This is a genomic window from Enterobacter cloacae complex sp. P6RS (assembly GCF_014982245.1).
In the GTDB taxonomy this organism is placed as follows: Bacteria; Pseudomonadota; Gammaproteobacteria; order Enterobacterales; family Enterobacteriaceae; genus Enterobacter; species Enterobacter bugandensis.
Map to the genome: position 1 here is coordinate 1 of NZ_JADCLB010000007.1, position 115343 is coordinate 115343.

Genomic DNA, 115343 nt, shown 5'->3' on the forward strand with positions numbered 1-115343 from the left:
GAACTGCCAGGCATCAAATTTAGCGTGCTGATATGGCTCAGTTGGTAGAGCGCACCCTTGGTAAGGGTGAGGTCCCCAGTTCGACTCTGGGTATCAGCACCACTTTATACTTAGGTTAAAGTTCGGCAAGAAGTAACAGAATTTGCCTGGCGGCTTTAGCGCGGTGGTCCCACCTGACCCCATGCCGAACTCAGAAGTGAAACGCCGTAGCGCCGATGGTAGTGTGGGGTCTCCCCATGTGAGAGTAGGGAACTGCCAGGCATCAATTAAGTGAAGAGGCCATCCGAAAGGATGGCCTTTTTGCGTTTCTGCGCTGCACAAACCGTAGGCCGGGTAAGGCGAAGCCGCCACCCGGCAGAGCAAACGACTAATGAATTACCTGCGATAAAAATGCTCGCGTACGTTCTGACTTCGGATGCGCAAAGAACTCATCCGGCGGTGCCTGCTCAACAATCTCGCCGCGGTCCATGAAGATCACCCGGTCGGCCACGGTTCTCGCGAATCCCATCTCATGCGTGACGCACAGCATCGTCATGCCGGATTGGGCCAGCCCAATCATGGTATCCAGTACTTCTTTCACCATTTCGGGATCCAGCGCAGATGTCGGTTCGTCAAAAAGCATGATTTTGGGTTTCATGCACAGCGAACGGGCGATAGCCACGCGCTGCTGTTGCCCGCCCGAGATCTGACCTGGAAACTTATTGGCATGCTCCGCGATACGTACGCGTTCAAGGTAGTGCATCGCCAGCGCCTCCGCTTCCTGTTTCGGCATCTTTCGGACCCAAATCGGCGCAAGCGTACAGTTCTGCAGAACGGTCAGGTGTGGAAACAGATTAAAGTGCTGAAATACCATTCCCACTTCCTGACGCACGCGTTCGATATTGCGGATATCTTCATTCAGTTCAATACCATCAACCACAATGCGCCCTTGTTGATGCTCTTCAAGATGGTTAATACAGCGAATGGTTGTGGATTTACCTGAACCGGAAGGGCCGCAAAGGACGATGCGTTCGCCCTGCTTTACCTTAAGATTGATGTCCTTCAGGACATGAAACTGTCCATACCATTTATTGACGTTTTCCAGCGTAATCATCGCGTTGGCGGTTGTCATAGTCATTTGGCTCATAATTTCCTCAGTGCGGTGTACGCCCGGTGTTGAAGCGCTTTTCCAGATGCTGGCTATAGCGCGACATGCTAAAACAAAAGATCCAGTAGATCAGAGCGGCAAAGACATATCCCTCGGTGGACATACCCAGCCAGACAGGGTCAACGGTTGCCTGCTGCACGCTGCTAAAGAGATCGAACAATCCGATGATGATCACCAGGCTGGTATCTTTAAAGAGAGCAATGATCGTATTGACCAGACCAGGGATAACCAGCTTGAGCGCTTGCGGAAGGATCACCAGCCCCTGCGTTTTCCAGTAACCGAGCGCCAGCGATTCCGCCGCTTCGTACTGGCCTTTAGGCAATGCCTGCAGGCCACCGCGTACAACTTCAGCGACATAGGCGGACTGGAAGAGAATCACTCCGACCAGGGCACGGATCAGCTTGTCGATCGTTGTACCTTCCGCCATAAACAGTGGCAGCATGACCGACGACATAAACAGTACGGTGATAAGCGGTACGCCGCGCCAGAACTCAATAAAGATAACGGAGAGCACGCGTACGACCGGCATTTTTGAACGGCGACCCAGGGCGAGTAAAATGCCCAACGGTAGCGCGCCGGCGATCCCTACTGAAGCGATAATCAACGTCAGCGTCAGACCACCCCACTGGCGTGTTTCAACGCGTTCCAGCCCCAGAAAACCGCCATACAGCAGCACCCAGACAATAATCGGATAAACCACCGCCCAGACGGCAATATAGCGTCCACGGTGAGGCAGCTTTTTCCAGAACATGACTGCAACAGAGAGCAGGCCGATAACCAGCGCCAGATTAATCCGCCAACGCTGTTCGTGCGGATACAATCCATACATGAACTGACCGAAGCGCTCATGAATAAACACCCAGCAAGCGCCGGCTTTTGTGCAATCAGCTCGGGTTGAACCGACCCAGTTGGCCTGTATAACCGCCCAGTTCAGCAGGGGAGGGAGCAATTCCCACATGAGCCACAGGCAGACAATCGTCAGCAGGCTATTACTCCAGCTGGAGAAGAGATTCTTGCGTGCCCAGAGAATAAAACGTCCACCCGTCGAGCTGGCAGGGCGCGAGGAGTGCGACAGTATCGCTTTTGTCATCATAGATCCTTAGCGCTCGACCAGTGCTATACGACGGTTATAAAGGTTCATCAGCAACGAAATGGCCAGACTGATGATTAGATAGACGGACATGGTGATGGCAATGGTTTCTATGGCCTGTCCGGTCTGGTTAAGCACGGTTCCGGCGAAGAGAGACACCATATCCGGATAACCAATGGCAGCTGCCAGCGATGAGTTTTTGACAATGTTGAGATACTGGCTGGTCAGGGGCGGAATGATCACCCGTAAAGCCTGCGGAATAATGACCTGGCGAAGCGTCACGGTATTCGGCAAACCGAGTGAACGTGCCGCCTCGTGCTGCCCGTAAGGCACGGCCTGGATCCCGGAGCGGATGATTTCCGCAATAAACGCGGAGGTATAAATTGAAAGCGCCAGCGTGAGTGCTGCCAGTTCAGGAATTAACACCATACCACCCTGGAAGTTGAACCCGCGTAGGTGAGGAATATCCCAGTGCAAGGCTGCACCAAAAAGCCAGTGAGCAACTAACGGTAAGCCAACAATCAGCGCAGCGGCAACTGGCCATGTTTTACGAAGCTGTCCGGTTTTAATCTGATGCTTACGGTTATAGCGGAACAGGCCGACGGAAATCGCGAGCGCAACAATAATGGCGACGATAAAGGCGTAAATCCCTTCGGCCACCTGCGGAGAGGGAATGTATAACCCACGATTACTCAGGAAAAACAGCTCAAACGCATCGACGGCCTGGCGGGGACCGGGAAGATTACGCAGCACCGCGAAATACCAGAAGAAGATCTGCAGCAGCGGTGGGATGTTGCGAAACGTCTCAATATAGATGGTGGAAAGCTTTCGCAGCAGCCAGTTTTCAGAAAGACGCGCCAGCCCAATAAAGAAGCCCAGGATGGACGCGAAGACAATACAAAGTGCCGATACCAACAGCGTATTCAGTAAACCGACCACAAACACGCGTCCGTACGTGTCACCCTCCTGATAGTCGATAAGGTGCTGAACAATCCCAAAGCCCGCGCTGCGATCCAGAAACGCAAAACCGGAGGTGATACCGCGATTATTCAGGTTAGTGATGGTGTTATGGATGAGATACACGGCGATAAGAACAACCGCAACAATAGCAATAATCTGGAATAGCCAGGCGCGGACCGCGGGATGAGAAAAGGATAGCGATCCTTTTACGGCTGAGCGGCGATGGGACATAAAGAAACCTCAGTAACCATGACTCTGGAGTGGGCACTGCCCGAGCAGTGCCCGTTACAGCTATGACTTAACGTACTGGTGGCGCGTACTGAATACCGCCGTTATTCCAGAGATTGTTCTGGCCGCGTTTGATCTTCAGCGGGCTTTCCGATCCCACGTTACGCTCGAAGATCTCAGCGTAGTTACCCACCTGTTTGATGATGTTGTAAGCCCACTTGTTATCCAGCTTCAGATCCTTGCCGAAATCACCTTCTTTACCGAGCAGGTGCGCCATATCCGGGGTGGAAGGATTCGCCGCTTTCTCATCAACGTTTTTCGAGTTGATGCCCATCTCTTCTGCATTCAGCATGGCAAACAGCGTCCAGCGAACGATAGAGAACCAGTCTTCATCGCCACGACGCACAACCGGTCCGAGAGGTTCTTTGGAGATCACTTCAGGCAAGACAATCCATTCCGCCGGATTGCTCAGCTTAATGCGTAAGGCATACAGCTGTGACTGGTCAGAGGCCAGGGTGTCGCAGCGACCGGATTCCAGCGCTTTGGCTGATTCATCCGAGCGGTCGAAAGTCACAGGGGTGTATTTCATCTTATTTGCTTTGAAATAATCCGCGACGTTCAGCTCGGTATCGGTACCCGCCTGGATACACACGGTGGCGCCATCCAGTTCTTTGGCGCTTTTCAGGCCCGCTTTATTGTGGGTCAGAAAGCCGATGCCGTCATAATAGGTCACGCCCGTAAATGACATTCCCATACCTGCATCGCGGGAGGAGGTCCAGGTGGTGTTACGCGAGAGCATGTCAACTTCGCCGGACTGCAGCGCCGTAAAGCGCTCTTTCGCCGTCAGCGGGGTGTATTTTACTTTGCTGTCATCACCAAAAACCGCTGCTGCGACGCCACGGCAGACATCCACATCAATACCGGTAAATTTGCCGTTCGCATCGGCATAAGAGAAGCCAGGCAGACCGTCGCTGATACCGCATTGAACAAAACCTTTCTTTTTAACGGCATCCAGCGTCGTTCCCGCATGGGCTTGACCGGCTATGGCAAACAACATGCCTGCAGCGGTCAGGCTGGCTATCATCGTCTTTTTCATAATGGATCCTGTGTGGCGAAATTTATTGTTATAGAAGCGTTTTTAAGCGCTTAACCTGTCTGTGGCATTGGCCAACGTTTATAAAGCAAACGTAATGCCAGCTTTTGAGTTCAGCGAAATAAGAGAAAACTGAACGCTTAATGCAGAGTGTAGACAGGCTTAAATAAAATGAGCGCCCCGAAACAGTGCGAAATTACAACCTGTGCCACAAATTGGAGCAAAAGTTTTTACCGGGATGAAATAAAAAGAAGAGATAGTTTCTTAGGTGAATATTGGCAGAGTATTCAATAGTATTAATGTATGAAAATCATCAGAGATAAGAAAAAGGTGTTGATAGCGGTTGGTTGAAATGAAATATAAGAATAAATGCGGAACTTTTTTATTTATTAGAAAATGGTGCACTCATTAAAAGCAAAAGCGCGGCCGGAGCCGCGCTTTCTGAACAGATGTTACTTCGTCAGGGCAACAATACCTAACGTTAAACCCGCTACTGCGGCAGCGCCGCCGGCGATGGCACCCGCTGTTTCCCAGTTGTCCTGGGTGGTGCCTTTCATACAGGTATTGGTATGAACCAGTCGGCCCTGATCATCGTAAACCGGTACACAAGGAGAGTCGTGCGCGCAACCAGCAAGCAGCGCAGCGAGAAGTGCAACGGAAATGAATCTTTTCATGATGTTACCTCAGTATTATTTCTTATTCGCTACAAAGCCAGGAGGGCTATTAACGAACTGGAGATTATTTTACCACCAGGGTAAGTTCCCGTTACACGTGGAATAATCTCAAATTATGTAGTTTGTAAAAATCATGGAGAAAAAGCGTTTTCTGGATAAATTCATGGAGAAATTATGGAGTCGCAACAGGGCGCTTTTACTTAATGCAAACTCATAAATTTTTAATATGCGACTCAATAATGACTAATCCATTGTTTATATTAAAATAAAAAAGGCACCAAACGGTGCCTTCAGGGATACGTTAATCCATATGGTTGGTAAACCGTCTCCGGACAACCACAAAGAAAACGGGCACAAAGAAAATAGCCAGAAGCGTTGCGGAAAGCATGCCTCCCATCACACCCGTACCGACGGCGTTTTGCGCGCCGCTCCCGGCTCCGGTGCTAATTACCAGCGGCATGACGCCAAGAATGAAGGCCAGGGAGGTCATCAGGATCGGGCGAAGGCGCATTCTTGAGGCTTCCAGCGTGGCCTCAATGATACCTTTACCTTCTTTATCCATCAGGTCCTTAGCAAATTCGACGATCAGGATGGCGTTTTTCGCCGATAACCCAATCGTCGTCAGCAGGCCGACCTGGAAATAGACGTCATTGTTTAACCCGCGCAGCGACGCTGCGAAAAGAGCCCCGATGACGCCTAACGGCACAACCAGCATGACAGAGAAGGGTATGGACCAGCTTTCATACAGTGCAGCCAGGCACAGGAACACCACGATCAGTGAAATGGCGTACAGTGCAGGCGCCTGGTTACCGGAAAGGCGTTCCTGATAAGACATTCCCGTCCAGTCATAGCCGATGCCGGAAGGCAGTTTTGCCGCCAGGCTTTCCATCATCACCATGGCCTCACCGGTACTTTTCCCTGGGGCTGACTCACCGAGGATCTCCATGGACGGCATGCCGTTATAGCGTTCCAGACGAGGAGAACCGTAAACCCAGTGAGCGCTGCTAAAGGATGAGAACGGCACCATTTCCCCATTCGCGCTGCGCACGTAGAGATTGTTGATGTCCCCCGGCAACATACGGAATTTCGCATCCGCCTGGACGTAAACTTTTTTCACGCGGCCATGATCGATAAAGTCATTCACATAGGTACCACCCAATGCCGTCGATATCGTCTGGTTGACGTCAGAAATGCTAATACCCAGCGCCTGCGCTTTCTCCTGATCGACATCCAGTTTGAACTGCGGTGTATCCTCCAGGCCGTTAGGACGCACGCGAACCAGCAGGTCAGGGTGCTCTTTCACCATGCCGAGCAGCTGATTACGCGCCTGCGTCAGCTGGGTATGCCCCAGGTTTGCCTGATCGATAAGTTCAAAGTCGAAGCCCGTTGCGGTTCCCAGTTCGATAATGGCAGGCAGGTTAAACGGAAATACAAGGCCGTCTTTAATCTGGCTGAACGCTTTTGTCGCTCGGCCCACGATGGCCTCAACGCTATTTTTCTCCCCAGAACGTTCTTCCCAGGGTTTTAGGCTGACGAAGGCGATACCGGAGTTCTGGCCCTGACCGCTAAAGCTAAAGCCGTTAACGGTAAAGACGGATTCAACGTTCGCTTTCTCTTGGGTCAGATAGTAGTCCTGAACCTGGTCGAGAACCTGCTGAGTACGCGTCTGGGTCGCACCCGCCGGGAGTTGAACCATCGTCATAAATACCCCCTGATCCTCTTCAGGCAGGAAGGAGGTAGGTAAGCGCAGGAACAGCACCGCCATCCCACCGACAATAAGGACGTACACCACCAGATAGCGGCCGGTCTTACGCAAAATACCGCTTACGCTGTTGCTGTAGTGCTCCACGCTCTTATCAAAGAGCGCATTGAACCAGCCAAAGACCCCCCCTTTCTTCTCATGATGATCGCCAGAGACGGGCTTAAGCAGCGTTGCGCAGAGTGCGGGCGTCAGGATCAGCGCAACCAGCACGGAGAGCGCCATGGCTGAAACGATAGTCAGCGAGAACTGGCGATAGATGGCGCCCGTCGAGCCACCAAAAAAGGCCATCGGAACAAAGACCGCCGAGAGAACCATCGCGATCCCCACCAGCGCGCCCTGGATCTGCTCCATCGACTTCTGCGTGGCCTCTTTGGGCGGCAGCTTGTCCTCGACCATCACGCGCTCAACGTTCTCGACCACCACGATGGCGTCATCAACGAGTAGCCCTATCGCCAGTACCATCCCGAACATCGTCAGGGTGTTGATGGAGAAACCGAACGCTGCAAGAACCGCGAAGGTACCCAGCAGAACCACCGGCACCGCGATAGTCGGAATGAGCGTCGCGCGCAGGTTTTGCAGGAACAGATACATGACCAGGAAGACCAGAACGATCGCTTCAAACAGGGTCTTCACCACTTCATGAATAGAAATTTTCACAAAAGGCGTGGTGTCATAGGGATAGACGACCTTCAACCCCTGCGGGAAGAACTGTTGCAGTTGCGCCAGTTTGCTCTTGATGGCTGCCGCGGTATCCAGCGCGTTTGCCCCGGTTGCCAGCTTAATCCCAAGGCCGGTTGCTGCCTGCCCGTTGATTTTGGTCACCATATTGTAGTTTTCGCCGCCGAGCTCAATGCGAGCGACATCCTTCAGGTGAACCATCGAGCCGTCCTGGTTCACCTTGAGCGTCACGCGGCCAAACTCTTCCGGTGATTTCAGGCGAGTTTGCGCGATGATGGAGGCATTCAACTGCTGTCCAGGAACCGATGGCGTACCGCCCAACTGACCTGCCGCTATCTGGTCGTTCTGCGTTTTCAGCTGGTTGATAATATCCAGCGGCGTCAGCTGGTATTTATTCATCGCGTTGCTGTCGAGCCAGATGCGCATCGCATACTGGGCGCCAAACAGCTGAACGTCGCCGACACCCGTCGTTCGGCTGATAGCATCTTTGACGTTCGAGGCGACATAGTCGGAGATATCATCCTGAGTGAGGTTTTTGTTGTCCGAAACAAAACCGGCGACCAGCAGGAAGCTGCTGCTGGATTTCTCAACGCCAATCCCTTGCTGCTGTACCTCTTGCGGCAGCAGCGGCATGGCGAGCTGCAGTTTGTTCTGCACCTGCACCTGGGCGATGTCCGGATCCGTTCCTGACTCGAAGGTCAGTGTGATGGTGACATTACCTGCTGAATCGCTGGTGGAAGACATGTACATCAGGTTGTCGATACCGTTCATGTTCTGTTCGATAACCTGGGTCACGGTATCCTGCACCGTCTGGGCATCAGCGCCGGGGTAGGTCGCAGAAATCGCCACGGCTGGCGGAGCAATCGTCGGATACTGGGCGACGGGCAGTTTGAGAATGGCCAGCCCGCCTGCAATCATCAAAATGATGGCAAGTACCCAGGCGAAAACCGGCCTTTGAATAAAGAAATTAGCCATGTCGTCGTTCCTTAACTGGCGGGAGTCGTGGTGGTATCTGGCGTGGCGACGACGGTAGCCCCTGGTCTGACTTTCTGTAATCCGCTGACAATCACGCGGTCACCGTTTTTCAGCCCTTCCGTCACAAGCCAGCGGTCGCCAATGGCCTGAGGCGCAACGACGGTACGTGATTCAACCTGGTTTTTATCATTAACCACCAGCACGGTTGCGTCGCCTCGCGGCGTTCGGGTCACGCCCTGCTGCGGAACCAGAATGGCATCTGGCTGTGTGCCTTCATCAATGCGGGCGCGAACGAACATCCCCGGTAACAGTAGGTGTTGAGGATTCGGGAAAATGGCGCGCAGCGTGATTGAGCCGGTGCTTTCATCCACCGTAACGTCGGAGAACTGCAGGGTGCCTTTCAGCGGATAGGGCTGACCATTCTCCATCAGCAGCTCAACGCTGCTGGCCGTGTCGCCTTTTTGCAGGCTCGTCTGCTTCAGGCGCATAAATTCATTGCTCGACTGGGTCACATCGACATAAATCGGATCAAGCTGCTGGACCGTCGCCAGCGCTGCGGCCTGCCCGTTCGTCACGAGCGCCCCTTCCGTCACGCTGGATTTGCCGATGCGGCCATCGACAGGGGACGTTACTTTGGTATACGCAAGGTTGATACGTGCGCTTTCAACGCCCGCTTTTGCGGCGACAACGCTGGCATCTGCCTGCTGGGCCGTGGCCACGGCCTGGTCATACTCTTGTTTACTGACATACTGTGTTCCCACCAGTGGGAGATAACGTTTCACCGTCAGGTGTGCAATATTGGCCGCCGCCTGCGCCTTTGCCAGTTCGCCTTTCGCGCTGTCGTAAGCCGCCTGATAGGTCGCAGGATCAATTTGATAAAGTGAGTCCCCGGCTTTTACATCGCTACCTTCCGTGAAGTTGCGACGCAGAATGATACCGCTAACCTGTGGACGAACCTCCGCAACGCGGAACGCATCTGTTCTGCCCGGGAGTTCAGTTGTGACGGCCAGCGGCGCACTTTTCACGATATGAACGCTGACCTGAGGCGCCTGTGCATGTTGTTGTTGATTTTCCTGACCATCGCATCCGGTGAGCAGTACAGCGCAGACAATGAAACCGGCTAAGGGTAAACGTCTGAAATGATTCGTCATGACTGTTCCTTTAAATACCCATTAACCGATGTTTGCCGTAGATCGGTAGTGGGGCAGAGGGAAAAAATAAAATGTAGCTGCGTATAATAATGAGGGTATTTAATGTTTTTTAATTTATAAGTGCGAATGACGAGGCCTGAGAGGAAAATCAGAATCAGTCCCGTAGAAAATACGGCTATACTTCTGCCCGTTAAATCAGGCTAATAGAGCTTAACCGGTAAATTTATTCGTTCCGTGAATTTAATTCCGGGCATGTATTTAGATTGTTTATAGATTAAGTAAATTGACTTTTTTTGTGCAAAATTAAAACGGCTTTTAGTGAATACTTCCAGCCATCCGAACCTGATGTTATGTATATACCCTGCGAGTAAAGAGTAGCTGTCAATGGCGCGTAAAAAGAAAGAAGAGGCTCAACAAACCCGACAGCAGTTGATTGAGGCGGCTATCGGGCAGTTTGCGACGCGAGGCGTAGCCAGCACGACGCTGACGGATATCGCCGATGCCGCAAAGGTTACGCGTGGTGCTATCTACTGGCACTTTACCAGTAAAGCAGAGATATTTAATGCCATTTGGGAACAGCAATTACCGCTACGTGACATCATTCGCGACAGGCTTTCTCTCTCCGAAAATGATGATCCGTTGTTAATACTTCGTGAGCAATTCATTACTGCGCTTCAGTATATCGCACGCGAACCCCGTCAATGTGCGCTATTACAAATTTTGTATCATAAATGTGAATTTACTAGCGATATGATTTCAGAGGATGAAATTCGGAAACGTATTGGGTTCAATTATGATTCTTTGCGCGTTACGCTGGAAAAATGTATTTCTCGAAACATCATTTCGTCGCAGGTGAACGTTGAGCTGACCATGATCGTATTCCACGGTTTTTTTAGCGGCATCATTAAAAACTGGTTAATGAATACCGACAGTTTTAATCTTTATCAGCAGGCGCCAGCCCTGGTCGACAGTATTCTGGCGACACTCCCTCTCTTGCGCGTGTCGCCTCATAATGATTACGGCTCAGCGCCTGGCAACATTTCACCCCGTGCACAAAGCGCCTCGATGGTCTGCGCGCTGGCGGGTTTACCTAACAGGTAACCCTGTAAGGTATTACAGCCCAGCTCCGTCAAAAAGGCTTGCTGCGCTTCGGTTTCCACACCTTCGGCCACGACTTTCAGGTTGAGCGTTTTCGCGAGGGCCACAATCGCAGAGACAATGGTGGCATCCTCGCTTTCACCGCTTAACTCTTTCACAAACGCTCTGTCTATCTTCAGTTCACAGGCCGGTAAACGCTTGAGATACAGCAGGCTCGAATATCCGGTCCCAAAATCATCAATCGAGGCTTTCACCCCAGCATCCGTCAGCTCTGTCAGCACCCGCACGCTCTCATCGGGGTTGCTCATCGCCGTAGTTTCCGTGACTTCCAGGATCAACATTTCCGGCGGGACGTGATGGCGCTCCAGGCAGTCGAGCACTGTTTTAACCAGCGAGGGCTGTTCGAACTGCAGCGTCGACAGGTTTACTGCCATTGACCAGTTTCGATGCCCTTGCAGATGCCATTCTCTCAGCTGGCGACAGGCTTCATTGAGCACCCAGTTACCAATAGGGATGATAAGCCCGGTTTTTTCCGCCAGCGGCAGGAAAAGATCCGGCGTCAGTAAACCCTGCTTCGGATGCTGCCAGCGCAGCAGCGCTTCAAACCCGAGGAGAGGGCCCGCGGGCGCGTGAAACTTTGGCTGATAAAGCAGGCGCAGTTCATTACGATCGACGGCCATCCACAGATCGTTCATTAACTGAAGATGGGTCTGCGCCAGAGTGTTCATGGAGGGCTGGAAAAAGTGATAGCCGTTTCGGCCCATATGCTTGGTGTGATACATCGCCGCGTCGGCGTTAAACATCAGCTCACGTTCGGTTTTGCCGTCGTGAGGGTACAGGGCGATACCAATGCTAAGCGTTACCATCAGTTCATAGGGTTCGAGAGTGAACGGGCTATCGATCGCCCGCACCAGCGAATTTGCCAGCGAGGCCGCATCGTCCGGACCTTCTCCCTCAGCCAGCAGAACAAACTCATCGCCGCCAATGCGTGCAAGGGTAAACTGGCCCTTCAGGAGATGCAGCAGACGCTGCGTAACGGCGACCAGCAGCCTGTCACCGACATCATGGCCGTAGGCGTCATTGACAGCTTTAAAACCGTCGAGATCCATGAACATCAGGGCGAAATGGGTACCTTCACGGTCAGCTTTGCTGATGGCCTGATCGAGCCGGTCCTCCAGCAGGATACGGTTGGGCAGACGCGTCAGCGTATCGTGCAGCGCCAGCTGCGCAAGTTCCCGGTTCGCTTCTGCCAGCGACGAGGCCAGAAGGGCGGTTCGTGCCTGCAGGCGGGCATCCAGCATCGACACCAGCAGGGTGATCCCAAGAATAGAGAGCGCGACGACGCTGACCAGCACGGCCAGCCAGCTGCCGTTAATACCCTGATGGTGAACCATGGTGGACATTGGAAACTGCGCGGCCTTCATCCCGGCGTAGTGCATACCGGCGATAGCAATTCCCATCGTGATGGCGGCACCCAGGCGCATCGGCACCACCTGAGCGGCTTCGTGACGCAGGCGGAAGGTCAGCCACAATGCTGCAAGCGAAGCGGCAAGCGCAATCACGACCGAAATGGCCACCCACAGCGTGTCCCAAACGATCCCCGGCCTCACCTCCAGCGCCGCCATACCGGTGTAATGCATGGCAACAATACCGATTCCCATCACCAGAGCGCCGGGAAGCAGGCGGCGCATGCGCAGCTGTTCACAGCTGACGAGCCATAGCGCAAACAGTGACGACCCCACGGCGATGACCATGGATAAAATCGTCAGGGTCGCGTTGTAGCTCATGCTCATGGAGAGATCCATCGCCAGCATGCCGATAAAGTGCATGGCCCATACGCCAATGCCCATTGCAACACCGCCTCCCGCCAGCCAGATGCGCGCTGCGATGCCCTGACTTCCGGCGACGCGTGCAGCCATATTCAGCGCGGTGTAAGCAGCAAGGATGGCAACAGCAAAGGAGAGGGCTACAAGGATAGGGTTGTATTGGCTAACCAGCATGGTCGGTTCTACTCGAGTATGACGTTACGCAGGAGAGGTTGAGAAGGGCGAGACATTATCACCGTCAGGTAACGGCTCAAAGGGATTTAAATCCCCGTTTTTAGTGGGTAATACGGGGAGGTTGGTGACGGCAGGGAGTTAATCGAGTTCTGAACAGTTCACTAATTTCAGCGGATTGACGGAGTTCATATTGCGGCACTTGTCGGTTTCGGTGCTCATCAGTTCAATCCACTGCATCAGGAGGGCATCGAATAGAAAAACGGAGATTGCAAAGACGACCAGCCACCAGTATTTACGAATCATTGTGTCATTCCGCGAGAAGAGAGCCACTGAAATGGTGGAAATATACACGAAAAGAAGCGGTTTAAAAGCGGGATAAGCAAAGGTTTACAAAGCGTTGACGGTGAAAGAATAAGACAATAAAAAAGGCGCATCCCCATGCCAGGTAGCGCCTTTTTAAACAAGCAGTTAGCTAATCGAAATTAGTTCATGCCGTATTTTTTCAGTTTCTTACGCAGAGTACCACGGTTGATACCCATCATCAGCGCAGCGCGGGTCTGGTTACCGCGGGTGTATTGCATCACCATGTCCAACAGTGGCTGTTCAACTTCAGCCAGTACCAGCTCATACAGGTCATTAACATCCTGACCATTCAGTTGAGCAAAATAGTTCTTCAGTGCCTGTTTAACCGAGTCACGCAGGGGCTTTTGAGTTACCTGATCCTGAGAGTTAACGGTAGAAACGGTCAGTACGTCAGAATTTACGCGTTGTTCGAACATAGTTCTGTCAGCTCTTTATTTCATTACGCAAGATTTTCGAAGTATGCCTCCAACGCCTCCAGCTGTTCGCTGGCATCCTCAATGGCGTTGAATGTGCGCCGAAACTGGTCATCTGGAGCGTGCTCCTGGAGATACCAGGAGACGTGTTTACGCGCAATTCGGTACCCTTTTGCCTGACCGTAGTGGTCATGCAGTTCCCGAACATGCGAACAAAGCAAGCGCTTTACCTCTGCCAGAGGCAGTGGGGCAAGCAGCTCCCCAGTGTCCAGATAATGCTGGATTTCCCGGAAGATCCAGGGTCTTCCCTGAGCTGCACGTCCTATCATCAGAGCATCAGCTCCCGTATAGTCGAGTACAGCCCTGGCTTTAAGCGGGTCAGTTATGTCGCCATTCGCGATAATCGGAATGGAAACCTTCTGCTTAACTGCCCGAATGCTGTCGTATTCAGCTTCACCATTGAACAAACAGGCGCGAGTGCGTCCGTGGATGGTCAGGGCCTGAATACCACAATCTTCGGCCAGTTGGGCAATCTCTACACAGTTACGGTGTTCCGGCGACCAACCCGTGCGAATCTTCAACGTAACAGGAACGTCCACTGCGCTGACAACCGCCGTCAGGATAGCTTTCACCTGGTCGGGGTATTGCAGAAGGGCTGAACCTGCAAGCTTGCGATTCACCTTTTTGGCCGGGCAACCCATATTGATATCAATAATCTGGGCACCACTTTCCACGTTAATACGCGCGGCATCTGCCATCTCTTCAGGCACGCTTCCGGCAATTTGCACGGTGCGAATACCTGGTTCATCAATGTGCACCATCCGAAGGCGGGATTTATCGCTTTCCCAAACCTGCGGGTTAGACGACATCATCTCGGATACGGTTAAACCGGCTCCCATCTCATAGCACAGCGTCCTGAACGGCCGGTCGGTAATACCTGCCATTGGGGCTGCGATCAGGCGATTTCTAAGCTGGTGGTGTCCGATGCGCATGAGTTAAGAAATGACCATACTGTGACTGCAAGGCGGCGTATATTACGCATTTTTTGCACGAGATGAAAGGCCAAACTTTGAACAATCCACTGTTGTAGATCAAGGAATCGCCGCGCAATCTTTTCGTTTAAAATTATTCATGATTGAAATCATTGAGTTATGCGCTGATGGCTATTTTATGTGCGCTTACAATTTCCCGTAACTTCTCATCATTTCTGAATAAATGCGACAGATGAGCGGGATAATCTGCTGTTTTTAACAGCAGATTTCCCCACTTCTTTGCGATCTGCGTCGCATTTTAGAACATGATCTCAGGGCAAAAAATAGACGTTATTCGAGGATAACACGACCATGGAGGGACTGTACCGGCCGGTTATTATCGTGATGCATTGTGTGGGTGAATTTCTCGAGCTGACCGGCGGAGACCGTCAGAGGATGCTTAAGCACGATCCAGGTGACGCCTTCCGAACACGGTGGCGTTGTCAGCGAGCCGCTAAAGCGCCAGTACGTTTTATCTTCCGGCAGCAGCTTATTCAGGTTGAGCTCCTGCTTGATGGAGACGTTCAGCTCAGCCTGCTGAGGCATAACGTCCCACAGTTTATCAAGTTCACGGTTCTCTGCCCCTTTGTCGAACATGACCGCGACCACCGCCAGTTCCCCCTTCGCATTTTTATGCACAAGGTGCATTTCCATCGCGTAATGCTTGCCATGCACGGTGTTTTCGCTCGGCGCGTGGAAGTGGAACTGCTGTAATGCCCAGGTTTGCTTATCCAGCGTGATAGTGTCGCGAGTGTCGGCCTGCTCGCTTGCCTGAATGGTATGGCCATTATTTGTCAGCGTCACAGGGCCGTCAACGTAGTGCGTTTGCAGCGGGGAAAGATGGGCGTTAACGGTGGAATCGATGTCAATCGGGGACTGGTTCATCCCGCTTTGGCAGGTCTTGTAGGCCTCATCCAGTTCGCCCCAGTGCTCAGGTGAACTTTCTCCTTTGTAGCTCCAGTGTGATGCGCATGCTGAAGCCGAGATCATGCTCAGCGCTAACAGCGCTGCCTTGCTATAAACGTGTTTCATAATATTCTTCCCGTGAATTTTTATTATCCAAATCAAAATTTATCAATATGATTTGTAGGGTTATTTTACCGGAGGCAGGCCAGGTGCGGGAGGAATATTCGAGGAGAAAAGGCGTGGTCAGAGGACCACGCCAAATACTTATTTTTTACGACCGGTAATGCGGCACCACTCTTCTTTCTCGACGACCGGGTCGAGCGCAAAGAGATCGGCGTAGGCTTCGCAAACGCTCTCCGCCTGGCTTGCCAGGATGCCTGAAAGTCCCAGCAGACCGCCCTCAACCGGCAGCACGCTGATTAATGGCGCCAGTTCACGCAGTGGGCCCGCGAGAATGTTTGCGACCACCACATCGGCTTTAATGGCTTCTGGCTGCGCTTCCGGCAGGTAGAGCTCCAGACGATCGGAGACGCCGTTACGCTCGGCATTATCGCGGCTGGCCTGAATGGCCTGCGGATCGATATCGATCCCGATGGCTTTCGCCGCGCCCAGTTTCAGAGCGGCAATCGCGAGGATCCCGGAACCGCAGCCGAAGTCGATCACCGTCTTACCTTCCAGATCCAGACCATCCAGCCACTGCAGGCACAGAGACGTGGTTGGATGGGTGCCGGTGCCAAACGCCAGGCCTGGGTCAAGCATCACGTTCACCGCGTTTTCATCGGGAACCTCGCGCCAGCTTGGGCAGATCCACAGACGTTTGCCGAACTGCATCGGGTGGAAGTTGTCCATCCACTCGCGTTCCCAGTCTTTGTCTTCCAGCTGTTCGATTTTATGCGCGAAGCCTGCTCCCAGCAGCGGATGGTTTTCCAGAATCGCCACCACCTCTTTCATGTCGGTTTCGGCATCGAACAGGCCGATCACGTCGGTATCACCCCACAGGCGCGTTTCGCCCGGCAGCGGTTCAAAGACCGGCGTGTCGTGCGTGTCCTGAAAGGTGATGGAGACAGAGCCGGCTTCCATCAGCGCATCGCTTAGCTCTTCGGCGTTCGCGCCGGTTGTGTTCAGTTTTAGTTGGATCCACGGCATGGCAAAACTCTTTATTTATCAGTAGAAATCATAGCGGGTTGTGGGGCGGGCTGACCGAAACGGTTCCCCACCACAAACGCCAGTAAACTTAGCAGTAACGAAGGCACAATCGGATGGAAGCCCAGATACTGAATCTTAAATGTCGCAAGGATGGCATACAGCACACCGCCAACAATCATCGCGCTCAGCGCGCCTGCAGCGTTCGCGCGTTCCCAGTAAAGACCTAATACCAGCGGCCACAGGAAAACGGCTTCAAGCCCACCAAACGCAAGCAGGTTCAGCCAGATGATCATCTCCGGCGGACGCCATGCAGCTAACATCAGCAAAGCTCCTAACACCAGCGTAATGACGGCAGACATCCGCTTCAGGCGACGTTCATTTTCAACCTGCTCAGGGCGCAGGTTCAGATAGAGATCTTTAATGATCGTAGCGGAACTTTGCAGTAACTGGGCGTTAATGGTCGACATAATGGCGGCCATTGGCGCTGCGAGGAAAATGCCGGCGGCGAAGGGCGGCAGCACTTTAACCATCAGCGTCGGGATCACCAGATCCGGCACGGTAAGGTCGGGAATCACCGCGCGCCCTAATGCACCTGCCAGGTGCATACCAAACATCAGGACCGCGACTACAATCGTCCCGATGATGATGCCCTTGTGAACGGCTTTACTGTCTTTATAGGAGATACAGCGCACGGCGGTATGCGGCAGACCAATCACCCCGAAGCAGACTAACACCCAGAACGAGGTCATAAAGGTCGGCGAGAGGATATCATCCGCGCCCTGCGGTGAAATCAGTTTCGGGTCAATCGCTTCCAGGGTTTCCACCGCATGAGTGAGTCCACCCGCGGCATGAACAATCCCCACCAGCAGAACAATCGTGCCGATGAGCATGACCATTCCCTGCAGCGTATCGTTCAGCACGCTGGCGCGGAACCCGCCAAACGCGGTATAGAGCGCGATGCTTACCCCGAAGATAAGCAGGCCTGTCTCGTAAGGGATCCCGGCCGCCGTTTCCAGCAGGCGTGCCCCGCCGATAAACTGTACGGTCATCGCGCCAATAAAGGCTACCAGCAGGCTTAAGCTCGCCAGCCACACCAGTAAGCGGCTCTGGTAACGGGCAAACAGCATGTCGTTGAGCGTGACGGCATTATAGCGGCGCGCCAGAATGGCAAATTTCTTACCAAGAATACCGAGGGAGAGCCAGACGGCAGGCAGCTGGATCATCGCCAGCAGTACCCAGCCTAACCCGTACTTGTAGGCCGCACCGGGGCCGCCAATAAACGAGCTGGCGCTGATATAGGTCGCGGTCAGCGTCATTGCCAGCACAACGCCGCCCATCGAACGGCTGCCGAGGAAATACTCGTTCAGAAAAGCACCGGTCGTTCTTTTGCGCATGGCGTAAATGGATAAACCAAACACGACCAGCAGGTATGCGACAAGCGGCAGAATGACTTCAAGCTGCATCATCGTCCTCCAGCGGAATATCGCGATAGATGAATTTCACCATTGCCCAGCACAGCAGGATAAACACCAGCGGTACCAGCAGGCAGGCCATTTCGAACCAGTGCGGCAGGCCGGTGATGCCAATAGCGGAGTCAGGTAAGTAAGCAGTTACTAACCATGCAGCAAGATAGAGAAGGGTCAGCCACAGCGCCCAGCGCGCTTCTTTATGGGCCTGAACAAAACGTTTGTCCATTTTTTGTCCCTTGTGGATGCAGAAAGCGGGGATTGTACATGATGGGGCTTTGCGATCCCCAGAAATAAAAAAGGCCGGATAATCCGGCCTTTTAGCAACACAGCTCTCTTACTTCTCGTTCAGGCCGAGTTTTTTCTCCAGGTAGTGGATATTCGTTCCACCATTCTGGAAGTGCTCGTCGCTCATGATACGCATCTGCAGATCAACGTTGGTTTTAATACCGTCGATGATCAGCTCCTGCAGGGCGTTCTTCATGCGGGCAATGGCCACGTCACGGTTTTCGCCGTAGCAGATGAGCTTGCCGATCATTGAGTCATAGTACGGCGGTACGGTGTAGCCGGCGTAGATATGAGACTCCCAGCGCACGCCAAAACCACCCGGCGCGTGGAAACGCGTGATTTTACCCGGGCTTGGCAGGAACGTGTTCGGGTCTTCGGCGTTGATACGGCACTCTACCGCATGGCCTTTCACCACAACTTCTTCCTGCTTGATGGACAGAGGCTGACCGGCTGCGATACGCAGCTGCTCTTTGATCAGGTCAACGCCGGTGATCATTTCGGTAACCGGGTGTTCAACCTGAATACGGGTGTTCATCTCAATGAAGTAGAACTCGCCGTTTTCGAACAGGAACTCAAAGGTACCCGCCCCGCGATAGCCGATATCAACGCACGCTTTGGCGCAACGCTCGCCGATGTAGCGACGCAGTTCCGGGGTAATGCCCGGCGCTGGCGCTTCTTCGACCACTTTCTGGTGACGACGCTGCATGGAGCAGTCACGTTCTGCCAGATAGATCGCGTTACCCTGACCGTCAGCCAGCACCTGAATTTCGATGTGGCGTGGGTTTTCCAGGTATTTTTCCATGTACACCATGTCATTGCTAAAAGCGGCTTTCGCTTCAGCTTTGGTCATGGAGATGGACTGCGCCAGTTCAGCATCGCTGCGCACAACGCGCATACCGCGACCGCCGCCGCCGCCGGACGCCTTGATGATAACCGGGTAGCCAATGCGTTTAGCATGAGCACGGTTAGCATCCATGTCATCGGTCAGAGGGCCGTCAGAGCCTGGCACGGTTGGAACACCGGCTTTTTTCATTGCGGTGATTGCAGACACTTTGTCGCCCATCAGGCGAATGGTGTCGGCTTTCGGACCGATGAAGATAAAGCCAGAGCGTTCAACCTGCTCAGCAAAGTTGGCGTTCTCAGAGAGGAAGCCGTAACCCGGATGAATTGCCACCGCGCCGGTGATTTCAGCGGCGCTGATGATAGCCGGGATGTTCAGATAGCTTTTTACGGACGGAGCCGGGCCAATACAGACCGTCTCATCCGCCAGCAATACGTGTTTTAAATCGCGATCCGCGCTTGAGTGCACGGCCACGGTCTTGATGCCCAGTTCTTTACAGGCACGAAGAATACGCAGTGCAATCTCGCCACGGTTGGCGATAACAATTTTATCCAGCATGTTCGCCTCGTTACTCGATGACGACCAGCGGCTCGTCAAATTCAACCGGCTGACCACTTTCGACCAGAATCGCTTTCACAGTACCTGACTTGTCAGCTTCGATCTGGTTCATCATTTTCATCGCTTCAACGATGCACAGGGTATCGCCTACGTTGACTTTCTGACCCACTTCGATGAACGCCTTCGCGTCCGGGCTCGGGGTGCGGTAGAAAGTACCAACCATTGGGGAACGTACGATGTGACCACTGATTTCTGCTGCAGCGGCAGGTGCGGCTTCAGCTGCTGCTGGCGCAACGGCTGCGGAAAGCGCAGGCTGCTGCACTGGCGCAGCGTAAGCTTGCTGCATTACCGGGAAGCTAGCGGCTGGGGCTGCACGGCTGATGCGTACAGACTCTTCGCCTTCAGAAATTTCCAGTTCGGAGATGCCTGATTCTTCAACCAGCTCGATCAGTTTTTTAATCTTACGAATATCCATGAGTGGGTTCCGTACTCTTGTTTAGTGTGATTGTGACAAGCGTTTTACCGCTGTCTGTAAAGCGTATGAATAGCCGTCTGCGCCCAGTCCGCAGATAACGCCAGCAGCGATATCCGACAGATACGAATGGTGGCGGAACGGCTCTCGGGCGTGCACGTTACTCAGGTGGATCTCGATAAACGGGATACTCACCGCGAGCAGTGCGTCGCGGATAGCAACACTGGTGTGCGTAAACGCGGCCGGATTGATCAGGATATAGTCCACAGTGTCTTTAGCCTGATGAATACGGTCGATGATTGCGTACTCCGCGTTTGACTGAAAATGATCCAAATCCACATTCAGCGAGGCTGCTTCCGTGCTCAGACGGTTAACAATTTCGCTCAATGTCAGCGTGCCGTACTTCTCTGGCTCACGGGTGCCGAGCATGTTCAGGTTCGGTCCGTTTAAAACTAAGATGTGGAACTTATCAGTCATTCTGCCGCTATCTCCTGCGATTTTCGGGTAAAAAACAAAATATACCGTCGAAGCGCAAATGTCACCTTTTCAGAGGCCTAAAACCGCTGTCAGGCGAACCAAGGTCGCACATTATAACGATTTCGTAGCATTTGGCAGCTAAATACTGGTCTTATCAGGGAAGATTATCAACCGCAATCCAAAAAAGATTTGCGGTTGAGAGGTAATCTGCGGGAAAACGCACAGTTTCGCGAACTATCGCAACCACTGGCGGAACTTCTTGTAACGCCATGCTAAAAGCGCCACGGCTGCCAGCGCGTAAAGGACCGGCTGCGGAGAGAGGATCTTCACCGACCACAGATAATGAATGGGGGCGAGGATCGCGACAAGATAGACGAAGTTGTGAAGCAACTGCCAGCGACGGCCCAGCTTTCGCTGCGCATATTGCGTGGATGTCAGCGCTAACGCCAGCAGGATCAGCCAGCTAACAATGCCCAGCATCAGGTAAGGGCGTGTTACCAGCTCGCGGCCAAGCAGTGTCAGATTGTTAATTCCCAGTTCCAGCAGGGCGTAACTGGTGAGGTGCAGGGTCGCCCAGGCAAAACACCATAGCCCCAAAAGCCGACGGGTGCGTATCAATAATGGCTGTTTAGCGTAGCGCGCCAGCGGCGAGACGAGCAAGGTGGCCAGCAAAAATTTCAGAGCCATCCGACCGGTAAAATGCTGGATATCCTTTGCCGGATCGGCGCTAAAGAGGCCCTGGCTGGCCGCCCAGAACAGCCAGATAAAAGGAAGTATCCCGGCTAAATGCAGCAGCACTTTCAGCCAGGTAATCTGCTTTGCCGTTAAACGCACTCAGAAGTTCTCCCGTAAATTGAGGCCACGGTAAAGGGATGCCACTTCATCCGCATACCCGTTAAACAGCAGCGTGGGCTGGCGCTTCACGTCCAGCGCGCCGCCGGAGCCAATAAAGCGTTCCGTCGCCTGCGACCAGCGGGGATGATCGACATGCGGGTTCACGTTGGCGAAGAAGCCGTATTCACCCGGCGCCGCCAGGTTCCATGTCGTCGGCGGACGTTCGCGGGTCAGCTTAATGCTGACGATCGATTTAATCCCTTTGAAACCGTATTTCCACGGCACGGTTAAACGGATGGGAGCACCGTTCTGCGGCGGAAGCGCCTTGCCGTAAACGCCGACGGTCAGGAGGGTAAGGGGATGCATGGCTTCGTCAAGACGTAACCCTTCAACGTATGGATACTCCAGCCCGCCGCCGATGAACCGGTCTTTCTGGCCCGGCATCTCGTCCGGGGCGTAGCGCGTCTGGAAGGCGACGTATTTTGCGTTGCTGGTGGGTTCAACCATCGCCAGCAGCTTATGCAGCGGGAAGCCTACCCAGGGCACCACCATCGACCAGGCCTCTACGCAGCGCATGCGATAGATACGCTCCTCAAGCGGGAAGCGGGTGGTCAGATCGTGATGGTCCAGCGTCAGAGGTTTTGCCACTTCACCGTCGATTTTCAGCGTCCACGGATCGGTTTTCATGCTGCCAGCATTGGCGGCAGGATCGGCTTTATCCAGACCAAATTCGTAGAAGTTGTTGTAGCCGGTGACTTTATCTTCCGGCGTGAGCGCCAGCGTGTTTTGCCATTCTGCGGGTTTGGTAAAGGTAAGCGGGGCACCGGAAGGCGCCTTAGGGCGATCGTTGCCTTTAAACCAGTCGAGCAGGTCGGCGTGTGCAGCTGGAGAGAGCGTCAGTGCCGTGGCGCTGATGCCAAGCATTTTCAGGATCTGGCGGCGCTGTAACATAAAGACAGACTCAGACGTTACGTCGGCTTCCGTCAGTTTTCGGTTTTTCATGGCATCCTCCGTCATGCGTTTTTCTAAGCATGACGGAGGAGAAGCGTTAGCGCGAATATGTCACGAAAATTTGAAGATTAGGCGATTTTCACCAGCGCGCGGCCGTGGAACTGGTTATCCATGATCTTACTGGCATATTCAGGTGCCTGGCTGAGCGTAATTTCGGTAGCGCTCTGGGTATAGAACGATTCCGGCAAATCGCGCACCAGACGCTCCCATGCCTCTGCACGGCGAGCCGCAGGCGTCATCACGGAATCCACGCCCTGCAGGCGGACGTTACGCAGAATAAATGGCATGACGGTCGTTGGCAGGGCAAATCCCCCGGCCAGGCCGCAGGCTGCCACGCAGCCGCCGTAGTTCATCTGCGCCAGGACTTTTGCCAGCACCTTGTCACCGACGGTATCCACTGCACCTGCCCAGACCTGTTTTTCCAGCGGGCGGGTCTCGGCAAACTCATCGCGGCCAAGAATGCGGCTGGCGCCGAGCTGGCGCAGATAATCATGCGTGCTTTCACGGCCAGAAACCGCCGCAACCTGATAACCCAGCTTGTGCAGCAGCGTGACCGCCGTGCTGCCCACGCCACCGCTGGCCCCGGTAACAACAATTTCACCCGACTCGGGGCGAACACCCGCCTCTTCCAGCGCCATCACGCACAGCATGGCGGTAAAGCCTGCGGTACCAACGATCATCGCTTTGCGACCATCTATGCCTTTCGGCATAGGCACCAGCCAGTCGCCCTTCACGCGCGCCTGCGTTGCCAGCCCGCCCCAGTGATTTTCGCCCACGCCCCAGCCGGTGAGCAGCACCTGCTGGCCCGCATGAAAACGGGGATCTTCGCTGCTATGAACCCGGCCAGCAAAATCAATACCCGGCACCATAGGGAAATTTCGGATGATTTTACCCTTGCCGGTGATCGCCAGCGCATCTTTATAATTTAAACTGGACCAGTCGATGTCGACGGTGACGTCGCCTTCCGGCAGGCGAGTCTCTTCTACGGCCTGTACTGAGGCAAGCGTTTTGCCGTCCTGCTGTTCTAAGATTAAAGCCTGCATACGGGGTCCTCACGGCTCAGATGATTGGAAAAGAGTTCCTGAAGACTATACTCGCTCAGGGTAAAGCAATGCCGATTTAACGCAATAAATTGCCAGATACGCCAGGTTTGGTAGTATGCCGCATTTGAAATGCAAGTTAGCGCTTACTCGCTACCCCATCAACCCACGGAGTAATCTCAAGGATGCGATTAACGACGAAGTTCTCGGCTTTTATCACCCTGCTGACGGGGCTTACCATCTTCGTCACGCTTCTTGGTTGCTCTCTGAGCTTTTATAACGCCATTCAGGACAAACTGGTCAACCGGGTGCAGTCCGTTGCGTCGGTCATTGATACGCGTCTGTTGACCACTCCACTTCCTGAGCTATCCCGGGAGCTGGATGAGTTGATGGTGCCGGTTGATATTATTCAGGTCGACATCCAGCAGGGAAAGCATCCGGTTTTAAGCCATGAACGACAGGACAGCTATCGACCTGCGGGCGTGGTGAGTCAGTATCGGGAAGTAACGGTACACTCCCTCAAAAATCCGGGGATGACCATACACATGGTCTACCTCGATCCGATGGCCAGCTATTTCCGTTCTATGATGACCACCGCGCCGCTCACTGTTGCCGTCGCCTTCATTATTTTGCTGATTTTTCTCGCGGTCCGCTGGCTGCGCCGCCAGCTTTCAGGCCAGGAACTGCTGGAGATCCGCTCCGTGCGTATCCTGAACGGTGAACGCGGCCCGCAGGTTCGCGGCTCGGTCCATGAATGGCCCTCACGCGCCAGCAGCGCGCTGGATACGCTGCTCTCAGAGATCCAGTTTGCCAGCGACCAGCGCAGCCGAATGGATACGCTGATCCGCTCTTATGCCGCGCAGGATAATAAAACCGGCCTGAACAACCGCCTTTTCTTTGACAATCAACTCGCCACGCTGCTCGACGACCCGGAAAAAGTGGGCACGCACGGGGTGGTGATGATGATTCGCCTGCCCGATTTCGATCTGCTGCGCGACACATGGGGCCAGCGGGCGGCGGAAGAAAATCTCTTTACGCTGATCAACCTGCTCTCCACCTTTATTATGCGCTATCCGGGGGCGCTGCTGGCCCGCTACCACCGCAGCGACTTTGCCGTATTGCTGCCGCATCGCACGTTGAAGGAATCAGAAAGTATTGCCAGCCAGCTACTTAAGGCCGTCGACGCGCTGCCGCAGAGCAAAATGCTCGACAGAGACGATATGGTCCATATGGGGATTTGCGCCTGGCGCGGCGGACAGTCGACAGAGCAGGTGATGGAGCATGCGGAAGCGGCCACCCGCAACGCGGTATTGCAAGGGGCGAACGGATGGGCGATCTATGATGATTCGCTGCCTGAAAAAGGGCGTGGAAACGTGCGCTGGCGTACTTTGATTGAGCAAATGCTGAGTCGCGGCGGGCCGCGTATTTATCAAAAACCGGCGGTCATGAAGAACGGTTTTGTCCACCACCGGGAATTGATGTGCCGTATTTTCGACGGGACGGAAGAGGTTATTTCTGCTGAATATCTGCCGATGGTTCTGCAATTTGGGCTCTCCGAAGAGTATGACCGCCAGCAAATTACACGCTTGATTCCATTTTTATCATTCTGGCCTGAAGAGAATCTGGCGTTACAGGTTACCGTTGAGTCATTAATACGCCCGCGTTTTCAGCGCTGGCTGCGTGATACATTAATGCAATGCGAAAAATCGCAACGCAAACGCATTATTTTTGAACTTGCTGAGGCGGATGTGGGTCAACACATCAGCCGGTTGCGTCCAGTGGTCCGTTTGATCAACGCGCTCGGTGCCCGTGTCGCGGTAACGCAGGCGGGTTTAACGCTGGTCAGTACCAGCTGGATCAAGGAGCTGGATGTGGAGCTATTAAAGCTACATCCGGGGCTGGTAAGGAATATTGAGAAGCGCACGGAAAACCAGCTGCTGGTTCAGAGTCTGGTTGAAGCGTGTAAGGGAACGCGAACACAGGTATTTGCCACAGGCGTGCGCTCCAGAGGCGAATGGCAGATGTTAACAGAGCGCGGAGTGACGGGCGGTCAGGGCGATTTTTTTGCCGCCTCTCAGCCGCTTGACACCAACGTGAAAAAATATTTGCAAAGATACTCTGTTTGACCTGCCGTTTACGTTGTTTTCACGTAGAATATCGCGCCTGTAGCTTTGAGTATGTCGAGCAAAAAGCCAGTGAACGACCTTTAATGGGTTACAAATATCAGTGAGGAACACGACTGTTTACTCAGCCCTGAGGGAGTCAGGGGATGAATTTGTAACAACAGGAAACGTACTGCACAAATTTTCACCGTTGCAGATGATTTTTGCGCCTTGTCGCTGCTGCGTGTGGTTGGTAAAGTAAGCGGATTTTGTTTTCCGCCCCAGCTTTCAGGATTATCCCTTAGTATGTTGAAAAAATTTCGTGGCATGTTTTCCAATGACCTGTCCATTGACCTGGGTACCGCGAATACCCTCATTTATGTAAAAGGACAAGGCATCGTATTGAATGAGCCTTCTGTTGTGGCCATTCGTCAGGATCGTGCAGGCTCGCCGAAAAGCGTGGCCGCAGTGGGTCATGACGCGAAGCAGATGCTGGGTCGTACCCCTGGCAACATCGCCGCTATTCGCCCAATGAAAGACGGCGTTATCGCTGATTTCTTCGTGACTGAAAAAATGCTTCAGCACTTCATCAAGCAGGTTCACAGCAACAGCTTCATGCGCCCAAGCCCGCGTGTTCTGGTGTGTGTGCCGGTTGGCGCAACCCAGGTAGAACGTCGCGCAATCCGTGAATCTGCCCAGGGTGCAGGCGCACGTGAAGTGTTCCTGATTGAAGAGCCAATGGCTGCGGCAATCGGTGCGGGTCTGCCTGTTTCTGAAGCCACCGGTTCTATGGTGGTGGATATCGGTGGTGGTACCACTGAAGTGGCCGTTATCTCACTGAACGGCGTGGTGTACTCCTCCTCCGTACGTATCGGTGGTGACCGCTTTGATGAAGCCATCATCAATTACGTGCGCCGTAACTACGGCTCTCTGATCGGTGAAGCCACCGCAGAGCGTATCAAACACGAAATCGGTTCTGCGTATCCGGGCGATGAAGTGCGTGAGATCGAAGTGCGTGGCCGTAACCTGGCGGAAGGTGTTCCACGCGGCTTTACCCTGAACTCCAACGAAATTCTGGAAGCACTGCAGGAACCACTGACGGGCATCGTGAGCGCGGTAATGGTTGCGCTGGAACAGTGCCCACCAGAACTGGCGTCCGACATCTCCGAGCGCGGTATGGTTCTGACCGGTGGTGGTGCGCTGCTGCGTAACCTCGACCGCCTGTTGATGGAAGAGACAGGTATTCCTGTCGTAGTTGCAGAAGATCCACTGACTTGCGTCGCCCGCGGTGGTGGCAAGGCGCTGGAAATGATCGACATGCACGGCGGCGACTTGTTCAGCGAAGAGTAGTCATGGTGAAAGGGTAGCGAATCGCTACCCTTTCTCTCTGACACGAGAATACGCATAGCCTATGAAGCCAATTTTTAGCCGTGGCCCATCGCTACAGTTTCGCCTCATTCTGGCGGTTCTGGTTGCGCTTGGCGTCATTATTGCCGATAGCCGCCTCGGTACGTTCAGCCAGATCCGAACGTACATGGATACCGCCGTCAGTCCTTTCTACTTTATATCAAATGGTCCCCGTGAACTGCTCGACTCCGTTTCTCAAACGCTGTCTTCACGAGACCAGCTCGAACTTGAAAACCGGGCATTACGCCAGGAACTGCTGTTGAAAAACAGCGAACTGCTGATGCTGGGGCAATACAAGCAGGAAAACGCGCGTCTGCGTGAACTGCTCGGCTCGCCGCTGCGTCAGGACGAGCAGAAGATGGTTACCCAGGTGATCTCCACCGTGAACGACCCTTACAGCGATCAGGTTGTGATCGACAAAGGGAGCGTGAACGGGGTGTATGAAGGTCAGCCCGTCATCAGTGATAAGGGCGTAGTAGGCCAGGTCGTTGCTGTCGCCAAACTGACCAGCCGCGTGCTGCTGATTTGCGACGCCACCCACGCGCTGCCGATCCAGGTCCTGCGTAACGATATCCGCGTGATTGCGGCCGGTAACGGCTGCACGGACGATCTGCAGCTGGAACATCTGCCTGCTAACACGGACATCCGTGTCGGCGACGTGCTGGTGACGTCCGGTCTCGGTGGACGCTTCCCTGAAGGTTACCCGGTTGCGGTGGTCTCTTCGGTTAAGCTGGATACGCAGCGTGCATACACTGTGATTCAGGCCCGTCCAACCGCCGGTTTACAGCGTCTGCGCTACCTGCTGCTGCTCTGGGGTGCCGATCGTAACGGTGCTAACCCGATGACGCCTGAAGAGGTGCATCGCGTGGCGAATGAACGCCTGATGCAGATGATGCCGCAGGTTCTTCCGCCAGCGGACTCTATGGGGCCGCCTGCGCCCGTGCCTGCGCCGGCAACCGGGTTAACGCAGCCGCAGCCTGATGCGCCGCCACCGCCTAAACTCTCTTCGGGAGGGCAGTAGTGGCAAGCTATCGTAGCCAGGGACGCTGGGTCATCTGGCTCTCGTTCCTCATTGCACTGTTGCTGCAGATTATGCCCTGGCCGGATAACATTCTCGTTTTCCGGCCAAACTGGGTCTTGCTCATTTTACTTTACTGGATCCTTGCCCTGCCGCATCGCGTAAATGTCGGCACGGGTTTTGTGATGGGTGCCATACTGGATCTCATTAGTGGCTCTACGCTGGGCGTGCGCGCCCTGTCCATGAGCATTATTGCGTACCTCGTCGCACTGAAATTCCAGCTCTTCCGTAACCTCGCGCTCTGGCAACAGGCCCTGGTCGTGATGCTGTTGTCGCTTGCTGCGGATATCGTTGTTTTCTGGGCAGAGTTTTTAGTGATCAACGTCTCTTTCCGACCGGAAGTGTTCTGGAGTAGTGTAGTAAACGGTGTGCTCTGGCCGTGGCTATTCCTGCTGATGCGTAAGGTTCGCCAGCAGTTTGCTGTGCAATAAAAGGTTTCTATGACGTCTCTGTATCTTGCTTCCGGCTCCCCGCGCCGTCAGGAACTCCTGACGCAGTTAGGGGTCTCTTTTGAACGCATCGTGACCGGCATTGAAGAAAAACGTGCTGAGGGCGAAAGTGCTCAGCAGTACGTGTCTCGCCTGGCACGCGAGAAAGCGCAGGCGGGCGTGGCCTGTGTGCCGCGCGATCTGCCCGTGCTGGGAGCAGATACCATCGTTATCCTTAACGGTGAAGTCCTCGAGAAACCGCATGACGCCGACCATGCGGCGCGCATGCTGCGCAAGATGTCCGGGCAAACGCACCAGGTGATGACGGCCGTCGCGCTGGCGGACAGCCAGCACGTGCTGGATTGCCTGGTGGTTACGGATGTCACGTTCAGAGTGATTACCGACGACGAGATCGCCGCTTATATTGCCAGCGGTGAACCGATGGATAAAGCAGGTGCATACGGTATTCAAGGGTTGGGTGGCTGTTTTGTCAGGAAGATTAATGGCAGCTATCACGCCGTAGTCGGCTTACCGCTGGTGGAAACGTATGAGTTGCTGAGCAATTTTAACTCACTGCGTGAGGGAAGGGATAATTATGACGGCTGAATTGTTGGTAAACGTAACGCCATCGGAAACCCGTGTGGCCTATATTGACGGTGGCATTCTTCAGGAAATTCATATTGAGCGTGAAGCGCGGCGCGGAATAGTAGGCAATATCTACAAAGGTCGTGTCAGTCGTGTACTACCGGGTATGCAGGCGGCTTTTGTAGATATTGGACTGGATAAGGCGGCATTTTTACATGCCTCCGACATCATGCCGCACACCGAATGCGTCGCGGGCGAAGAGCAAAAGCAGTTTGCCGTGCGCGACATTTCCGAGCTGGTGCGTCAGGGTCAGGACTTAATGGTGCAGGTGGTGAAAGATCCCCTTGGCACCAAAGGTGCCCGTCTGACCACCGACATTACCTTACCTTCCCGCTATCTGGTCTTTATGCCCGGCGCGTCGCACGTGGGCGTTTCGCAGCGTATTGAGAGCGAAAGCGAGCGCGAGCGGCTGAAGAAAGTGGTCAGTGCCTACTGCGATGAACAGGGCGGGTTTATTATCCGTACCGCTGCAGAAGGGATCAGCGAAGAAGACCTGGCGTCGGATGCGGCTTACCTGAAGCGCGTCTGGACCAAAGTGATGGAGCGTAAAAAACGCAACCAGACTCGCTACCAGCTGTACGGTGAGCTGGCGCTTGCGCAGCGCGTGCTGCGTGACTTTGCCGATGCCCAACTCGACCGCATTCGCGTGGACTCTCGCCTGACGTATGAAGCGCTTCTGGAGTTTACCGCTGAATACATCCCGGAAATGCCGGGCCTGCTGGAGCATTACACCGGGCGTCAGCCGATCTTCGATCTCTATGATGTCGAAAACGAGATCCAGCGAGCGCTAGAACGCAAGGTCGAACTGAAGTCCGGCGGCTATCTGATCATCGATCAGACCGAAGCGATGACCACCGTCGATATCAATACCGGCGCGTTTGTCGGTCATCGCAATCTGGACGACACCATCTTCAACACCAACATCGAAGCCACGCAGGCGATTGCGCGTCAGCTTCGTCTGCGCAACCTCGGCGGCATTATCATCATCGACTTTATCGATATGAGTAATGAAGACCATCGTCGTCGTGTGCTGCACTCGCTGGAGCAGGCGCTGAGTAAAGATCGCGTGAAGACCAGCATCAATGGCTTCTCGCAGCTAGGCCTGGTGGAAATGACCCGGAAACGGACCCGCGAAAGCGTGGAACATGTCCTGTGTAATGAGTGTCCAACCTGCCATGGACGCGGAACGGTAAAGACGGTGGAGACGGTCTGCTACGAGATCATGCGTGAAATTGTCCGTGTCCATCATGCCTACGACTCAGACCGTTTTCTGGTCTATGCTTCCCCTGCGGTGGCTGAAGCCCTGAAAGGCGAAGAGTCGCACGCGCTGGCGGAAGTGGAAATCTTTGTCGGCAAACAGGTAAAAGTACAAATTGAACCGCTCTATAACCAGGAGCAGTTTGACGTCGTAATGATGTAAAACGCAGTACGCTGCGTGACGAAAGCTGACAAGGAGAGATGCGTGAGGCGATTGCCGGGGATTTTAGTGCTTACAGGGGCAACGCTGGTCGTGATTGTCGCGTTGCTCGTGAGCGGGCTACGCCTCGTTTTACCGCATCTGGACAGCTGGCGTCCGCAGCTGCTGGCGAAAATCGAATCCACCACCGGCGTGCCGGTCGACGTAAGCCAGGTTAGCGCCAGCTGGCAGAATTTTGGCCCGACGCTGGATGTCCGTGACATCAAGGCCAGCCTGAAAGATGGCGGTCATCTCAAAATCAAACGCGTAACCCTGGCGCTGGACGTCTGGCAAAGCCTGTTGCATCTGCGCTGGCAGTTTCGCGATCTCACCTTTTATCAACTCCAGTTTCTGACCAATACGCCGCTGACGGGCGGTGATAACAATCAGGGCCTGGAAGCCAACCGCTTCAGCGATCTCTTCCTCCGCCAGTTCGATCATTTCGATCTGCGCGACAGCGAAGTGAGCTTTATTACCCTTTCTGGCCAGCGCGCCGAACTGGCGATCCCGCAGCTGACCTGGCTTAACGGCAAGGATCGACACCGCGCCGAGGGGCAGGTCAATCTTTCCAGCCTGAACGGCCAGCACGGCGTCATGCAGGTGCGTATGGACTTGCGTGACGATGACGGCCTGTTAAACAACGGCAAAGTCTGGCTGCAGGCCGACGATGTGGATGTAAAGCCCTGGCTCGGCGACTGGCTGCAGCAAAACATGCAGCTGGAAACCGCCCGTTTCAGCCTTGAGGGCTGGATGACCCTGACGAAAGGGAAATTTGCCAGCGGCGATATCTGGCTGAAGCAAGGGGGCGCGAGCTGGAAGGGTGAAAGACAGCAGCATCAGCTTTCCGTTGATAACCTCACCGCGCACGTGACGCAGGAAAAAGAGGGCTGGCAGTTCGCCATCCCGGATACGCGCATCACGATGGACGGCAAGCCGTGGCCGCGCGGTGCGCTGACGCTGGCCTGGATGCCGGAGCAGGACGTGGGCGGCGCGGCGAATAAACGCAGCGATGAGCTGCGCATCCGCGCCAGCAACCTGGATCTGGCGGCCATTGAAGGCCTGCGCTCCATGGCGGCAAAGCTCTCTCCGGACCTGGGCGAGATCTGGCTGGCAACGCAGCCGAGCGGAAAAATTGATTCTCTGGCGCTGGATATCCCGCTTCAGGCGACGGAAAAAACCCGTTTCCAGGCAACATGGAAAGATCTTGCCTGGAAGCAGTGGAAGATGCTGCCGGGCGCGGAGCATTTCAGCGGCAAGCTGGAAGGCAGCGTGGAGAACGGCAGGCTGACGGCCGATATGCACAACGCTAAAATGCCTTACGAGACGGTCTTCCGCGCGCCGCTGGAAATTGAACAGGGCAGCGCGGTGCTTAACTGGCTCCGTAACGATAAGGGCTTCCAGCTTGATGGTCGCCATATCGACGTCAAAGCCAAAGCGGTACACGCGCGGGGTGACTTCCGCTATTTACAGCCGCAGGGTGACGAACCGTGGCTGGGCATTCTGGCCGGGATCAGTACCGATGACGGTTCTCAGGCCTGGCGCTATTTCCCGGAAAATCTGATGGGTAAAGCGCTGGTCGACTATCTGAGCGGCGCAATTCAGGGCGGTCAGGCGGAAAACGCCACGCTGGTCTACGGCGGTAACCCGCATCTTTTCCCGTACAAACATAATGAGGGGCAGTTCCAGGTGCTGGTGCCGCTGCACGACGCCACCTTCGCGTTCCAGCCGGGCTGGCCCGCGCTGAAAAACCTGGATATCGAGCTTAACTTCCTCAACGACGGATTATGGATGAAGGCGGACAGCGTTGCGCTGGGAGGCGTAACGGCCAGCAACCTGACGGCCAACATCCCGGACTACTCAAAAGAGAAGCTGCTGATTGATGCCGACATCAACGGCCCGGGGAAAGCGGTGGGGCCGTACTTTGAGGAGACGCCACTCAAAGAGTCGCTGGCGGCGACCCTTCAGCAGCTCCAGCTCGATGGCGATGTGAATGCTCGCTTACATCTTGATATCCCGCTGGACGGTGAAATGACCACCGCCAAAGGTGACGTCCGTCTGAAGCACAACAGCCTGTACATTAAACCGCTTGATAGCACCCTGAAAGACCTCAGCGGACAGTTCAGCTTTGTGAACGGTAATTTGAAAAGCGAGCCGCTGACCGCCAGCTGGTTTAATCAGCCGGTGAATATCGACTTCTCAACAGCCGAGGGGCAAAAGGCTTATCAGGTGGCCGTTAATCTGGACGGCAACTGGCAGCCGTCGCGTATGGACGTCCTGCCGAAGCCGATTGAGGCGTCAGTAGCGGGCGCGGTCGCCTGGCAGGGCAAAGTGGCAATCGACCTGCCTTATCACGCGGGTGCACACTATAAGGTCGACATTACGGGTGACCTGAAGAATCTTCAAAGCCAGCTGCCTGCGCCGCTGGATAAACAGGCCGGACAGCCGCTGCCGGTGAAGCTTAACGTGGATGGCAATCTGGACAGCTTCGCGCTGACCGGAAGTGCGGGCGGAACAAACCACTTTAACAGCCGCTGGCTGCTTAACCGCAAGCTTACCCTCGACAGAGCCATCTGGACGACGGACAGCAAAACCACGCCGCCGTTGCCTGAGCATGCGGGCGTTGAGCTGAATCTCCCGCCGATGGACGGTGCGGAGTGGCTGGCGCTGTTCCAGAAAGGCGTTGGGCAAAACGTTGATGAGGCCGCCCAGTTCCCGCAGACCATTACCGTACGCACGCCGTCGCTGATGCTGGGCGGACAGCAGTGGAACAATCTGAGCATTGTCTCCCAGCCAACCGCTAACGGCTCAAAAGTGGAGGCGCAGGGCCGGGAAATCAACGGCACGCTGACCATGCGCAATAACGCGCCGTGGCAGGCAGCGATCCGCTATCTCTACTACAATCCGGCTGCCGCGAGTAAAGATAAACCGGCGAATACATCGCCGCTGAGTAATACTACCCGCGTCGATTTTAGCGGCTGGCCCGATCTGCAGCTGCGCTGCGCGGAGTGCTGGCTGTGGGGGCAAAAATATGGCCGTATCGACGGTGATTTTGCCATCCAAGGGAATACGCTCAAGCTCTCCGGCGGATTGATCGACACCGGCTTTGGCCGCATGACGGCGGGTGGAGAGTGGGTGAATAACCCGGGCGAGCAGCGCACGTCCCTGAAGGGCGACATTAAAGGCAACAAGCTGGATGCGGCAGCCAACTTCTTTGGCATCAGCACGCCGCTGCGCGGCTCCTCGTTTAACGTTAATTACGATCTTCACTGGCGTGCCGCGCCGTGGACACCGGACGAAGCGTCACTGAACGGTATTCTGAAAACACACTTTGGCAAAGGTGAAATCGCCGATGTGAGCACGGGGCGTGCCGGGCAGATCCTGCGCCTGCTGAGTTTTGATGCGCTGCTTCGCAAGCTGCGCTTCGATTTCAGCGACACCTTCAGCGAAGGTTTCTATTACGATTCCATCCGCAGTACGGCGTGGATCAAGGACGGCGTTCTGCACACGGACGACACGCTGGTGGATGGGCTGGAAGCGGACATCGCCATGAAAGGCTCGGTCAACCTCGTGCGTCGCGAGCTGGATATGGAAGCCGTGGTGGCGCCGGAAATTTCCGCCAGCGTGGGCGTGGCGGCGGCCTTTGTGGTTAACCCGATTGTCGGTGCGGCGGTGTTTGCCGCCAGTAAAGTGCTGGGGCCGCTGTGGAGCAAGGTCTCCATTCTGCGCTACCGCATTACCGGTCCGGTGGATAAACCGCAGATTAACGAGGTGCTGCGCCAGCCGCGCAAAGATGCACAGCAATGATTTGACGTGGGCTGGTAATTGCCTCACTCTCAATAAATACGATCTTTATACCGCCACGGGCGGCAACGAACGAGTAGCAATACGATGAGTCTGAACCTGGTAAGTGAACATTTGCTCGCAGCGAACGGCCTGAGCCATCAGGACCTGTTCTCCATTCTTGGTCAACTGACCGAACGCCGTCTCGACTACGGCGATCTCTATTTCCAGTCGAGCTATCACGAATCCTGGGTTTTAGAAGACAGCATCATCAAAGATGGCTCATATAACATTGACCAGGGCGTCGGCGTGCGCGCCATCAGCGGCGAAAAAACCGGTTTTGCCTATGCCGACCAGATTAGCCTGGCCGCGCTTGAGCAGAGCGCTCAGGCCGCGCGTACCATTGTGCGCGATACCGGCGACGGTCGCGTAAAAACCCTGGGTGAAGTGCAGCACTCCGCGCTTTATACCAGCATCGACCCGCTGCAGAGCATGAGCCGCGAAGAGAAGCTGGACATCCTGCGCCGCGTGGATAAAGTGGCGCGCGCTGCCGACAAACGTGTTCAGGAAGTCTCCGCCAGCCTGAGCGGTGTGTATGAACTGATTCTGGTGGCGGCAACGGACGGTACGCTTGCGGCCGATGTGCGTCCGCTGGTGCGTCTCTCCATCAGCGTGCAGGTCGATGACAACGGCAAACGCGAGCGCGGCTCAAGCGGCGGCGGCGGTCGTTTCGGCTATGACTGGTTCCTGGGTGATGTTGACGGCGAAGCGCGCGCTGACGCGTGGGCTAAAGAAGCCGTGCGCATGGCGCTGGTGAATCTTAATGCTGTTGCGGCGCCGGCCGGGACATTCCCGGTGGTGCTGGGCGCAGGCTGGCCGGGCGTGCTGCTGCACGAAGCGGTGGGCCACGGTCTGGAAGGCGATTTTAACCGTCGTGGGACGTCCGTGTTCAGCGGCCAGATCGGACAGCTCGTCTCCTCTGAGCTTTGCACCGTAGTGGATGATGGCACCATGCTTGACCGCCGCGGCTCGATTTCTATCGACGATGAAGGTACGCCAGGCCAGTACAACGTGCTGATCGAAAACGGCGTTCTGAAAGGCTACATGCAGGACAAACTCAACGCGCGCCTGATGGGCGTAGCGCCAACGGGTAACGGCCGCCGTGAATCTTACGCGCACCTGCCGATGCCGCGCATGACCAACACCTATATGCTGCCGGGCAAATCCACGCCGCAGGAGATTATCGAATCCGTGGATTACGGTATCTTTGCGCCAAACTTTGGCGGCGGCCAGGTGGATATCACCTCCGGTAAGTTTGTCTTCTCGACTTCAGAAGCGTATCTGATCGAGAAGGGCAAAGTGACCAAAGCGGTGAAAGGCGCGACGCTGATTGGCTCCGGCATTGAAGCCATGCAGCAGATTTCCATGGTTGGTAACGATCTGAAGCTGGATAACGGCGTGGGCGTCTGCGGTAAAGAAGGCCAGAGCCTGCCGGTTGGCGTGGGTCAGCCAACGCTGAAAGTGGATAATCTGACGGTGGGCGGCACGGCCTGACCTGAGCAAACATAAAAAATGGCGCTACAGATGTAGCGCCATTTTTTTAACGTAAGTTACCCAGCGGGATCTCCGGATCCGGCTCGTGAGTAATGCGGTTACGCAAGTCACGTCGAATGATTTCGATCGACCAGAACCAGACCAGATGACCCACGATCTCTGACACGTGTTCATACCAGGGCAGATCAAACAGCGGTGGCGTCAGCCCCATCAGCGGGAAGGAGAGCATGTGTACAAAAAGCTGTGCCAATGCACCCGCCAGCAAACCCTGCCAGAGTTTAATTTTCGGGAAGACTTCAGCAACGACACAATACCCAACCGCGAAGACGATTGAGAAAATAATATGCGTTACGCCGACCCAGTTAAATATATGTCCGGCAAAGGTATAAACTGCTGCGTTAGGATCAACTACGCCCAGCCAGTCGCGTAAAAAAACATAGGGTGGATTTAAAAAATTGCGGGAGCAATCTATCTGGCCTGCGGCTCTTATTAATTGCTCAGGGCCGCATGCGCCGGTAAATAAATCGGTGGGACTGCGTGGCGGGAGTGGCACCTCGGCTCCCCATTTGACAAACGCGGAGACAATTCCTGCAATTAAGCCAATGAACGCGGCGAGTCCGTAGCGCCTGCGTGACGGCGGTGTTTGTTCAAATAGATTCATTTCGTTTCCTTGTTTAACGTCATCCTGCGAAATACATTTTATTATTCAAATCAGCAACAAAATAATAACAGTCTGAATGTCAGACTGTTTATAAGGTAAAGGGCAGGCGGCGGCAGTGTCAATTCGCTATTCCTGATAGAAGCTAAAGAATATTCCTGGATGAAGGCCGGCTTCATCCTGAAATATTAATGGCGCGGATATTTCAGAAATTAATTATTTATTCCTTTCTTCTTCCGCGCATTCCCTGAAACAGCTCTGCTACGTCGACAAAATAGTCCGTCAGATAGTTAATACAAACCTGCACCTTCAGCGGCAGCTTGTCCTTCTCGGTATACAGGGCGTAGACCGGGCGTGGATCGGACTGATAGCGCGGGAAGAGGATCTCCAGCACGCCGCTGTTGATCTCATTGATCACCCACATCAGCGGCACGTAGGCGATCCCGGCGCCGGCCACCAGCCAGCGCGAAATGGTCATCGGATCGTTGGTGACGAACCGGCCTTCCGGCAGCAGCCTGGTGGAGATCCCTTCCGGAGCAATCAGCTCAAATTCATTATCGGGGCGGACGCTGTACTCCAGCCAGGAGTGGTTAGCGAGATCGGCAGGTTTCTCCGGCACACCGTACTGCGCCAGATAGCTCTTCGAGGCACAGACCACCATCGGCATGCTCCCGAGGCGACGCGAGAACAGGCTGGAGTCCTGCAACGCGCCAACGCGGATCACCACGTCTAATCCATCGGCGATCAGGTCTGGGGCAGGGATGCCCGTCACCAGATTGACGGTAAGCCCAGGGTACTCTTTCAGCATGTCCGCCGTCATGGCAGCGAGAACATTTTGTGCCATAGTTGAAGAACACCCTATACGCAGCGTGCCGATGGGCGTGTTGTTAAAGGCATAGAGTTGTTCGTGAACATCCTGCACTTCATGCAGCATGCGGCGACAGCCCTGATAGTAAATTTTACCGGCTTCCGTCAACCCGATGCTGCGGGTGCTGCGGTTGAGCAGCTTAACCTGAAGCTCATCTTCCAGTTTGGACACCGTCTGGCTGATGGATGAGACGCTCATCTGAAGCTGGCGCGCAGCGGCGGTAAATGAGCCGAGTTCAACCACTTTGGCGAAGACGGACATGCGTTTTAAACGTTCCATTGTTCACTCTGGCTTAAAAGTGATTTAGATCACATATGATAGATAACAGCATAACAGTTACGTTAATATATTATTAATTACATAACGGCTGCGCCATTCTCGCCCTGCGTTTCTAGCTCTCCTGCGATGGCGTGCGCTAAAAAATTCTGAAGCCTGCACTCTCTCTTATCAAGGTCAACATGAGTCTGTTTCCCGTTATCGTGGTGTTCGGTCTGTCGTTCCCACCGATATTTTTCGAGCTTCTTTTATCACTGGCGATCTTCTGGCTGGTGCGCAAGGTGCTGGTCCCGACTGGGATCTACGATTTCGTCTGGCACCCTGCATTGTTCAATACCGCGCTGTATTGCTGCCTGTTTTACCTGATATCGCGCATGTTTGTCTGAGGTTGATGTGAAAACGCTAACAAGAAAAATCTCCCGCACCGCCATTACCATGGCGCTGGTTATCCTCGCGTTCATCGCTATTTTTCGCGCCTGGGTTTATTACACCGAATCACCGTGGACGCGTGACGCGCGCTTTAGCGCCGATGTGGTGGCAATTGCCCCCGACGTGGCCGGCCTTATCACGGCGGTTAACGTTCACGATAACCAGCTGGTGAAGAAAGATCAGGTCCTGTTCACCATCGACCAGCCTCGTTACCAGAAGGCGCTGGAGGAAGCAGAAGCAGACGTGGCCTATTACCAGGCGCTGGCCGCAGAGAAACGCCGTGAGGCAGGCCGTCGTAACCAGCTTGGCGTTCAGGCCATGTCCCGCGAAGAGATTGACCAGTCCAACAACGTGCTGCAAACCGTGCTGCACCAGTTAGCGAAAGCGCAGGCAACGCGCGATCTGGCGAAGCTCGACCTGGAGCGGACCGTTATCCGCGCGCCGGCCGATGGCTGGGTGACCAACCTGAACGTCTATGCCGGGGAGTTTATCACCCGTGGCTCAACCGCCGTGGCGCTGGTTAAACAGAACTCCTTCTACGTGCTCGCCTATATGGAAGAGACCAAGCTGGAGGGCGTTCGTCCGGGTTATCGCGCAGAAGTCACGCCGCTTGGCAGCAACCGCGTCTTTAAAGGTACTGTCGACAGCGTTGCCGCAGGGGTAACCAACTCCAGCAGCTCTAACGATGCCAAAGGGATGGCGACGGTGGATTCTAACCTGGAGTGGGTGCGTCTGGCGCAGCGCGTGCCGGTACGTATTCATCTGGATGAGCAGCAGGGCAACCTGTGGCCAGCGGGTACCACGGCGACGGTGGTGATCACCGGAGAAAAAGATCGGGATGCCAGCCAGGATTCCCTCTTCCGTAAAATTGCCCATCGCCTGCGCGAGTTTGGTTAATCGCCATGGGTACCTTTTCCATCGCCAGTCAGCACATTCGCTTCGCCGTGAAGCTGGCGTGCGCCATCGTGCTGGCGCTGTTCGTTGGCTTCCACTTCCAGCTTGAAACCCCTCGCTGGGCGGTGCTGACCGCCGCGATTGTCGCGGCGGGCCCTGCCTTCGCCGCGGGTGGAGAACCCTACTCTGGTGCGATCCGCTATCGCGGGATGCTACGTATCATCGGGACGTTTATCGGCTGTTTCGCGGCGCTGACCATTATTATTCTGATGATCCGCACGCCGCTGCTGATGCTAATGGTCTGCTGCATCTGGGCGGGCTTCTGCACCTGGGTCTCGTCTCTGGTAAAAGTCGAGAACTCCTACGCCTGGGGGCTGGCGGGCTATACCGCGCTGATCATTGTCATCACCATCCAAAGCGAACCGCTGCTCGCGCCGCAGTTTGCCGTGGAGCGCTGCAGCGAGATTGTGATTGGTATTGTCTGCGCGATCGTGGCTGACCTGCTTTTCTCCCCGCGCTCGATCAAGCAAGAGGTGGATCGCGAGCTGGACGCGCTGATCGTTGCCCAGTACCAGCTGATGCAGCTGTGCATTAAACACGGCGACAGCGAAGAGGTGGATAAAGCCTGGAGCGGACTGGTTCGTCGTACGCAGGCGCTGGAAGGGATGCGCAGCAACCTCAATATGGAGTCGTCTCGCTGGGCGCGGGCGAATCGCCGCCTTAAAGCCCTGAACACCGTCTCCTTAACGCTGATTACCCAGGCCTGCGAAACCTATCTTATCCAGAACACCCGCCCGGAAGCAGTCACCGACACGTTCCGTGAGCTGTTTGCCGAGCCGGTAGAGACCGTGCAGGACGTGCATAAGCAACTTAAGCGCATGCGCCGGGTGATTGCCTGGACCGGGGAGCGCGAGACGCCGGTGACGATCTACACCTGGGTTGGGGCCGCAACGCGCTATCTGCTGCTTAAGCGCGGCGTGATCGGTAACACCAAAATCAGCGCGGCGGAAGAAGAGGTGCTCCAGGGCGAAGTGGTGATCAAGGCGGAGTCTGCCGAGCGCCATCACGCGATGGTCAACTTCTGGCGTACCACGCTTGCCTGTATGCTCGGCACGCTGTTCTGGCTGTGGACGGGCTGGACGTCCGGCAGCGGCGCGATGGTGATGATTGCCGTCGTGACCGCACTGGCGATGCGTCTGCCTAACCCGCGCATGGTCGCCATTGATTTCCTCTACGGTACCATCGCCGCGCTGCCGATAGGCGCGCTCTATTTCCTGGTCATCATCCCGTCGACGCAGCAGAGCATGCTGCTGCTCTGTATTAGCCTAGCGGTGATGGCGTTCTTTATCGGCATTGAAGTGCAAAAGCGCCGCCTGGGATCGCTGGGGGCGCTGGCGAGTACGATTAACATCATCGTGCTGGATAACCCGATGACCTTCCACTTCAGCCAGTTCCTCGACAGCGCGCTGGGTCAGCTGGTGGGCTGCTTCCTGGCGATGATGGTGATTCTGCTGGTCCGGGATAACTCGCAGGCGCGGACGGGGCGCGTATTGCTGAACCAGTTTGTATCGGCTGCCGTGTCGTCGATGACTACCAATACCGCGCGTCGTAAAGAGAACCACCTGCCCGCGCTCTACCAGCAGCTGTTTTTACTGCTGAACAAGTTCCCGGGCGACATAGCGAAGTTCCGCCTGGCGTTAACCATGATCATCGCGCACCAGCGTCTGCGCAACGCGCCGGTGCCGATCAACGACGATCTCTCGGCCTTCCACCGTCAGCTGCGTCGTACCGCCGACCATGTGCTTTCCGCCAGCAGTGACGACAAACGCCGTCGTTACTTTACCCAACTGCTTGAAGAACTGGATATTTATCAGGAAAAACTCAAGCACTGGCAAGCGCCGCCACAGGTGACCGAGCCGGTAGGGCGGCTGGTGTTTATGCTGCATCGCTACCAGAATGCCCTCACGGATAACTGACTGAAGTAAAAAAACCGACGCCAAAAGCGTCGGTTTTTTTGTGGCTATACTTATTCCAGCACGTACTTACATTCAGGAAGGGAGGACACATGACGACTCAGGCGCTTCAGGACAACACCCTTTTTCAGACCGGCTATCTGGTCGACGGCATCTGGAAAACGCTGGACACAACGTTTGATGTGCTGAACCCCGCGACCGGTGAGGTCATCGCTAAAGTTGCGAAAGCGGGTAAAGCGCAAACCGAAGAAGCGATCGCAGCGGCCACCAAAGCCTTCCCGGCATGGCGTGCCAAAACCGCGAAAGAGCGTTCGGCGATTCTGTACCGCTGGTACGAACTGATTATTGAAAATAAAAGCTGGCTCGGGCGGTTAATGACCACCGAGCAGGGCAAGCCCCTGAAAGAGGCGGAAGGGGAAGTGGAGTATGCCGCCAGCTTTATCCAGTGGTTTGCCGAAGAGGCCAAGCGCGCGAACGGTGAGATTATTCCGCCAATCAAGCCCGGCTCGCGCATTCTGGCGACCCGTGAGCCCATCGGCGTGGTCGCGGCCATCACGCCGTGGAACTTCCCGATGGCGATGCTCACCCGCAAGCTAGGCCCGGCGCTGGCAGCCGGGTGTACCGGTGTCATCAAACCGGCCAATAACACGCCGCTCAGCGCCTTTGCGCTGCTGACGCTGGCAAAACAGGCGGGCGTGCCCGACGGTGTGCTCAACGCGGTGGCCGGAAATACCCATGAAATCAGCGATGCGATCATGGCCAGCCACGACGTGCGTAAAATCTCCTTTACCGGTTCGACCTCCGTCGGCAAAACGCTGGTGCGCAACGCCGCAGAAACCATGAAAAAAGTCTCGATGGAGCTGGGGGGAAATGCTCCGTATATCGTCTTTGAGGATGCCGACATCGAGGCTGCGGTAAAAGGCGCGATCGCCAATAAATTCCGCAATGCCGGGCAGGTCTGCGTCAGCGTGAACCGCTTCTACATTCAGGAAACCGTCTACGACAAGTTTGTGAATAAGCTCGCAGATGCGGTTAATGCCCTTAAGGTGGGGAATGGCCTTGAGGACGGCGTCGTCGTCGGACCGCTGATTGAATCCGCCGCGGTCGACAAGGTCCGTGAGCATGTTGAAGATGCTGTCACACGAGGGGCGACCGTGCTGGCGGGCGGCAAACCCCATCCGCTGGGCGGTAATTTCTGGATGCCAACCGTGCTGGGCGACTGTCACGAAGGCATGAAGCTGGCAGAAGAAGAGACGTTTGGTCCGGTTGCGGCGTGTTTCCGCTTCACCTCGGAAGATGAAGTCATCCAGCGTGCGAATAACACGCCTTACGGGCTGGCAGCTTACTTCTACACCCAGAACCTTTCCCGGGTTTTCCGCGTTTCACAGGCCATCGAGAGCGGGATGATTGGCATTAACGAGTGCGCCGTTTCCACCGAGCTGGGGCCTTTCGGCGGCGTAAAAGAGTCCGGTCTTGGACGTGAGGGATCCGTGCTGGGGCTGGAAGAGTATCTGGAAGTTAAAACCCTGCATATCGGGGGATTATAATAGACTGGGCGGCATCTGCCGCCCGCCTGGACTGGGTGGCTGGCAATGAAAACCTATACTTTTGATTTTGACGAAATCGACAGTCAGGAAGACTTTTATCGGGAATTTATCCGGGCGTTTGATCTTGAACGGGAAAGCGTGACCAATCTGGATACGCTGTGGGACGTGGTCACCGGCAGCATGCTGCCGCTACCGCTGGAGATTGAGTTTATCCATCTGCCCGATAAGCTGCGCAGACGTTTCGGCGCGCTGATATTACTCTTCGATGAAGCGGAGGAAGAGCTTGAAGGACAGCTTCGCTTTAACGCGCGGCATTAAATGAAAAAAGCCCCTGACCACGAGGCCAGGGGCAAGTCGTATGATGAGATACGACGAGGGTTTATTTATACAGTTCAGCCGTGGCGTGCCAGTGGTCACCCTGATTCAGTTCGGTGACGCGATAGCTGCTGGCGCCTGCTTTTTCAGCTTTGGCGGCAAGTTCCTGACGAATGTCCATCGGGGAGCCGGTGACTGACGTCACGGAGACGCTACCCATTGGCTGCAGATTTTGTGCCTGATCGGCATTCACTTGCTGTACGGCTGCGCTTGCGCCGAAAGAGAGAGCGGATGCCAGACCCAGGGTTGCGATGATCAATTTGGTTTTCATAGTCTTTACTCCTGAACAGGTTTTTTGCTCAACGGCGAGAAGGGTTGAACTGCTATTTTTATGCCTGGTGCCGTTGAGTGGAGAGTTATGTCTTCAGTGATTACTTAAACTTATTTGTACAGCTCGGCGGTGGCATGCCAGTGGTCACCGGAACGCGCTTCGATAATGCGATAGGATGACGCACCTTTTTCTTCCGCTTTTTTGTTCAGCATCTCATGCATGTCCATTGGAGACGTGCCAACAGCGCCGACAGAAACCGTACCGATTGCCTCACGGGATTGCGCCTGGTCAGCATTAATAGCGTCAGCCGCGAAAGCACCGAAGGACAGGACAGACAGGACGCTCAGCGCCGCTACAGTAGTTTTGATTTTCATGATTCTTACCTCGTCGAATTTTTTAGTGGGGTCTTGTTTCGTGACCCTCATCACAAAATCAAGTATACACTAATAACGTAAAAAATTAATACCAGACTAATGGTTTCTCTTGTTATTACGTGTTAAACACGCTTTTTTTTATAACCTAATTGCATAATGCTGGGTGTTTTATGAGCAATTTGTGTTGGTATTTATAAGAAAATCATAGGGATAATGCTTTTTGATTTTTTGTGCGATTTGCGGGATTGTTATTCACTGGATGAATGTTAATGAGTGGTAAAAAGCACTAATCGTCAAAGCAAGGGCAGTGAAATAAAGGGGGAAATGATGCGAGAGCAGAATGATCCCCGCAGCGGCGCTACGGGGAGAGCGCATTACAGTTCCTGTTCGAACAGAACCAGAATCGCTTCGTGGAGATCCTTCACGGAGAAACCGCTAGCCGGGGTGGTAAAGATGGTGTCATCACCGGCAATGGTGCCGAGAATACCCTCTGTTTTACCTAACGAGTCCAGCATGCGGGCAATCAGCTGCGCGGCACCCGGGCTTGTGTGGATGACCACAACGGCGTCGTTATAGTCAATATCCAGAACCAAATTCTTGAGCGGGCTGGAGGTGGTCGGCACGCCAAGTTCAGCCGGCAGGCAATAGACCATCTCCATCTTGGCGTTGCGGGTACGCACCGCGCCAAACTTGGTTAACATGCGGGAGACTTTCGACTGGTTGATATTATCGAAGCCTTGTTCCTGCAGCGCCTGAACAATTTCTCCCTGAGAACTGAATTTCTCTTCTTTAAGTAGCGCCTTAAACGCTTTTACCAATTCTTCTTGCTTAGACGAGCTTCGCATAAGTCACCCGGAATATGACGAAAGAAACAACATTATTATGCATGTGGATGAATTTTTATGCAAATTATCTGCTCAACGGCAGGCTGAAATAATGTTATGAAAGGGAGTGATTTTATCAGATTTCGTTATCAGAAAACATGCCTGGGTCACGCCGCGCAAATAAGCTTAAAAGTAAATTAAATGTTATCAAAATGATGTTGTTTTGGTGGCGTGGCAGGGTGTATTGTAACCACCTCTTAATTCGTTGCCATCTGTCGTCAGATAGCTTTCTGGTGAGAGATAAAGTCGTGTGACCTCAAATTCTTTAGCTTCGAAAATTGTAATTAAAGACATGCTGATTTAAGGTCGCGGCAACGGATTTACAGATACTTAAGTTAACCATAATAAGGAGTTTAGGATGAAAGTCGCAGTCCTCGGCGCTGCTGGTGGTATCGGCCAGGCGCTTGCCCTACTACTGAAAACCCAACTGCCTTCAGGCTCAGAACTCTCCCTGTACGATATTGCTCCGGTAACCCCAGGCGTGGCGGTTGACCTGAGCCACATCCCGACCGCTGTAAAAATCAAAGGCTTCTCCGGTGAAGATGCGCGTCCTGCGCTGCAGGGTGCTGACGTGGTCCTGATTTCTGCAGGCGTGGCGCGTAAGCCAGGCATGGATCGTTCAGACCTGTTCAACGTCAACGCGGGCATCGTGAAAAACCTGGTGCAGCAGATCGCTGAAGTGTGCCCGAAAGCATGCATCGGTATCATCACTAACCCGGTGAACACCACCGTTGCTATCGCAGCCGAAGTGCTGAAGAAAGCAGGTGTGTACGACAAAAACAAACTGTTCGGCGTGACCACGCTGGATATCATCCGTTCCAACACCTTCGTTGCTGAGCTGAAAGGCAAACAGCCAACAGAAGTGGAAGTGCCGGTTATCGGCGGCCACTCTGGCGTGACTATTCTGCCTCTGCTGTCGCAGATCCCGGGCGTGAGCTTCACCGAGCAGGAAGTAGCTGACCTGACCAAACGAATCCAGAACGCGGGCACTGAAGTGGTGGAAGCGAAGGCGGGTGGCGGTTCTGCAACCCTGTCTATGGGCCAGGCGGCTGCACGTTTCGGTCTGTCACTGGTTCGCGCCCTGCAGGGCGAGAAAGGCGTTGTTGAATGTGCTTACGTTGAAGGCGACGGCGAACATGCCCGCTTCTTCTCTCAGCCGCTGCTGCTGGGCAAAAACGGTATTGAAGAGCGTAAGCCTATCGGTACGCTGAGCGCGTTTGAGCAAAACGCGATGGAAGGCATGCTGGACACGCTGAAGAAAGATATCACTCTGGGTGAAGAGTTCGTTAACAAGTAAAACGAAGTGTCTCCCGTAGGCCGGGTAAGCGCTAGCGCCACCCGGCAAAAAAACCGAAGCCAGTAAGTGCTTCGGTTTTTTTATGGGGCTAATTTGTTGCCGGGTATTCCTGAATCGTCACGTGCAGCGTCATTTTCTTATCGTTGCGCATGATTTCCACAGGGATGATCGAGCCAGGGCGAATTTCGGCCACCTGGTCCATCGTCTCCAGGGCAGAGACTGCCGGCGTGCCGTTGACCGACACGATGACATCATTAACCTGAATCCCCGCGTTAGCCGCCGGGCCACCCGGTGCCACCTCGTTGACGACGATGCCCTGAATCTGGTCGATACCGCCGCCCTGAGTATGCATTGGCGCAATTTCGCGCCCGCCGATACCGATATAGCCGCGGATCACGCGTCCGTCGCGGATCAGCTTATCCATAATCTTGGTCGCCAGCTGGAACGGAATAGCAAAGCCGATCCCTTCCGGCGTCTCGCCGTCGTTGCTTTTATCGAACGAGAGGGTGTTGATGCCCATCAGTTCGCCCAGCGAGTTGACCAGCGCGCCGCCGGAGTTGCCGTGGTTGATTGACGCATCCGTCTGCAGGAAGTTCTGCCGTCCTGACGGGTTGAGGCCGATTCGACCGGTCGCGCTGATAATTCCTTGCGTGATGGTCTGGCCCAGGTTGTACGGGTTACCGATCGCCAGCACCACATCGCCGATGTGCGGCGTACGTTTACGGTTGATCGGAATGACCGGCAATCCGCCCGTGGCGTTAATCTTCAGCACGGCCAGATCGGTCAGGCTGTCTGAACCCACAAGCAACGCCTCAAACACGCGGCCATCCTGCAGGGCGACGATGATCTGGTCGGCATCGTTGATCACGTGTTTGTTCGTAATAATGTAGCCGCGCTCGTCCATAATCACCCCGGAGCCAAGGGTGCGGATCTCAAGCTGGTTATGTGCTGAGCTGTTGAGGCCGCGGTTATAAACGTTAACCACGGCAGGGGCGGCACGGCGAACGGCCTGGTTATAGGTCGCCGGCGTTTCATCCGTGCTGTCGAACTGGGGGGCAGACAGCTTGTTAAACTGACGCAAAGACGGCATCGCCAGCAGCAGCAGGCCAGCGACAATCAAACCGATGACAATGGAACGTAAGAGCTTTAAAAGCATGATGCGCGTGTCGTGAAAAAAGGAACGATTTGCAGCATAACATGAGTTATCCGGACATCACACGCAGCGGTGATGTCCGGGATCGCAAATGCTTAGCGCAACAGAATGTAGATAGACTCATTGCCACGCATGACCTGCAGGGCAATGACCGCCGGTTTGCTCTCCAGCACCTTGCGCAGTTCGGCAATGGACTGCACGCGATTGCGGTTCACGCCAATGATGACATCTTCCTGATGCAATCCGGCCTGCGCGGCAGGGCTGCTCTTCTCGACGGTGTCCAGGCGAATGCCTTTCGTACCGTCTTTCAACTGCCCATCGCTTAACGTTGCTCCCTGCAGCGCCGGGGCGATAAGCTCCGCGCTGGCAGAGGACGAGGTGCTTTTATCCAGCGTCACTTCGACGTTCAGCGGCTTACCGTCACGGATCAGGCCCAGCTTCACTTTGGCCCCCGGTTCGGTGGTGGCAATACGCGAACGCAGTTCAGCAAAGCTGCTCAGCGGCTTGTCGTTAAGGCTGACGATCACATCGCCCGATTTAATGCCTGCTTTTGCCGAGCCGGAGTTTGGCAGCACTTCACTGACAAACGCACCGCGCTGCACGTTGATATTGAACGCTTTCGCGATATCCGCGCTCATCTCCATGCCTTTAATACCCAGCAGTCCACGTTTGACTTCGCCGAACTGGATTAGCTGCTGCGCCAGCGTTTTAGCCATATTGCTTGGGATCGCAAAGCCAATCCCAATGCTGCCGCCGCCCGGAGCCAGAATTGCCGTGTTAATACCAATCAGCTCGCCGTTAAGGTTGAGTAAAGCCCCGCCGGAGTTGCCCCGGTTGATTGAGGCATCGGTCTGGATGAAGTTTTCCAGACCTTCCAGATTCAGGCCACTGCGTCCCAGCGCCGAGACTATGCCGGAGGTGGCGGTTTGACCTAAACCAAAGGGATTGCCCACGGCGACGGCAAAATCACCGACGCGCAGCTTGTCGGAATCCGCAATGGCAATCTGGGTCAGGTTGCTCGGGTTCTGCACCTGCAATAGCGCGATGTCGCTCTGATCATCGCCGCCAATCAGTTTGGCATCAAATTCACGACCATCGTTCAGCTGGACGCTGATTTTATCGGCCTGGCTGATGACATGATTGTTGGTCAGGATATAGCCTTTAGCCGCATCAATGATGACGCCAGAGCCCAGGCCTTCAAAAGGCTGAGCCTGCTGGTTGGGGGACTCATCGCCAAAATATTTTTTCAGTTCTTCCGGTACGCGCTGGCTTTGAACCGCCGTGCCTTCTACCTGAACGCTCACGACCGCGGGCAACACTTTTTCCAGCATCGGCGCGAGGCTGGGAGTGGCTGCCTGTCCCGGCACCTGCGAAGGCAGCGCCGCACCGGCAGGGAAGGACGCCGAGAGAGATAACCCGACACTTAACGCTATAGCGCTCAACAGCTGGTTTTTTTTCTTCATTGATGCTGACTCTCGTATCCTGGAATGAAAGAAGAACGGCCCAAAATCATGATGATGTTATTGAATTTTATACCGCTGAACAATGAGGTGTTTGACTAAATAATAGCTGGGGACGGGAAGAAAGGACGGGCGCAAGAGATGCGCCCGTAAAATATATTTATGTTGTGCGATTAATCGCGTTTTGCGCCACCGCGCAGCAGGCCGGACGCGCCGTCAGAGTAGTCGCGTGGCATCTGAACCGGAGCCTGATCGTTACCCGCTTCTGAGTCGGCCAGACGGTTGCGGAACGGGTTAGTCTCCGCGGTCATTTCCGGCAGCAGGCTGCTGGAGCTTTTCGCCATATGCTGATACAGCTGACGGTAGTCGGTCGCCATGTTGTCCAGCAGCTCAGCGCTACGGGCAAAGTGGCTGACCAGCTCTTCGCGATACTCTTCCAGCTCTGCTTTATTCTTTTCCAGTTCGTACTGCAGTGACTGCTGCTGACGCAATTTGCGGTTACCGAAACGCATGGCCACAGCACCGATCACGATGCCGACGACTAAACCGATTAGCGCATATTCCCAGGTCATGAACTTCTCCCGTTGTCTTGTTGTTCCGTAGGGTGTTGGCTCGGCTCCTGCCTGTGCCTGATAATGCCACTATAACCGCTATTTCCGCAGAAGTGGAATCCTGACGTATCATCGCGTAGTGTAGAACGGCCTTTTTTTCATCAGTCACGCCTGCTGATGAGCATTAATTGAAGGAATAACAATAAGATTATGCAAATCCTGTCCCCTGCATCGCGATATCAACTGGCCCTGAATGAGGGTACTCATCAGCCTGATGACGTTCAACGTGAGGCGGTAAACCGTCTGGAGATGATTTATCAGGCGCTCACGGCAAAACCTGCTGAAGTAGAACAGAGTGGTGGGCTCAAAGCGGCGTTTGGCCGACTGCTCGGCAAAAAAGCGCCGCAGGCTCAGGCTCCGGTGCGCGGTTTATATATGTGGGGCGGCGTCGGTCGCGGAAAAACCTGGCTGATGGATCTGTTTTATCTCAGCCTGCCGGGGGAGCGTAAACAGCGCCTCCACTTCCATCGCTTTATGCTGCGGGTGCATGAAGAGCTGACAGCGCTGCAGGGCAAAAGCGATCCGCTGGAGATTGTGGCTGACAGGTTCAAGGCGGAAACGGACGTGCTCTGCTTCGATGAGTTTTTTGTTTCTGACATTACCGACGCCATGCTGTTAGGCGGACTGATGAAAGCGCTGTTTGCCCGCGGGATCACGCTCGTTGCCACGTCGAATATCCCGCCGGATGAACTCTATCGCAACGGCCTGCAGCGGGCGCGTTTCCTGCCGGCCATTGATGCTATCAAACAGCATTGCGACATCATGAATGTCGATGCCGGTGTCGATTATCGTCTGCGCACGTTAACGCAGGCGCACCTGTGGCTTTCGCCGTTAAACGCCGATACCGCTCGCGAGATGGATAAACTCTGGCTGGCGCTGGCGGGCGCAAAACGCGAAAACGCACCGACGCTGGAGATTAACCATCGCCCGTTACCCACCCTTGGCGTAGAAAACCAGACGCTGGCGGTCTCTTTTGCGACGCTCTGCGTGGATGCCCGCAGCCAGCATGACTATATTGCGCTTTCGCGCCTGTTCCACACCGTGATGATGCTGGATGTGCCGGTGATGACGCGGCTGATGGAGAGCGAAGCGCGGCGCTTCATTGCGCTGGTGGACGAGTTTTACGAGCGCCACGTCAAGCTTGTCGTCAGCGCCGAGGTGCCTTTATATGAGATCTACCAGGGCGAGCGGCTGAAGTTTGAGTTCCAGCGCTGCCTCTCGCGCCTGCAAGAGATGCAGAGCGAAGAGTATCTCAAGCGTGAGCATATGCCCTAATCAATGCTCCTCTCTCCCACGGGGAGAGGGGCTGGGAGTGAGGGCACCAGACCGCACAAACGCGCCCCCCGAAAAACCCATTCCAAATCACATTTAAGGGTCGATCTTTGACCTCAACTTCTCTATAATCTTGCGACCCCACGTTACGAGAAGGTTTTTTTCCCGAAACTTTCTATGTGTCGGCATGTGCTATTCGAAGGGGTAGGTTTGCCGGACTTTGTCGTGTGAACCTCAACTGACTAAACGTTTGGGTGTTCACCAACGTGTAACTTATTATTTGGGTAAGCTTTTAATGAAAACTTTTACAGCTAAACCAGAAACCGTACAGCGCGACTGGTATGTTGTTGACGCGACCGGTAAAACTCTGGGCCGTCTGGCTACTGAACTGGCTCGTCGCCTGCGCGGTAAGCATAAAGCGGAATACACTCCGCACGTTGATACCGGTGATTACATCATCGTTCTGAACGCTGACAAAGTTGCTGTTACCGGCAACAAGCGTACTGACAAAGTGTACTACCACCACACCGGCCACATCGGTGGTATCAAAGAAGCGACCTTTGAAGAGATGATTGCCCGCCGTCCTGAGCGTGTGATTGAAATCGCGGTTAAAGGCATGCTGCCAAAAGGCCCACTGGGTCGTGCTATGTTCCGTAAACTGAAAGTTTACGCAGGCAACGAGCACAACCACGCGGCACAGCAACCGCAAGTTCTTGACATCTAATCGGGATTATAGGCAATGGCTGAAAATCAATACTACGGCACTGGTCGCCGCAAAAGTTCCGCAGCTCGCGTTTTCATCAAACCGGGCAGTGGTAAAATCGTAATCAACCAGCGTTCTCTGGAACAGTACTTCGGTCGCGAAACTGCCCGCATGGTAGTTCGCCAGCCGCTGGAACTGGTTGATATGGTAGAAAAACTGGATCTGTACATCACCGTTAAAGGTGGTGGTATCTCCGGTCAGGCAGGTGCGATCCGTCACGGTATCACCCGCGCTCTGATGGAGTACGACGAATCCCTGCGTTCTGAACTGCGTAAAGCTGGCTTCGTTACTCGTGACGCTCGTCAGGTTGAACGTAAGAAAGTGGGTCTGCGTAAAGCACGTCGTCGTCCACAGTTCTCCAAACGTTAATCCATTCTGCTTACGCAGAACGATTGGCGAAAAACCCGCTTCGGCGGGTTTTTTTATGGATAATGCGCAGGTTATCCACAGTAACATTTCATATATCTTCTCTTTTTCCACATTTCCGGCATCCCCTCACCACAAAGCCATCAAAATCTGGTAAACTATCATCCAATTTTCTGCCCAAATATCGGTGAATACTCGATTTTTGTTCGATTCTTGAACAATGTGTCTTCTCTGGGATGGGCGATACTTCATCTGGCTGGCCCCGTTGGGCTGGTAGCAGTAAAAATTCTGAATATACCTGGAGGTTTTCATGGCTGTCGCTGCCAACAAACGTTCGGTAATGACGCTGTTTTCTGGTCCTACTGACATTTATAGCCATCAGGTTCGTATCGTGCTGGCCGAGAAGGGTGTCAGTTTTGAGATCGAGCATGTGGAAAAGGATAACCCGCCTCAGGATCTGATCGATCTCAACCCGAGCCAAAGCGTACCGACGCTGGTGGATCGCGAGCTGACCCTGTGGGAATCCCGTATCATTATGGAATATCTGGATGAGCGTTTCCCGCATCCGCCGCTGATGCCTGTTTACCCTGTTGCACGTGGTGAAAGCCGCCTGTACATGCAGCGTATCGAAAAAGACTGGTACTCGCTGATGAACGTCATTACCAGCGGCTCCGCTTCTGAAGCCGACGCTGCGCGTAAGCAACTGCGTGAAGAGCTGCTGGCAATTGCCCCTGTGTTTGGTCAGAAACCGTTCTTCCTGAGCGACGAGTTCAGCCTGGTGGATTGCTATCTGGCCCCGCTGCTGTGGCGTCTGCCAATTCTGGGCGTTGAGTTCAGCGGCCCTGGCGCAAAAGAGCTGAAAGGCTATATGACTCGCGTATTTGAGCGCGACTCTTTCCTGGCATCTTTAACTGAACCGGAACGTGAAATGCGTCTCGGCCGAGGCTAATGACTGTGGAAATGTCACAACTTACCCCACGCCGTCCGTATCTGCTGCGCGCCTTCTATGAATGGCTGCTGGATAACCAGCTCACGCCGCACCTGGTTGTGGATGTGACGTTGCCGGGCGTGCAGGTTCCAATGGAATACGCACGCGACGGACAGATTGTACTGAATATTGCGCCACGTGCAGTGGGTAACCTGGAGCTGGCAAACGACGAAGTGCGCTTTAATGCGCGTTTCGGCGGCGTGCCGCGTCAGGTTTCCGTTCCGCTGGCTGCGGTTCTGGCTATCTACGCCCGTGAAAACGGTGCAGGCACCATGTTCGAGCCGGAAGCGGCGTATGATGAAGAGGTTGCCAGCCTGAATGACGATGAGGCATCCGATGAACGCGAAAGCGACCCGGTAATGTCTGTGATTGATGGCGACAAGCCCGATCGTCAGGACGACGACGAGGGTCCCGATGATGAACCGCCACCGCGCGGTGGTCGTCCCGCACTGCGCGTTGTGAAATAAACAAACAGGCCCGACGGGCCTGTTTTGCTTTCTGCCCCTTTTCGCCCCCTCTAATTTCCTGTGTTATGATGCAGCTTTTTCCTTCAATGGCACCGGACTGCAATGAAACCGACCGATCGTAACGCTGAAAACTCAGATGAAACCCTTGGCCGTCTTTGCGATCGGCGGCACAAATGTCTGGGTGCTGGGCCTGCTGCTCTTTTTCCAGCAGATGCTGGGGCAGGGGATATCGGGGATCTTACCGAAACTCATCGGCGGTTATTTCGACACCGACCAGCGTGCGGCGGGTCTGGGCTTTACCTATAACGTCGGGGCGCTGGGCGGGGCGATCGCCCCGGTGATTGGTGCGCTGCTGTCGCAGAATATGGCGCTGGGCACAGCCCTGGGATCGCTCTCCTTCGGCCTGACCTTTGTGGTGATCCTGCTGATTGGACTGGATATGCCGTCCCGCGTTCAGCGCTGGCTGCGGCCGGAGGCGATTCGAACCCACGACGCCATCGACGGTAAACCTTTCAGCGGAGCCGTCCCGTTTGGCGGCGATAAAAGCGCTTTAGCCAAAAGCAAAAGTTAATCCGCTGGAAAAAGCGGCAGAGCGTTAGCTCCGCCGTGAGGATATCTTTATGTACGCGGTGACGTGTGCCACGCGGTTACCAACCCTGAATTAGCGCTTAAACGTCACCGCTTCCGGCTGCGTCAGGTGCAAGGTGGTCTGGCTGGGCACCGTCTCGGCAATCACCTTGCCGTGGCGGACAGAGTATCGTGCCGGCGTCTGGCGACGAACGGCATCAAACCCATTCTCTGCCGGGAGGATCACCAGGTTTGCTGAATTCCCAACGCGCACGCCATAGTCCTGCAAATTGAGCGTTTTCGCGCTGTGGGTAGTGATCAGGTTAAGCCCATCGTTTATTTGCCCGTAGCCCATCAGTTGGCAGACGTGCAGCCCCATATGCAGAACCTGAAGCATATTCGCGGTTCCCAGCGGATACCACGGATCGAAAACGTCGTCATGACCGAAGCAGACGTTGATCTCCGCTTCCAGCATTTCTTTGACGCGTGTAATGCCGCGGCGTTTGGGATAGGTATCGAAACGGCCCTGCAAATGCGTGTTAACCAGCGGGTTTGCCACGAAGTTAATGCCTGACATTTTTAACAGGCGGAACAGCCGGGACGTATACGCGCCATTATAGGAGTGCATTGCCGTGGTATGGCTGGCGGTCACGCGCGAACCCATTCCGTCACGATGTGCCAGGGCGGCAACGGTTTCAACGAAGCGCGATTGTTCATCATCAATTTCGTCACAGTGGACATCGATCAACCGGTCGTACTTTCTGGCCAGGGAAAACGTTTTATGCAGCGACTCCACGCCATATTCACGCGTAAATTCAAAGTGCGGGATTGCGCCGATGACATCCGCCCCTAAACGCACGGCTTCCTCAAGCAGTGCTTCACCGTTCGGATAAGAAAGAATGCCTTCCTGCGGGAATGCCACAATTTGCATATCGACCCACGGGGCGACTTCCTGCTTCACCTCCAGCATGGCTTTCAGTGCCGTAAGGGTAGGGTCCGAGACGTCAACGTGAGTACGTACGTACTGAATGCCGTTGGCGATCTGCCACTTCAGGGTCTGCATCGCGCGAGCTTTAACGTCTTCGTGGGTGAGCATCGCCTTACGTTCGGCCCAGCGCTCGATTCCCTCGAAAAGGGTGCCTGACTGGTTCCAGTTTGGTTCACCCGCCGTTTGCGTTGTATCCAGATGGATATGCGGTTCGATGAACGGAGGGATAACCAGCCCGCATTCGGCGTCCAGCACCTGACCGACTGGCACAGAGGCGGTTTCCTGAGGAGCGATACGGCTGAAGCGTCCGTCCTCAATCGTGATCTGCCATAAACCCTCCTGCCCCTGCAAACGGGCCTGACGGATAGTGAGGGAATTATTCTGCATGGGAAGCCTCCGAAGGATTGGCAAGGGTACGTTTGGCGAATGGGTTTAACACCAAATAGCTGAAGACGCCACCCAATACTGCGTTAACGGGGACAATTCCCGGAATGTAGTGCCCGGCAGCAACGCCCAGGGCGACCGAGAAAATGGCAATCCAGTTAACGGACACAAATTTTGCGTGGTCGAAGCTGGCATAGCGGCGGCGATTAATCAGGTAGTCGGCGATAATTACCCCGCCAATCGGCGGAATCGCTGCCGACAGAAAGGTCAGCCAGCCAACGAAGTTGTTGTATAGCCACAGCGCGCACAGCGTACCGATAATGCCATTCACCACCGACAGCGTACGGCTGGAAAGGCCAGTAATATTGGCGAAACCCAGACCAGAGGCGTACAGCGCGTTGTCATTGGTGGTCCAGATATTCAGGCCGAGAACTACAATCGCCGGCAGCAGCAGTCCCTGGGCGATCATCACGTCAGAAATATCGGCCTGTCCTACGGCAGCAGCGCCTGCCGCACCGAAGATAAACATCAGCGAGTTGCCAAGGAAAAATGCCACCATCGCCACCAGAACGGCACCTTTAGCATTGCGGCCAAAGCGGACGAAGTCGGCGGTCAGCGTGCCTGCGCTGATAAACGAACCTACAACCAGCGCCAGCGCGCTGGAAAAGTTGAGCGGCGTCTGCGGCACAATGGATTTGAGGTGGTCCAGCCCTCCCACGCCGTCCACCGCCAGCCAGACGGAGTAGCTCCCCAGGATGACGATAGCGGGTACGGCGATGATGGATAAAATCGTCAGTGCCGAGATGCCAAAAAAAATGGTCAACGTCATCAGCAGGCCGGAAACCGCAATCAGGACGTTCACATCGATGCCCGTGGCTTTACTCACCGGGATGGCAAACATCGCTACGCCGACGCCAAACCATCCTACCTGCGTACCGCCTAAAAGCATGGAGGGAAGCCAGGAACCTTTTATACCGAACGAGTAACGCGCAAGAAGATGGGTTGAGAGGCCGGTTTTGGCGCCAATGTAGCCAAGAAAAGCAGTGTAAATACCGAGGAGGAGATTGCCGAAGAGAACTGCGAGGAAGAAATCATTATAGGAAAGACCGGTACCGAGCGTGCCTCCGGTCCACATACTGGCGGAAAAAAACGTTAACCCTAACATCACAAAAGTGAGTGGAACCACGCCTTTCCGCGCCGCCAGAGGGACGGGGCCCTGGCTATAATTGTTATCTTGCGACACAACGCCTCCTTGAATTTTGGCCAAAAAATCCGCCGCATAATATCCATTTTTTTCATCAATGCAAACGTTTACGTCCGGGGTTTACACTACATTTGTGGGGAAATGGGTATCGTTAACTGAAGGGGAGGTTACTGAAAACAGGCTCCCCGGCGTTCCGCTTTATGCTTCTGCCGGGGAGTCAGAGGGGCTTACACTTCCAGGAAGTTCATGATCCCGTCAGCCGCTTTACGCCCTTCGGCAATCGCGGTAACCACCAGGTCTGAACCGCGAACGATATCGCCACCGGCGAAGATTTTTGGGTTGCTGGTCTGGAAGGCGTTGTCGCTGCCTTCCGGCGCAATCACGCGGCCCTGTGAGTCCAGCTCTACGCTGTGCTTCGCCAGCCACTCCATGCTGTGAGGGCGGAAACCAAACGCCATCACCACGGCGTCGGCCGGGATCACGTGCTCAGAGCCAGCCACGATCTCCGCGCGACGACGGCCTTTTGCATCCGGCGCACCCATCTCCGTGCGCGCCATCTTCACGCCGCTTACCTTACCGTTGGCGTTCACTTCAATGCCCAGAGGCTGGATGTTGAACTGGAACTCCACGCCCTCTTCACGCGCGTTTTTCACTTCGCGCTTAGAGCCCGGCATGTTCTCTTCGTCACGACGGTAAGCACAGATGACGTGCGCCGCGTTCTGACGAATGGACGTACGCACGCAGTCCATCGCGGTATCACCGCCGCCCAGCACGACAACGCGTTTACCTTCCATGCTGACAAACGGCTCGTCGGCAGTTTCGCCGTAGCCCATCAACTGTTTGGTGTTAGCAATCAGGAACGGCAGCGCGTCGTAAACGCCCGGCGCATCTTCGTTCTCAAGACCACCGCGCATGGACTGATAGGTACCCACGCCCAGGAACACGGCGTCGTAATCCTTCAGCAGGTCGTCGAGCTGCACGTCGCGGCCCACTTCGGTGTTGAGTTTGAACTCAATGCCCATGCCGGTGAAGATTTCACGGCGGCGGGTCATTACCTCTTTTTCCAGCTTGAAGGCCGGGATACCGAAGGTCAGCAGGCCGCCGATTTCCGGGTGACGGTCAAAAACCACCGCCTTCACGCCGTTGCGTGTCAGTACGTCCGCACAGGCCAGGCCTGCCGGACCCGCGCCGACGATCGCCACGCGCTTGTCGGTTTGCTTCACGCCGGTCATATCCGGACGCCAGCCCATCTCGAAGGCTTTATCGTTGATATAGCGTTCGATGTTGCCGATGGTCACCGCGCCAAACTCGTCGTTAAGCGTACAGGAGCCTTCGCACAGGCGATCCTGAGGACACACGCGGCCGCACACTTCCGGCAGGGTATTGGTCTGGTGAGACAGCTCGGCGGCTTCAAAAATACGCCCTTCGTTGGCCAGCTTCAGCCAGTTCGGAATGTAGTTATGGACCGGACATTTCCATTCGCAGTAAGGGTTACCGCAGGACAGGCAGCGGTCTGCCTGTGCTTTGGCCTGGCCTTCTGAAAACGGCTCATAGATTTCAACAAATTCAATTTTACGGATCTTCAGCGGTTTCTTTGGCGGATCAACACGCTGCAGGTCGATAAACTGGTATACGTTCTGGCTCATCTGAATTCCTTACTGCGCCTGCACGCGCAGCTCTGCTGCGCTACGACTACGGTGACCCAACAGGGCTTTAACATCGCTGGACTTCGGCTTAACCAGCGCGAATTTCGCAGAGAACGCTGGCCAGTTCGCCAGGATCTCTTCGCCGCGCGAAGAACCGGTATGCTGCACGTGTTCGGTAATCAAACCGCGCAGGTGTTCTTCGTGAATGGCCAGCGAATCAACGTCCAGCACTTCCACCAGTTCCGGGTTCACGCGCTTGCGGAACTCACCGTCTTCATCCAGCACGTAGGCAAAACCGCCCGTCATGCCGGCGCCAAAGTTCACGCCGGTTTTACCCAGGACGCACACAATTCCGCCCGTCATGTATTCGCAGCCGTTATCGCCGATGCCTTCCACCACGGTGATGGCACCGGAGTTACGCACCGCAAAACGCTCGCCCGCACGGCCCGCGGCAAACAGACGACCGCCGGTCGCACCGTACAGACAGGTGTTGCCGATGATGCTGGCTTCATGGCTGCGGAAGGCTGAACCGACCGGAGGACGCACCGCCAGCAGACCGCCCGCCATGCCTTTACCGACGTAGTCGTTGGCGTCGCCGGTCAGATAGAGCTCAACGCCGCCTGCGTTCCACACGCCGAAGCTCTGACCCGCGGTACCGCTAAAGTGTGCGGTAATCGGATCCGACGCCAGCCCCTGGTCACCGTGCGTCTGCGCGATGTAGCCGGAGAGCGATGCACCCACGGAACGGTCGGTGTTGCGGATATCAAACCAGAACGTTTTGCTCTGCTTCTCGTCCACATACGGCTTCGCCTGTTGCAGCAGCTGCGCGTTCAGCACGCCGTTGTCGAACGGCGGGTTGTTCTCGGTGCAGTAAACCGCTTTGCCAGGATGCGGCTCAGCCGTTTCCAGCAGCTTAGACAGCTCCAGCTTCTGCTGCTTGGCGGTGAAGCCTTCCAGCTCTTTCAGCAGGTCGGTACGGCCAATCAGATCCACCAGACGCTTCACGCCCAGCTGCGCCATCAGCTCGCGGGTTTCACGGGCGATGAAGTCAAAGTAGTTGGTCACTTTGAACGGCAGGCCATGATAGTGATTCTTACGCAGCTTCTCGTCCTGGGTTGCAACGCCGGTTGCGCAGTTGTTCAGGTGGCAAATACGCAGGTATTTACAGCCGAGCGCAACCATCGGGCCGGTACCGAAGCCGAAGCTTTCCGCACCCAGAATCGCCGCTTTGATGATGTCGAGGCCGGTTTTCAGACCGCCGTCCACCTGCAAACGGATCTTGTGACGCAGACCGTTAGCCACCAGCGCCTGCTGGGTTTCCACCAGGCCAAGCTCCCACGGGCAGCCCGCGTATTTCACTGAGGAGAGCGGGCTTGCGCCGGTGCCGCCGTCATAGCCGGCAATGGTGATCAGATCCGCATAGGCTTTCGCCACGCCGGTGGCGATGGTGCCGACGCCCGGCTCGGAAACCAGCTTCACGGAGATCATCGCTTTCGGGTTGACCTGCTTCAGGTCGAAAATGAGCTGCGCCAGATCCTCGATAGAGTAGATATCGTGGTGCGGCGGCGGGGAAATCAGCGTCACGCCCGGCACCGAGTAGCGCAGTTTGGCGATGTACGGGGTGACTTTATCACCCGGCAGCTGACCGCCTTCGCCCGGTTTTGCACCCTGAGCGACCTTAATCTGGATCACATCGGCGTTAACCAGGTAGGCAGGGGTTACGCCAAAGCGGCCGGACGCCACCTGCTTGATGCGCGACACTTTGTTGGTGCCGTAACGGGCCGGATCTTCACCGCCCTCGCCGGAGTTGGAGTTGCCGCCGATGCTGTTCATGGCTTCCGCCAGCGCTTCGTGCGCTTCCGGGCTCAGCGCGCCGATGGACATCGCCGCGGTATCGAAGCGTTTGAACAGTTCGGATGCAGGCTCAACTTCGTCAACGCTGACCGCTTCATCGCCCGGATTGAGGGCAATAAGGTCGCGCAGCGTCGCTGCCGGACGGTTGTTCACCAGCTCGGCATACTGCTGATAATCGCTGTATTCGCCGCTCTGTACCGCCTGTTGCAGCGTGCGCACCACGTCCGGGTTGTAGGCGTGATATTCGCCGCCGTGAACGTATTTCAGCAGGCCGCCCTGTTCCAGCGGCTTACGTGCCAGCCAGGCGCGCTTCGACAGGTTCACCAGATCCTGCTGGAAGTCAGCAAAACCGGCCCCGCCGATGCGGCTGACCACGCCCTGGAAGCAGAGGTTGGCGACATCGTCATGCAGGCCGACCGCTTCAAACAGCTTCGAGCAGCGGTAAGAGGCGATGGTCGAGATGCCCATTTTGGACATGATCTTGTACAGGCCTTTGTTGATGCCGTTACGGTAGTTCAGCATCACTGCGCGGTAGTCTTTGTCGATCGCGCGGGTATCCACCAGACGGGCCAGCGTTTCGTAGGCCAGGTACGGGTAGATCGCCGTCGCACCAAAGCCTAACAGCACGGCAAAGTGGTGCGGATCGCGGGCGCTGGCGGTTTCAACAATGATGTTGGCATCGCAGCGCAGGCTCTTGTCGACCAGACGCGTCTGGATAGCCCCCACCGCCATTGGCGCAGGCACCGGCAGACGGTTTTTCGCAATGTTACGGTCAGACAGCACCAGCAGAACGGTGCCGTTACGCACCATCTGCTCGGCTTTGTCACACAGCGCATTCACCGTCTCTTCGAGGCTCGTTTCGGTCACGTCGAAGGTGATATCGAGCGTGTCGGCGCGGTAGTGCTCCTCGGTCATGGTGGTGAGCTGTTTAAAATCAGAGTACAGCAGGATCGGCGATTTAAAGGTCAGACGGTGCGCCTGGCCTTCGGCTTCGCAGAAGACGTTCATCTCACGGCCGATGCTGGTGGCCAGCGACATCACGTGGGCTTCACGCAGCGGATCGATTGGCGGGTTGGTCACCTGCGCAAACTGCTGACGGAAGTAATCATAGATGATGCGCGGCTGGCTGGAGAGCACGGCAAATGGGGTATCGTCACCCATCGAGCCGACCGCTTCCTGGCCGTTTTCGCCGAGCACGCGAATAACCGAGTCCAGCTCTTCCGCGCTGTAGTTAAACTGCTTCTGGAAGCTTGCGAGGGTATCGTCGTCCATCTCGCGGCTGCCCACTTCGTCGTCAGACAGATCTTCGAACGGCACCAGGCGACGGACGTTTTTCGCCATCCACTCTTTATACGGATGGCGGCTTTTCAGATCGTTATCGGTTTCCGCAGAGTGCAGAATACGGCCGCCGCGGGTATCGATCACCATCAGCTCGCCCGGACCGACGCGGCCTTTCTCGACCACTTCGTCAGGCTGGTAATCCCAGATCCCCACTTCAGAGGCGCAGGTGATGAGTTTATCTTTGGTGATGACGTAGCGCGCCGGACGCAGGCCGTTACGGTCCAGGTTACACGCAGCGAAGCGACCGTCGGACATCACGATACCTGCCGGACCGTCCCACGGCTCCATGTGCATGGAGTTAAAGTCGAAGAACGCGCGCAGCTCCGGATCCATATCCGGGTTGTTCTGCCAGGCCGGCGGCACGAGCAGACGCATGGCGCGCACGATATCCATCCCGCCCGCCAGCAGCAGTTCCAGCATGTTATCCATGGAGCTGGAGTCAGAGCCGGTTTCGTTCACGAACGGCGCGGCATCGTGCAGGTCAGGGATCAGAGGGGTCTGGAACTTATAGGTACGAGCACGCGCCCACTGGCGGTTGCCGGTGATGGTGTTGATCTCGCCGTTGTGCGCCAGGTAGCGGAACGGCTGAGCCAGCGGCCAGCGTGGTACGGTGTTGGTGGAGAAGCGCTGGTGGAACAGGCAAATGGCCGATTCCAGACGCAGGTCCGCCAGGTCCAGGTAGAAGCGCGGCAGGTCAGCCGGCATACACAGACCTTTATAGATGTTCACCAGGTTAGAGAGGCTACAGACGTAGAACTCTTTATCGTCCTGGAGACGTTTTTCAATGCGGCGACGGGCGATAAACAGACGGCGTTCCATATCGCGCGGACGCCAGCCCGCAGGCGCGTTAACGAAAATCTGCTCAATACGAGGCAGCGAGGAGAGGGCGATTTCACCGAGTACCCCTTCGTTGGTTGGCACATCGCGCCAGCCGACAATCGACAGGGTTTCGCGCTGAAGTTCTTCTTCAACGATGCGGCGTGAGGCGGCAGCTTTTTCAGGATCCTGATTCAGGAACAGCATGCCGACAGCGTAGTTTTTGGCTAAACGCCAGCCGCGCTCTTCCGCCACGATGCGGAAGAAACGATCCGGTTTTTGCAGCAGCAGGCCGCAACCGTCGCCGGTTTTACCATCGGCCAGGATGGCGCCACGGTGCTGCATACGGGCCAGTGCGTGAATAGCGGTACGCACTACCTTGTGGCTAGGTTCGCCTTCTATGTGGGCGATCAGGCCGAAACCACAGTTATCCTTCTCAAGGGATTTATCGTACAACATATCAGTGAACCTCCCCAGGCTCGTCGGGCTTCCCACTGAACTTTACCGTGGCGCACAGGCGCAGAAAGAGCATGGCGACGGGGTTAGCGTTTCATACGCGGACCTCGCATTCGCCCTCTTTTTCATCCTTTCGCGCAGGTAAACAAGTTTGAGGACTTGCTTCAGAGGGAATCTCAATTACTGCATAAATATGATGAGCAGGCCGCTCATCCAGAAAGCTTCCAGCGGATTTCCAACTTATCGGGAATTGGTACACAGGTCAAATGGCAATCTTATTTATACAAAAATGTGCTAAAGCGTAATTATCTTTTTGTTTTTATTGGTTATTTTACTAATTTTACAACCGCTGAAAGCGCCAGGAAGGTGCAGGGGAGTGTGATCTGACTCACTATATGAAAGCGGTATTATTGATGCAGCGTGCTGAAATGCGGATTTATGGCAGAATAATAATCTGGTACAGTGTTCGAACCCGCATAAAATCACTGTTTTTCAGTCATGGCGCTATAAATGAAAAAAACCATCAGAACATAAGGAAAAGTAATTACGTGGCGGGTGAATGAAATCTCGGTAATCTTGATTATTTATTCAAATGGATAAAGGCCGTCCAGGGCGATTGATCCAGGTCATCGCCGACAGAGGCTAAAAATGGCAGGCTTGTCCCCTTTCTTCGGGACGGTCTATCAGATTATGCAGTTACAGAAATTAGTCAATATGTTTGGTGGGGATCTTTTGCAGCGGTACGGTCAAAAGGTGCATAAGCTGACGCTGCACGGCGGCTTTAGCTGCCCGAACCGCGACGGCACCATCGGGCGCGGCGGCTGCACCTTCTGTAACGTTGCGTCGTTTGCTGACGAAGCCCAGCAGCATAAATCCATCGCGGAACAGCTCGCCCATCAGGCCAGCCTGGTGAACCGCGCGAAGCAGTATCTGGCCTATTTCCAGGCCTACACCAGCACGTGGGCGGAGGTGCAGGTGCTGCGTTCCATGTACCAGCAGGCGGTTGCTCAGGCGAACATTGTCGGGCTGTGCGTGGGTACGCGCCCGGACTGCGTACCGGAGGCGGTGCTGGATTTACTTAGCGAGTACAGAGAGAAGGGCTATGAGATCTGGCTGGAGCTGGGCTTGCAGACCGCGCACGATAAAACCCTGCACCGTATCAATCGTGGGCATGATTTCGCCTGCTACCAGCGCACCACGCGTCTCGCCCGCGAGCGTGGCCTGAAAGTCTGTTCGCATTTGATTGTCGGCTTGCCCGGAGAAGGGCAGCAGCATGGCCTGGAGACGCTGGAAAAAGTCGTGGAAACCGGCGTAGACGGCATTAAGCTGCACCCGCTGCATATCGTGAAGGGAAGCATAATGGCGAAAGCCTGGGAAGCCGGGCGGTTAAGCAGTATCGAGCTCGACGACTATACGGTGACGGCGGGAGAGATGATTCGCCACACGCCGCCGGAGATTGTCTATCACCGCATCTCCGCCAGCGCCCGCCGTCCAACGCTTCTGGCACCGCTCTGGTGCGAGAACCGGTGGACGGGGATGGTGGAAATCGACCGCTATCTTCAGGAAAACGGCGTACAGGGTTCGGCGCTGGGCCGCCCGTGGGTTCCCCGCCTATCGACGGCGGCCGCCTAGCAGACTCCCCAGCATGCCGCGCACAATCTGATTGGTGACCTGCCGCGCGGCGCTTTTCGCCATAGTCTGTACCACGCCGTCGCGCTTGCCGCCGCGCGGTCCGGTTGTGCCAAACAAAATGTCTTTTAGCCCGCCGAGAATGCCGTCATCCACTGCGACTGACTGGCCCTTAGCGGGTGGAGCATCCTGCGATTCGGTGGTTGCCTGTACCCCTTTTTGCAGCATCTCGAACGCAGACTCCCGATCCACCTCGTCTTCATACTTGCCGTACACCGGGGAGTGATTAATCAGGCTGTTACGTTCATCGTCGGTAACCGGCCCCATGCGCGAGCAGGGCGCGATCACCATAGCGCGTTCCACCACGGACGGGCTGCCCTTGGCATCCAGGAACGAGATCAGCGCTTCACCGGTGCCCAGCGCCTGAATCGCGGCTTCGGTATCAAAGGCCGGATTGGCACGCATGGTTTGCGCGGCGGCTTTCACCGCTTTCTGATCCTTCGGCGTAAAGGCGCGCAGGGCATGCTGCACGCGGTTACCCAGCTGGCCCAGCACATTGTCAGGAATATCCGACGGGTTTTGCGACACAAACCAGACGCCGACCCCTTTGGAGCGGATCAGGCGGATAACCTGTTCAATTTTATCCAGCAGCACCTGCGGCGCGTCGTTAAACAGCAGGTGTGCTTCGTCAAAGAAGAAGACCAGTTTGGGTTTTTCCAGATCGCCCGCTTCCGGTAACTGCTCGTACAGTTCGGAGAGCATCCACAGCAGGCTGGCGGCGTAAAGCTTTGGCATCTGGTAGAGCTTCTCTGAACTCAGAATGTTGATGATGCCTTTGCCGCTGCTGTCGGTGCGCATCCAGTCTTTAATATCCAGCATCGGCTCGCCGAAGAAGTGTTCGGCGCCCTGCTGCTCCAGCGTCAGTAGCCCACGCTGAATGGCACCGACAGAGGCGCTGCTGATATTGCCGTACTGGTTCTGGAAAGATTTGGCGTTATCGCCGATGTACTGGGTAATGGCGCGCAGATCTTTGAAATCGAGCAGCAGCAGCCCCTGATCGTCGGCGATACGGAAGATGATATTCAGCACGCCGGACTGCACGTCGTTGAGGTTTAGCAGGCGGGCCAGCAGCAGCGGGCCGAGATCGGAAACGGTGGCGCGTACCGGGTGGCCTTTCTCACCGAAGATGTCCCAGACCACCACCGGGTTGCCGTGCGGCGTCCAGTCCGTAATGCCAATATTCTTCAGTCGTTCGAGCAGTTTTTCAGAAGCGGTACCCTCCTGAGCCACACCGGTTAAATCGCCTTTTACGTCAGCCATAAAGACCGGCACGCCAATCTCTGAAAGTGACTCCGCCAGCTTCTGGAGAGTGACTGTTTTCCCTGTGCCGGTGGCGCCGGTAATCAGACCGTGGCGGTTCGCCATCGCGGGCAGTAGATACAGCTCTTTTTCCAGCGTCCGGGCAATTAACAATGGTGTACTCATGATGCGCTTCCTCTCTTAGTCCTGGGTGGAGTATAGGCAACCTGACGGCAAAATGGTTGAGTAAATTGCTGACTTTGCGGCGCATTGTCCAGCGCGGACTATGCTTTTGCATACGGTTCATAAAATAGTGGAAAACAATGTCCAGATTCTTCTTTAACGATCGCAAACAGCTGGTCAACGACGCCATTGAAGGCATACTGCTTTCTGCGCCACATGCGAATCTCGTCAAACTTGATATCGATCCAGCTATCAGGGTTGTCGCCCGCGGCGACTGGGATAAAAGCCGCGTGGCGGTGATCTCCGGCGGTGGCTCCGGGCACGAACCGGCGCACGCCGGATTTGTCGGTAAAGGCATGCTGACGGCGGCAGTGTGTGGCGATCTGTTCGCCTCCCCGAGCGTGGATGCGGTGCTGAACGCTATTGTGGCGGTGACGGGCGATCGCGGCTGCCTGCTGATCGTCAAAAACTATACCGGTGACCGGCTTAACTTTGGCCTGGCGGCAGAAAAGGCCAAACGCTACGGCCTGAAGGTCGAGATGGTGATTGTGGCGGACGATATCGCGCTGCCCGACAACAAGCAGCCGCGCGGCATTGCCGGCACGGCGCTGGTGCACAAGATTGCGGGCTATGCAGCGGAGCAAGGAAAATCGCTGAGCGAGGTGCGGGATATTGCGCAGCAGGCCTGCGATAACCTCTGGAGCCTGGGCGTTGCGATGCAAACCTGCAACCTGCCGGGCAGCGACGATGAAGAGGGGCGCATCAAGCAGGGCCATGTCGAGCTGGGGCTGGGGATCCACGGGGAGCCGGGTGCCTCGGTGGTTGATACGCAAAACAGCAAAGCGATTATCGACACGCTGGTGTCGCCGCTCAAAGCGCAGGCGGGCGAGGGGCGTTTCGCGGTGCTGATCAACAACCTCGGCGGCGTGTCCGCGCTGGAGATGGCTTTGCTCACCAAAGAGCTGGCACATTCAGCGCTGAAAGAGAATATTGCGTACCTGATTGGCCCTGCGCCGCTGGTGAGCGCGCTGGATATGAAGGGCTTTTCTCTGACGCTGCTAAAGCTCAACGATTACTTTGAAAAGGCGATTCACGCCGAGGTCGAGACGCTGGGCTGGCAGAAGCCTGTGGCGTTTGCCCCTCTGCGTACCGTTCCGCAAAGCGCTATTCACGATAGCGTGGAATATGCCGCGTCCGACAATCCGCAGGTGAAGGAGTCTGTTTCACAGGTGACGAAGACGCTCATACAGCTTGAAAACCGCCTGAATGCGCTGGATGCCAAAGTGGGCGATGGCGATACCGGCTCTACGTTTGCGCAAGGTGCACGGGATATTGCGCAGCGCCTGGAAGAAAACACTCTCCCGCTGAATGACGTGCCTAAGCTGCTGTTGCTGGTGGGGGAACGACTGGCCACGGTGATGGGCGGATCGAGCGGTGTACTCATGTCGATCTTCTTCACGGCGGCGGGGCAAAAGCTTCACGATGGACAGCCGCTACCTGAAGCATTGCTGAGCGGACTGGCGCAGATGAAGCAGTATGGCGGGGCAGATCTCGGCGATCGTACGCTGATCGATGCGCTGCAACCGGCGCTGGAAGCCTTGAAGAAAAAAGATCTTCAGGCGGCAGCGCAGGCTGCGCAGCAGGGAGCGGAGGCAACGGCGAAAATGGCGAAAGCCGGAGCAGGGCGCTCATCGTATGTGAATAAAGAGAATCTGGATGGGGTAATGGACCCGGGGGCGGTCGCGGTGGCGGAAGTGTTTAATACATTGGCGCAGTAGCAAAAGTAGGCCGGGTCAGGCGAAGCCGCCACCCGGCAAACTCACATCAGAAATCCGCTTTCAACACCACGCGATAACGGGCTTTGCCGTCGCGCACGTGCTGGATGGCTTCGTTAATTTTCGACATTGGATACAGCTCGGTGGTCGGCGTCACTTTGGTGCGGCCGGCAAACTTCATCAGCTTGCGCAGCTCGTATGGCGTACCGGTCGCGGAGCCTGACACGCTGCGATCCCCGCCGATCAGGGTAAAGGCCGGAACCGGCAGCGGCTTCATCACCGCACCCACGGTGTGGAAGTTACCGCCGTAGGCCAGCGCTTCAAAGTACGGCTGCCAGTTGAGATCGACGTTCACGGTGTTGATGATCAGGTCAAACTGCCCAGCCAGCGCGTTCAGCGCGTCCGGATCGCGGCTGTTCACGACTTTGTCCGCGCCCATTGCCAGCACTTCTTTCTCCTTCGCCGGGTTCGAGCTAAACGCCGTCACTTCACAGCCCATCGCGTGCAGCAGCTTGATGGCGATGTGGCCCAGACCGCCGATACCGATCACGCCCACGCGGCTGGTGGCGGTGACGTGGTGCATCAGCAGCGGTTTAAAGACGGTGATCCCGCCGCACAGCAGTGGACCAGCAGATTCAATATCAATGCTGTCCGGCAGCGGGATGACCCATTGCCAGTCGGCGCGCAGCTTATCGGCGAAACCGCCCTTGTTCAGGATGGTGGGCACTGCGCCTTCAAGGCAGTTGATCTGGTTGCCGCTGATACAGGCGTCGCAGTGGCCGCAGCTGCGTGCTGTCCAGCCAATGCCCACGCGCTGGCCAACCTTCAGCCCTTTGTCCTGCGCGGCGCTGCCGAGCGCGACGACGCGGCCAATCACTTCGTGCCCGGCAACCAGCGGATAGCTGGAGAAGCCCCATTCGTTGTCGATCATCGAGAGATCTGAGTGGCAGACCCCGCAGTAATCAACCTGTACTTCGACGTCTTCTGCTTTTAGTTCGCCCGCATCGTACTCGTACAGCTCAAGTTCTGCACCCGCCTGCGGTGCGGCGTAGCTTTTTATCTTCGACATCGTATTTCCCCCGTTGTGGTGTGAACTGAGAGTGTAGAGCATTCAGTTTACAGCCGCTTAACAGAAGGGGGCAGGAACGAAACTTACAGACTTTTCAGCATTCTGACTTCGCAGTCAACGTGGCCCGTGCAGCCCAGCGGCGCATCGATATGCTCAAAGCCCAGATGTTCATACAGGCCGATGGCCTCTTTGAGGAAGGCGGTGGTTTCGAGGTAGCAGCGTTTAAAACCCTGATTGCGCGCGTGCTCCAGGGCGACCAGCGCCAGCTTCTTCGCCAGACCCTGTCCACGAACCGACGGCAGGAAATACATTTTCTGCAGCTCACAGATATCCGGCTCGCTGCAGCTCAGCGGTGCAACACCGCCGCCGCCCACAACCTGGCCGTCCTGCTCAATGACCCAGTAGGCGTGGCCCGGCTGGCTGTACAGCTTAAACAGTTCGTCAAGATTCGGGTCGGCAACGGTGTAACCTTTATCCGCCGTCAGCCCATACTCTGCAGAAACGGTGCGGATAACGGCGGCGATAGCCGGATTGTCCTGCTCAGTGATCCGACGCATCGTCGTCGCGACGGGGGTAATCACGCTCATAGCATTACTCATTACAAAAATTGACACACAGTTGCTGTTAATAGCACCGCAGAAAAGGGAGTGCAAGCGAGGAGTTTTCAGGAAGGTTACCCCTTACGCCCTGAAGCGTAAGGGGTAAAAGCATTACAGGGCCGCGATAACGGCCTGCTGCTCGATCAGTTTGGTCTTCGCATCGGCGAAGGCAACCAGACGCTCACGCTCTTTGGCAATGACAGCTTCCGGCGCGCGGGCAACAAAGCCTTCGTTCGCCAGCTTACTTTCGATTTTGTCAATTTCCACGTCGACCTTCGCCACTTCTTTCGCCAGACGCGCCAGCTCTGCGTCTTTGTCGACCAGGCCCGCCATCGGGATCAGCAGCTCCGCACCGTCGATAATTTTAGTCACGGAAACCGGACCCTTGTCATCGGCAGGCAGCACGGTGATGCTTTCCAGACGCGCCATGGTTTTCAGGAAGGTGTTGTTCTCGGTGACGCGACGAACGGCAGCGTCGCTGCAACCGCGCAGCAGCAGCTCCAGGGGTTTACCCGGGGCGATGTTCATTTCGGCACGGATGTTACGTACCGCAACGATCGCCTGCTTCAGCCACTCGGTATCCGCTGACGCGGCTTCATCAACCTTAGCCGCATCGAATTCCGGGAACGGCTGCAGCATGATGGTATCGGCGTTGATGCCCGCAATGACCTTCACGCGCTGCCAGATGGTCTCGGTGATGAATGGAATAACCGGATGCGCCAGGCGCAGCAGGCCTTCCAGGACGGTAATCAGCGTGTTGCGCGTGCCGCGCAGCTCTGCTTCAGAACCGCCGTTCATGACCGGCTTCGCCAGCTCCAGATACCAGTCGCAGAACTGGTTCCAGGTGAATTCGTACAGAATGCCCGCTGCGATATCGAAGCGGTAGCTGTCCAGCGCCTCGCGGAAGGCTTTCACCGTCTGGTTAAATTCCGCCAGGATCCAGCGGTCCGCCAGAGACAGGGTCATCTCGCCGCCGTTGAAGCCGCAATCCTGATCTTCGGTGTTCATCAGCACGAAGCGGCTGGCGTTCCACAGCTTGTTACAGAAGTTACGGTAACCTTCCAGACGCTTCATGTCCCAGTTGATGTCACGGCCGGTCGAGGCCAGCGCCGCCAGGGTGAAGCGCAGGGCGTCGGTACCGTGAGATTCGATCCCGTTCGGGAACTGCTTCTCGGTACGCTTGCGGATTTTCTCAGCCAGCTGCGGCTGCATCATGTTGCCGGTACGTTTTTCCAGCAGGTCTTCCAGGGAGATCCCGTCAACCATGTCCAGCGGGTCAATCACGTTGCCCTTGGACTTGGACATCTTCTGCCCTTCGTCGTCGCGGATAAGGCCGGTCATGTAGACGGTATGGAACGGAACCTGCGGCTTGCCGTCTTCGTCTTTGATGAAGTGCATGGTCATCATGATCATGCGGGCAATCCAGAAGAAGATGATGTCGAAGCCGGACACCATTACGCTGGTAGGATGGAACTGACGCAGCGCGTCGGTGTTTTCCGGCCAGCCGAGGGTAGAGAAGGTCCACAGCGCGGAGGAGAACCAGGTATCCAGCACGTCTTCGTCCTGACGCAGGGCAACGTCAGCGCTCAGGTTGTTTTCCTGGCGCACTTCGTCTTCGCTACGGCCAACGTAGACGTTGCCTTCGTTGTCGTACCATGCCGGGATGCGGTGACCCCACCACAGCTGACGGGAGATACACCAGTCCTGAATGTCGCGCATCCAGGAGAAGTACATGTTTTCGTACTGCTTCGGCACGAACTGAATGCTGCCGTTCTCAACCGCTTCCACAGCCGGTTTCGCCAGCACGTCGGCACGCACGTACCACTGGTCGGTCAGCATTGGCTCAATAACCACGCCGCCACGGTCGCCGTACGGCACGGTCAGATCGTGAGGCTTAATCTCTTCCAGCAGGCCGAGGGCATCAACGGCGGCTACGATGGCTTTACGTGCAGCAAAGCGCTCCAGCTTCTGGAACTCCGCCGGGATCTCGCTGGAGTAAACGTCGGATTCGTTGCCTTTGGTGTCGTACACCTCTGCGCTTTCGCGGATATCGCCGTCGAAGGTCAGAATGTTGATCATCGGCAGGGCGTGACGACGACCCACTTCATAGTCGTTGAAGTCGTGCGCCGGGGTGATTTTCACGCAGCCGGTGCCTTTTTCCATGTCGGCGTGTTCGTCGCCCACAATCGGAATGCGGCGGTTCACCAGCGGCAGCACCACAAATTTGCCGATCAGATCTTTATAGCGCGGATCTTCCGGGTTAACGGCCACGCCGGTATCGCCCAGCAGGGTTTCCGGACGGGTGGTCGCCACCACCAGGTAATCTTTACCGTCTGCGGTTTTTGCGCCATCGGCCAGCGGATAGCGGATGTGCCACATGGAGCCTTTGGACTCGCGGTTTTCCACTTCCAGGTCAGAAATTGCGGTACGCAGTTTCGGGTCCCAGTTTACCAGGCGTTTGCCGCGGTAAATCAGGTCTTCTTTATACAGGCGGACGAACACTTCTTTTACGGCGTTGGACAGGCCTTCGTCCATGGTGAAGCGCTCGCGCTCCCAGTCCACGGAGTTGCCGAGACGGCGCATCTGACGGGTAATGGTGCCGCCTGATTCTGCCTTCCACTGCCAGATTTTGTCGATGAACGCATCGCGACCGTAGTCGTGACGAGTTTTACCTTCTTCAGCGGCAATTTTACGCTCAACCACCATCTGGGTCGCGATACCCGCGTGGTCAGTCCCCGCCTGCCACAGGGTGTTTTTGCCCTGCATGCGCTGGTAGCGGATCATGGTGTCCATGATGGTTTGCTGGAAAGCATGCCCCATATGCAAACTGCCGGTGACGTTCGGCGGCGGGATCATGATGCAGAAGGACTCTTTGCTTTCGTCGCCGTTAGGCTTGAAATAGCCCTGCTGTTCCCAGTGCTCGTAAAGCGGCTGTTCGATATCGCGTGGGTTATATGTCTTTTCCATTATTTCCAGGTTGCCGTATTCAGGTTAAAACCGGCCAGGCGGTACGCTTTATAGCGTTCGCGCGCCAGTTGTTTCAAGGATTCTTCGTAAGGGACAAAGTCTACCACTTCTGTGAAAGCGGTGGCAAAATCTGCAAAGTCTGTCCGCAGGCTAATGAGAATATCGCGCGCGCTGCTGTTGCGCTTTTGCGGCCAGGCAATTTCGACCGGTGCCCCGCCGCGTGGACCTTCGCCCGACAGGTTATGCGGAACAAAACTTTCCGGCGGGCGCGCCCATAGCGCTTCATCCAGGCGAATCGCCTGCTGCTCATCTTCACAGGCAATCAGTACGCGTTTACCTGCGCGCCAACGTTCTGCGGCAATTTCACACACCAGCTGTTCAACGGCGCTGAGGCCATCCTGATGGGTGTCGTTGTCCAGAAGGTAGAACGTTGCATTCTTCATATATGGGGCTTCTTGTGCTCACTTTAAATGCTTAAGCCGGGTGGCGGCTTCGCCTTACCCGGCCTACGGTTTACTGCCGTTTTGACTTACTCGTCGCCGTTAAAACCCGCACGATTAAGCAGGAACTGCGACAGCAGGGCCACCGGACGTCCGGTAGCGCCTTTGGCTTTACCGGAGCGCCATGCGGTACCCGCGATATCCAGGTGCGCCCAGTTATATTTACGGGTGAAGCGCGCCAGGAAGCAGCCTGCGGTAATTGCGCCGCCAGGACGACCGCCGATGTTTGCCATATCCGCAAAGTTAGACTCCAGCTGTTCCTGATACTCGTCACCCAGCGGCAGACGCCATGCGCGGTCACCGGCCTGCTCGGACGCGCCGATAAGCTCGTGCGCCAGCGGGTTGTGGTTCGACATCAGGCCGGTGATGTGATGGCCCAGGGCAATCACGCAGGCACCGGTCAGAGTAGCCACGTCGATAACCGCTTCAGGTTCGAAGCGCTCAACGTAGGTCAACACGTCACAGAGTACCAGACGGCCTTCGGCGTCGGTATTCAGCACTTCAACGGTCTGGCCGGACATGGTGGTCAGGACGTCGCCCGGACGATACGCGCGACCGCCAGGCATGTTTTCGCAGCCTGCCAGCACGCCGATTACGTTGATGGGCAGCTGAAGCTCCGCAACCATGCGCATGACGCCGTAAACCGCCGCCGCGCCGCACATGTCGTACTTCATCTCGTCCATGCCTTCTGAAGGCTTGATGGAGATACCGCCGGAGTCAAAGGTCAGCCCTTTACCGACGAGCACGATCGGACGCGCGTCTTCAGACGGGTTGCCTTTGTATTCGATGACTGACATCAGGGATTCGTTCTGCGAGCCGTTACCCACCGCCAGATAAGAGTGCATCCCCAGCTCTTTCATCTGCTGTTCGCCGATGACGCGGGTGATGACGTTTTTGCTGTAGGAGTCAGCCAGCTGGCGCGCCTGAGAGGCGAGGTAGGCAGCGTTACAGATGTTTGGCGGCATGTTGCCGAGATCTTTTGCCGCTTTGATACCGGCGGCAATCGCCAGACCATGCTGGATGGCGCGCTCGCCGCTGGTCAGTTCGCGACGGGTTGGCACGTTAAAGACCATTTTACGCAGCGGGCGACGCGGCTCGCTTTTGTTGGTCTTAAGCTGATCGAAGCTGTAAAGGCTCTCTTTTGCCGTTTCGACGGCCTGACGCACTTTCCAGTAGGTGTTACGGCCTTTGACGTGCAGCTCGGTCAGGAAGCAGACGGCTTCCATTGAACCGGTGTCATTCAGCGTATTAATGGTTTTCTGAATAACCTGCTTATACTGACGTTCATCCAGCTCGCGCTCTTTGCCGCAGCCAATCAGCAGAATACGCTCTGACAGGACGTTCGGAACATGGTGCAGTAACAGCGTCTGCCCAGGTTTGCCTTCCAGTTCGCCACGGCGCAGCAGGGCGCTGATATAGCCGTCACTGATTTTATCGAGTTGCTCGGCGATCGGGGAGAGTCGGCGCGGTTCAAAGACGCCCACAACGATGCAGGCACTCCGCTGTTTCTCCGGGCTACCGCTTTTTACACTGAACTCCATGCACTACGCTCCTGAATCTTAAAGACAACGGCGGCTGCTACGGATAGAATTGAAACCTTTCGTAACTCATGTCCGCTGTTGTGGTGACTTCGTGTTAATCTTACGTTACTACGGTTTCGACACGTCAGAAAAAGTCCTGAAGCGTGAATCCGCCGGATGTTTTAATCTTAGCGACGATTTCGACGACTCAAGAGAATAAATGACGTTTAAGCCATGAAACAAGCGATTTTCCAGCAAAGAGACGGGTTTTTACGGGCGTATTTAAAGTGATAATCATAAGATATCTGGTGCGGGAGACGCTCAAAAGCCAACTGGCGATCCTCTTCATCCTGCTGCTGATTTTTTTCTGTCAGAAGCTGGTTAAGATCCTCGGTGCGGCCGTTGACGGCGAAATTCCAACGAATCTGGTGCTTTCCCTGCTTGGGCTGGGGATCCCGGAAATGGCGCAGCTTATTCTGCCGCTGAGTCTATTCCTCGGCCTGCTCATGACCCTCGGTAAGCTGTACACCGAGAGTGAAATTACGGTGATGCATGCCTGCGGCCTCAGTAAAGCCGTACTGGTGAAAGCGGCGATGATACTGGCGCTGTTCACGGGCATTGTTGCGGCGGTGAATGTGATGTGGGCGGGCCCTATGTCTTCCCGTCATCAGGACGAAGTGCTGGCCGAGGCGAAAGCAAACCCCGGCATGGCGGCGCTCGCGCAGGGGCAGTTCCAGCAGGCGACTGACGGAAACTCCGTGCTGTTTATTGAGAGCGTTGACGGCAGTAAATTCAACGATGTATTTCTGGCACAGCTGCGTCCTAAAGGTAACGCGCGTCCGTCAGTGGTGGTTGCCGATTCTGGCCAGCTTTCTCAGCGCAAAGACGGTTCTCAGGTCGTCACGCTGAATAAAGGCACCCGTTTCGAAGGCACCGCGATGCTGCGTGACTTCCGTATTACGGATTTCCAGAACTATCAGGCCATTATTGGTCATCAGGCGGTGGCGCTCGATCCGACGGATACCGAGCAAATGGATATGCGCACGCTGTGGAATACCGATACCGACAGAGCGCGGGCTGAGTTCCACTGGCGTATTACGCTCGTATTCACCGTGTTTATGATGGCACTGATTGTCGTGCCGCTGAGCGTGGTGAACCCGCGCCAGGGCCGCGTGCTCTCTATGCTGCCAGCGATGCTGCTTTACCTGATCTACTTCCTGCTGCAAACCTCGATTCGCTCTAACGGCGCGAAGGGTAAGCTGGATCCGATGGTCTGGACATGGTTCGTTAACAGCCTGTACATCTTACTGGCGCTGGGATTAAACCTGTGGGATACGGTGCCTGTGCGCCGCATACGTGCCCGATTCTCGCGTAAAGGAGCCATCTAATGCAGGCGTTTGGCGTTCTTGATCGCTATATCGGTAAAACCATTTTCACCACCATCATGATGACATTGTTCATGCTGGTGTCGCTCTCCGGCATTATCAAATTTGTCGATCAGCTGAAAAAAGCCGGGCAGGGCAGCTATGACGCGATGGGTGCGGGGATGTACACCCTACTCAGCGTGCCAAAAGATGTGCAGATCTTCTTCCCGATGGCGGCTCTGCTGGGCGCGCTGCTGGGGCTGGGGATGCTGGCTCAGCGCAGCGAGCTGGTGGTGATGCAGGCCTCAGGCTTTACCCGTATGCAGGTTGCGCTGTCGGTAATGAAAACCGCAATCCCGCTGGTGCTGTTGACCATGGCGATTGGCGAGTGGGTGGCACCGCAGGGCGAGCAGATGGCGCGTAACTATCGTGCTCAGGCAATGTACGGTGGTTCACTGCTCTCGACTCAGCAAGGTTTATGGGCGAAAGACGGGAAAAACTTTGTCTACATCGAACGGGTAAAGGGTAATGATGAACTGGGCGGGGTGAGCATCTACGCGTTCAACGACCAGCGCCGTCTGGAGTCTGTCCGACACGCCTCTTCCGCGAAGTTTGACGCTGAACATAAGCAGTGGCGTTTGTCGCAGGTTGATGAATCTGACCTGACCGATCCAAAACAGATTACCGGGTCACAGACGGTGACCGGCACCTGGAAGACCAACCTCACGCCGGATAAGCTCGGGGTTGTTGCGTTGGATCCTGACGCGCTCTCTATCAGCGGCTTGCACAACTATGTGAAGTACCTGAAGTCGAGCGGGCAGGATGCCGGACGCTATCAGCTCAACATGTGGAGCAAAATCTTCCAGCCGATGTCCGTGGCGGTGATGATGCTGATGGCGCTGTCGTTTATCTTCGGCCCGCTGCGCAGCGTCCCGATGGGCGTGCGCGTCGTGACCGGTATTAGCTTCGGCTTTGTCTTCTATGTACTCGATCAGATCTTCGGTCCGCTGACGCTGGTTTATGGCATTCCGCCGATTATCGGTGCGCTGCTGCCGAGCGCCAGCTTCTTCCTGATCAGCCTCTGGCTGCTGCTGAAACGCTCCTGATTGACCTCTCCTCGCTTCCGGTGAACCGGAGGCGAGGCTAATCTCCTGTTTCACCCCGCACTTTTTCTCACAACCTTCAACGTCCCGCCTCGAATTTGAGTATTATTGAGCGATAAAGTCGTGAAGGGATCCTCTATGAAGCAAATTCGAATGCTAGCCCAGTACTACGTCGACCTGATGATGAAGCTTGGGCTGGTGCGTTTCTCCATGCTGCTGGCGCTGGCGCTGGTCGTTCTGGCGATTGTCGTGCAGATGGCCGTTACGATGGTTCTGCATGGTCAGGTCGAGAGTATCGACGTTATCCGCTCTATCTTCTTCGGCCTGCTCATTACCCCCTGGGCGGTCTATTTCCTTTCCGTGGTGGTCGAACAGCTGGAGGAGTCCCGTCAGCGCTTATCAAAACTGGTCGATAAGCTGGAGGAGATGCGCGAGCGCGACCTGAAGCTCAACGTTCAGCTTAAAGACAACATTGCTCAGTTGAATCAGGAAATTTCAGATCGTGAGAAGGCGGAGGCAGAGCGTCAGGCCACGCTGGAACAGCTGAAAATCGAAATGAAAGAGCGCGAGGTGACGCAGATCCAGCTTGAGCAGCAATCCTCCTTCCTGCGTTCGTTCCTGGACGCTTCGCCGGATCTGGTATTCTACCGTAACGAAGATAAAGAATTTTCAGGCTGTAACCGCGCGATGGAGCTCCTGACCGGGAAAAGCGAGAAGCAGCTGATTCACCTCAAGCCGCAGGACGTTTACTCCGAAGAGGCGGCCGCCAAGGTCATGGAGACGGACGAAAAAGTGTTCCGCCATAACGTCTCGCTGACCTACGAACAGTGGCTGGATTACCCGGACGGGCGCAAAGCCTGCTTTGAGATCCGTAAGGTGCCGTACTATGACCGCGTCGGGAAGCGCCACGGCCTGATGGGCTTCGGCCGTGATATTACCGAGCGTAAGCGCTATCAGGATGCGCTGGAGCGCGCCAGCCGCGACAAGACCACCTTCATCTCCACCATCAGCCATGAGCTTCGTACGCCGCTTAACGGCATTGTGGGGCTGAGCCGCATTCTGCTGGACACCGACCTGACCGCAGAACAGGAAAAATACCTCAAAACGATTCATGTCTCGGCGGTCACGCTGGGTAATATCTTCAACGATATTATTGACATGGATAAGATGGAGCGCCGAAAGGTTCAGCTTGATAACCAGCCGGTTGATTTCACCAGCTTCCTTGCCGATCTGGAAAACTTGTCTGGTCTGCAGGCCCAGCAGAAGGGGCTCAATTTTGTCATGGATCCCACCCTGCCGCTGCCGCATAAAGTGATTACCGACGGCACGCGCCTGCGTCAGATCCTGTGGAACCTCATCAGCAATGCGGTGAAATTTACCCAGAAGGGGCAGGTGGCGGTGCGTATTCGCTATGACGACGGGGACATGCTGCACTTCGAGGTGGAGGACTCCGGGATTGGTATTCCGCAGGAGGAGCAGGACAAGATTTTCGCGATGTACTACCAGGTGAAGGACAGCAACGGTGGAAAACCGGCCACTGGTACCGGAATCGGCCTGGCGGTGTCTAAGCGGCTGGCGAAGAGCATGGGCGGTGACATCACCGTTGCCAGCCAGGCGGGCAAAGGGTCAACCTTCACGCTGACGGTGCATGCGCCGGCGGTGGCGGAAGAGGTAGAGGATACCTTTGAAAACGACGATATGCCGCTGCCTGCGCTGCACGTCCTGTTGGTGGAGGATATTGAGCTTAACGTGATTGTAGCGCGCTCGGTGCTGGAAAAACTGGGCAACAGCGTGGATGTCGCGATGACCGGTAAAGCCGCGCTGGAGATGTTTACACCTGGTGAATATGACCTCGTTCTGCTGGATATCCAGTTGCCGGATATGACCGGGCTGGATATCTCGCGTGAACTGACGCGTCAGTACGCGGCTGATGAACTGCCGCCGCTGGTGGCGCTGACGGCGAACGTGCTGAAAGATAAAAAAGAGTACCTCGACGCCGGTATGGACGATGTACTCAGCAAGCCTCTGGCGGTGCCTGCTCTGACCGCCATGATCAAGAAGTTCTGGGATACCCACGATGAAGAGGAGAGCACCATGACGTCTGTTGATAGCGCAAAAGCCCAAACGATACTCGATACCGCGATGCTGGAGCAGTATATCGATCTGGTCGGCCCGAAACTGATTACCGACGGCCTGGCGGTGTTTGAAAAAATGATGCCGGGTTATCTGAGCGTGCTGGAGTCAAACCTGACGGCGCGTGACCAGAAGGGCATCGTGGAAGAAGGGCATAAAATCAAAGGCGCAGCCGGCTCGGTCGGGTTACGCCACCTGCAGCAGCTGGGTCAACAGATTCAGTCGCCTGATTTACCAGCTTGGGAAGATAACGTTGGTGATTGGGTTGAAGAGATGAAACAAGAGTGGCAGAACGATGTTGCGGTGCTCAAGGCCTGGGTGGATGCCAGAAAAAAATGACCCCGGCTAGACCGGGGTGCGCGAATACTGCGCCAACACCAGGGAAATCGTGGCTGCGCCTGTTTTTTAAAGTAATTTTCTAATGGGCGCCGCCGTAAAAATTTAGGCCGCACGCAGATAAGATAGCAAATCTTAAATGGTTTGTTACATGAATCAGTGAAATGTGTGAAGCATAGCGTTTTAATCAAAATTATTAATGTGCTTCAGCGAGTTGCAAAGAAGGATCGTCAAGATGAAAAAAATTGGTGTTGTCCTGAGCGGGTGCGGTGTTTTTGATGGCTCAGAAATACACGAAGCCGTAATCACGCTGCTGGCCCTGACAAAACAGGGAGCAGAGGTTATCTGTTTTGCGCCCGACAAAAATCAGTCGGATGTGATTAACCATCTGACCGGCGAGCCGATGGCCGAAACGCGTAACGTGCTGATTGAAGCCGCGCGTATTGCCCGGGGAGAGATTCATCCGCTGGCGAAGGCAGATGCCGCTGAACTGGATGCGCTCATTGTGCCAGGCGGCTTCGGCGCCGCGAAAAATCTCAGCACCTTTGCTGCCGAGGGTGCCGCATGCGCGGTGGACCCTGATCTCAAAGCGCTGACGCTGGCGATGCATGCCGCGGGCAAGCCGCTGGGCTTTATCTGTATTGCACCGGCCATGCTGCCAAATATTTTCGATTTTCCGTTACGGCTGACGATCGGAACCGATATTGATACCGCAGAGGTCGTCGAGGATATGGGGGGCGAACACGTTCCGTGCCCGGTCGATGACATTGTGGTGGATGAAGACAACAAAGTTGTCACCACGCCCGCGTATATGCTGGCGAAGAATATTGCGGAAGCCGCCGTGGGCATTGAAAAGCTGGTCGCCCGGGTGCTGGTGCTGACGGAATGAGGCGTCAGTTTTCCGCAGGCGCATGGGTGAAACGCCTTCTTTTCCGCATCGTACTCGTCCTGGCGGTGTTCTGGGGGGGCGGGCTGGCCGTGTTCAGCATTTTGCCGGTACCGTTTTCAGCGGTCATGGTTGAGCGCCAGCTTAGCGCGTGGTTCTCCGGTGATTTCGGCTATGTTGCCCATTCTGACTGGGTAAGCATGGATGAAATTTCTCCGTTCATGGGGCTGGCGGTTATCGCGGCGGAAGATCAAAAATTCCCGGAGCACTGGGGGTTCGATGTGGCCGCGATCGAAAAGGCGCTGGCCCATAACGAACGTCACGAAAACCGCGTGCGCGGTGCGTCAACGCTGTCGCAGCAGACGGCTAAAAACCTGTTCCTGTGGGATGGCCGAAGCTGGGTGCGAAAAGGGCTGGAAGCGGGCCTGACCCTGGGAATGGAAACGGTCTGGAGCAAAAAGCGTATTCTGACCGTTTACCTTAATATCGCCGAGTTCGGCGACGGGGTATTTGGTGTCGAAGCTGCATCACAACGCTATTTTAATAAACCTGCCAGCAGGCTGAGCATGTCGGAGGCGGCGCTGCTCGCGGCTGTTCTGCCTAATCCTGTCCGCTTCAAGGCCAGCGCCCCGTCAGGGTACGTGCGAAGCCGTCAGGCGTGGATCATGCGCCAGATGCGCCAGCTGGGTGGGGAAGGGTTTATGGAGAGAAATGCGTTAATGTAGGGCGGGTAAGCGCAGCGCCACCCGCCAGAATAGCAGGCCTAATCTTCGTCGAACCCGGCGTTAAACAGCGCAACTACCGCTGCCAGAGCTTCCTCTTCCTGAGGACCGGTGGCTTCAACCTCAATCTGACGCCCTTTGGCGGAGTCCAGCATCAGCAGCGCAATCACGCTGTTGGCTTCCGCTTCGGTGCCTTCGTCATTACGCAGCAGCACTTCTGCATCGAAACCCTGCATCAGCTCAAACAGCTTCATCGCCGGGCGTGCATGCATGCCAAGCTTATTGGTGATCTCAACGGTTTGTTTTACGGTCATGTTTTACGTTTTTCCAGCGTGCGATGACGGGACTGAACGTTCTTACCGCGCGAGCGGAAATAGTCGGCCAGCTGTTCGGCGATGTAGACCGAACGATGTTTACCGCCGGTACAGCCAATCGCCACCGTCAGGTAGCTACGATTGTTTGTCTCCAGCATAGGTAACCATAGCTCAAGGTAGCTTCGCGTCTGGTAGATAAAATTGTGAACTTCTGTGTGTCGGTCGAGGAACGCCGCCACGGGCTTATCCAGGCCGGTCATTGGACGCAGTTTGGGATCCCAGTGCGGGTTCGGCAGGAAGCGCACGTCGAAAACATAGTCCGCATCAATCGGAATACCGTGCTTAAAGCCGAAGGATTCGAATACCATCGTCAGCTCGCGCTCGCGTTTGCCCAGCAGCCGGGTTCGCAGCATTTCCGCCAGCTCGTGAACGGACATCTCTGAGGTGTCGACAATCAGATCGGCACGAGAGCGCAGCGGCTCAAGCAGATCGCTCTCTTCGTCGATGGCGCTCTCCAGCGAGAGATTCTTGCTGGAAAGCGGGTGCAGACGACGGGTGTCGCTGTAGCGGCGGATCAGGGTATTGCGGTCGGCATCAAGGAACAGCAGCTGAGGCGAGAACGCGTCAGGCAGGTTACTCATGGCCTGTTCGAAGATCTCTGGCGATTCCGGCATGTTACGAACGTCGATACTGACGGCGGCGGAGGTTTGTCTCTCCGCTAACGTGCGTGCCAGATCGGGCAATAACACGACCGGCAGGTTATCGACGCAGTAAAAACCCATGTCTTCCAGCGCGCGCAGAGCAACGGATTTCCCCGACCCTGAACGACCGCTGACAATCATCAGCACCATGTTCCGTTTCTCCTCAGGACAACAGATGTGAAGGCCATCACCTGGTTATGCGTCATCCTGATTGCCTTCTGCTTCAGTGATAATTTGATAAAGCTCTTCATCACTTTGGGCTGAGCGCAGTCGACGGCAGATGGTTTTATCCGCCAGACGTTTAGCAACCAGCGAAAGCGTATGCAGGTGGGTCTTGGTCTGGTCTGCAGGCACCAGCAGCGCGAAGAGGAGATCGACGGGCTGGTTATCAATGGCGTCAAAAGCGATTGGGGTTTCCAGCTGCACAAACACACCGACGGCACGCAGGGTGTCCTCTTCCAGCTTGCCGTGCGGGATCGCGATGCCGTTGCCGATACCGGTACTGCCCATCTTTTCACGGGTCAGAATGGCTTCGAACACCACCTGCGGCGGCAGGCCCAGCTGTTTTGCAGCTAATTCACTGATGATCTCCAGCGCACGTTTTTTGCTCTGGCAGTGAACGGCACTGCGGGTACATTCCTGGTTAAGGACATTGCTCAGTTGAAGAGCGGAATCGTTGTTCATCATAATTTCACCTAAGCGCTAACTGTACAAATGGCCCGTTGTGTTTCACAACAGGCCGTCCTGCACCCGTTAACTGCCCGGACAATTAGTGTTGTTTCAGTTTATCTTTATGTTTATTGAGCTGTCGCGCAAGCTTGTCAATCAAGCCGTCGATAGCCGCGTACATGTCTTGCCCTTCCGCACTGGCATGGAGTTCACCCCCGTTAACATGCAGGGTTGCATCCGAGATATGAGTCACTTTCTCCACTTTTAACACAACGTAGACCTGATTGATCCTTTCGAAATACTGCTCGAGTTTCGCGAACTTAGCGTTCACGAAGTCACGTAAAGCCTCAGTAATCTCGACGTTATGTCCTGTGATATTGAGCTGCATAGTGTCTTCCTTATCGGTTGTGTCAGACCAGCTGTTTACGCTGGTTAGACGGCGGAATGGATAAAGACTCTCGATACTTCGCAACAGTACGACGTGCCACCATAATACCCTGATCGGACAGCATGGTGGTCAACTTACTGTCACTTAGTGGCTTCGCGGGATTCTCCGCGGCGATCAACTTCTTCACCAGGGCGCGAATCGCCGTTGAGGAGGCTTCGCCGCCACCCTCGGTGTTCACGTGGCTGGAGAAGAAATACTTAAGCTCAAAAATACCGCGCGGACTGTGCAGATACTTCTGCGTAGTAACGCGGGAAATAGTGGATTCATGCATCTCGACGGCCTGGGCGATATCCGCCAGCACCATCGGTTTCATATACTCTTCGCCCTGCTCAAAGAAGGCCTGCTGCTGTTCGACGATGCAGCGGCTCACGCGAAGCAGGGTATCATTCCGGCTCTCCAGGCTCTTGATCAACCATCGCGCTTCCTGAAGATTGCTGCGAATATATTGATTGTCGGAGTCGTTGCGCGCGCTGGTACACATGGAGGCGTACTGCTGGTTGATTTGCAGGCGAGGGATGCTGTCAGAGTTCAGTTCAACGACCCAGCGGTCATTGTGTTTTCTGACCAGCACGTCCGGGATAACGTACTCGGGTTCGCTGGTCTGGATCGACTGACCGGGACGCGGATCGAGGGACTGGATCAGATTTACCGCCTCTTTCAGCACCTCTTCCTTCAGGCGCGTGACGCGCATCAGGGTGCGGAAATCGTGGTTAGCCAGAAGATCCAGATGATCGCTGATGATTAAGCGTGCCTCATCGAGCCACGGCGTCTCTTTGCTGAACTGAGAAAGCTGGATCAGCAGACAGTCGCGCAGGTCCTTCGCGGCCACCCCGACCGGATCGAAGCGCTGAATGCGTTTCAGTACCGCTTCAATCTCCTCAATCTCAATCTCTTCATCGCCCATGCTTTCCAGAATGTCGTCCAGCGTGACGGTCAAATAACCGGTGTCATCAACGGCGTCGACAATCGACGTGGCAATAGCGCGGTCGGTATCGGAGAAGGGGGTAAGCTCTACCTGCCACATCAGGTAATCCTGCAGCGACTGGGTGGTTTCGCCCTGGTAGACCGGTAGCTCGTCGTCCTGGTAGTCTGCACGCGTGCCGGAAGGGGTCCCGGCGGTATAGATTTCATCCCAGCTGGCATCCAGCGGAAGCTCGTCCGGCATCTCTTTTTGTTCGAGTGCATCCGCGGTGTCGAGCGCTTCTGTGTCCTGTGACTGCTGGGTATCTACCTCGTCATGAAGATCGGCTTGCTCCAGCAGGGGATTGCTGTCCAGCGCCTGCTGGAGCTCCTGCTGGAGTTCTAAGGTGGACAGTTGCAACAGACGAATTGCCTGCTGTAACTGCGGCGTCATCGCCAGCTGTTGGCTGAGCCTTAATTGCAAACCTTGCTTCATGTTCAGAGCATTTTTCTCCGGTTCGGCGTTACGTTACCTCTACCCTATCAGAGTCTGAAGTCTTCCCCAAGATAGACGCGCTTAACATGATCGTCTTCGAGGATCTGCTGCGGCGTACCGTGAGCGATCAGATTGCCCTGGCTCACGATATACGCGCGTTCACATACCGCCAGCGTTTCACGAACGTTGTGGTCTGTGATCAGCACGCCAAGTCCGCTGTCACGCAGATGCTCGATAATGCGTTTAATGTCGATAACGGAGATCGGGTCAACGCCCGCAAACGGTTCATCCAGAAGGATAAACTTCGGATTGGCGGCCAGCGCGCGCGCAATCTCAACACGACGGCGTTCCCCCCCGGACAAGGCCTGGCCCAGGCTGTCGCGCAGGTGTTCGATATGAAACTCTTCCATCAGCTCGTTGGCGCGATCCTGACGCTGTTCGTTGGTCAGGTCGTCGCGAATTTGCAGGACCGCCATCAGGTTATCAAAGACGCTCAGACGACGGAAAATAGAGGCTTCCTGCGGCAGATAGCCGATGCCACGGCGCGCGCGCGCGTGCAGCGGCAGCAGGCTGATATCTTCATCGTCAATAATAATGTTGCCGGCGTCACGCGGCACAATACCCACCACCATGTAGAAGGTGGTGGTTTTACCCGCACCGTTCGGGCCAAGCAGGCCCACAATTTCGCCGGAGTTGACGGTCAGACTGACATCTTCTACGACACGGCGGCCCTTATAGGCCTTCGCGAGATTTTTTGCAGTTAATGTTGCCATAGCGAATTAGTTACTCTTCTTCTGTGCCGGGGCCTGGCCCTTGCCTTTGTCCTGCAGCTGCGACGGAACCAGCACGGTGGTTACGCGTTTGCCTTTCTCGCTGGAGGCCTGCATTTTTTGCTCTTTCACCAGATAGGTAATCTGGTCACCGGTAATATTGCTGTCCAGCTGTTCCAGATACGCGTTTCCGGTCAGGATGACCAGGTCCTTCGCCAGCTCATAGTGCATATGCGAGGCGTGGCCCTTCACCGGCTTGCCGTTGTCCTGCATCTGGTAGAAGGTGGCCGGGTTGCCGTAACCATCAATGATCTCTTTGCCCTGCTCGCCGCCCGGACGGGTAACGACCACTTTATCGGCGTTAATTTTGATGGTCCCCTGAGTCATGACGACGTTACCCGTGAAGGTGACGACGTTACCCTGCATATCGAGAGACTGAGTGTCGGACTCGATATGGATCGGCTGGTCGGTATCGCCCGTTACAGCAAGCGCGGGGAGACTGGCCGCCAGCATCGCGCTGGCGATAATTACTTTAAGGCTGAGTTTGTTTGTTTTGAATTTCATAGGAGGTTCTAACCTTTTCAATCAGCTCGGCGTTCTTGCTGCGTAAGTTCCCGCGCATTCTTAAACCGCTGGAATTAAATGTTGTGCCATACAGTGTGACCAGATCCTGCGACGTCACGTCCTGGGTTACCAGGTTGATCTGGGCATTATCCGTCGTAATTTTTCGCAGTTGCGAGTCAGCGGTCAGGGCGTTGACTTCAACGTGGCCATACAGATAAAGCATACGATCATTTGTCAGTTTGGCCCGATCTGACTTAATTGACCACGTCGGCACTTTGTCTTTATCGAAAGTGGTCATGACAGGTTGGGTAAACCACGAAACGCCGTCATCGGAAAAGTATTCAACGTGCTGGGCAATCAGGCGATAATTCAGCGCACCTTCCGGGCTATAGACCACGGTGTCACTGTGATCGCTTTTATAGGTTGGATCGTTATTGTTGACGACTTCCGTTTGCGTATCGTCGCGATCGGCAAGGTTCACGCCAATCAATACCAGTGCGACAAGCGAAAGCAGAATGATAACCCAACGTCTGGTTTTACTCATATCGATTGCCCTTTGGCTTCATCAAGCTTGCCCTGCGCCAGCAGAAGCAGATCGCAGACTTCACGGACGGCACCCCGGCCACCGTTGATGTGGGTAACGTAGTCAGCGCGCGGGATCAACAGCGGATGAGCATCAGCAACCGCGATGCTGAGACCGACTTCAGCCATCACCGGCCAGTCAATCAGGTCGTCTCCAACGTAGGCCACGTTTTCCGGTGCGATAGCCAGTTTACTCAGTAAATCATTGAACGCTGCCATCTTATCGGATTGACCCTGGTAAAGATGGGTAATGCCTAAGGTTTCACAGCGGTCTTCTACCAGTTTAGCTTTTCGTCCGGTGATGATAGCAACCTCAATACCCGAGGTGAGCGCACAGCGGATACCGTAGCCGTCGCGAACGTTAAACGCTTTCAGCTCTTCACCATTATTGCCCATGTAAATCAGGCCATCGGAAAGTACGCCATCCACATCCAGAATGAGCAGACGAATATTTTCCGCCTTTGCCATCATCTGGGTACTGACCGGACCATAACAGGTTGCAAGGGATGCACCCGCATTACTCATTGTCTTATCCTTTATTACACTACGCCAGCGCGCAGCAGATCATGCATATGTACCACACCCAGCAACTGGTCGCCATCGGCAACCATAACGGAGGTGATATGGCGGGACTGCATCAGGTTCAGCACATCCACGGCCAGCGTTCCCGGACGCACGCGAATGCCGCCGGGCGTCATCACATCGGCAATGCCGAGCGTGCGGACATCTACACCCATGTCAAACACGCGACGCAGGTCGCCATCGGTGAAGATCCCCTGAATTTTCATCAGATCGTCGCACACGACCGTCATACCCAAATTCTTACGGGTGATTTCCAGCAGCGCATCACGCAGGGAGGCTTCTTTGCTGACGTGAGGGATCTCATCCCCGGTGTGCATAATATCGTTTACCCGCAGCAGCAGCTTGCGCCCCAGCGCGCCGCCCGGATGGGAGAGCGCGAAATCTTCCGGCGTAAAACCGCGGGCTTCAAGCAGCGCGACGGCAAGCGCATCACCCATGACCAGCGCGGCGGTGGTGCTGGATGTTGGCGCCAGGCCGAGCGGGCAGGCCTCTTTCGGTACTTTAACGCACAGATGAATATCGGCTGCACGCGCCATGCTACTTTCCGGACGGCTGGTCATGCAAATCAGCGGTACCTGCAGACGCTTCAGTACGGGGATCAATGCCAGAATTTCATTGGACTCACCGGAGTTGGACAGCGCGATAACGACATCCTGCGGCGTGACCATCCCCAGGTCGCCGTGCGCGGCTTCCCCCGGGTGTACAAAGAAGGACGAGGTTCCGGTGCTGGCAAACGTTGCCGCCATTTTGCGCCCAATGTGGCCGGACTTGCCCATCCCCATCACCACGACTTTCCCGGCACAGTAGAATATCTTCTCACATGCCAGACTAAAATCCTGATTAATGTACTGATCTAACTGCGCCAGACCTTCACGTTCAATCTCCAGAACCTCTTTGCCTGCTTTCTGAAAGTCAAAACCCGGCTGCAATTCTATTTGCGACATAATGCGTTTCCGTTTACCCAGAGAGAAGAGGCGAGAGCCAGTACAGCATCGCCATCCATACGATAAATCCACCCGTCAGCAGCGCGCCTGCGCCTTTGCCGATCTGGCGTTGCCGCCGCCAGCAGAGCAGGGCAAATATCACGCTGACCAGCAACATCACCCCGTAATCGCGTGAAAACGCCAGAGGATTAAACGGCCCCGGCGTAATCAGAGCCGGCAGGCCCATGACAATCGCGATATTAAATATGTTGGAGCCGATGATATTACCAATGGCGATGTCATCTTCCCCTTTACGCGCCCCCGCAATGGCGGTGGCCAGCTCCGGCAGGCTGGTGCCGATAGCAATAACCGTCAGGCCAATCGTCAGTTCGCTCATGGCGAAATAGTTCGCCAGTACCGTCGCGTTATCCACGACCATGCGCGTTGCCATCGGCATGATAATCAGCGCAACGCCAAGCCAGAGGAGGGCGACCGGCAGCGTGCCTTCCCGCGGGAGTTCGGCAACCTGTTCACGCGTCAGGCTATCCTGACCCTGTTTTTCCGCCTGGCGGGCAATTTTAACACTATACAGTAACCAGATGACGGCCAACGCCAGCAGGAAAATGCCGTCGCTATAGCTCAATACTCCATCATAAAATACGCACCCTGCCAGCAGGCTTACGACTAACATTAGCGGCAATTCACGGCGCAGAACATCAGAATGCACGCGAAATGGATGGAGCAGTGCCGCAAGGCCTAAAATCAGTAATATATTGACGATGTTAGAGCCAATCGCGGTGCCAATTGCCAGGTCTAACTGACCATGCAGCGACGCCGAGACGGAGACGATGATTTCAGGAAGTGACGTGCCAACGCTGACCACGGTCATCCCGATGACTACAGGCGGTACACCCGTCAGGCGACACAGGATAGATGCAGCAAAGACTAAACGGTCAGCACTGTAGACCACTAACAGTAAACCAATGATTAACAGTGCTGTTGCTAAAAGCATCAAAAGTCCTTTCTTCAGGTATACTTGTCGGTCCATCGCGCGGGAATGGCTGGACTGCATACGGTCTGAGGCGTAACGAATTCCTAATTTTGACTTTATGCGCCGGAAAAGTAAAACAAATGCCAGCTTTCGCTAACCTCAACGGCTAATATTCTGTAAAAATGCGGGGTTAAGGGCTGATTCAGGCTGCACGTCTTAACGTGAGCAGGGTAAGAAAGGAACTATAAATGAGCCAAACGATGGCGAATATCGTCGATGTCCGCGGTGTGAGTTTTTCTCGCGGCAATCGACTGATATTCGATGATATTTCGTTGACCGTACCGCGTGGCAAAATCACCGCCATCATGGGGCCGTCCGGGATCGGTAAAACGACCCTCCTGCGCCTTATTGGTGGTCAGATCCCACCGGATAGCGGTGAAATCCTCTTCGATGGCGAAAACGTCCCGGAGATGTCGCGCTCGCGCCTGTATACTGTCCGCAAACGTATGAGTATGCTCTTTCAGTCGGGGGCGTTGTTCACCGACATGAACGTCTTTGATAACGTGGCCTATCCGCTGCGCGAGCATACCAGCCTGCCGCCTGAGCTGCTGAAAAGCACGGTGATGATGAAGCTTGAAGCTGTGGGGTTGCGGGGAGCCGCGAAGCTAATGCCTTCGGAGCTGTCCGGCGGGATGGCGCGCCGCGCCGCGCTGGCGCGAGCTATTGCATTAGAGCCCGATTTAATCATGTTCGACGAACCGTTCGTCGGGCAGGATCCCATCACGATGGGCGTGCTGGTAAAGCTCATCTCTGAACTGAACAGCGCGCTCGGCGTCACCTGTATCGTGGTGTCTCACGATGTACCGGAAGTGTTGAGCATTGCCGATTACGCCTATATCGTGGCGGACAAAAAGATCGTTGCACACGGCAGCGCCCAGGCGCTGCAGGAAAATTGCGATCCACGCGTGCGGCAGTTCCTCGACGGTATTGCTGACGGACCCGTACCGTTCCGCTACCCGGCGGGCGATTATCGTGACGATTTACTGGGAATAGGGAGTTAAGCCACTCATGCTGTTAAATGCGTTGGCCGCTCTCGGACACCGTGGCATAAAAACCATCAGGACGTTCGGGCGTGCCGGATTGATGTTATTCAACGCGCTGGTCGGCAAGCCGGAGTTTAGCAAGCACGCCCCTCTGCTGGTGCGTCAGCTTTATAATGTCGGCGTGCTGTCGATGCTCATCATTATTGTTTCCGGTCTGTTTATCGGCATGGTGCTTGGGCTGCAGGGCTACCTTGTTCTGACAACCTACAGTGCGGAAACCAGCCTCGGAATGCTGGTGGCGCTTTCGCTGCTGCGCGAATTGGGTCCGGTTGTGGCGGCACTGCTGTTTGCCGGACGCGCTGGGTCGGCATTAACGGCTGAGATTGGCCTGATGCGTGCGACCGAGCAGCTATCCAGCATGGAAATGATGGCGGTCGATCCGCTGCGTCGCGTGATCTCGCCGCGTTTCTGGGCGGGGGTGATCTCGCTCCCGCTACTGACTATTCTGTTTGTCGCCGTGGGGATCTGGGGCGGTTCGCTGGTTGGGGTCCACTGGAAAGGCATCGATGCCGGCTTCTTCTGGTCTGCGATGCAGGACGCCATCGACCTGCGAATGGATCTGGTTAACTGCCTGATTAAAAGCGTGGTGTTTGCCATTACGGTCACCTGGATTGCATTGTTCAATGGTTACGATGCCATCCCGACCTCGGCGGGCATTAGCCGTGCAACTACACGTACTGTCGTACATTCGTCGCTGGCCGTACTGGGCCTGGATTTTGTGCTCACCGCACTGATGTTTGGGAATTGAGTTCATGCAAACGAGAAAAAATGAAATTTGGGTCGGCGTTTTCCTGCTGCTGGCGCTGCTGGCGGCGCTGTTTATCTGCCTGAGAGCGGCAGATATTACGTCTGTGCGCACCGAGCCGACGTATCGCATCTATGCCACGTTCGATAACATCGGCGGGCTGAAGGCGCGTTCACCGGTCCGCATTGGCGGTGTGGTGATCGGCCGCGTATCTGACATTACGCTCGATGAGAAAACGTATCTGCCGCGCGTCGCGATGGATATCGAAGAACGTTACAACCACATTCCGGACACCAGCTCCCTTTCTATCCGTACTTCCGGCCTGCTGGGTGAACAATATCTGGCACTTAACGTCGGCTTTGAAGATCCCGAGCTGGGAACGACTATCCTTAAAGACGGTAGCGTTATCCAGGATACGAAGTCCGCGATGGTGCTGGAGGACATGATTGGTCAGTTCCTTTACAACAGTAAAGGGGATGATAAAAAGTCTGACGATGCCCCTGCGCAGAGTGAAGACCATACCAACGTTGCGCCGACCCCTGGTGCTGCGAATTAATTCAGGAGAAGTCATTCATGTTTAAACGACTGTTAATGGTTGCCATGCTGGTCATTGCCCCTCTCACTGCGGCACATGCTGCGGATCAGAGCAACCCGTACAAACTGATGGACGAAGCTGCGAAGAAAACCTTCGACCGTCTCAAAAACGAACAGCCAAAAATTCGCGCGAATCCTGACTATCTGCGTGACGTGGTTGACCAGGAACTGCTGCCGTATGTGCAGATCAAATATGCGGGAGCGCTGGTGCTCGGCCGCTATTACAAAGACGCCACCCCGGCGCAGCGTGAGGCCTATTTTGCCGCATTCCGTGAATACCTGAAGCAGGCTTACGGCCAGGCGCTGGCGATGTACCACGGTCAGACCTATCAGATCGCCCCGGAGCAGCCGCTGGGTGATGCGACCATCGTGCCTATTCGCGTAACGATCATCGATCCTAACGGCCGTCCGCCGGTGCGCCTGGATTTCCAGTGGCGTAAAAACAGCCAGACCGGCCACTGGCAGGCGTATGATATGATCGCCGAAGGCGTAAGCATGATCACCACCAAGCAGAACGAGTGGAGCGACCTGCTGCGCACCAAGGGCATTGATGGCCTGACCGCACAGCTGCAGTCCATTGCTCGTCAGAAAATTATCCTGGACGAGAAGAAGTAATGTCGCAGCAACTCCGCTGGTCGCGTGAAGGTGAGACGTTAAGGCTGTCCGGTGAGCTGGACCAGGATCTGCTGAACCCACTGTGGGATAAACGCCAGGAAGCGATGCAGGGCGTGACGCTTATCGACTTAACCGACGTCACGCGGGTGGATACGGCAGGCGTTGCGCTGCTCGCCCATCTGGTTGCCGTGGGCAAAAAGCAGGGAACAAGCGTCATGCTTCATGGCGCAAGTGACAATGTCGTTACCCTTGCGCAACTCTACAATCTGCCTCAGGACGTACTGCCTCGTTAATATTTTCAGTGCGTTACTTCCGAAAGCCCTGACAGTTTCATCGTCGGGGCTTTTTGCTTGTTTAAGACGACGCCACTTTGCTCTAAGATGTTGGGCTTGTTTTCACTATCAGATGATTAAGAGCCCATGGAAAATCATGAAATCCAGACAGTGCTGATGAATGCACTCTCCCTTCAGGAAGCCCACGTCACTGGCGATGGCAGTCACTTCCAGGTTATTGCTGTGGGTGAGATGTTCGACGGTATGAGCCGTGTGAAGAAGCAGCAGGCTGTGTACGCGCCGCTGATGGAATATATTGCGGATAACCGCATCCACGCCCTGTCGATTAAAGCGTTCACCCCGCAAGAGTGGGCACGCGATCGCAAACTAAACGGTTTTTGAGCTGAGGGCGACAGGCCCGCAGCACGGTTGAATTTATAAGAGAGCACACAATGGATAAATTTCGTGTACAGGGGCCAACGCGTCTCCAGGGCGAAGTCACAATTTCTGGCGCGAAGAACGCCGCGCTACCAATCCTCTTTGCTGCGCTGCTCGCGGAAGAGCCGGTAGAAATTCAGAACGTACCGAAGCTGAAAGATATCGACACGACCATGAAGTTGCTCACCCAGTTGGGCACTAAAGTTGAGCGCAACGGTTCCGTCTGGATCGACGCCAGCAACGTGAACAACTTCTCTGCGCCTTACGATCTGGTTAAAACCATGCGTGCATCTATCTGGGCGCTTGGCCCGCTGGTGGCACGTTTCGGTCAGGGTCAGGTTTCGCTGCCGGGCGGTTGCGCCATCGGCGCGCGTCCGGTTGACCTGCATATCTTTGGCCTGGAGAAACTGGGCGCAGAGATCAAGCTGGAAGAGGGTTACGTTAAGGCCTCCGTCAACGGTCGTCTGAAAGGCGCACACATTGTCATGGACAAAGTGAGCGTAGGCGCTACCGTTACCATCATGTCTGCGGCAACGCTGGCAGAAGGTACCACCATCATCGAAAACGCCGCGCGTGAACCGGAGATCGTGGATACCGCCAATTTCCTCGTGGCGCTGGGCGCGAAGATTTCCGGCCAGGGTACTGACCGCATCACCATTGAAGGCGTTGAGCGTCTGGGCGGTGGTGTGTATCGCGTTCTGCCGGACCGTATCGAAACCGGCACCTTCCTGGTGGCTGCGGCCATTTCCGGCGGTAAGATTGTCTGCCGTAATGCACAGCCAGACACTCTGGATGCCGTTCTGGCGAAGCTGCGTGAAGCGGGTGCCGATGTTGAAACCGGTGAAGACTGGATCAGCCTCGACATGCACGGCAAGCGTCCTAAAGCGGTGACCGTGCGTACGGCTCCGCATCCGGCATTCCCGACCGATATGCAGGCACAGTTCACTCTGCTGAACCTGGTTGCCGAAGGAACCGGTGTGATTACCGAGACGATTTTCGAAAACCGTTTTATGCACGTACCGGAACTGATCCGTATGGGTGCACATGCTGAGATCGAAAGTAATACCGTGATTTGCCATGGCGTTGAGAAACTGTCCGGTGCTCAGGTAATGGCAACGGATCTGCGTGCGTCTGCAAGCCTGGTGCTGGCGGGCTGTATCGCGGAAGGCACAACGGTGGTTGATCGTATTTATCACATCGATCGTGGCTATGAACGTATTGAAGACAAACTGCGCGCGCTGGGTGCCAATATCGAGCGTGTGAAGGGCGAGTAATCGTTCCGGCAGCCCCCTGCCAGAAATGACCGGGGGGTTGCTATTCCTGTCAAAAAAACCGTTATCCCTGCGGTTCTGTTTTTGCTTTTCTCTGGCGCATCATGCGCGTTCTGTCGATAAATTCATGAGTAACAGGATCGTGATAACGTGAAGGCCAGATCACCCACGGGTGCGTTTCCAGCGCCGTCGCGATAATCAATTCTCCCTTTGGCCAGGGGCGGGTCAGGGCGTTGGCCAGGGTGGAAGAACTCAGACCATGGCGGCGGGACTCTGCTGCAAGTGACGTACCTCTTTTGCGCAGTGCCGCAATGATATCTGCCGTATGCCAGTCGATAAATTTCGTATCCATAACGCTGTCCTTAAGTTCGGATTCACCTACGCCGTTTCTTCTGAAACGACTGGCTTACTATACCCATTTCGACTTCTTGTTCTAAAAAGTTCGCGTTACTTGAAGGGATATTCAGAATAAGACATGGCTTTATTCATGCGGGCTCTAACCCGATTCATTTACATGAATGCGGAATTTACTGGTGCGTTTTTGAACCTCCCCGCGATGGATACGGGGAGGTGGGGGCAAGATTAACGGTCGCGTTGAACAGCGATGTGGGCAAGACCAATCAGAGCATCGCGCCATGGGCTGTCTGGAATAACCTGGAGAGCTTCGATGGCTTTGTCAGCCTCTTCTTCAGCACGCTGACGCGTCCATTCCAGCGAGCCGCAGATGGCCATCGTTTCCAGTACAGGTTCCAGAAGATGGCGACCATTTCCCTGTTCGATCGCCTCACGGATCATTTTCGCCTGGTCGGCCGTTCCGTGACGCATCGCGTGAAGCAGCGGCAGGGTCGGTTTGCCTTCGTTCAGGTCATCGCCAACGTTTTTGCCGAGCGTTTCGCCGTCCGCGCTGTAGTCCAGCAAATCATCAATCAGCTGGAAGGCAGTACCCAGGTAGCGCCCATAATCCTGCAGTCCTTTTTCCTGCGCCTCGGAACAGCCAGCCAGGATGCCGGAACACTGGGCTGCCGCTTCAAACAGGCGCGCTGTTTTGCTGTAGATAACGCGCATGTAGTTTTCTTCGGTGATATCGGGGTCATTGACGTTCATCAGCTGCAGCACTTCGCCTTCAGCGATGACGTTGACGGCTTCGGACATCACCTCGAGCACTTTCAGAGAGCCCAGGCTGGTCATCATCTGGAAGGCGCGGGTATAGATAAAGTCCCCGACCAGAACGCTGGCGGCGTTCCCGAAGGCAGCGTTTGCCGTGGCCTTGCCACGACGCATATCGGATTCATCCACAACATCGTCATGCAGAAGCGTCGCGGTGTGAATAAATTCGATCAGCGCGGCGATCGTCACGTGAGCATTTCCCTGATAGCCAACGGCTCTGGCAGCCAGAATGGCAATCATCGGGCGAATGCGTTTACCGCCGCCGCTGACAATGTAATAGCCCAACTGATTGATCAGCTGAACGTCAGAGTTGAGTTGCTCCAGGATTGCTGCATTTACACCCGCCATATCTTGCGCGGTTAACTCGTTGATTTTTTCTAAATTCATCGCAAAAGCCGGGCTTTTTATCCTGTTGATCCCATCTTCAATGGGGTAACGAAGGGTTTCGGTTTATCAATAGTAGTGCTGATTGTACTGAAAAAACGGCTCAGATAAACGTTACCGTACGTGTTGTGTTTTTTTTCTTCATGTATTGACGGTAGCACTTGTCAAAGGCTCGCGTTTTGCGTAATATTCGCGCCCTATTGTGAATATTTATAGCGCACTCTGATTCATACGAGGACGTGCGCGGAAGCGGAGTTTATATGTACGCGGTTTTCCAAAGTGGTGGTAAACAACACCGAGTAAGCGAAGGTCAGACCGTTCGCCTGGAAAAGCTGGACATCGCAACTGGCGAATCTGTTGAGTTCGCAGAAGTTCTGATGATCGCAAACGGTGAAGAAGTCAAAATCGGCGTTCCTTTCGTTGATGGCGGCGTTATCAAAGCTGAAGTTGTTGCACACGGTCGTGGCGAGAAAGTTAAAATCGTTAAGTTTCGTCGTCGTAAACACTACCGTAAGCAGCAGGGCCACCGTCAGTGGTTCACTGATGTGAAAATTACTGGCATCAGCGCCTAAGACCTGAGGAGAGATTTAAATGGCACATAAAAAGGCTGGCGGCTCCACACGTAACGGTCGCGATTCAGAAGCTAAACGCCTGGGCGTTAAGCGTTTCGGTGGCGAATCCGTTCTGGCGGGTAGCATCATCGTTCGTCAACGTGGTACCAAATTCCACGCTGGCAACAACGTAGGTTGCGGTCGTGACCACACTCTGTTTGCTAAAGCAGACGGTAAAGTGAAATTTGAAGTTAAAGGCCCGAACAACCGTAAATACATCAGCATCGTTGCTGAGTAAGGTTTTCTCGGTCCGGTAACGGATTAAAGCCCCGCAACGTGTTGCGGGGCTTTTTACATTGGAAACCCGGAAAATTTTCTGTAGGGAAAACGGGCATGAAGCAGCAGGCCGGCATTGGTATTCTTTTGGCGCTCACGACCGCAATGTGCTGGGGTGCGCTGCCAATTGCAATGAAGCAGGTACTGGAAGTGATGGAGCCGCCTACGGTGGTCTTTTATCGCTTCCTGATGGCAAGCATTGGTCTCGGGACCATCCTTGCAGTCAAAGGCAAGCTTCCACCGCTACGGCTCTTCCGCAAACCTCGATGGCTGGTGTTACTGGCCATTGCGACGGGCGGTCTGTTCGGTAACTTTATCCTGTTCAGCTCTTCCCTGCAGTATTTGAGCCCTACGGCGTCTCAGGTGATTGGTCAGCTTTCGCCTGTGGGCATGATGGTCGCGAGCGTGTTCATCCTCAAAGAGAAGATGCGCGGGACGCAGATTATCGGGGCAAGCATGCTGCTATGCGGCCTGGTGATGTTCTTCAACACCAGCCTGATCGAGATTTTTACCCGGCTTACGGACTACACCTGGGGCGTGATCTTCGGCGTGGGTGCAGCAACGGTCTGGGTGAGCTATGGCGTCGCGCAAAAGGTGTTATTGCGTCGCCTGGCCTCACAGCAGATCCTTTTTTTGCTGTACACTTTGTGTACAGTGGCATTATTGCCGTTAGCGAAGCCGGGCGCCATTACCCAGCTGAGCGACTGGCAACTGGCGTGCCTCATTTTTTGTGGGCTTAACACGCTGGTCGGTTATGGCGCGCTGGCGGAAGCGATGGCGCGCTGGCAGGCAGCACAGGTGAGCGCATTGATCACGCTTACCCCGCTGTTTACGCTGTTATTTTCAGATTTGTTATCAATGGCCTGGCCCGATGTCTTCGTCAGACCGATGCTCAACCTGTTGGGCTATCTCGGTGCGTTTGTCGTGGTTGCGGGCGCGATGTATTCCGCCATTGGTCATCGTCTTTGGGGACGTTGGCGCAAAAATGAAGCGGTCGTAGTAGTCCCCCGCTCAGGCGAATGAGTTACGGAGAGTAAAATGAAGTTTGTTGATGAAGCGACGATTCTGGTCGTGGCAGGTGATGGCGGTAACGGTTGTGTAAGCTTCCGCCGTGAAAAATATATTCCTCGTGGCGGCCCTGACGGCGGTGACGGTGGCGATGGTGGTGACGTGTGGCTGGAGGCGGATGAAAACCTCAACACGCTGATCGACTACCGCTTTGAAAAATCCTTCCGCGCAGAACGCGGACAGAACGGCCAGAGCCGTGACTGTACCGGTAAACGCGGTAAAGACGTGACCATTAAGGTTCCGGTCGGTACGCGCGTTATCGATCAGGGTACCGGTGAAACCATGGGCGATATGACTAAACACGGTCAGCGCCTGATGGTGGCGAAAGGCGGCTGGCACGGTCTGGGTAACAGCCGTTTCAAATCTTCCGTTAACCGTACCCCGCGTCAGAAAACGATGGGTACCCCGGGTGATAAGCGCGACCTGCAACTTGAACTGATGCTACTGGCTGACGTGGGCATGCTGGGTATGCCAAACGCAGGTAAATCGACCTTTATTCGCGCCGTCTCTGCGGCCAAGCCAAAAGTAGCGGACTATCCGTTTACCACGCTGGTACCAAGCCTCGGCGTTGTCCGTATGGATAACGAGAAGAGCTTTGTGGTCGCCGATATTCCGGGCCTGATTGAAGGCGCTGCGGAAGGCGCTGGTCTGGGTATTCGCTTCCTGAAGCACCTTGAGCGTTGCCGCGTACTGCTGCACCTCATCGACATCGATCCGATCGACGGTTCCGATCCGGTTGAAAACGCCCGTATCATTATCGGTGAGCTGGAAAAATACAGCGAAAAACTGGCGAGTAAGCCACGCTGGCTGGTCTTCAACAAGATCGACCTGATGGATAAAGCGGAAGCCGAAGCGAAAGCCAAAGCGATTGCCGAAGCAATGGGCTGGGAAGATAAATACTACCTTATCTCCGCGGCAAGTCAGGTTGGCGTGAAAGATCTCTGCTGGGATGTGATGACCTTCATCATCGAGAACCCTGTCGTTCAGGCTGAAGAAGCGAAACAGCCAGAAAAAGTCGAATTCATGTGGGATGACTACCACCGCCAGCAGCTCGAAGAGCTGGAAGCGGAAGAGGAAGACGACTGGGACGATGACTGGGATGAAGACGACGAAGAAGGCGTCGAGTTCATCTACAAGCACTAATATCTGTCCAAAGCCCCCATCAGGGGGCTTTTTTCATTCCAGCGTTGAGGGCAGCCAGCAGCTTGCTATCAGGCCGCCTTCAGCACCATTCTCCAGCATCAGCTTACCGTGATGAAGCTGCAGGATGCGCTGTACGATACTCAGGCCAAGGCCGCTGCCGCCGTAACGCTGATCGAGGCGACGGAACGGCTCCGTGATCGACTGTCGATGCGCTTCGTCAATACCAGGCCCCTGATCGATAACGCTGAGCTGCGTACCGCCTTCGACCTCGGTAAGCGTCACGGTAATCGTGGTGCCTGTCGGGCTGTAGCGCCCGGCATTCTCCAGCAGGTTGCGCAGCATCAGCCGCAGCAGTACCGCGTCTCCCTGAACCGTGAGCGCGCTTTTAGCAGGCCAAATCACCGTATGCTCTTTGGCTTCATGCTCAAGACCAAGAGGCGTGATAATGGTGTCCGTCCAGTTGATGGTTTCATAGTGGCCGCTCGCCATTGCCTGTCCTGCACGGGCCAGCATCAGCAGTTGCTCAACGGTGTGCATTAGCTGGTCAATACGGCTGATGAGCGTCGTGGCCTGCGTAGAGCCTGACTGGGCCATGAGCTCCAGATGGAGCCTGATTCCGGCAAGAGGCGTTCGCAGTTCATGGGCGGCGTCAGCCGTGAAGAGACGCTCCTGCTGAATGGTACTGTCCAGCCTGGCGAGTAGCTGATTGAGCGAGGTGGTAACGGCGCCGATTTCTTCCATGTCGGAATACATAGGAAGTGGGGTTAGGTTATCCGCCGAACGGTTAGCCAGGCTCACGCGCAGTTTGTTCAGCGGTCGGGTTATCCAGGTAACCGCCCAGAACGAGAAAAACAACGTAAACCCAACCATCACCAGAGAAGGAACCAGCAGCGAGGCAATCGCTTCGCGGATCTCTTTCTCGACGTGGTTGTTACGCGATTTTGCCGACAGCGTTTCGTTCACCAGAAAGCCAATCTGCTCGCGGCTTTCGTGCCACAACCAAATGACGCTTATCAGCTGGAAAAATAACAGAATGACCGCCAGCAACACCATTAATCGCCGACGCATGCTGTTCATTTCTGGCTCTCCAGGCGGTAGCCAACGCCGCGGACGGTTTTAATCCGGTCTTTGCCGAGCTTACGACGCAGGTTGTGGATGTGGACTTCCAGGGTATTTGACCCCGGATCGTCCTGCCAGGAATAGATATCCTGCTGAAGGGTTTCTCTGTGTACCGTTTGTCCGCTTCGCATGATCAGACGCGTCAGCAAGGCGAACTCTTTTGGTGTGACTTCAACGGGCTGGGACTGGCGCAATACCTGCTGGGTTTGCAGATTCAGGGTAATGTCCCCGTCGGTTAGTAAGTTATCACTATGGCCCTGATAACGGCGTATTAACGCTCGCACCCGAGCCTGAAGTTCTGCAAGCGCAAAGGGCTTCACCAGGTAATCATCGGCGCCAGCATCAAGGCCGGTAATACGATCTTCAATGGCGTCGCGTGCCGTCAGGATTAACACCGGATTGGCGATGCCCCGGCGACGCCACTGGGTAAGCAACGTCGCGCCGTCTTTGTCCGGTAAGCCCAGGTCAAGGATCACCAGGCTGTATTCGCCGCTCTGGATCAGGGCATCTGCTTCTGCCGCGGTGCCGGCACAGTCCAGGGCATAGCCTTCATTAGCTAGCCCCAGAGCCAGTCCTTCCTGTAATAACAGATCGTCTTCAACTATAAGTAGTTTCATCGCTAGTTATTCTGGTAGATGTCTTTATAAAGCCTGCTTTCGAAGCGAACCAGTGGAATACGGCGGTTGCGCTGGTCGGTCGGTTCGACGGCATAGCCGGAAAGATACTGCACGAATGCCATGCGCTGTCCGCTGGCGGTCGTGATGAACCCTGCCAGGTTATACACCCCCTGCAGTGAACCTGTTTTCGCGGAGACTTTACCATCCACACCTGCTGCGTGAAGCCCGGCGCGGTACTGCAGCGAACCGTCGTGTCCGGCAAGCGGCAGCATTGAGATAAAGTTTAGCTCAGTGTCATGTTGTGCAATGTACTGAAGCACCTGCATCATGGTGGCCGGGGCAATCAGGTTATGACGCGATAATCCTGAACCATCAACGGCGATAGTGTTACCCAGATCGATCCCCGCCTGCTGGCGCAGGATCTGACGAACAGCGTCTGAGCCCGCGCGCCAGGTTCCCGGCACGCCGAAACGCGCGTGGCCAATCATGCGGAACACGGTGTCGGCAATCATGTTGTCAGACTTTTTCAGCATAATTCGCAGCAAATCGTGCAGCGGTGGCGACTGTTTGCTGGCAATGACCGTTCCGGGCTGGTTGACCTGCGTCTGGCGTAGCAGCGTGCCGGAGTAGGTTATTCCCGCCTGCTTCAGCTCATCCTTGAGAATCGCACCCGCATAGCTTGCGCCATCCTGAATCGCGAAGGCCAGCGGCAGGGGATCGGCGCGCTGCGTCAGGCAGCCGGTGAGGGTGTAGCGGTTAAGATCGCCAGGCACCACGTCCAGTTCGCAGTACTGGGCATCCGGGGAGCCTTTAGCCAGCGTTCGCACCTGGCTAAACATGGTCACCGGATAGTAAGATGCCACGCGAATGAACGCTAAATCATCTGGCTTGGGCGCGCTGTAAAGGGAGATCGAGAAGCAGTTGCGGTCAACAATCGCGGCGGCTGGCGGGGCGCTAAAGCACTGCGTCATGTCGTTCCACGGCCAGCCTGGTGCTTTATCGTGGCTGGCAAAAATGGAGGTATCGATCAGCACGTTGCCATCGATTTTTGTCACGCCGGATTTTTTCAACACCGCTACCATGTTGCGGATATCCTGGCGCTTAAAGGTGGGATCGCCACCGAAACGGGCGATAAGATCGCCTTTCAGTTCGCCACCGTCGACGTTACCTTTGGTTTCAAGCGTGGTGGTAAAACGGAAGTCAGGCCCGAGTTGGAGCAGGGCGGCGAGGGCAGTGATCACCTTCTGGGTACTGGCAGGCAGCGCCATCTGTTGACTGTGATAGTCAATCTCGGGAGCCTGTGCGCCAACCTTCTGCACCATCAGGGCGAGGTTCGCGCCTGCGGGGAGCTGATTAATGTACTCATCAACATTCGCGGCCTGGGCGGTGAACGTTATACTGGTAGTCAATCCGATGATAAAACTGGAAAATCGCATAATCTCGCGCTAACAACCCGAAAACAAACCGTCATACTACGGTGCATGGCACTGCAAAGTAAACGATGACCCATAGTGAACTTCGCGGTAAAATGCGTATCAAATTGAAAAATTGCTGCTGACCTGGGGCGTCGCTCCCGGGTCGGTTTTCTTTTTGCTTCTTGCCCGCTTCGGGGGGCAGGAGCAGGGAACACTGCTCCCAACAGGAATGTTTAAGAGGTATAACAAATGCAAGCTATTCCGATGACCTTACGTGGTGCCGAAAAACTGCGCGAAGAGCTGGATTTCCTGAAATCCGTGCGTCGCCCTGAAATCATCGCCGCTATCGCGGAAGCCCGTGAGCATGGCGACCTGAAAGAGAATGCTGAATACCATGCGGCGCGCGAGCAGCAGGGCTTCTGTGAAGGGCGCATTAAAGATATCGAAGCGAAACTGTCTAATGCGCAGGTTATCGATATCACCAAAATGCCTAACAACGGTCGCGTGATCTTTGGTTCTACCGTCAGCGTTCTGAACCTCGACAACGATGAAGAGCAAACCTATCGCATCGTGGGCGATGATGAAGCAGACTTCAAACAGAACCTGATTTCGGTGAACTCACCCATTGCTCGCGGCCTGATTGGCAAAGAGCAGGACGATGTTGTCACCATCCGCACCCCTGGCGGTGAAGTGGAATACGAAATTATCAAGGTTGAATACCTGTAATTCGCTTCTCTACTAAGATGTTGATACATTGTAAAGAAAAGAAAAAGGCCGCATAGCGGCCTTTTATCAACTCAAGGAGCATGGCATTTTGCTGAGCCTGCTGAAAGAAATCCCTCGTTTCACACAGAAAATGTGATTGATTCAGGATATCCTTAGCGTGGCAGCGAGATTTTACGCTCTTTAGATGGGCGATAGAGCACCAGCGTTTTACCGATGACCTGTACATTACAGGCGCCGGTTTCGCGCACGATGGCTTCCACGATCAGGTTTTTAGTGTCTCTGTCTTCAGAGGCGATTTTCACCTTGATCAGCTCGTGGTGTTCCAGCGCTTGTTCAATCTCGGCAAGCACCCCTTCGGTCAAACCATTGTTGCCAAGCATGACTACAGGCTTGAGCGGATGTGCCAGACCTTTAAGGTGCTGTTTTTGTTTAGTACTCAGATTCATCGTATATTTTTGCTTACGTTGGGATTGAAAACGGTTCATTCTACCGCCATCTCCCTTATATCGCCAAATAGCTGCGTAGAAATTTACGTCACAGGCAAGCAACGATGAACCAGGACGGAAATGTTAAATGACAGGTAAAAAGCGTTCTGCCAGTTCCAGCCGCTGGCTTCAGGAACACTTTAGCGATAAATATGTTCAACAGGCACAGAAAAAGGGGTTACGTTCCCGTGCCTGGTTTAAACTTGATGAAATACAGCAAAGTGACAAACTTTTTAAGCCGGGGATGACGGTTGTCGACCTCGGTGCGGCACCTGGCGGATGGTCCCAGTATGCGGTAACGCAGATCGGCGGAACGGGCCGAATCATCGCGTGCGATCTTTTACCAATGGATCCCATCGTTGGTGTCGACTTCCTTCAGGGCGACTTTCGTGATGAATTAGTGCTGAAAGCGTTACTTGATCGTGTTGGTGACAGTAAGGTCCAGGTTGTCATGTCGGATATGGCACCAAATATGTGCGGAACACCGGCGGTGGATATCCCCCGCGCCATGTATCTGGTGGAGCTAGCGTTAGAAATGTGTCGTGATGTACTAGCGCCTGGTGGTAGTTTTGTTGTGAAGGTGTTTCAGGGCGAAGGTTTCGAGGAGTATCTTAAGGAAATTCGCTCCCTGTTTGCGAAGGTCAAAGTTCGTAAGCCGGACTCTTCCCGGGCCCGTTCCCGTGAAGTGTATATTGTAGCGACCGGGCGAAAATGATAACCGGGAGATTTCAGACGAAAGTTTGAATGAAACTGGATATAGAGTATCCTGACGCTGTTTTTAACACAGTTGTAATATGAGGTTAATCCCTTGAGTGACATGGCGAAAAACCTAATACTCTGGCTGGTCATTGCCGTTGTGCTGATGTCAGTATTCCAGAGCTTTGGGCCCAGCGAGTCGAATGGCCGCAAGGTGGATTATTCTACCTTCCTGCAAGAGGTCAATCAGGACCAGGTTCGCGAAGCGCGTATCAACGGACGTGAGATCAACGTTACCAAGAAAGATAGTAACCGTTACACGACTTACATCCCGGTGAACGATCCTAAGCTGCTTGATAACCTTCTGACCAAAAACGTCAAAGTGGTAGGCGAGCCGCCAGAAGAACCAAGCCTGCTGGCTTCTATCTTCATTTCCTGGTTCCCGATGCTGCTTCTTATCGGCGTCTGGATCTTCTTTATGCGCCAGATGCAGGGCGGCGGTGGCAAAGGTGCCATGTCGTTCGGTAAGAGCAAGGCGCGTATGCTGACGGAAGACCAGATCAAGACCACGTTTGCTGACGTCGCCGGTTGTGACGAAGCAAAAGAAGAAGTGGGTGAACTGGTTGAATACCTGCGCGAGCCGAGCCGTTTCCAGAAACTGGGCGGTAAGATCCCGAAAGGCGTCCTGATGGTAGGCCCTCCGGGTACCGGTAAAACCCTGCTGGCGAAAGCCATCGCGGGTGAAGCGAAGGTGCCGTTCTTTACTATTTCAGGTTCTGACTTCGTTGAAATGTTCGTGGGTGTCGGTGCATCTCGTGTGCGTGACATGTTCGAGCAGGCCAAGAAGGCAGCACCGTGCATCATCTTTATCGATGAAATCGACGCCGTAGGCCGCCAGCGTGGCGCGGGCCTGGGCGGTGGTCACGATGAGCGTGAGCAGACCCTGAACCAGATGCTGGTTGAGATGGACGGCTTCGAAGGTAACGAAGGTATTATCGTTATCGCGGCGACTAACCGTCCGGACGTACTTGACCCTGCGCTGCTGCGTCCAGGCCGTTTCGACCGTCAGGTTGTTGTCGGTCTGCCGGATGTTCGTGGTCGTGAACAGATTCTGAAAGTGCACATGCGTCGCGTACCGCTGGCGCCAGATATCGACGCGGCAATCATTGCGCGCGGTACGCCGGGCTTCTCCGGCGCGGACCTGGCTAACCTGGTCAACGAAGCTGCACTGTTTGCCGCTCGCGGTAACAAGCGCGTGGTCTCCATGGTTGAGTTCGAGAAAGCGAAAGACAAAATCATGATGGGTGCGGAACGTCGCTCCATGGTGATGACGGAAGCGCAGAAAGAGTCCACGGCTTACCACGAAGCGGGTCACGCGATTATCGGTCGCCTGGTGCCGGAACACGATCCGGTACACAAGGTAACGATTATTCCGCGCGGCCGTGCGCTGGGTGTGACCTTCTTCCTGCCTGAGGGCGACGCGATCAGCGCCAGCCGTCAGAAGCTGGAAAGCCAGATTTCGACCCTGTACGGCGGTCGTCTGGCGGAAGAGATCATCTACGGGCCAGAACATGTTTCTACCGGTGCGTCGAACGACATTAAAGTGGCGACAAACCTGGCGCGTAACATGGTGACTCAATGGGGCTTCTCCGACAAACTCGGTCCGCTGCTGTATGCAGAGGAAGAGGGTGAAGTATTCCTGGGCCGCTCCGTGGCGAAAGCAAAACATATGTCTGATGAGACGGCACGTATCATCGACCAGGAAGTGAAAGCGCTGATTGAACGTAACTACGGTCGCGCGCGTCAGATCCTGAACGACAATATGGACATTCTGCATTCGATGAAAGATGCGCTCATGAAATATGAGACCATCGATGCACCGCAGATTGACGACCTGATGGCTCGCCGCGAAGTGCGCCCGCCAGCAGGCTGGGAAGACCCAGGCGCTTCCAACAATTCTGACAACAATGGTACCCCGCGCGCGCCGCGTCCGGTCGATGAACCGCGTACGCCAAACCCGGGCAACACCATGTCAGAGCAGTTGGGCGACAAGTAAGTCACTGCTGTTGAAGCGTTTGTCTGTACCCCAAACCCTGGAGCTTGCTCCGGGGTTTTTCTTTTCCGTTAAACCATACTAAAACCAGGGATTTGACCATGAAACTCTTCGCCCAGGACTCGCATCTCGATCTTTCACATCCGCACGTGATGGGGATCCTGAATGTTACCCCTGACTCCTTCTCTGACGGCGGCACGCATAACACGCTTATCGACGCGGTTAAGCACGCAAATCTAATGATCAACGCGGGTGCCACTATCATTGACGTGGGCGGTGAATCGACGCGTCCCGGCGCGGCAGATGTTTCGGTGGAAGAAGAGCTGGCGCGCGTGGTGCCGGTGGTTGAGGCAATCGCGCAACGTTTCGAGGTGTGGATCTCCGTCGACACGTCCAAACCAGAAGTGATTCGTGAAGTGGCGAGAGTGGGTGCTCACATTATTAATGACATCCGCTCGCTGACCGAACCGGGTGCGATCGAGGCCGCTGCAGAAACCGGCCTGCCGGTATGCCTGATGCACATGCAGGGGCAACCGAAAACCATGCAGGAAGCGCCGAAGTATGATGACGTCTTTGCCGACGTGAATCGCTTCTTTATTGAGCATATTGAACGCTGTGAGCGTGCAGGCATCCCAAAAGAGAAATTGCTGCTCGACCCGGGGTTCGGTTTCGGTAAAAATCTCTCACACAATTATGCGTTGCTTGCGCGCTTATCGGAATTTCATCACTTTGGTCTGCCACTGCTGGTGGGTATGTCGAGAAAGTCGATGATTGGCCAATTGCTGAATGTAGGACCGAGCGAGCGCCTGAGTGGCAGCCTGGCCTGCGCGGTAATTGCGGCGATGCAAGGCGCGCACATTATCCGTGTCCATGACGTCAAAGAAACAGTAGAAGCCATGCGTGTGGTGGAAGCCACACTGGCAGCGAAGGAAAACAAACGCTATGAGTAATCGTAAGTATTTTGGTACCGATGGTATCCGTGGGCGCGTAGGCGATGCTCCAATTACCCCTGATTTTGTTCTGAAGCTCGGCTGGGCTGCCGGCAAGGTGCTGGCGCGTCATGGCTCACGTAAGATCATTATTGGTAAAGATACCCGTATTTCGGGCTATATGCTGGAATCTGCGTTGGAAGCGGGTCTGGCGGCTGCAGGGCTTTCAGCCTCTTTTACTGGCCCAATGCCAACGCCTGCTGTTGCCTACCTTACGCGCACCTTCCGCGCGGAAGCGGGAATTGTGATCTCGGCGTCTCATAACCCGTTCTACGACAATGGCATCAAGTTCTTCTCCATTGACGGCACCAAGCTGCCGGACGAAGTGGAAGAGGCCATTGAAGCCGAAATGGAAAAAGAGATCACCTGTGTTGATTCCGCAGAGCTGGGTAAAGCGAACCGTATCGTCGATGCGGCGGGTCGTTATATCGAATTCTGCAAAGGCACCTTCCCGAACGAGCTGAGCCTGGCGCATCTTAAAATTGTGGTGGACTGTGCGAACGGTGCGACCTATCACATTGCGCCGAATGTCTTCCGCGAGCTGGGTGCGAAAGTGATCGCCATCGGCTGCGAGCCGGATGGTCTGAACATTAACGAAGAAGTCGGGGCGACGGACGTGCGCGCCCTGCAGGCGCGCGTGCTGGCGGAAAAAGCCGATCTGGGTATTGCCCTGGACGGCGACGGTGACCGCGTGATCATGGTTGACCACGAAGGTAATAAAGTCGACGGCGATCAGATCCTCTACATCATTGCCCGTGAAGGCCTGCGCCAGGGTCAGCTGCGCGGCGGTGCGGTAGGGACCCTGATGAGCAACATGGGTCTGGAGCTGGCGCTGAAACAGCTCGGTATTCCGTTTGTTCGCGCGAAAGTGGGCGACCGCTACGTGCTGGAAAAGCTGCAGGAGAAAGGCTGGCGCATTGGCGCTGAGAACTCCGGTCACGTGATCCTGCTCGATAAAACCACTACCGGTGACGGCATTGTGGCGGCGCTTCAGGTGGTTGCCGCGATGGCGCGCAACCATATGAGCCTGCACGATCTGTGCAGCGGGATGAAAATGTTCCCGCAGATCCTGGTGAACGTGCGTTTCACTGCGGGTAAAGGCGATCCGCTGGAAAATGACAACGTGAAAGCGGTGATGGCTGAGGTTGAAGCGGCGCTGGGCAGCCGTGGACGCGTGCTGCTGCGTAAGTCTGGTACCGAACCGCTGATCCGCGTGATGGTGGAAGGCGAAGACGAAGCGCAGGTCACCGAATTTGCGCACCGTATTGCGGATGCCGTAAAAGCTGCATAATCTTGCATGCTAAATGTTTAAAAAGGCGGCGTTTGCCGCCTTTGTTTTAAGCAATTAATGGCTTTTTGCTGTTTTTTTCCGCAGTTGATACAATGCGTCGAAAATGCCCTTGCGAAGGTGATTCGCTTTGGTTAGTATTCACACCCGCTTCAGTGGGAAACAGAAATCCTGCTAATTGGTCGAAGCATTGGTATGCGGCAAATCCGCAAGGAACAGGTTGATTATGTACGAAGCTCTTTTAGTTGTTTTCCTTATTGTAGCCATCGCTCTCGTAGCGTTGATTATGCTGCAGCAAGGTAAAGGCGCTGATATGGGAGCCTCCTTCGGAGCAGGCGCTTCCGGTACGCTGTTCGGTTCAAGTGGTTCTGCGAACTTCATGACCCGCACGACGGCGATTCTGGCTACGCTGTTCTTCATCATCAGTCTGGTGCTGGGCAATATCAACAGCAACAAGACCAGCAAAGGAAGCGAGTGGGAAAATCTGAGCGCGCCAGCCAAAACTGAGCAGACTCAGCCAGCTGCACCGGCTAAGCCAACCAGCGATATCCCGCAGTAAGTATTCCGTACCGAGGTGGTGGAATTGGTAGACACGCTACCTTGAGGTGGTAGTGCCCTAACGGGCTTGTGGGTTCGAGTCCCATCCTCGGTACCAATATTCCAGAAGAAAGACGTCGCAAGACGTCTTTTTTTTCGTCTGTAGCTTTTGCCGTTCGTAGGCCCGTTAAGCGCAGCGCCACCGGGCAAAATGGCGGGTGGCGCTGCGCTTACCCGCCCTACAAAAGCCAAACAAAAAGGCGCCCATTGGGCGCCTTTTGCATGTTACATCAGCGATTACTTCTTATCGCTATTCTCCAGGTTTTCAACCTGCGGCAGGCCGTTACCGGAATTCGCGGAGAGCAGACCATTCTCAACGTAGTTGAACAGCTTCTCACGGGTATCGGTGATGTCCAGGTTACGCATGGTCAACTGACCAATACGGTCGTCCGGAGAAAACACAGACTCGCCTTTTTCCATGGTCAGACGCTCGGCTTTATAGGTCAGGTTGTCCGACACGGTGTTAAGAATGGAGTAGTCGTTACCACGACGCAGTTCCAGGGTCACTTCACCGGTGATCGCGCTCGCTACCCAACGCTGCAGTGCGTCACGCAGCATCAGCGCCTGCGGATCGAACCAGCGACCCTGATACAGCAGTTTGCCCAGTTGACGACCATGAGAATGATACTGCTCGATGGTGTCTTCGTTGTGAATACCGGTCAGCAGACGCTCGTAAGCGATGTGCAGCAGCGCCATCCCTGGAGCTTCATAGATACCGCGGCTTTTCGCTTCGATGATACGGTTTTCAATCTGATCGCTCATGCCCAGACCGTGACGACCGCCGATGCGGTTTGCTTCCAGCATCAGTTCAACGTCGTCAGAGAAGGTCTTACCGTTCAGGGCAACCGGATGACCACGTTCGAAACGCACGGTCACTTCTTCTGCCGGGATCTTCACGCTCTCGTCCCAGAACTTCACGCCCATGATCGGGTTAACGATCTTCACGCTGGAGTTCAGGAATTCCAGGTCCTTCGCTTCGTGCGTCGCGCCCAGCATGTTGGAGTCGGTAGAGTAGGCTTTCTCAACGGACATTTTGTAGTCAAAGCCGCAGGCAATCATAAACTCAGACATCTCATGACGACCACCCAGCTCGTCGATGAAGTCGGTGTCCAGCCACGGCTTGTAGATCTGCAGCTCCGCGTTGGTCAGCAGGCCATAACGATAGAAACGTTCGATATCGTTGCCTTTATAGGTGCTGCCGTCACCCCAGATGTTCACGCCATCTTCTTTCATGGCGGCAACCAGCATGGTGCCGGTGACGGCACGACCCAGCGGGGTGGTGTTGAAATAGGTCAGGCCGCCCGTGGTGTTATGGAACGCACCGCACTGAATAGCGGCGATACCTTCAGCAACCAGTTGCTTACGGCAGTCAATCAGTCGCGCGTTTTCTGCGCCATACTCTTTAGCGCGACGAGGAATAGCATCGTAATCGTCCTCATCCGGCTGACCCAGGTTCGCAGTATATGCATACGGAACCGCTCCCTTCTGGCGCATCCACAGCAGTGCAGCGCTGGTATCCAGGCCGCCTGAGAAAGCGATGCCAATACGTTGTCCTACCGGAAGATGCTTGAGAATCGTCGTCATAGAATAAAACCCTGCTTGATTGACTGATTAGAGACCGCTTTCGTTCTCTTGTGCATTTTTATGCAAAATAAGTGAGTATTCATTTAATCATCTTTTATCGAATACCGGAAGAGACTCATGCGTTTTTTGTAAAAAATTTGGTCTGTTCTCTCTGGCGGAAGCTGGGTTGACAGGTGGGGTCAACTATCAATATACTAAACGCCGATTTTACGTCCCGTCTTCGGTACCAAATCCCAGCATTATTTGCAAATTCTGTCCAAAACGCGTAGAATTTGCCACGTTTCAGGCGCGGGGTGGAGCAGCCTGGTAGCTCGTCGGGCTCATAACCCGAAGGTCGTCGGTTCAAATCCGGCCCCCGCAACCACTTTCCCATAAAGTTCTTTTTCAAATATACTGTGAAGACTTAGAGCCTTCGTAGCTGGATTTGAAAAAATTCTTTCGGAGAGTGCTCCAGGCCACAGTTGTGGCTATAGGGTTCAGTTATCTAAAGCCCCGATTTATCGGGGTTTTTTGTTATCTGACTACAGAATAACTGGGCTTTACGCCCTTTTTTTATGTCTTGGGGGTGGGCTTGTCCACATTAGAGCAAAAATTAACAGAGATGATTACTGCACCGGTCGAAGCACTGGGCTACGAACTGGTCGGCATCGAATTCGTTCGCGGCCGTACATCGACGCTGCGCATCTATATTGATAGTGAAGATGGCATCAATGTTGATGATTGTGCTGATGTCAGCCACCAGGTGAGTGCGGTTCTTGATGTTGAAGACCCGATTACCGTTGCGTACAACCTGGAAGTTTCCTCACCTGGCCTGGATCGCCCGATGTTCACGGCCGAGCACTATGTGCGCTTTACCGGTGAAGAAGTGGCTCTCGTTCTGCGTATGGCCGTACAGAACCGCCGTAAATGGCAGGGAATTATCAAAGCCGTTGATGGTGAAATGATCACGGTAACAGTCGAAGGCAAAGATGAAGTGTTCGCGCTGAGTAATATCCAGAAGGCGAACCTGGTTCCCCACTTTTAACAGTCTGGATTGAGGTGAAAAGCCCGCGATGAACAAAGAAATTTTGGCTGTTGTTGAAGCCGTCTCCAACGAGAAATCACTGCCGCGTGAGAAAATTTTCGAAGCGCTGGAAAGTGCACTGGCTACAGCAACCAAGAAAAAATACGAACAAGAGATCGATGTTCGCGTAGAAATCGATCGTAAAAGCGGTGACTTCGATACATTCCGTCGTTGGGTAATCGTTGAAGAAGTGACCCAGCCGACCAAAGAGATCACCCTGGAAGCGGCACGTTTTGAAGACGAAAGTCTGAACGTGGGTGACTACGTTGAAGATCAGATTGAATCTGTGACCTTCGACCGTATCACCACCCAGACCGCTAAGCAGGTTATCGTGCAGAAAGTGCGCGAAGCCGAGCGCGCGCTGGTTGTCGATCAGTTCCGCGATCAGGAAGGCGAAATCATCACTGGCGTGGTGAAGAAAGTGAACCGTGACAACATCTCTCTGGAAATTAAATCCGAAGGGATGCCGGGCAATGCTGAAGCCGTGATCCTGCGTGAAGACATGCTGCCGCGTGAAAACTTCCGCCCGGGCGACCGTATTCGTGGTGTTCTGTACGCCGTGCGCCCTGAAGCGCGTGGTGCACAGCTGTTCGTGACCCGTTCTAAACCAGAAATGCTGGTTGAACTGTTCCGCATCGAAGTGCCGGAAATCGGCGAAGAAGTTATTGAGATCAAAGCAGCAGCTCGCGATCCAGGCTCTCGTGCGAAAATTGCGGTGAAAACCAACGACAAGCGTATCGACCCGGTCGGTGCTTGCGTCGGTATGCGCGGCGCGCGCGTTCAGGCGGTTTCTACCGAACTGGGCGGCGAGCGTATTGATATCGTTCTGTGGGACGACAACCCGGCGCAGTTCGTGATCAACGCAATGGCTCCGGCTGATGTCGCGTCTATCGTTGTTGACGAAGACAAACACACCATGGATATCGCTGTTGAAGCGGGCAACCTGGCGCAGGCGATTGGCCGTAACGGTCAGAACGTACGCCTGGCGTCACAGCTGAGCGGCTGGGAACTCAACGTCATGACCGTTGATGACCTGCAGGCTAAGCATCAGGCTGAAGCCCATGCGGCGATCGATACCTTCACCAAATACCTCGACATTGACGAAGACTTCGCCACTGTTCTGGTAGAAGAAGGTTTCTCTACGCTGGAAGAACTGGCCTATGTGCCAATGAAAGAGCTGCTGGAAATTGACGGTCTGGATGAGCCAACCGTTGAAGCCCTGCGTGAACGCGCTAAAAACGCACTGACCACCCTGGCACTGGCTCAGGAAGAAAGCCTTGGCGATAAGAAGCCGGCTGATGACCTGCTGAATCTGGAAGGTCTTGATCGTGCGATTGCGTTCAAGCTGGCTGCCCGTGGTGTTTGTACGCTGGAAGATCTCGCTGAGCAAGGCGTTGATGACCTGGCCGATATCGAAGGTTTAACCGACGAGAAAGCCGGCGAACTCATCATGGCCGCACGTAATATTTGCTGGTTCGGCGACGAAGCGTAATAAACTGTAGCAGGAAGGAACAGCATGACTGATGTAACTGTAAAATCGCTGGCTGCCGAGATTCAGACCTCCGTGGACCGCCTGGTACAGCAATTTGCTGATGCAGGGATCCCGAAGTCCGCTGATGACTCGGTGACCGCGCAAGAAAAACAAACCTTGTTAACGCACCTGAACCGCGAACACGGTTCTACGCCTGACAAGTTAACGCTGCAGCGCAAAACGCGCAGCACGTTAAACATTCCTGGTACCGGTGGCAAAAGCAAATCGGTACAAATTGAAGTCCGCAAGACGCGCACCTTTGTAAAACGTGATCCGCAAGAGGCAGAACGCCTTGCCGCGGAAGAGCAGGCACAGCGTGAAGCGGAAGAACAAGCTCAGCGTGAGGCGGAAGCAGCCGCCAAACGTGAAGCAGAATTAAAAGCTGAACGTGAGGCCGCAGAAAAAGCGAAACGCGACGCCAGTGATAAAGTGAAGCGTGACGCTGCGGAAAAAGACAAAGTGAGCAATCAACAGACAGACGAAATGACCAAAACCGCCCAGGCTGAAAAAGCCCGCCGTGAAAATGAAGCTGCCGAGCTGAAGCGTAAAGCGGAAGAAGAAGCCCGCCGTAAGCTGGAAGAAGAAGCTCGCCGCGTCGCTGAAGAAGCGCGCCGTATGGCAGAAGAAAACGAGAAGAATGGCGTGAATACCGCTGAACCGACTGAAGACACCAGCGACTATCACGTGACCACTTCTCAGCATGCGCGTCAGGCTGAAGATGATAACGACCGTGAAGTAGAAGGCGGCCGTGGCCGTGGTCGTAATGCAAAAGCCGCGCGTCCGGCTAAGAAAGGTAACAAACACGCTGAATCTAAAGCTGACCGCGAAGAAGCTCGTGCAGCGGTTCGCGGTGGTAAAGGCGGTAAGCGTAAAGGTTCTTCTCTGCAGCAGGGCTTCCAGAAGCCAGCTCAGGCGGTTAACCGTGACGTCGTGATTGGCGAAACCATCACCGTTGGCGATCTGGCGAACAAGATGGCGGTTAAAGGCTCTCAGGTCATCAAAGCGATGATGAAGCTGGGCGCAATGGCGACCATCAACCAGGTTATCGACCAGGAAACCGCACAGCTGGTTGCCGAAGAGATGGGCCACAAAGTTATCCTGCGTCGTGAAAACGAGCTGGAAGAAGCAGTAATGAGTGACCGTGACACTGGCGCTGCGGCTGAACCGCGTGCACCGGTTGTGACCATCATGGGTCACGTTGACCACGGTAAAACCTCTCTGCTCGACTACATTCGTTCTACGAAAGTTGCCTCCGGCGAAGCGGGTGGTATTACCCAGCACATCGGTGCTTACCACGTAGAAACCGAAAACGGCATGATCACCTTCCTGGATACCCCAGGCCACGCAGCGTTCACCTCAATGCGTGCTCGTGGTGCTCAGGCTACGGATATCGTTGTACTGGTTGTTGCAGCAGACGATGGCGTTATGCCACAGACCATTGAAGCTATCCAGCACGCGAAAGCGGCGCAGGTGCCTCTGGTTGTTGCGGTCAACAAAATCGATAAGCCAGAAGCCGATCTGGACCGCGTGAAGAACGAACTGTCTCAGTACGGCGTTATGCCGGAAGAGTGGGGCGGCGAAGCGCAGTTCATCCCTGTATCTGCAAAAGCGGGTACTGGTATCGACGACCTGCTGAACGCTATCCTGCTTCAGGCCGAAGTTCTGGAACTGAAAGCCGTTCGTAAAGGTATGGCGAGCGGTGCGGTAATCGAATCCTTCCTGGATAAAGGTCGTGGTCCGGTTGCAACGGTTCTGGTTCGCGAAGGTACGCTGAACAAGGGCGACATCGTTCTGTGTGGCTTCGAATACGGTCGTGTTCGTGCGATGCGTAACGAACTGGGTCAGGAAGTGCTGGAAGCAGGTCCGTCCATTCCAGTGGAAATCCTGGGGCTGTCCGGTGTTCCGGCTGCCGGTGATGAAGTGACCGTTGTGCGTGACGAGAAGAAAGCGCGTGAAGTGGCACTGTATCGTCAGGGCAAATTCCGTGAAGTTAAGCTGGCGCGTCAGCAGAAATCTAAACTTGAGAACATGTTTGCGAACATGGCTGAAGGCGAAGTTCACGAAGTGAACGTCGTTCTGAAAGCAGACGTTCAGGGTTCTGTGGAAGCGATCTCCGACTCCTTGCTGAAACTGTCTACCGACGAAGTGAAAGTGAAGATCATCGGTTCTGGCGTAGGTGGTATCACCGAAACCGACGCAACCCTGGCTGCGGCATCCAACGCTATCCTGGTTGGCTTCAACGTGCGTGCTGATGCATCTGCTCGCCGCGTGATCGAAGCGGAAAGCCTGGATCTGCGCTACTACTCCGTCATCTATAACCTGATCGACGAAGTGAAAGCCGCGATGAGCGGTATGCTGTCTCCTGAGCTGAAACAGCAGATCATCGGTCTGGCTGAAGTGCGTGACGTGTTCAAATCACCGAAATTCGGTGCGATCGCGGGCTGTATGGTTACCGAAGGTACCATCAAGCGTCACAACCCAATCCGCGTACTGCGTGACAACGTGGTTATCTACGAAGGCGAGCTGGAATCCCTGCGCCGCTTCAAAGATGACGTTAACGAAGTCCGTAACGGCATGGAATGTGGTATCGGCGTTAAGAACTACAACGACGTTCGCGTTGGCGATATGATCGAAGTGTTCGAAATCATCGAGATCCAACGCAGCATCGACTAATCCTTAGGGATAAGTCCATATGTAGGCCGGGATCGCCTCGTGCCACCCGGCAATAATTTTAAAAGGGGCTTTTAGCCCCTTTTTTGTCTGGAGAATTTATTATGGCGAAAGAATTTGGTCGCCCACAGCGCGTGGCGCAGGAGATGCAGAAAGAGATCGCACTCATCCTGCAACGCGAAATCAAAGACCCGCGTATCGGTATGATGACCACCGTCTCTGGCGTGGAAATGTCTCGTGACCTGGCCTATGCCAAAGTGTTCGTGACCTTCCTGAACGATCAGGACGAAGCGGCGGTTAAAAACGGCATTAAAGCACTGCAGGAAGCCTCTGGTTTCATCCGCTCTCTGCTCGGCAAAGCGATGCGCCTGCGTATTGTGCCCGAGCTGACCTTCTTCTACGACAACTCGCTGGTCGAAGGTATGCGCATGTCCAACCTGGTGACCAGCGTGGTGAAACATGAC

General features: G+C 55.1%; 106 protein-coding genes, 3 tRNA genes, 1 rRNA gene and 1 pseudogene (1 of these 111 running past the window's edge). 54 read left to right on the forward strand and 57 right to left on the reverse strand.

Annotated elements, in window-relative coordinates:
* Nucleotides 1-26: 26 nt before the first annotated feature.
* A tRNA-Thr gene (locus INF73_RS04070) sits at nt 27-102 on the forward strand.
* A 43-nt stretch (nt 103-145) separates the two neighbouring features.
* Nucleotides 146-261 (forward strand): 5S ribosomal RNA (rrf, locus tag INF73_RS04075).
* Between the two features lie 106 nt (nt 262-367).
* Here the strand turns inward: rrf and INF73_RS04080 are convergent.
* The 7 genes from INF73_RS04080 to INF73_RS04110 form a co-directional block, all read right to left on the reverse strand.
* Complete coding sequence (locus INF73_RS04080) at nt 368-1126, reverse strand: amino acid ABC transporter ATP-binding protein (protein WP_041907797.1); 759 nt, start codon at nt 1124-1126, stop codon at nt 368-370.
* Nucleotides 1127-1133: 7 nt separating this feature from the next.
* A complete protein-coding gene (locus INF73_RS04085) occupies nt 1134-2237 on the reverse strand; it encodes an amino acid ABC transporter permease (protein ID WP_028014621.1) in 1104 nt (367 codons plus the stop codon).
* A gap of 9 nt (nt 2238-2246) precedes the next feature.
* Nucleotides 2247-3428, reverse strand: a complete 1182-nt coding sequence (locus INF73_RS04090; protein ID WP_048959000.1) for an amino acid ABC transporter permease — start codon at nt 3426-3428, stop codon at nt 2247-2249.
* Nucleotides 3429-3495: 67 nt separating this feature from the next.
* Nucleotides 3496-4521 carry an amino acid ABC transporter substrate-binding protein gene (locus INF73_RS04095; RefSeq protein ID WP_028014619.1) on the reverse strand — a complete coding sequence of 342 codons (1026 nt, stop codon included), beginning with the start codon at nt 4519-4521 and terminating at the stop codon, nt 3496-3498.
* 449 nt (nt 4522-4970) lie between these two features.
* The gene (locus tag INF73_RS04100) at nt 4971-5192 is read right to left on the reverse strand and encodes a lipoprotein (protein ID WP_008502867.1); all 222 of its coding nucleotides are present in this window, start codon (nt 5190-5192) and stop codon (nt 4971-4973) included.
* A gap of 301 nt (nt 5193-5493) precedes the next feature.
* Nucleotides 5494-8607 (reverse strand): efflux RND transporter permease subunit, encoded by a 3114-nt coding sequence (locus INF73_RS04105; RefSeq protein ID WP_193541588.1) that lies wholly within the window; start codon nt 8605-8607, stop codon nt 5494-5496.
* Between the two features lie 11 nt (nt 8608-8618).
* Nucleotides 8619-9758 (reverse strand): efflux RND transporter periplasmic adaptor subunit, encoded by a 1140-nt coding sequence (locus INF73_RS04110; RefSeq protein ID WP_028014617.1) that lies wholly within the window; start codon nt 9756-9758, stop codon nt 8619-8621.
* A gap of 384 nt (nt 9759-10142) precedes the next feature.
* On the opposite strand from INF73_RS04110, the gene envR reads away from it, so the two are divergent.
* A complete protein-coding gene (gene envR / locus INF73_RS04115; protein WP_028014616.1) occupies nt 10143-10859 on the forward strand; it encodes an acrEF/envCD operon transcriptional regulator in 717 nt (238 codons plus the stop codon).
* Here envR and INF73_RS04120 read toward each other — a convergent pair.
* From INF73_RS04120 to INF73_RS04185, 14 genes are all read right to left on the reverse strand, one after another.
* Nucleotides 10775-12856, reverse strand: a complete 2082-nt coding sequence (locus INF73_RS04120) for a bifunctional diguanylate cyclase/phosphodiesterase (protein ID WP_193541590.1) — start codon at nt 12854-12856, stop codon at nt 10775-10777. The two genes, envR and INF73_RS04120, sit on opposite strands and share 85 nt — an antisense overlap.
* Nucleotides 12857-12994: 138 nt before the next feature.
* Nucleotides 12995-13159: a DUF2556 family protein gene (locus tag INF73_RS04125; protein WP_014885446.1), complete on the reverse strand. Its 165-nt coding sequence runs from the start codon at nt 13157-13159 to the stop codon at nt 12995-12997.
* Between the two features lie 179 nt (nt 13160-13338).
* Nucleotides 13339-13635, reverse strand: coding sequence for a DNA-binding transcriptional regulator Fis (fis, locus tag INF73_RS04130; protein WP_000462905.1), 297 nt, complete (start codon nt 13633-13635; stop codon nt 13339-13341).
* Nucleotides 13636-13658: 23 nt separating this feature from the next.
* Nucleotides 13659-14624, reverse strand: coding sequence for a tRNA dihydrouridine synthase DusB (gene dusB, locus INF73_RS04135; RefSeq protein WP_008502861.1), 966 nt, complete (start codon nt 14622-14624; stop codon nt 13659-13661).
* A gap of 330 nt (nt 14625-14954) precedes the next feature.
* On the reverse strand, nt 14955-15695 hold the full coding sequence (locus INF73_RS04140; protein ID WP_048999228.1) for a carbonic anhydrase: 741 nt from the start codon (nt 15693-15695) through the stop codon (nt 14955-14957).
* A 138-nt stretch (nt 15696-15833) separates the two neighbouring features.
* The gene (gene prmA, locus INF73_RS04145; protein WP_193541592.1) at nt 15834-16715 is read right to left on the reverse strand and encodes a 50S ribosomal protein L11 methyltransferase; all 882 of its coding nucleotides are present in this window, start codon (nt 16713-16715) and stop codon (nt 15834-15836) included.
* Nucleotides 16716-16726: 11 nt separating this feature from the next.
* Nucleotides 16727-18178, reverse strand: a complete 1452-nt coding sequence (gene panF / locus INF73_RS04150) for a sodium/pantothenate symporter (protein ID WP_028014612.1) — start codon at nt 18176-18178, stop codon at nt 16727-16729.
* Nucleotides 18168-18410, reverse strand: a complete 243-nt coding sequence (locus INF73_RS04155) for a YhdT family protein (protein WP_006178860.1) — start codon at nt 18408-18410, stop codon at nt 18168-18170. Before INF73_RS04155 ends, panF begins: the two co-directional genes overlap by 11 nt.
* 108 nt (nt 18411-18518) lie before the next feature.
* Nucleotides 18519-19868, reverse strand: coding sequence for an acetyl-CoA carboxylase biotin carboxylase subunit (gene accC, locus INF73_RS04160; RefSeq protein ID WP_003860388.1), 1350 nt, complete (start codon nt 19866-19868; stop codon nt 18519-18521).
* 10 nt (nt 19869-19878) lie between these two features.
* Nucleotides 19879-20343, reverse strand: coding sequence for an acetyl-CoA carboxylase biotin carboxyl carrier protein (gene accB / locus INF73_RS04165; RefSeq protein WP_008502856.1), 465 nt, complete (start codon nt 20341-20343; stop codon nt 19879-19881).
* Between the two features lie 21 nt (nt 20344-20364).
* Nucleotides 20365-20817: a type II 3-dehydroquinate dehydratase gene (gene aroQ / locus INF73_RS04170; protein ID WP_028014610.1), complete on the reverse strand. Its 453-nt coding sequence runs from the start codon at nt 20815-20817 to the stop codon at nt 20365-20367.
* Between the two features lie 234 nt (nt 20818-21051).
* A complete protein-coding gene (gene msrQ, locus INF73_RS04175; RefSeq protein WP_028014609.1) occupies nt 21052-21651 on the reverse strand; it encodes a protein-methionine-sulfoxide reductase heme-binding subunit MsrQ in 600 nt (199 codons plus the stop codon).
* A complete protein-coding gene (gene msrP / locus INF73_RS04180; protein WP_028014608.1) occupies nt 21652-22653 on the reverse strand; it encodes a protein-methionine-sulfoxide reductase catalytic subunit MsrP in 1002 nt (333 codons plus the stop codon). It abuts the gene before it with no gap.
* Nucleotides 22654-22730: 77 nt separating this feature from the next.
* Complete coding sequence (locus tag INF73_RS04185; protein WP_041907830.1) at nt 22731-23705, reverse strand: MDR family oxidoreductase; 975 nt, start codon at nt 23703-23705, stop codon at nt 22731-22733.
* A 182-nt stretch (nt 23706-23887) separates the two neighbouring features.
* On the opposite strand from INF73_RS04185, the gene csrD reads away from it, so the two are divergent.
* The 8 genes from csrD (at nt 23888) to tldD (ending at nt 36152) form a co-directional block, all read left to right on the forward strand.
* On the forward strand, nt 23888-25828 hold the full coding sequence (gene csrD, locus INF73_RS04190) for an RNase E specificity factor CsrD (protein WP_193541594.1): 1941 nt from the start codon (nt 23888-23890) through the stop codon (nt 25826-25828).
* 282 nt (nt 25829-26110) lie between these two features.
* A complete protein-coding gene (mreB, locus tag INF73_RS04195; protein ID WP_000913396.1) occupies nt 26111-27154 on the forward strand; it encodes a rod shape-determining protein MreB in 1044 nt (347 codons plus the stop codon).
* Nucleotides 27155-27215: 61 nt separating this feature from the next.
* Nucleotides 27216-28232, forward strand: coding sequence for a rod shape-determining protein MreC (gene mreC, locus INF73_RS04200; RefSeq protein ID WP_028014605.1), 1017 nt, complete (start codon nt 27216-27218; stop codon nt 28230-28232).
* Nucleotides 28232-28720, forward strand: a complete 489-nt coding sequence (gene mreD / locus INF73_RS04205; protein WP_008502849.1) for a rod shape-determining protein MreD — start codon at nt 28232-28234, stop codon at nt 28718-28720. Before mreC ends, mreD begins: the two co-directional genes overlap by 1 nt.
* 9 nt (nt 28721-28729) lie before the next feature.
* Nucleotides 28730-29323: a nucleoside triphosphate pyrophosphatase gene (locus INF73_RS04210; protein WP_028014604.1), complete on the forward strand. Its 594-nt coding sequence runs from the start codon at nt 28730-28732 to the stop codon at nt 29321-29323.
* Entirely contained in the window at nt 29313-30782 is a 1470-nt protein-coding gene (rng, locus tag INF73_RS04215) for a ribonuclease G (protein ID WP_008502847.1), read from the forward strand. The genes INF73_RS04210 and rng overlap by 11 nt, the downstream gene beginning before the upstream one ends.
* A gap of 42 nt (nt 30783-30824) precedes the next feature.
* Nucleotides 30825-34622 (forward strand): AsmA2 domain-containing protein YhdP, encoded by a 3798-nt coding sequence (gene yhdP, locus INF73_RS04220; RefSeq protein WP_193541596.1) that lies wholly within the window; start codon nt 30825-30827, stop codon nt 34620-34622.
* An 84-nt stretch (nt 34623-34706) separates the two neighbouring features.
* Nucleotides 34707-36152: a metalloprotease TldD gene (gene tldD, locus INF73_RS04225; protein WP_193541598.1), complete on the forward strand. Its 1446-nt coding sequence runs from the start codon at nt 34707-34709 to the stop codon at nt 36150-36152.
* Between the two features lie 46 nt (nt 36153-36198).
* Here the strand turns inward: tldD and INF73_RS04230 are convergent, their stop codons facing one another.
* Together INF73_RS04230 and aaeR are read right to left on the reverse strand one after the other, a co-directional pair.
* Nucleotides 36199-36813 carry a YagU family protein gene (locus tag INF73_RS04230; protein WP_032644925.1) on the reverse strand — a complete coding sequence of 205 codons (615 nt, stop codon included), beginning with the start codon at nt 36811-36813 and terminating at the stop codon, nt 36199-36201.
* Nucleotides 36814-37030: 217 nt separating this feature from the next.
* The gene (aaeR, locus tag INF73_RS04235; protein ID WP_028014600.1) at nt 37031-37957 is read right to left on the reverse strand and encodes an HTH-type transcriptional activator AaeR; all 927 of its coding nucleotides are present in this window, start codon (nt 37955-37957) and stop codon (nt 37031-37033) included.
* 179 nt (nt 37958-38136) lie between these two features.
* Here aaeR and aaeX point away from each other — a divergent pair, with 179 nt between their 5' ends.
* From aaeX to INF73_RS04260, 5 genes are all read left to right on the forward strand, one after another.
* Entirely contained in the window at nt 38137-38340 is a 204-nt protein-coding gene (gene aaeX, locus INF73_RS04240; RefSeq protein ID WP_003860416.1) for a p-hydroxybenzoic acid efflux pump operon protein AaeX, read from the forward strand.
* Nucleotides 38341-38347: 7 nt separating this feature from the next.
* Nucleotides 38348-39280, forward strand: a complete 933-nt coding sequence (gene aaeA, locus INF73_RS04245) for a p-hydroxybenzoic acid efflux pump subunit AaeA (RefSeq protein WP_028014599.1) — start codon at nt 38348-38350, stop codon at nt 39278-39280.
* A gap of 5 nt (nt 39281-39285) precedes the next feature.
* A complete protein-coding gene (aaeB, locus tag INF73_RS04250) occupies nt 39286-41253 on the forward strand; it encodes a p-hydroxybenzoic acid efflux pump subunit AaeB (RefSeq protein ID WP_193541600.1) in 1968 nt (655 codons plus the stop codon).
* An 89-nt stretch (nt 41254-41342) separates the two neighbouring features.
* Complete coding sequence (locus INF73_RS04255; RefSeq protein WP_028014597.1) at nt 41343-42797, forward strand: NAD-dependent succinate-semialdehyde dehydrogenase; 1455 nt, start codon at nt 41343-41345, stop codon at nt 42795-42797.
* A gap of 45 nt (nt 42798-42842) precedes the next feature.
* Nucleotides 42843-43115 carry a barstar family protein gene (locus tag INF73_RS04260; RefSeq protein WP_028014596.1) on the forward strand — a complete coding sequence of 91 codons (273 nt, stop codon included), beginning with the start codon at nt 42843-42845 and terminating at the stop codon, nt 43113-43115.
* Nucleotides 43116-43176: 61 nt separating this feature from the next.
* Here the strand turns inward: INF73_RS04260 and yhcN (INF73_RS04265) are convergent, their stop codons facing one another.
* The 3 genes from yhcN (INF73_RS04265) to argR all read right to left on the reverse strand — a co-directional run bounded on the left by yhcN (INF73_RS04265) (nt 43177) and on the right by argR (nt 44662).
* Entirely contained in the window at nt 43177-43443 is a 267-nt protein-coding gene (gene yhcN / locus INF73_RS04265) for a peroxide/acid stress response protein YhcN (protein WP_028014595.1), read from the reverse strand.
* A gap of 110 nt (nt 43444-43553) precedes the next feature.
* Entirely contained in the window at nt 43554-43817 is a 264-nt protein-coding gene (gene yhcN / locus INF73_RS04270; protein WP_014885423.1) for a peroxide/acid stress response protein YhcN, read from the reverse strand.
* Nucleotides 43818-44191: 374 nt separating this feature from the next.
* Nucleotides 44192-44662 (reverse strand): transcriptional regulator ArgR, encoded by a 471-nt coding sequence (argR, locus tag INF73_RS04275; protein ID WP_008502836.1) that lies wholly within the window; start codon nt 44660-44662, stop codon nt 44192-44194.
* 397 nt (nt 44663-45059) lie between these two features.
* On the opposite strand from argR, the gene mdh reads away from it, so the two are divergent.
* Nucleotides 45060-45998, forward strand: a complete 939-nt coding sequence (gene mdh, locus INF73_RS04280; protein ID WP_028014594.1) for a malate dehydrogenase — start codon at nt 45060-45062, stop codon at nt 45996-45998.
* Nucleotides 45999-46086: 88 nt separating this feature from the next.
* Here the strand turns inward: mdh and degS are convergent, their stop codons facing one another.
* The 3 genes from degS to zapG all read right to left on the reverse strand — a co-directional run bounded on the left by degS (nt 46087) and on the right by zapG (nt 49183).
* Nucleotides 46087-47154: an outer membrane-stress sensor serine endopeptidase DegS gene (degS, locus tag INF73_RS04285; protein ID WP_028014593.1), complete on the reverse strand. Its 1068-nt coding sequence runs from the start codon at nt 47152-47154 to the stop codon at nt 46087-46089.
* Between the two features lie 92 nt (nt 47155-47246).
* Nucleotides 47247-48614, reverse strand: coding sequence for a serine endoprotease DegQ (gene degQ / locus INF73_RS04290; protein ID WP_041907839.1), 1368 nt, complete (start codon nt 48612-48614; stop codon nt 47247-47249).
* 170 nt (nt 48615-48784) lie between these two features.
* Nucleotides 48785-49183, reverse strand: a complete 399-nt coding sequence (gene zapG, locus INF73_RS04295; protein WP_010436126.1) for a Z-ring associated protein ZapG — start codon at nt 49181-49183, stop codon at nt 48785-48787.
* Nucleotides 49184-49372: 189 nt separating this feature from the next.
* Here zapG and zapE point away from each other — a divergent pair, with 189 nt between their 5' ends.
* The 6 genes and pseudogenes from zapE to INF73_RS04325 all read left to right on the forward strand — a co-directional run.
* The gene (gene zapE / locus INF73_RS04300; RefSeq protein ID WP_041907841.1) at nt 49373-50497 is read left to right on the forward strand and encodes a cell division protein ZapE; all 1125 of its coding nucleotides are present in this window, start codon (nt 49373-49375) and stop codon (nt 50495-50497) included.
* Nucleotides 50498-50789: 292 nt separating this feature from the next.
* Nucleotides 50790-51218 carry a 50S ribosomal protein L13 gene (gene rplM, locus INF73_RS04305; protein WP_006178824.1) on the forward strand — a complete coding sequence of 143 codons (429 nt, stop codon included), beginning with the start codon at nt 50790-50792 and terminating at the stop codon, nt 51216-51218.
* A 15-nt stretch (nt 51219-51233) separates the two neighbouring features.
* A complete protein-coding gene (gene rpsI, locus INF73_RS04310) occupies nt 51234-51626 on the forward strand; it encodes a 30S ribosomal protein S9 (protein ID WP_003860436.1) in 393 nt (130 codons plus the stop codon).
* A 307-nt stretch (nt 51627-51933) separates the two neighbouring features.
* A complete protein-coding gene (gene sspA / locus INF73_RS04315; RefSeq protein ID WP_028014589.1) occupies nt 51934-52572 on the forward strand; it encodes a stringent starvation protein SspA in 639 nt (212 codons plus the stop codon).
* A gap of 5 nt (nt 52573-52577) precedes the next feature.
* Nucleotides 52578-53078 (forward strand): ClpXP protease specificity-enhancing factor, encoded by a 501-nt coding sequence (sspB, locus tag INF73_RS04320; protein ID WP_028014588.1) that lies wholly within the window; start codon nt 52578-52580, stop codon nt 53076-53078.
* A 148-nt stretch (nt 53079-53226) separates the two neighbouring features.
* Nucleotides 53227-53649: pseudogene (locus INF73_RS04325) on the forward strand (MFS transporter); the annotation flags it as partial.
* Between the two features lie 90 nt (nt 53650-53739).
* On the opposite strand, the gene INF73_RS04330 reads toward INF73_RS04325, so the two are convergent.
* The 4 genes from INF73_RS04330 to gltB all read right to left on the reverse strand — a co-directional run bounded on the left by INF73_RS04330 (nt 53740) and on the right by gltB (nt 62337).
* A complete protein-coding gene (locus tag INF73_RS04330; protein ID WP_193541602.1) occupies nt 53740-55020 on the reverse strand; it encodes a cytosine deaminase in 1281 nt (426 codons plus the stop codon).
* On the reverse strand, nt 55010-56260 hold the full coding sequence (codB, locus tag INF73_RS04335; protein ID WP_063867553.1) for a cytosine permease: 1251 nt from the start codon (nt 56258-56260) through the stop codon (nt 55010-55012). Before codB ends, INF73_RS04330 begins: the two co-directional genes overlap by 11 nt.
* 188 nt (nt 56261-56448) lie before the next feature.
* A complete protein-coding gene (gene gltD, locus INF73_RS04340; RefSeq protein ID WP_041907852.1) occupies nt 56449-57867 on the reverse strand; it encodes a glutamate synthase subunit GltD in 1419 nt (472 codons plus the stop codon).
* 9 nt (nt 57868-57876) lie between these two features.
* Nucleotides 57877-62337: a glutamate synthase large subunit gene (gene gltB, locus INF73_RS04345; protein WP_126327072.1), complete on the reverse strand. Its 4461-nt coding sequence runs from the start codon at nt 62335-62337 to the stop codon at nt 57877-57879.
* A 687-nt stretch (nt 62338-63024) separates the two neighbouring features.
* Here gltB and INF73_RS04350 point away from each other — a divergent pair.
* Nucleotides 63025-63966 carry a TIGR01212 family radical SAM protein gene (locus INF73_RS04350; protein WP_102863688.1) on the forward strand — a complete coding sequence of 314 codons (942 nt, stop codon included), beginning with the start codon at nt 63025-63027 and terminating at the stop codon, nt 63964-63966.
* Here INF73_RS04350 and INF73_RS04355 read toward each other — a convergent pair.
* Nucleotides 63946-65448, reverse strand: a complete 1503-nt coding sequence (locus INF73_RS04355; RefSeq protein WP_041907858.1) for a helicase HerA-like C-terminal domain-containing protein — start codon at nt 65446-65448, stop codon at nt 63946-63948. The genes INF73_RS04350 and INF73_RS04355 overlap by 21 nt on opposite strands.
* A 137-nt stretch (nt 65449-65585) precedes the next feature.
* Between INF73_RS04355 and INF73_RS04360 the strand changes: the two genes are divergently transcribed.
* Nucleotides 65586-67223 (forward strand): dihydroxyacetone kinase subunit DhaK, encoded by a 1638-nt coding sequence (locus tag INF73_RS04360; protein WP_048999213.1) that lies wholly within the window; start codon nt 65586-65588, stop codon nt 67221-67223.
* A gap of 46 nt (nt 67224-67269) precedes the next feature.
* On the opposite strand, the gene INF73_RS04365 is transcribed toward INF73_RS04360, so the two are convergent.
* From INF73_RS04365 to pepA, 5 genes are all read right to left on the reverse strand, one after another.
* Nucleotides 67270-68289 (reverse strand): NAD(P)-dependent alcohol dehydrogenase, encoded by a 1020-nt coding sequence (locus INF73_RS04365; protein ID WP_028014580.1) that lies wholly within the window; start codon nt 68287-68289, stop codon nt 67270-67272.
* 83 nt (nt 68290-68372) lie between these two features.
* Complete coding sequence (locus INF73_RS04370) at nt 68373-68876, reverse strand: GNAT family N-acetyltransferase (protein WP_063943739.1); 504 nt, start codon at nt 68874-68876, stop codon at nt 68373-68375.
* Between the two features lie 123 nt (nt 68877-68999).
* On the reverse strand, nt 69000-71855 hold the full coding sequence (locus INF73_RS04375) for a valine--tRNA ligase (protein ID WP_193541604.1): 2856 nt from the start codon (nt 71853-71855) through the stop codon (nt 69000-69002).
* Nucleotides 71855-72298 carry a DNA polymerase III subunit chi gene (gene holC / locus INF73_RS04380; RefSeq protein ID WP_003861884.1) on the reverse strand — a complete coding sequence of 148 codons (444 nt, stop codon included), beginning with the start codon at nt 72296-72298 and terminating at the stop codon, nt 71855-71857. The genes INF73_RS04375 and holC overlap by 1 nt, the downstream gene beginning before the upstream one ends.
* Before the next feature lie 86 nt (nt 72299-72384).
* Nucleotides 72385-73896 (reverse strand): leucyl aminopeptidase, encoded by a 1512-nt coding sequence (gene pepA / locus INF73_RS04385; protein ID WP_028014577.1) that lies wholly within the window; start codon nt 73894-73896, stop codon nt 72385-72387.
* Between the two features lie 143 nt (nt 73897-74039).
* Between pepA and INF73_RS22250 the strand changes: the two genes are divergently transcribed.
* The 6 genes from INF73_RS22250 to mtgA all read left to right on the forward strand — a co-directional run bounded on the left by INF73_RS22250 (nt 74040) and on the right by mtgA (nt 80422).
* Nucleotides 74040-74099, forward strand: coding sequence for a hypothetical protein (locus INF73_RS22250; protein WP_213743486.1), 60 nt, complete (start codon nt 74040-74042; stop codon nt 74097-74099).
* Nucleotides 74100-74162: 63 nt separating this feature from the next.
* On the forward strand, nt 74163-75263 hold the full coding sequence (gene lptF / locus INF73_RS04390) for an LPS export ABC transporter permease LptF (RefSeq protein WP_028014576.1): 1101 nt from the start codon (nt 74163-74165) through the stop codon (nt 75261-75263).
* Nucleotides 75263-76345, forward strand: a complete 1083-nt coding sequence (lptG, locus tag INF73_RS04395) for an LPS export ABC transporter permease LptG (protein WP_028014575.1) — start codon at nt 75263-75265, stop codon at nt 76343-76345. The genes lptF and lptG overlap by 1 nt, the downstream gene beginning before the upstream one ends.
* Nucleotides 76346-76480: 135 nt before the next feature.
* Nucleotides 76481-78814: an aerobic respiration two-component sensor histidine kinase ArcB gene (arcB, locus tag INF73_RS04400; RefSeq protein WP_045260464.1), complete on the forward strand. Its 2334-nt coding sequence runs from the start codon at nt 76481-76483 to the stop codon at nt 78812-78814.
* A gap of 232 nt (nt 78815-79046) precedes the next feature.
* Entirely contained in the window at nt 79047-79700 is a 654-nt protein-coding gene (gene elbB, locus INF73_RS04405) for an isoprenoid biosynthesis glyoxalase ElbB (RefSeq protein WP_193541606.1), read from the forward strand.
* Entirely contained in the window at nt 79697-80422 is a 726-nt protein-coding gene (mtgA, locus tag INF73_RS04410; RefSeq protein WP_028014572.1) for a monofunctional biosynthetic peptidoglycan transglycosylase, read from the forward strand. Before elbB ends, mtgA begins: the two co-directional genes overlap by 4 nt.
* A 38-nt stretch (nt 80423-80460) precedes the next feature.
* On the opposite strand, the gene npr is transcribed toward mtgA, so the two are convergent.
* The 11 genes from npr to INF73_RS04465 all read right to left on the reverse strand — a co-directional run bounded on the left by npr (nt 80461) and on the right by INF73_RS04465 (nt 88380).
* Complete coding sequence (npr, locus tag INF73_RS04415) at nt 80461-80733, reverse strand: PTS phosphocarrier protein NPr (RefSeq protein ID WP_025756690.1); 273 nt, start codon at nt 80731-80733, stop codon at nt 80461-80463.
* Nucleotides 80730-81584 carry an RNase adapter RapZ gene (rapZ, locus tag INF73_RS04420; protein ID WP_014885397.1) on the reverse strand — a complete coding sequence of 285 codons (855 nt, stop codon included), beginning with the start codon at nt 81582-81584 and terminating at the stop codon, nt 80730-80732. The genes npr and rapZ overlap by 4 nt, the downstream gene beginning before the upstream one ends.
* A 45-nt stretch (nt 81585-81629) precedes the next feature.
* Nucleotides 81630-82121, reverse strand: a complete 492-nt coding sequence (gene ptsN / locus INF73_RS04425) for a PTS IIA-like nitrogen regulatory protein PtsN (RefSeq protein ID WP_008501443.1) — start codon at nt 82119-82121, stop codon at nt 81630-81632.
* Between the two features lie 82 nt (nt 82122-82203).
* Nucleotides 82204-82491: a ribosome hibernation promoting factor gene (gene hpf / locus INF73_RS04430; RefSeq protein WP_014171818.1), complete on the reverse strand. Its 288-nt coding sequence runs from the start codon at nt 82489-82491 to the stop codon at nt 82204-82206.
* Nucleotides 82492-82513: 22 nt separating this feature from the next.
* Nucleotides 82514-83947 (reverse strand): RNA polymerase factor sigma-54, encoded by a 1434-nt coding sequence (gene rpoN, locus INF73_RS04435; RefSeq protein ID WP_028014571.1) that lies wholly within the window; start codon nt 83945-83947, stop codon nt 82514-82516.
* A 47-nt stretch (nt 83948-83994) separates the two neighbouring features.
* Nucleotides 83995-84720: an LPS export ABC transporter ATP-binding protein gene (lptB, locus tag INF73_RS04440; RefSeq protein WP_028014570.1), complete on the reverse strand. Its 726-nt coding sequence runs from the start codon at nt 84718-84720 to the stop codon at nt 83995-83997.
* 6 nt (nt 84721-84726) lie between these two features.
* A complete protein-coding gene (gene lptA / locus INF73_RS04445; protein ID WP_028014569.1) occupies nt 84727-85281 on the reverse strand; it encodes a lipopolysaccharide ABC transporter substrate-binding protein LptA in 555 nt (184 codons plus the stop codon).
* Nucleotides 85250-85825: an LPS export ABC transporter periplasmic protein LptC gene (gene lptC, locus INF73_RS04450; RefSeq protein ID WP_028014568.1), complete on the reverse strand. Its 576-nt coding sequence runs from the start codon at nt 85823-85825 to the stop codon at nt 85250-85252. Before lptC ends, lptA begins: the two co-directional genes overlap by 32 nt.
* On the reverse strand, nt 85822-86388 hold the full coding sequence (gene kdsC, locus INF73_RS04455) for a 3-deoxy-manno-octulosonate-8-phosphatase KdsC (RefSeq protein ID WP_193541608.1): 567 nt from the start codon (nt 86386-86388) through the stop codon (nt 85822-85824). Before kdsC ends, lptC begins: the two co-directional genes overlap by 4 nt.
* 14 nt (nt 86389-86402) lie before the next feature.
* Entirely contained in the window at nt 86403-87389 is a 987-nt protein-coding gene (gene kdsD, locus INF73_RS04460; RefSeq protein WP_028014567.1) for an arabinose-5-phosphate isomerase KdsD, read from the reverse strand.
* Nucleotides 87390-87402: 13 nt separating this feature from the next.
* On the reverse strand, nt 87403-88380 hold the full coding sequence (locus INF73_RS04465) for a calcium/sodium antiporter (RefSeq protein WP_028014566.1): 978 nt from the start codon (nt 88378-88380) through the stop codon (nt 87403-87405).
* Between the two features lie 227 nt (nt 88381-88607).
* Between INF73_RS04465 and mlaF the strand changes: the two genes are divergently transcribed.
* From mlaF to murA, 7 genes are all read left to right on the forward strand, one after another.
* A complete protein-coding gene (gene mlaF, locus INF73_RS04470; protein ID WP_028014565.1) occupies nt 88608-89420 on the forward strand; it encodes a phospholipid ABC transporter ATP-binding protein MlaF in 813 nt (270 codons plus the stop codon).
* Nucleotides 89421-89427: 7 nt separating this feature from the next.
* Entirely contained in the window at nt 89428-90210 is a 783-nt protein-coding gene (gene mlaE, locus INF73_RS04475) for a lipid asymmetry maintenance ABC transporter permease subunit MlaE (protein WP_028014564.1), read from the forward strand.
* A gap of 4 nt (nt 90211-90214) precedes the next feature.
* Entirely contained in the window at nt 90215-90763 is a 549-nt protein-coding gene (gene mlaD / locus INF73_RS04480) for an outer membrane lipid asymmetry maintenance protein MlaD (RefSeq protein WP_041911946.1), read from the forward strand.
* Nucleotides 90764-90780: 17 nt separating this feature from the next.
* Nucleotides 90781-91416 (forward strand): phospholipid-binding protein MlaC, encoded by a 636-nt coding sequence (mlaC, locus tag INF73_RS04485; RefSeq protein ID WP_193541610.1) that lies wholly within the window; start codon nt 90781-90783, stop codon nt 91414-91416.
* Entirely contained in the window at nt 91416-91709 is a 294-nt protein-coding gene (mlaB, locus tag INF73_RS04490; protein ID WP_028014561.1) for a lipid asymmetry maintenance protein MlaB, read from the forward strand. Before mlaC ends, mlaB begins: the two co-directional genes overlap by 1 nt.
* 126 nt (nt 91710-91835) lie before the next feature.
* On the forward strand, nt 91836-92090 hold the full coding sequence (ibaG, locus tag INF73_RS04495) for a BolA family iron metabolism protein IbaG (RefSeq protein ID WP_008501458.1): 255 nt from the start codon (nt 91836-91838) through the stop codon (nt 92088-92090).
* A gap of 50 nt (nt 92091-92140) precedes the next feature.
* Complete coding sequence (murA, locus tag INF73_RS04500; protein ID WP_028014560.1) at nt 92141-93400, forward strand: UDP-N-acetylglucosamine 1-carboxyvinyltransferase; 1260 nt, start codon at nt 92141-92143, stop codon at nt 93398-93400.
* A gap of 61 nt (nt 93401-93461) precedes the next feature.
* Here the strand turns inward: murA and sfsB are convergent, their stop codons facing one another.
* Together sfsB and ispB are read right to left on the reverse strand one after the other, a co-directional pair.
* On the reverse strand, nt 93462-93749 hold the full coding sequence (gene sfsB, locus INF73_RS04505) for a DNA-binding transcriptional regulator SfsB (RefSeq protein ID WP_028014559.1): 288 nt from the start codon (nt 93747-93749) through the stop codon (nt 93462-93464).
* A gap of 230 nt (nt 93750-93979) precedes the next feature.
* A complete protein-coding gene (gene ispB / locus INF73_RS04510; RefSeq protein ID WP_045260467.1) occupies nt 93980-94951 on the reverse strand; it encodes an octaprenyl diphosphate synthase in 972 nt (323 codons plus the stop codon).
* Nucleotides 94952-95208: 257 nt separating this feature from the next.
* On the opposite strand from ispB, the gene rplU reads away from it, so the two are divergent.
* The 4 genes from rplU to cgtA all read left to right on the forward strand — a co-directional run bounded on the left by rplU (nt 95209) and on the right by cgtA (nt 98046).
* Nucleotides 95209-95520, forward strand: a complete 312-nt coding sequence (rplU, locus tag INF73_RS04515) for a 50S ribosomal protein L21 (RefSeq protein ID WP_003025032.1) — start codon at nt 95209-95211, stop codon at nt 95518-95520.
* 19 nt (nt 95521-95539) lie between these two features.
* Nucleotides 95540-95797, forward strand: a complete 258-nt coding sequence (rpmA, locus tag INF73_RS04520; RefSeq protein ID WP_004385076.1) for a 50S ribosomal protein L27 — start codon at nt 95540-95542, stop codon at nt 95795-95797.
* A 95-nt stretch (nt 95798-95892) separates the two neighbouring features.
* Entirely contained in the window at nt 95893-96858 is a 966-nt protein-coding gene (locus INF73_RS04525) for a DMT family transporter (RefSeq protein ID WP_193541612.1), read from the forward strand.
* Between the two features lie 15 nt (nt 96859-96873).
* On the forward strand, nt 96874-98046 hold the full coding sequence (gene cgtA, locus INF73_RS04530; RefSeq protein WP_014885381.1) for an Obg family GTPase CgtA: 1173 nt from the start codon (nt 96874-96876) through the stop codon (nt 98044-98046).
* 33 nt (nt 98047-98079) lie between these two features.
* On the opposite strand, the gene pmrB is transcribed toward cgtA, so the two are convergent.
* Genes pmrB through dacB form a run of 3 tightly spaced genes read right to left on the reverse strand, consistent with a single transcriptional unit; the run spans nt 98080 to nt 101218 of the window.
* Nucleotides 98080-99123: a two-component system sensor histidine kinase PmrB gene (gene pmrB / locus INF73_RS04535; protein ID WP_041907874.1), complete on the reverse strand. Its 1044-nt coding sequence runs from the start codon at nt 99121-99123 to the stop codon at nt 98080-98082.
* Nucleotides 99120-99782 carry a two-component system response regulator PmrA gene (gene pmrA / locus INF73_RS04540; protein ID WP_028014555.1) on the reverse strand — a complete coding sequence of 221 codons (663 nt, stop codon included), beginning with the start codon at nt 99780-99782 and terminating at the stop codon, nt 99120-99122. Before pmrA ends, pmrB begins: the two co-directional genes overlap by 4 nt.
* Nucleotides 99783-99784: 2 nt before the next feature.
* A complete protein-coding gene (gene dacB / locus INF73_RS04545) occupies nt 99785-101218 on the reverse strand; it encodes a serine-type D-Ala-D-Ala carboxypeptidase (RefSeq protein ID WP_028014554.1) in 1434 nt (477 codons plus the stop codon).
* 228 nt (nt 101219-101446) lie between these two features.
* Here dacB and greA point away from each other — a divergent pair, with 228 nt between their 5' ends.
* Complete coding sequence (gene greA, locus INF73_RS04550; protein ID WP_006812122.1) at nt 101447-101923, forward strand: transcription elongation factor GreA; 477 nt, start codon at nt 101447-101449, stop codon at nt 101921-101923.
* A gap of 152 nt (nt 101924-102075) precedes the next feature.
* Here the strand turns inward: greA and yhbY are convergent, their stop codons facing one another.
* Nucleotides 102076-102369: a ribosome assembly RNA-binding protein YhbY gene (gene yhbY, locus INF73_RS04555; RefSeq protein WP_003861814.1), complete on the reverse strand. Its 294-nt coding sequence runs from the start codon at nt 102367-102369 to the stop codon at nt 102076-102078.
* Nucleotides 102370-102496: 127 nt separating this feature from the next.
* Here yhbY and rlmE point away from each other — a divergent pair, with 127 nt between their 5' ends.
* From rlmE to INF73_RS04585, 6 genes are all read left to right on the forward strand, one after another.
* Nucleotides 102497-103123: a 23S rRNA (uridine(2552)-2'-O)-methyltransferase RlmE gene (rlmE, locus tag INF73_RS04560; protein WP_003861812.1), complete on the forward strand. Its 627-nt coding sequence runs from the start codon at nt 102497-102499 to the stop codon at nt 103121-103123.
* 102 nt (nt 103124-103225) lie between these two features.
* Complete coding sequence (gene ftsH / locus INF73_RS04565; RefSeq protein ID WP_013098921.1) at nt 103226-105160, forward strand: ATP-dependent zinc metalloprotease FtsH; 1935 nt, start codon at nt 103226-103228, stop codon at nt 105158-105160.
* A gap of 98 nt (nt 105161-105258) precedes the next feature.
* On the forward strand, nt 105259-106107 hold the full coding sequence (gene folP, locus INF73_RS04570) for a dihydropteroate synthase (RefSeq protein WP_014885377.1): 849 nt from the start codon (nt 105259-105261) through the stop codon (nt 106105-106107).
* The gene (gene glmM, locus INF73_RS04575; RefSeq protein WP_041907881.1) at nt 106100-107437 is read left to right on the forward strand and encodes a phosphoglucosamine mutase; all 1338 of its coding nucleotides are present in this window, start codon (nt 106100-106102) and stop codon (nt 107435-107437) included. Before folP ends, glmM begins: the two co-directional genes overlap by 8 nt.
* Before the next feature lie 223 nt (nt 107438-107660).
* Nucleotides 107661-107993 (forward strand): preprotein translocase subunit SecG, encoded by a 333-nt coding sequence (gene secG / locus INF73_RS04580; protein WP_021242256.1) that lies wholly within the window; start codon nt 107661-107663, stop codon nt 107991-107993.
* A gap of 9 nt (nt 107994-108002) precedes the next feature.
* Nucleotides 108003-108089, forward strand: a tRNA-Leu gene (locus tag INF73_RS04585).
* 179 nt (nt 108090-108268) lie between these two features.
* On the opposite strand, the gene argG is transcribed toward INF73_RS04585, so the two are convergent.
* Nucleotides 108269-109615, reverse strand: a complete 1347-nt coding sequence (gene argG, locus INF73_RS04590) for an argininosuccinate synthase (RefSeq protein ID WP_028014551.1) — start codon at nt 109613-109615, stop codon at nt 108269-108271.
* 287 nt (nt 109616-109902) lie between these two features.
* On the opposite strand from argG, the gene INF73_RS04595 reads away from it, so the two are divergent.
* The 5 genes from INF73_RS04595 to rbfA form a co-directional block, all read left to right on the forward strand.
* Nucleotides 109903-109979 (forward strand) — tRNA-Met (locus INF73_RS04595).
* A 207-nt stretch (nt 109980-110186) separates the two neighbouring features.
* Nucleotides 110187-110639, forward strand: a complete 453-nt coding sequence (gene rimP / locus INF73_RS04600; RefSeq protein WP_014833432.1) for a ribosome maturation factor RimP — start codon at nt 110187-110189, stop codon at nt 110637-110639.
* 28 nt (nt 110640-110667) lie between these two features.
* Nucleotides 110668-112170 (forward strand): transcription termination factor NusA, encoded by a 1503-nt coding sequence (nusA, locus tag INF73_RS04605; RefSeq protein ID WP_014885374.1) that lies wholly within the window; start codon nt 110668-110670, stop codon nt 112168-112170.
* A 24-nt stretch (nt 112171-112194) separates the two neighbouring features.
* On the forward strand, nt 112195-114882 hold the full coding sequence (infB, locus tag INF73_RS04610) for a translation initiation factor IF-2 (RefSeq protein WP_041907885.1): 2688 nt from the start codon (nt 112195-112197) through the stop codon (nt 114880-114882).
* A 101-nt stretch (nt 114883-114983) separates the two neighbouring features.
* Nucleotides 114984-115343, forward strand: the 5' portion of a protein-coding gene (rbfA, locus tag INF73_RS04615; protein ID WP_041907887.1) for a 30S ribosome-binding factor RbfA. It continues 45 nt past the right edge of the window; the window shows 360 of its 405 coding nt (coding positions 1-360); it begins with the start codon at nt 114984-114986; its stop codon lies beyond the right edge, outside the window.

What these genes read in the sequence shown, in the direction of transcription:
- aaeX (WP_003860416.1), top strand. Translation starts at nt 38,137, where the DNA reads ATGAGTCTGTTTCCCGTTATCGTGGTGTTCGGTCTGTCGTTCCCACCG.
- INF73_RS04140 (WP_048999228.1), bottom strand. Translation starts at nt 15,695, where the DNA reads ATGAAACACGTTTATAGCAAGGCAGCGCTGTTAGCGCTGAGCATGATC.
- mdh (WP_028014594.1), top strand. Translation starts at nt 45,060, where the DNA reads ATGAAAGTCGCAGTCCTCGGCGCTGCTGGTGGTATCGGCCAGGCGCTT.
- argR (WP_008502836.1), bottom strand. Translation starts at nt 44,662, where the DNA reads ATGCGAAGCTCGTCTAAGCAAGAAGAATTGGTAAAAGCGTTTAAGGCG.
- rlmE (WP_003861812.1), top strand. Translation starts at nt 102,497, where the DNA reads ATGACAGGTAAAAAGCGTTCTGCCAGTTCCAGCCGCTGGCTTCAGGAA.
- hpf (WP_014171818.1), bottom strand. Translation starts at nt 82,491, where the DNA reads ATGCAGCTCAATATCACAGGACATAACGTCGAGATTACTGAGGCTTTA.
- INF73_RS04355 (WP_041907858.1), bottom strand. Translation starts at nt 65,448, where the DNA reads ATGAGTACACCATTGTTAATTGCCCGGACGCTGGAAAAAGAGCTGTAT.
- murA (WP_028014560.1), top strand. Translation starts at nt 92,141, where the DNA reads ATGGATAAATTTCGTGTACAGGGGCCAACGCGTCTCCAGGGCGAAGTC.
- rapZ (WP_014885397.1), bottom strand. Translation starts at nt 81,584, where the DNA reads ATGGTGCTGATGATTGTCAGCGGTCGTTCAGGGTCGGGGAAATCCGTT.
- yhcN (WP_014885423.1), bottom strand. Translation starts at nt 43,817, where the DNA reads ATGAAAATCAAAACTACTGTAGCGGCGCTGAGCGTCCTGTCTGTCCTG.
- mreC (WP_028014605.1), top strand. Translation starts at nt 27,216, where the DNA reads ATGAAGCCAATTTTTAGCCGTGGCCCATCGCTACAGTTTCGCCTCATT.
- aroQ (WP_028014610.1), bottom strand. Translation starts at nt 20,817, where the DNA reads ATGACTGATAAGTTCCACATCTTAGTTTTAAACGGACCGAACCTGAAC.
- INF73_RS04525 (WP_193541612.1), top strand. Translation starts at nt 95,893, where the DNA reads ATGAAGCAGCAGGCCGGCATTGGTATTCTTTTGGCGCTCACGACCGCA.
- aaeB (WP_193541600.1), top strand. Translation starts at nt 39,286, where the DNA reads ATGGGTACCTTTTCCATCGCCAGTCAGCACATTCGCTTCGCCGTGAAG.
- rng (WP_008502847.1), top strand. Translation starts at nt 29,313, where the DNA reads ATGACGGCTGAATTGTTGGTAAACGTAACGCCATCGGAAACCCGTGTG.
- greA (WP_006812122.1), top strand. Translation starts at nt 101,447, where the DNA reads ATGCAAGCTATTCCGATGACCTTACGTGGTGCCGAAAAACTGCGCGAA.
- ftsH (WP_013098921.1), top strand. Translation starts at nt 103,226, where the DNA reads ATGGCGAAAAACCTAATACTCTGGCTGGTCATTGCCGTTGTGCTGATG.
- INF73_RS04370 (WP_063943739.1), bottom strand. Translation starts at nt 68,876, where the DNA reads ATGAGCGTGATTACCCCCGTCGCGACGACGATGCGTCGGATCACTGAG.
- envR (WP_028014616.1), top strand. Translation starts at nt 10,143, where the DNA reads ATGGCGCGTAAAAAGAAAGAAGAGGCTCAACAAACCCGACAGCAGTTG.
- prmA (WP_193541592.1), bottom strand. Translation starts at nt 16,715, where the DNA reads ATGCCGTGGATCCAACTAAAACTGAACACAACCGGCGCGAACGCCGAA.
- pepA (WP_028014577.1), bottom strand. Translation starts at nt 73,896, where the DNA reads ATGGAGTTCAGTGTAAAAAGCGGTAGCCCGGAGAAACAGCGGAGTGCC.
- lptB (WP_028014570.1), bottom strand. Translation starts at nt 84,720, where the DNA reads ATGGCAACATTAACTGCAAAAAATCTCGCGAAGGCCTATAAGGGCCGC.
- accC (WP_003860388.1), bottom strand. Translation starts at nt 19,868, where the DNA reads ATGCTGGATAAAATTGTTATCGCCAACCGTGGCGAGATTGCACTGCGT.
- yhcN (WP_028014595.1), bottom strand. Translation starts at nt 43,443, where the DNA reads ATGAAAACCAAATTGATCATCGCAACCCTGGGTCTGGCATCCGCTCTC.
- degQ (WP_041907839.1), bottom strand. Translation starts at nt 48,614, where the DNA reads ATGAAGAAAAAAAACCAGCTGTTGAGCGCTATAGCGTTAAGTGTCGGG.
- lptG (WP_028014575.1), top strand. Translation starts at nt 75,263, where the DNA reads ATGCAGGCGTTTGGCGTTCTTGATCGCTATATCGGTAAAACCATTTTC.
- INF73_RS04120 (WP_193541590.1), bottom strand. Translation starts at nt 12,856, where the DNA reads ATGCTGGTTAGCCAATACAACCCTATCCTTGTAGCCCTCTCCTTTGCT.
- mtgA (WP_028014572.1), top strand. Translation starts at nt 79,697, where the DNA reads ATGAGGCGTCAGTTTTCCGCAGGCGCATGGGTGAAACGCCTTCTTTTC.
- sspA (WP_028014589.1), top strand. Translation starts at nt 51,934, where the DNA reads ATGGCTGTCGCTGCCAACAAACGTTCGGTAATGACGCTGTTTTCTGGT.
- mlaC (WP_193541610.1), top strand. Translation starts at nt 90,781, where the DNA reads ATGTTTAAACGACTGTTAATGGTTGCCATGCTGGTCATTGCCCCTCTC.
- accB (WP_008502856.1), bottom strand. Translation starts at nt 20,343, where the DNA reads ATGGATATTCGTAAGATTAAAAAACTGATCGAGCTGGTTGAAGAATCA.
- yhbY (WP_003861814.1), bottom strand. Translation starts at nt 102,369, where the DNA reads ATGAATCTGAGTACTAAACAAAAACAGCACCTTAAAGGTCTGGCACAT.
- pmrB (WP_041907874.1), bottom strand. Translation starts at nt 99,123, where the DNA reads ATGAACAGCATGCGTCGGCGATTAATGGTGTTGCTGGCGGTCATTCTG.
- INF73_RS04080 (WP_041907797.1), bottom strand. Translation starts at nt 1,126, where the DNA reads ATGAGCCAAATGACTATGACAACCGCCAACGCGATGATTACGCTGGAA.
- mlaE (WP_028014564.1), top strand. Translation starts at nt 89,428, where the DNA reads ATGCTGTTAAATGCGTTGGCCGCTCTCGGACACCGTGGCATAAAAACC.
- gltD (WP_041907852.1), bottom strand. Translation starts at nt 57,867, where the DNA reads ATGAGCCAGAACGTATACCAGTTTATCGACCTGCAGCGTGTTGATCCG.
- INF73_RS04350 (WP_102863688.1), top strand. Translation starts at nt 63,025, where the DNA reads ATGCAGTTACAGAAATTAGTCAATATGTTTGGTGGGGATCTTTTGCAG.
- kdsC (WP_193541608.1), bottom strand. Translation starts at nt 86,388, where the DNA reads ATGAGTAATGCGGGTGCATCCCTTGCAACCTGTTATGGTCCGGTCAGT.
- fis (WP_000462905.1), bottom strand. Translation starts at nt 13,635, where the DNA reads ATGTTCGAACAACGCGTAAATTCTGACGTACTGACCGTTTCTACCGTT.
- infB (WP_041907885.1), top strand. Translation starts at nt 112,195, where the DNA reads ATGACTGATGTAACTGTAAAATCGCTGGCTGCCGAGATTCAGACCTCC.
- INF73_RS04465 (WP_028014566.1), bottom strand. Translation starts at nt 88,380, where the DNA reads ATGCTTTTAGCAACAGCACTGTTAATCATTGGTTTACTGTTAGTGGTC.
- INF73_RS04110 (WP_028014617.1), bottom strand. Translation starts at nt 9,758, where the DNA reads ATGACGAATCATTTCAGACGTTTACCCTTAGCCGGTTTCATTGTCTGC.
- rplM (WP_006178824.1), top strand. Translation starts at nt 50,790, where the DNA reads ATGAAAACTTTTACAGCTAAACCAGAAACCGTACAGCGCGACTGGTAT.
- INF73_RS04125 (WP_014885446.1), bottom strand. Translation starts at nt 13,159, where the DNA reads ATGATTCGTAAATACTGGTGGCTGGTCGTCTTTGCAATCTCCGTTTTT.
- INF73_RS04185 (WP_041907830.1), bottom strand. Translation starts at nt 23,705, where the DNA reads ATGCAGGCTTTAATCTTAGAACAGCAGGACGGCAAAACGCTTGCCTCA.
- INF73_RS04260 (WP_028014596.1), top strand. Translation starts at nt 42,843, where the DNA reads ATGAAAACCTATACTTTTGATTTTGACGAAATCGACAGTCAGGAAGAC.
- panF (WP_028014612.1), bottom strand. Translation starts at nt 18,178, where the DNA reads ATGCAGCTTGAAGTCATTCTGCCGCTTGTCGCATACCTGCTGGTCGTG.
- kdsD (WP_028014567.1), bottom strand. Translation starts at nt 87,389, where the DNA reads ATGTCGCAAATAGAATTGCAGCCGGGTTTTGACTTTCAGAAAGCAGGC.
- INF73_RS04375 (WP_193541604.1), bottom strand. Translation starts at nt 71,855, where the DNA reads ATGGAAAAGACATATAACCCACGCGATATCGAACAGCCGCTTTACGAG.
- degS (WP_028014593.1), bottom strand. Translation starts at nt 47,154, where the DNA reads ATGCTTTTAAAGCTCTTACGTTCCATTGTCATCGGTTTGATTGTCGCT.
- INF73_RS04105 (WP_193541588.1), bottom strand. Translation starts at nt 8,607, where the DNA reads ATGGCTAATTTCTTTATTCAAAGGCCGGTTTTCGCCTGGGTACTTGCC.
- INF73_RS04085 (WP_028014621.1), bottom strand. Translation starts at nt 2,237, where the DNA reads ATGACAAAAGCGATACTGTCGCACTCCTCGCGCCCTGCCAGCTCGACG.
- gltB (WP_126327072.1), bottom strand. Translation starts at nt 62,337, where the DNA reads ATGTTGTACGATAAATCCCTTGAGAAGGATAACTGTGGTTTCGGCCTG.
- msrP (WP_028014608.1), bottom strand. Translation starts at nt 22,653, where the DNA reads ATGAAAAACCGAAAACTGACGGAAGCCGACGTAACGTCTGAGTCTGTC.
- INF73_RS04230 (WP_032644925.1), bottom strand. Translation starts at nt 36,813, where the DNA reads ATGAATCTATTTGAACAAACACCGCCGTCACGCAGGCGCTACGGACTC.
- INF73_RS04100 (WP_008502867.1), bottom strand. Translation starts at nt 5,192, where the DNA reads ATGAAAAGATTCATTTCCGTTGCACTTCTCGCTGCGCTGCTTGCTGGT.
- folP (WP_014885377.1), top strand. Translation starts at nt 105,259, where the DNA reads ATGAAACTCTTCGCCCAGGACTCGCATCTCGATCTTTCACATCCGCAC.
- INF73_RS04255 (WP_028014597.1), top strand. Translation starts at nt 41,343, where the DNA reads ATGACGACTCAGGCGCTTCAGGACAACACCCTTTTTCAGACCGGCTAT.
- dacB (WP_028014554.1), bottom strand. Translation starts at nt 101,218, where the DNA reads ATGCGATTTTCCAGTTTTATCATCGGATTGACTACCAGTATAACGTTC.
- zapG (WP_010436126.1), bottom strand. Translation starts at nt 49,183, where the DNA reads ATGACCTGGGAATATGCGCTAATCGGTTTAGTCGTCGGCATCGTGATC.
- arcB (WP_045260464.1), top strand. Translation starts at nt 76,481, where the DNA reads ATGAAGCAAATTCGAATGCTAGCCCAGTACTACGTCGACCTGATGATG.
- INF73_RS04360 (WP_048999213.1), top strand. Translation starts at nt 65,586, where the DNA reads ATGTCCAGATTCTTCTTTAACGATCGCAAACAGCTGGTCAACGACGCC.
- rplU (WP_003025032.1), top strand. Translation starts at nt 95,209, where the DNA reads ATGTACGCGGTTTTCCAAAGTGGTGGTAAACAACACCGAGTAAGCGAA.
- mlaB (WP_028014561.1), top strand. Translation starts at nt 91,416, where the DNA reads ATGTCGCAGCAACTCCGCTGGTCGCGTGAAGGTGAGACGTTAAGGCTG.
- csrD (WP_193541594.1), top strand. Translation starts at nt 23,888, where the DNA reads ATGCGATTAACGACGAAGTTCTCGGCTTTTATCACCCTGCTGACGGGG.
- ispB (WP_045260467.1), bottom strand. Translation starts at nt 94,951, where the DNA reads ATGAATTTAGAAAAAATCAACGAGTTAACCGCGCAAGATATGGCGGGT.
- rpmA (WP_004385076.1), top strand. Translation starts at nt 95,540, where the DNA reads ATGGCACATAAAAAGGCTGGCGGCTCCACACGTAACGGTCGCGATTCA.
- holC (WP_003861884.1), bottom strand. Translation starts at nt 72,298, where the DNA reads ATGAAGAATGCAACGTTCTACCTTCTGGACAACGACACCCATCAGGAT.
- rpsI (WP_003860436.1), top strand. Translation starts at nt 51,234, where the DNA reads ATGGCTGAAAATCAATACTACGGCACTGGTCGCCGCAAAAGTTCCGCA.
- rpoN (WP_028014571.1), bottom strand. Translation starts at nt 83,947, where the DNA reads ATGAAGCAAGGTTTGCAATTAAGGCTCAGCCAACAGCTGGCGATGACG.
- lptC (WP_028014568.1), bottom strand. Translation starts at nt 85,825, where the DNA reads ATGAGTAAAACCAGACGTTGGGTTATCATTCTGCTTTCGCTTGTCGCA.
- zapE (WP_041907841.1), top strand. Translation starts at nt 49,373, where the DNA reads ATGCAAATCCTGTCCCCTGCATCGCGATATCAACTGGCCCTGAATGAG.
- npr (WP_025756690.1), bottom strand. Translation starts at nt 80,733, where the DNA reads ATGACCGTAAAACAAACCGTTGAGATCACCAATAAGCTTGGCATGCAT.
- INF73_RS04155 (WP_006178860.1), bottom strand. Translation starts at nt 18,410, where the DNA reads ATGGACAAACGTTTTGTTCAGGCCCATAAAGAAGCGCGCTGGGCGCTG.
- INF73_RS04095 (WP_028014619.1), bottom strand. Translation starts at nt 4,521, where the DNA reads ATGAAAAAGACGATGATAGCCAGCCTGACCGCTGCAGGCATGTTGTTT.
- secG (WP_021242256.1), top strand. Translation starts at nt 107,661, where the DNA reads ATGTACGAAGCTCTTTTAGTTGTTTTCCTTATTGTAGCCATCGCTCTC.
- INF73_RS04210 (WP_028014604.1), top strand. Translation starts at nt 28,730, where the DNA reads ATGACGTCTCTGTATCTTGCTTCCGGCTCCCCGCGCCGTCAGGAACTC.
- glmM (WP_041907881.1), top strand. Translation starts at nt 106,100, where the DNA reads ATGAGTAATCGTAAGTATTTTGGTACCGATGGTATCCGTGGGCGCGTA.
- INF73_RS04090 (WP_048959000.1), bottom strand. Translation starts at nt 3,428, where the DNA reads ATGTCCCATCGCCGCTCAGCCGTAAAAGGATCGCTATCCTTTTCTCAT.
- ibaG (WP_008501458.1), top strand. Translation starts at nt 91,836, where the DNA reads ATGGAAAATCATGAAATCCAGACAGTGCTGATGAATGCACTCTCCCTT.
- lptA (WP_028014569.1), bottom strand. Translation starts at nt 85,281, where the DNA reads ATGAAATTCAAAACAAACAAACTCAGCCTTAAAGTAATTATCGCCAGC.
- nusA (WP_014885374.1), top strand. Translation starts at nt 110,668, where the DNA reads ATGAACAAAGAAATTTTGGCTGTTGTTGAAGCCGTCTCCAACGAGAAA.
- INF73_RS04365 (WP_028014580.1), bottom strand. Translation starts at nt 68,289, where the DNA reads ATGTCGAAGATAAAAAGCTACGCCGCACCGCAGGCGGGTGCAGAACTT.
- mlaD (WP_041911946.1), top strand. Translation starts at nt 90,215, where the DNA reads ATGCAAACGAGAAAAAATGAAATTTGGGTCGGCGTTTTCCTGCTGCTG.
- pmrA (WP_028014555.1), bottom strand. Translation starts at nt 99,782, where the DNA reads ATGAAACTACTTATAGTTGAAGACGATCTGTTATTACAGGAAGGACTG.
- tldD (WP_193541598.1), top strand. Translation starts at nt 34,707, where the DNA reads ATGAGTCTGAACCTGGTAAGTGAACATTTGCTCGCAGCGAACGGCCTG.
- mlaF (WP_028014565.1), top strand. Translation starts at nt 88,608, where the DNA reads ATGAGCCAAACGATGGCGAATATCGTCGATGTCCGCGGTGTGAGTTTT.
- elbB (WP_193541606.1), top strand. Translation starts at nt 79,047, where the DNA reads ATGAAAAAAATTGGTGTTGTCCTGAGCGGGTGCGGTGTTTTTGATGGC.
- argG (WP_028014551.1), bottom strand. Translation starts at nt 109,615, where the DNA reads ATGACGACGATTCTCAAGCATCTTCCGGTAGGACAACGTATTGGCATC.
- aaeR (WP_028014600.1), bottom strand. Translation starts at nt 37,957, where the DNA reads ATGGAACGTTTAAAACGCATGTCCGTCTTCGCCAAAGTGGTTGAACTC.
- dusB (WP_008502861.1), bottom strand. Translation starts at nt 14,624, where the DNA reads ATGCGCATCGGACACCACCAGCTTAGAAATCGCCTGATCGCAGCCCCA.
- INF73_RS04330 (WP_193541602.1), bottom strand. Translation starts at nt 55,020, where the DNA reads ATGCAGAATAATTCCCTCACTATCCGTCAGGCCCGTTTGCAGGGGCAG.
- cgtA (WP_014885381.1), top strand. Translation starts at nt 96,874, where the DNA reads ATGAAGTTTGTTGATGAAGCGACGATTCTGGTCGTGGCAGGTGATGGC.
- mreB (WP_000913396.1), top strand. Translation starts at nt 26,111, where the DNA reads ATGTTGAAAAAATTTCGTGGCATGTTTTCCAATGACCTGTCCATTGAC.
- ptsN (WP_008501443.1), bottom strand. Translation starts at nt 82,121, where the DNA reads ATGATGAACAACGATTCCGCTCTTCAACTGAGCAATGTCCTTAACCAG.
- sfsB (WP_028014559.1), bottom strand. Translation starts at nt 93,749, where the DNA reads ATGGATACGAAATTTATCGACTGGCATACGGCAGATATCATTGCGGCA.